Origin of the sequence: Fodinibius sp. Rm-B-1B1-1 (assembly GCF_038594945.1) — a bacterium.
GTDB lineage: Bacteria > Bacteroidota > Rhodothermia > Balneolales > Balneolaceae > Fodinibius > Fodinibius alkaliphilus.
This window is the reverse complement of sequence record NZ_JBCFYD010000001.1, coordinates 1-115,343: the sequence shown is the minus strand read 5'-3', so window position 1 is coordinate 115,343 and position 115,343 is coordinate 1. Positions and strand designations below refer to the sequence as shown.

Genomic DNA, 115,343 nt, shown 5'->3' with positions numbered 1-115,343 from the left:
AGCTGGATTGCATCGGATGCTGAGTTTACGCCCAAGATGATTCAGACCAAGGAAGAGCGTGTCACGCAGGTGTATGCAGTTAAGGTAAAGGTGCCGAACCCGGATGGAATATTGAAAATTGGAATGCCCGGAGAGGTAAACTTTCAAACGCGAAATTAGTTGATGGTTATTTGGGCAATCCCGAATGACTAATAACAAATAACCAAGTTATGAAACCAATCGAAGTTGAACATATGACCAAAACCTACGGCAAAGTAGAAGCCGTGAGAGGGATCTCCTTTGAAGTTAATGACGGAGAATTATTTGGGTTGATTGGCCCCGATGGTGCTGGAAAAACAACTATTTTCAGGATCTTAACGACATTGCTTAAACCTGACGCAGGTAAAGCATCTGTTTTGGGATTGAATGCTGTCGATGATTATAAACAGATTCGTCCCAAAGTAGGGTACATGCCCGGGCGTTTTTCGCTCTATCAGGATCTTTCGGTGGAAGAAAACCTCTCATTTTTTGCTTCTGTTTTTGGAACAAATATCGAAGAAAATTATGAGCTGGTAAAGCCAATATATAGTCAACTTGAACCCTTTAAGGATCGTATGGCCGGGGCCTTGTCTGGGGGGATGAAGCAGAAGCTGGCGCTTAGCTGTGCACTTATCCATAAACCGGAAGTGCTTTTTCTGGATGAGCCAACTACAGGTGTGGATGCGGTTTCGCGTAAGGAATTCTGGCAGATGCTTCATCGATTGAAAGATGAAGGCATTACTATTTTGGTTTCTACTCCTTATATGGATGAGGCCGAGCAGTGCGATCGCATTGCCCTGATGCAGGAAGGAAAAATTTTATCTATAGATACGCCTGTTAGGATCACAGATCAATTTGATGAACCCTTATGGGCGATAAAATCCAAAGATAAATACAAGCTAATTCAGGTGCTCAGGACGTATGAATTTGCGGAATCGGTGCAGCCTTTTGGGGAATACGTGCACTATACCGATCAGCGTTCTGATTTTGTACCAGATAAATTGAAATCCTATTTGGAAGTCAATGGAATTGAATATCCCGAAATAAGAAAAATAGCGCCCGATATTGAAGATACTTTTATCAGGTTGATGGAGCAGGAGGTGTCTCATGAGTGATCCGATGATAAAAGCAGATAACCTTACCCGTATGTTCGGTGATTTTACGGCAGTAGACCATATTTCGTTCGAGGTGGGGCGCGGTGAGATTTTCGGTTTTTTGGGGGCCAATGGTGCAGGAAAAACCACAGCTATGCGCATGCTGACGGGCTTGTTGATCCCCACAGAAGGAGAGGCCGAGGTGGCGGGACTGGATGTGTATACCCAAGCCGAGCAGATTAAGAAGGAGATCGGCTATATGAGTCAGAAGTTTTCGCTGTACGAAGATTTGACGGTGCGCGAGAATATTCGACTATATGGCGGAATTTATGGGTTGCCAGATCAAGAGATTAAGCAAAAGTCTGAACAGCTTGTTGGAATGTTGGATATGCGGGAGTTGCAAAATAAAAGAATTGGTTCACTGCCACTGGGGTGGAAGCAGAAATTAGCTTTTTCAGTTGCATTATTACATGAACCCAAAATTATTTTCCTGGATGAGCCAACCGGAGGCGTTGATCCCATTACCCGTCGGCAGTTCTGGGAGCAGATCTATAAAGTCGCTGATGAAGGAACTACGGTTTTTGTGACAACGCATTACATGGATGAGGCCGAATATTGTGATCGCGTTTCCATAATGGTGGACGGATGTATAGATGCCTTGGATACGCCGGCCGGACTGAAACAACAGTTTGAGGCAGAAGATATTGAAGAAGTTTTTATAACCCTCGCAAGAGGCGCAAAAAGAGCGGAGGGATAATTAATGGATGCATTTATAGGTTTTGTAACTAAAGAATTTAAACAGATTTACCGAGATAAACGAACGCTGCTGGTGCTGTTTGGGATGCCGATCATCCAGATGTTGCTCTTTGGCTTTGCCATCCGCAATGAAGTGGAAGATGCCAAAGTAATGGTATTGGATGCCTCCCGCGATGAAGTGACGCAACAGATTATCAGTAAAGTTGATGCCTCTAAATATTTTACGATAGAAGGGCATATTCAGCGCTATGATGCAATTGAAGACCTTTTTCAGCAGGGCGAAATTGATGAGGTGTTGGTTTTTGAATCTGATTTTGCCCGTAAGTTGCAGCGGGATGAGCAGCCTGCAGTACATATTATTACGGATGCTTCCAATCCCAATTTAGCGCAACTTATCCAGCAGTATTCATCGTCCATAATTGTGGATTACCAGCAACGAATGTCGGATGATGACCGGATACAGCAAGGAGGGATTGGGACAAACGTCAATATGCTGTTTAATCCCCAGTTGGAAAGCGTAAATTTATTTGTACCGGGACTTATTGCCGTAATTTTGATGCTTATTTCTGCTTTGATGACCTCCATTTCGATCACGCGAGAAAAAGAGATGGGCAATATGGAGATTTTACTGGTTTCGCCCCTGCGTCCGGCCCAGATCATCATTGGCAAAGTGCTGCCATATTTGGTATTGGCCTTTGTAAATGTGCTCACGGTTTTAGTCATGGCACGATGGGTTTTTACTGTTCCGTTCCGGGGTTCCTACTCCTTGTTCCTGGCAGAATCTCTGCTGTTTATTTTTACAGCGTTGGCACTGGGGGTTTATATATCTACTCGGGCAGATGATCAGCAAACAGCTATGATGGCTTCGCTGGCGGGCTTGTTACTGCCCACCGTGCTGCTGTCCGGATTTATTTTCCCGATTTCAAGTATGCCGGTAATACTTCAGTGGATTAGCAACCTTATTCCGGCCCGTTGGTTTTTGGTAATTGTCAGAAGCATTATGCTCAAAGATTCCGGCTTGTTACTGCTATGGAAAGAAACGCTTATTCTGGTGATCATGACGGTTGGATTTATCGCTTTAAGCGTCAAAAATTTTAAAATCAGGTTAGAATAAACGGTCAGCTTTCAGGGTTCAATAGTTTGCTGAGAACTGAGTACCCAAGTAAGTAGTATTTAAAAGTTCATAGATTATTAAACAGCCAAATAAATGAGAACGATTCGCTTTCTATTACAAAAAGAATTCTTACAGATTTTCCGCAACAAGGGGATGCTCCCTATTATCTTTTTGATGCCGGTAGTGCAATTGGTAGTTCTCTCCTTTGCGGCTACGTACGAGCTCAGGGAAGTCAACGTTCATTTGGTGGATTTTGACCAGTCGTCAGCTTCACGGCAACTAGTTAACAAATTTCAGGCCTCGGGCTATTTTAATTTGCAGAATCGCTCCGTTGATGTCGATCAAGGTATTGAGGATATGCGTGCCAACAACGTGCGATTGGTCATGGTGATTCCCCATGATTTTGAGCGAAACATAGAATCAGGTCGGCCAGCATCTGTACAACTGAATATTGATGCGGTAGATGGGGCCACAGCCGGACTTATCCAGGGATACGGTCGATCCATTATCCAGGATTTTAGCTCCGAGGTACAACCCCGGGTGAAGAATCTACAACCACCCGATCAGCAGGCAATCGAAATGATACCCGCCAGCTGGTATAACCCAAACCTGGATTATATCAACTACATGGTACCCGGCATTTTGGTGGTATTGGTTTCTATGATCGGGATGTTTTTATCGGGTATGAACATTGTACGTGAACGCGAGATGGGTACCATCGAGCAGCTTAACGTGACGCCCATTAAGCGCTACCAGTTTATTACGGGAAAACTGTTCCCGTTTTGGATTATCGCTCTTTTCGAGTTAGCGCTTGGATTGGCTATTGCTCGGTTTGGTTTCGGTATCCCATTTGTCGGAAATATCTGGCTATTATTTGCGATTGCAGGGATCTACTTGCTCGTGGTGCAAGGCATTGGCCTGTTTATTTCTACCGTCACGGATACCCAACAGCAAGCGATGTTTATTGCCTGGTTTTTGATGGTGGTTTTTATTCTGATGGGAGGATTATTTACGCCTATCGAAAGCATGCCGAGCTGGGCTCAGGATGTAACACTGGTGAATCCGGTAGCACACTTTATTAAAATCATGCGGATGGTGCTACTTAAAGGAGCTGGATGGGCGGAGGTTCAAAGGTTAGTTGGGATACTTGCCTTAATGACCATTATTATTTTACCAGCAGCCATTTTTCGATATCGAAAATCGACAGGATAATAAGCTTTACCTCGTTCCGAAGCTTACCTGCGCGTAGCCAATTAGTTAGTGATAACGTGTTACTACTAAATGCTTCGGGGAAGACGGATTCTATGTCGGGATGTTATGTTTAACCTGTCTGTCATAACACAGAGCATTGTGGCAAGATGAGGATTATATTTTCGTTTTCTCCTTTCATAAAAGGCCGGAATCTGATATCCTTTGAATTCATTTACCCAAACGAAAGAAACTGCCGATGGCCGACAAACTTGAATCCATCCGAAAGCTGCTCGATCAAACTGATAGAACCATTGTTGAAGCCTTGGCCAAACGCCAAGAGCTGGTTCGGGAAGTTTCGGAGCTGAAAATTGACGATGAATCTAATATCCGCGATACCGAACGGGAAGAAGAGCTGCTGGATAAGATAACGAAATTAGCCCGCGAAGTGGGACTTGATCGTTATTTTGCCGAGCAGTTATTTAAAGATATTATTCATCATTCAGTACGGTTTCAGACCCATTCGTTGGTTGACCATCAGAATGAACAGAAGAATGCTGATACTGTTAGAGTGGCTTACCAGGGGACGGATGGAGCATTTAGTCATCAGGCTGCTTTCCGCCATTTTGAAGAGCGGTATGCCCAGGTAGATTGTTTTGGCTATGATACCTTTCGTCAGGCTGCTGAAGCCGTAAAAGAACAAAAGGTGGATTACGCTATTTTGCCCATCGAAAATACCACGGCCGGATCCATCCGGGAAACGTACGATCTCTTAGCTGATGATAAGTTGCACATTGTGGGTGAAGAGGCTATCCGCATTATCCACTGTTTGCTGGCGTTGGAGGATATTCCTGTGGATCGTATTCGACGTATCATGTCGCACCCACAGGCTATAGCACAATGCAGCAACTTTTTGGCCACCCTTCACGATTGCAAGGTTGAATCGTATATCGATACGGCGATGTCGGCAAAGAAAGTGCTTGAGGACGGTGATTTGTCACAGGCTGCCATTGCGGGAAGTTATGCGGCCGATATTTATGGACTTAAGATTTTAAAGCGTGATTTGGCTAACCAATCTGAAAACTTTACCCGCTTTGTGGTTGTGGGACCGCAGTCGGTAGACGTTGATCCACAGATCCCGTGCAAAACATCGCTGCTGATGGTGACTTCGCACGATAAGGGCGCACTTGTTCAATGTTTGAATGTGATCAATGAACATGACATTCGAATGACCAAACTCGAATCACGTCCCAAGCCCAATGAACCGTGGAAATACCAGTTTTACCTGGATATCGAAGGAAATATTGCCAATCCCGAAGTTAACGTAGCCCTTCAGGAGTTAGAGCAAGAAGCCAGCTCGTTGAAGGTGCTCGGTTGCTATCCCGCGCAGGTAGGAAATGGGGATCAATAGCAGAGGGCTAATTGTCGTATTATCTTATTAAAGATAAACCCGATACAGAATATAGGTTATACCTGACAGAATGAATGTTGCTATGTAATGAGAATATTTTGCAATACTTCCCCTTATTCTTGCTATAAATAGTTGTTTATATTGCATATAGGTTTTAGGGAGGGTGAAGATCATAAGGCGGCCTTACCTCATGTAAATATCAAACTAAGTACAAAAGCGGAGGTAGTTATGGCCGAAATTCGTCCAAGAGAACAAGTAGAGCAGGAAATGAAAGAGATGCTCGGACTCGTCCCCACCTTTTTTAAGAAGATTCCAGATGATTCTTTCAATCATGAATGGCAGCTTTTCAAGCGCCTGGAGTTGGGAGAGACCCTGATCCCCAATAAGTATAAAGAGCTTATGGGGATAGCAATTCATTCTGAAACAAAATGCCGGTATTGCACCCTTTTCCATACCGAAGCGGCTCGTCTTTTCGGAGCAACGGATGAGGAGATCCAGGAGGCGGTGCATTATGCAAAGATGTCGGTAGGTTGGAGTGTTTATCTGAATGGCATGCAACAAGATTTCGATCTGTTCTCTGAAGAGCTGGAACGTATCGTTACCCACATTGAAGAACAAGCACCGGCAGAGTCATGAACATTGAACAGGTGAAATCTTCAACATATCGGATTACGCTGCATACCTACGAGCTGGCTGCTCTTGTTTCTGCAGCACGGTGGGCGGTCGATGGAGCGGAAGGGGAGTTGCCCCGGGAAGCACGACAACAGCTGTCACAGATATTGGCCGGTTATGATGCTAAAATGGAACAGATGAGCAAACCCGAGGCAAAATCCTGATACCTGTTGTATAATTTTCAATCAGGGACAGCAGACGTTGTTTGTTGTCCCTTTTTATTGAGAGGTATTTCGCCAATCCTGATAAAAGTAAATCAGGTTTGAAACTGAATAAATGAGTAAAAAGGAAGCAATCAAATAAGCAATCGAGCCCGGATACATTACGATAAGCAACGCAATAATCAGTGTGATGACCCCAAGTATAGCAAACTGAAATCCAAAAAGGAGAATAATCCCAAACAAGCCTAAAAAGGCGGCAAAGGTGACGGGGATAAGTTCGGGAAAGATAAAGATTACAATTCCTGCAACAATGGGAATGGCAGACAAGGTCGGCGAAATACGGAAGGCCATAAACAGTACGCCCAAGGCTATAAGGTACCCGCCTGCAATCAGGTACAAAAAGTTGGGATAAATGAGCGTAAGGCAACCAGTACCCAAGGCCAACAAGGCATTAAGAATTTTTCGCTCACGATTCTTGTAGTTGACTTGAATGCTGTATTGCTCAAACATATCGGTAGAAAGTTAAATATTGAATTAGAGATGCTTTAACCTGCTTTCTAATTATACAAGATTATTTAATAGTCTGCATGGAATCTGTTTTATCTAACCCAAACAAATTTTTAAATATCGTTTTGTAGCCTGCCTGCGCAACGGATATGATGCCCCTTTTGTCTTGACACAAAAGGTCCTGTTAAAACCGTAAAATGGGCAAGAAAGTCCCTCTTTTCTAAGAGGGATTAGGGAGATTGACTGGACGTGCTAATATATTCAATCCTCCTGTCCTCCTTCTCCAAGGAGGAACTCATTTATATTATTTGCGAGCAATCAATTAAAAGTCCCCTTTGCGGTGCTCCGTTTTACGGGGGGAGTGGATTTAGGGGAATTGATTAGCTAAAACTTCAATCCTACTACTCATTCCGTACCTCCGGTGCGGAATGGAATATGTTTCGCACCAGAGGTACGAAGCAAGTTTAACTTCAAACAACTATTTATTAACTACTTCCTCCCCATTCAATAGTGGTTTCCTTGTCAGTGTTAAAGGCATCTACAGAACGAACCCACTCATCATCCTGCGAAATCAAGAATATCCCTGCTCTAAAGGGGATATTTCATAGTGTTCGCATTTATAAGTTTCTTTTCTTTAGTTAACAACAGTATTCAATATCAAACTAAATCAATAGAGATGCGATCACTTATATTTACGCTATTACTCATTGGCTTTATCACCTCAGCATGCGCTGGGCCAGAGACCACTGCCAGAGATGAAGTTATTAACGTAACAGGCTATGATTTTTCTGAATATACTGAAGATGGGTTTTTATTTACTCCAGAAGCATATAATGGTGACTATCAATCAATTGGTTTAATTACAGTTACCCAGTGGCCAGCCGTTAGAAAAATGACACGGCGCGTTCCTTCCCCTGATAGTCCAAACGGTTATAAAACAGTTGAAGAATTCTACCCAGATGATATTGATGTAGAAAAAGCAATTGACGAAATCTATAAAGTAGCGAATAATATGGGGGCTGATGCAATAACTCGTTTTGATGTAACTCCTACCTCAAGAATGAATGGTACATTAACAGTTCAGGGTGTTGAGATATCAGGCTTTGCGATTAAACGGAAATAAATAGCATTTAAGACTACAACAAGAATGTAGTTGTATGAGTCTGAAACGCCTGTTGCTTTTCCAACTGTTTTCCTGCGATTTGCCCCAGACCCCCAATTATTAAAACCGGTACAGTACATACAACAGCTATTAATTAACTACTTCCTTCCCATCTCCCCACTCAATAGTAGCCTCCTTATCACTATCAAACCCATCAACAGAACGAATCCACTCGTCATCTTGCCAGATGCGGGAATAGCCCTGTTCAAGAGCCGCATTGGGATTCTTTAGTTCCAATCGATGATGTAATTCCTTCAGCTTATCATGTTTTTTCATGAAATGAACTTCGCGACGGTGTCGGAGTCGGTCAACCAGGTTATTAACATGTTCATGATTGCTACTCACCTTTTGTTGTACCACCTGCAAGGCATGGGATTGCACAAGCTGTTGAATACGCTCTTTTTGATCGGTTACGCGCTGCTCAACAATATCATGCAGCCGGGTGGTCAGGTCGTCAGCAAACATGCGTACCTCGTTGATATCGGGCGTGGCAATAATAGGAGCCTGTGTTGGCGTGGCAGCGCGGGCATCGGCTACAAAATCGGAGATGCTGAAATCCACCTCGTGTCCCACGGCACTGATGGTCGGTACCTTACAGTTGAACAAGGCGCGGGCGACCGCCTCCTCATTAAAAGGCCACAGATCTTCCAGCGATCCGCCGCCGCGACCAACGATGAGCACATCAACATTTTGGCGCTCCGAAAACCAGTTGATCGCTTTAACCAGCTGGGGGGCAGCATTGACGCCCTGCACGCTTGCATGATGGAGGAGCACCTCGGCTACGGGCCAGCGACGTTCGAGCGTATCGCGGATATCGTGAAAAGCGGCCCCCGTTGCCGAAGTGATCACCCCAATTTTAAACGGAAATTTCGGCAGTGCTTTTTTGTGCTCGTCATCAAAAAGTCCTTCTTCTTTAAGTTCTTTCTTGAGCTTTTCAAAGGCCTCTTGCAGCTTTCCCTTCCCGGCCTGCTCTACCGATCGCACAATCAGCTGGTATTTTCCGTGCGGGGGATATACCTGGATATCGCCGCCAGCTATAATTTGCTGACCGTCTTCCAATTCTACGCCCAGCCGTTGATTTACGCCCCGCCAGATCACCGCCGACAGCTGTGCGTCTTCATCCTTTATCGTAAAGTAGGTGTGTCCCGCCCGGCTGGTGGACGCATTACTGACTTCGCCCTCCACTTTGATATCGAGGAAATTCCCTTCCAATAGGGATTTTATTTCGCCCGTTAATTCCGAAACCGAGAGCACTTGTGGCGTAAAAAGATCTGATTGAGACATGTTGAGCAGTCCGTTTGCAGCGTTCAGGCGACCAGTTATTACGAAGAGTCTTGCTGACTGCTGATAACTGAAAGCTGATAGCTATTTTAATCTGTGTTTATCTGTGGCTTTTGTATATTTAGCATCACCAAAAATAACGGAAAGTTTGTATGAGTTACACGCCTAATTTACTGCTTCAGAACGTAAAACCTGTCGGGGATAATTTTAACGGTTCGGATAAGGTTGATCTCCGTATTGCCGATGGAACGATCGTGGAAATTGGTACTGACTTGGATCCCAAAGAAAATGACGAGCAAACCCATGATGCCGACGGTGCCTATGTTTCGGGCGGATGGATGGATATGCATGTCCACCTGCGTGAGCCCGGTTATGAGCATAAGGAGACCATCGAAACCGGTTGTGCCGCGGCGGCTTTTGGTGGATTTACGGAAGTAGCGTGTATGCCGAATACGAATCCTCCCATTCACACGCGGGATGTGGTAGAGTTTATCAAGAAAAAGGCGGAGAAGCTGCCCGTGGAAGTCCATCCTATTGGCTGCGTGTCGAAGGAGCGCGAAGGCAAGTCGATTGCTGAGATGGGCGACATGAAAGAGGGCGGTGCGGTAGCCTTTAGTGATGATGGAGATCCGGTTTATAATTCGCAGCTGATGCGTGTAGCACTGGAGTATTCTTCGATGCTGGAGATGCCGATTATTAATCACGAAGAGGATTTGAAACTCTCGCGGCCGGGACATATGCACGAGGGCAAAGTGTCGGCGCGACTGGGTATTGACGGCACGCCGGGTATTGCCGAAGAGACGATGATTGCCCGCGATATTTTGCTGGCCGAATTTACCGGCGGACATATTCACGTGGCGCATATCAGCACGGCTAAAGCGGTAGATTTAGTTCGTCAAGCCAAGGCCAAAGGCATTAATGTAACTACCGAGGTTTGTCCCCATCATTTTGATTTGACGGACGAAGAAATTGAGCGTCGCGATTTCGATACGAACGTGAAGATGCATCCCCCGCTGCGTACGCAAGAAGATGTAGACGCGATGATCGAAGGGGTGGCTGACGGCACTATTGATGCGATTTGTACTGATCATGCTCCGCATGCCATAGAAGAAAAGGAAGTGGAATTTATTTACGCCCCCAACGGTATTATTGGATTGGAGACCGCATGGAGCATTAGCGTAAAGCAGTTGCTGGATTCGGACGTGCTTGATCTGGAAGCACTGCTCACGAAATTTGTAGAAAAGCCGCGGGAGATTTTGAATCTGGATATCCCCGAGATAAAAGAAGGCGCACCAGCGAACCTTACGCTTTTTAATGTGGATGAGGAGTGGATCTTTGATGAGGAGAAGGTTCATTCAAAGTCCAAGAATTCTCCCTATCTGGGTGAAACCCTGAAAGGGCGGGCCGAGGCGATCTATAATAAAGGTCGGTTCGTGGAGAATGAGCTGTGATTTTTGGAGAATGAAGCGGCCTGCTATGCGTTATTATGTTCTAACTGTAAATTGATGGCATTTCACTTGATTCGATTCGCTGCTACAATTGGTTTTGTACTTTTGATCAGTATCGGTAACGGTTTTGGTCAAGAAGTACCTGATGCGGAATTTGGGACTATTCCGGATTCACTATTTCAGATGCAGGTTTCCGAGGCGGATAGCGTGCCGTATAAAATTACCAATAAAGAGCTGGATGTGTCGTTCCGAGATGCTGATGAGTCTATCATTGCCGTACTCGAGCATCATATCAGGATAAAGATATTTGATGCTTCTGCGCGAGAGGCATCCATCATTGCTATTCCCTATTATTATGAAAATGATATGGAGCGTATCACATCGTTGCAGGCCTATACCTATTTGCCATCGGGTCAGCGTGTGGGTGTTACTGAGCAGGATATTCGGACGATTAATGTTAACTCGCGCTACAATGTAAAAGAGTTTGCCATGCCGGCAGTCGAAGATGGGGCCGTTATCGAATATCGGTATACTATTGAGCGCCGATATATTGAAGAACTTCCTGACTTCTATTTGTCTCATGAAGTACCGACTGAAAATGCCAGGCTGACGATCACCTATCCCAAGTATTTGCGCTACGATTCATATACCGAAAATTTTGACGGAGCACTGAAGAACGATATCGTTTATACCGATACGAGTTCGGTGCCCAAAGTGTTTACCATTCCGCAGCCGGCACCCATTGTTACTGAACGATGGATGGCCCGTGATATATCAGCAGTCGAAGAAGAGGCTTATATATCTACGCTGGATGATTATCGCGGAAAAATTAAGTTTTTGCTAAGTGAGTTTGGTATCCCGCGACAGGAGTTGGAAAATAATTGGGAAGTTGTTGTGGCGCGTATTCGTGATAAGACCAATCCCTGGGAGCGTATAGCGTTACACCGCCGGGCCCGGGCGGTGGGCGATTCGATTGCTCAAGCCACGGAGGGGACTTCTCAACAGGAAGTTCAGAATAAAGTCTATAGATATGTTAATGAACGGGTGAACTTTTCCGGTGCCAATACTTCGGTTAGTGATATGTCAGATGGGGAGGTGTTAGCTGGTGAACCAGCCGATCAGGCGGCGATCAACCAAGTATTAGTGGCGATGTTGCAGGGTGCAGGGATTGAAGCTAATCCAGTGCTTATTTCTACCCGCCGAGCGGGAAGAATTAATATGGATTTCCCTTCCTTTTATCAGTTCAACGGATTGATGGTGCAGTCACAAATTGGGGAGCAAACGCATCTCATGGATGCCGGGTTTCCGTACAGTCAGCCGGGACTCATCCCAACGGAAAGTTATGGTAATCGCGGGCTGGTATTGAAGCGTAACTCGTATGAGTGGCTCGATATCAATCCCGATAAAAGTTTGTTTGATATTCAGGTGGACATTGATGCCAGCCTTGAAAAAGATGGAACGCTGACGGGTACTGTTGACGCAGTGCAAGGGGGATATCCGGCACAGATAGCCCGGCAGAAAATAGCTGATGGTGTTTCGGATGCCGATTTGCTCCGTCAAACGTTGTTTGATGGCTACCCGCAAATGGAAATAAGGGATGTGACGATTTCTAATGTTGATCAGTACATAGAGCCGGTAACCCTTTCGGCAGAGTTTCGAATTGACGATTACGCGGTAAGTTTTACGGATGGTTTGCGGTATAAGCCGTTGATTGTAGGATACCAGTCAGAGAATCCATTTTCGGGTCCTGATCGCAATCTGCCCATCACGCTGGATGCTCCCGAACAACTTGATTTATCGTTTACGGTCGATTTGCCACCTGGCTTTTCGGTAGATGTGGATCAGGATCGAACTATAAAATTTTCGGGCGCTGAATTTATGGAGCGTTACGATCATGAGCCCGGCAAGCTCAACTATCGGTACCAAATAGATATTGATCAGCGTAACTTTTCTGCGGATTATTTTCCGTCACTGTACAAATTATATAAGCGGTGGGTGGATCTCAGCAACAGTGCATGGCTGATCAAAAACTAACGTATTTCTTAGCATCTAATTTTTAAACCCTATTATGATACTTGCTTTAGAAACAGCAACAAATGTTTGCTCGGTGGCTTTTTGTGATGAGCACGGAGGCGTTCATGAACGGCGAACGGAACAGCGAGGATCGCATTCTGAGCAGCTTTTCCTGTTTGTCGAATCTCTCCAAAAGGAACATGGGTTTTCGATTGGCGATTTGGATGCGGTGCTTGTCAGTGAGGGGCCGGGGTCGTATACGGGCTTGCGGATTAGTGCCAGTGCAGTGAAAGGACTGCTATTTCAGCATAGCGTTCCATTAATTGGGATGAATACACTTGCCTCTTTTGCGATGCAGGCTCGTCAACAATATCCGAAAGCTCAAACAATCCATAGTATCATTGATGCCCGGCGCGTACACGTGTATCATCAGCAGTTTCGTTTTCAGGGTGATGTTTTAACAACGGATGATGAGGTGGAAGTGTTACCGATCAAAGCATTTGAAAAAATGTTACAGTCGGGGGATGTGGTCATTGGGACAGGGCTTAATCGTATTTCGGAGGATGCCCTTAGTAAAGCCCAGACATTTAATAAATCAGCGATTACAGCGGAGTCGCTTATTGCCTTGTATCAAGCTGGTCTTGATAATTTTTATCAGGAAGAAGATCCGGAGTCTTTCGAGCCTAAATATTATACCTCAAACCAAGTGGGGTAGTATGGTGGTATCACTTTTGGCTTGATACAAAAGTGATGAAAAGATCAAGGTTGAAGAATTTTGAGTTCGGCTTCGGCCTGCAAAATACATGTATTTTAATGATCCGTGTACTAATGGAAATTTATTTAGATTACTTGTCGGTATAAAATGCATAACTGTATTTTTGGCCTCTGCACAAAATTCTTAGGCCGTGTTAAAACCGTAAAGTTGTTACGAAATGAATCGGTTGCCTCGCATCAAATAATATGTGGTCATTGTATTCGTCCGACTGGAAATCCAGTATTTGGACGAAATGAACGGTTTTAAAAGCTAATGATCATCCATAGAGTACTAAGCCCAATATCTCGTTCCGTAGCTCTGCTGCGGAACGCATAAGGCAATTGTTTGGACAGGCTCATTCAGCCTTGTCAGGAGTAAATGAAAATGGAGTCTCAAAAAATGTAAATCAACTTGATATAGGTTGGCACATCAGTGACCTTAGATAAGAATTTGATAAACGTTTTATAATCTACAATAGGAAATACAAGCAAAGCGGATCAGAAAAATAGGGGAATACCATAATGAATGTACGTATGAAAAATTTAGGAAAGGCCGTTGCAATTTTAATCGTTGCGGTGAGTGTTGGCCTACCCACCGGGGTATTGGCACAGAATGATTATTATTTCCCGGAAATGGATGAGACGGAGCTGGATAAGGAGATTCCATCACCGAAGCAGTTTTTGGGTTATGATATTGGCACCCATTATACCCGACACGATCGTATCGTAGCGTATTTTAAAGAGTTGGCTGAACATTCAGATAAAGCCAGCTTTCAGGTTATTGGGGAAACCTATGAAAAACGTCCACAGGTAGTTCTGACTATAAGTTCTCCAGAAAACCATTCGAACATTGAAGATATTCGTCAACAGCACTTGACGTTGCTCGATCCCGAGGAGCCGGTATTGGATCCTTCAGAAGGTAAATCCATTGTGGCATTGAATTATAGTGTGCACGGAGATGAAACTTCCAGCGGAGAGGCTGCGATGCTTACAGCCTATTACCTGATTGCCAATGAAAGCGATGAGACCCAAGAATTTTTGGATGAGTCTGTTATTCATATTGATCCCGCTCAAAATCCCGATGGGCGTGATCGTGCTGCACACTGGCATAATAGTTATAAATCGTTTCCGGCGGTTGCAGATCCGGTTGATGCCGAACATAATCAAGCGTGGCCGCGGGGACGAACAAATCACTTTTTGCATGATTTGAATCGAGACTGGTTTGCGGTAACGCAGCAAGAGAGCGAAAATCGGGTCGATTTTTATCACCGGTGGTATCCCAACGTACAGATCGATTTTCACGAAATGGGTACCAACAGCACCTATTATTTGGAACCAACTCAGCCGGTTCGAACCTGGAACCCGATTATTCCTGAATATCATTATGAGGTGATGAATCCGTTGCTTGCAGAGTATCAAACCGAAGCTCTCGATAATCTTGGATCACTCTATTGGACCAAAGAAATTTTCGATAATATTTCGCCTATTTATGGATCAACATATCCTGATATTCAAGGGGGCGTGGGCGTCACTTTTGAAGTGGGCAGTTCCCGCGGGTTGGTGCAGGAGAGCAATGCCGGAGAAGTCACCTTTCGGTCGACGATTCTCAAACATCTACACACTGGTATTGCTACCGTTCGTGCAGCGGTGAATGAAAAGCAGAAACTCTTTGAGTATCAGAAAGACTTTTACCAGTCGGCCCGTGAAATGGGGCAGGACCAGCCGACCGAGGCGTATATTTTTGGGGATGACGACAACCTGTCGCTGACCCATAAGTTTTTAGATTTATTGTTAACACATCGCCTCGATGTGTTTGAGATAGATTCTGATATCGAACAAAATGGGAAAACCTTTGAAGCCGGAAGTAGTTATATGGTTCCAACGGACCAGATCCACTACCGGGTAATTCATGATATTTTTGAAGCCAATACCTCATTTCCCGACAGCGTATTTTATGACATAACAGGGTGGTCGCTGGCACATGGATACGGCATCGAGTATGAAGAATTGGAATCAAACTACAGTAACGCTCAGGGAGCACAGGTTACTGAGCTTCCCGAACGCAGCGGAACGGTAAAAGGAGGCGCCTCGGAGTATGCTTACCTACTGAAATGGTCGGACTATAACGCATCGCCAGCCTTGTATGATTTATTGGATTCAGATTTTACAGTTCGCGTAGCGCATAAGCCTTTTACAGCTAATGTTGCTGCAAATCATGGAGAAGAATTTGGCTATGGCACTATTGTGATTTCAGTTCAGGAGCAGGGCATGAAACCTTCTGAACTCTACCAGAAATTGCGATCGGTAGCCAAGGCGCACAACGTCACATTTTATTCCGTAGATACCGGTATGACCCCTTCAGGAATTGACCTGGGCAGTACCAATGTTCGTCCCATTGACAAACCTGAAGTTGCAATGGTCGTAGGCGAAGGCACCAGCAGTTATGAGGTTGGGGAAGCGTGGTTTTTGCTCAACATGCATGTGGGGATGGATGTCACAAAAATCCGTAGTCGACAATTCCCAAGTACTGATCTTCAACGATATAATACGATTATATTGGTTGATGGAAATTACAGCAAGTGGAAGAAGTCGACAGTCAAAAAGGTAAGACGATGGGTGCGTTCTGGCGGGGTGCTCATTACGAATGAGGATGCTTCTCGGTGGGCAATTGAGAAGGAGCTTGTTAGCGAAGATTTGATCAAAACGTTTGAAGATACGGCTGAATCAAAAAAACGGTATAATTACGAAGAGCAGGCCGATCGCTGGAGAGCAGATACGATTCCGGGTACCATTTTAGAAGCGGACATCGATCCGTCTAACCCTATTGCTTTTGGGACTCCAGATCGACGGCAGTTATTTATTAAAAATAGCAGTTTGTTTTTGGACCAGAGTGAGAACCCCTATGCTACCGTTGCTCAGTACACAAACGAACCGTTTGTGGGCGGACACATTAACGATAAGAATTTAGACAAGGTACGAGGCACCTCGGCTGTTGTGGCTCGAAGTGAAGGGAATGGTAATGTGATTTTATTTGCGGATGATCCCAACTTCCGCAGCTACTGGCACACAACCAGCCGACTGTTTTTGAATGCTATTTTCTTTGGTCAGAACCTGAGTTTGTGATATTGGGAAGCTTATACATCTCGTTCCGTAGCTTTGCTGCGGAACGCATAAGTTGCAGGCAAAAAAGCTACACAAATAAAAGATTTTAGCTTCGATCCAGAATCATTATTTTTGTGAATCATTTAAAATGAAATTAGGACATACATGGCTTGGTTTAAACGTAAGGATAAGAACATACAAACCGATCAGCGTAAAGAGATGCCGGAAGGTGTTTGGGTAAAAGTCCCCAAAACCGGTGAGACGGTCCACCGCCGCGAGCTCGAAGATAACTTCTGGGTGGATCCGCTGAGCGGATATCATTTCCGTGTTGGCAGCGACGAGTATTTCTCATTTCTGTTTGATGACGGAGAGTTTGAGGAAATTGGTCAGGATATTCAACCCACCGACCCGCTTGATTTTGAAGATCGTAAAAAATACAGCGATCGCCTTGATGAATATCAGGAGAAAACCGGTAAAACGGATGCTGTGCGTGTTGGGATTGGAAAGATGAACGATCTCGATGTTGTTATCACCTGCATGGATTTCAGTTTTATCGGCGGAAGTATGGGATCGGTCGTAGGAGAACGTATTGGTATGGCTATCGATCATGCTCGTGAAAATGAAAAGCCACTGATTATTATTTCGCAGTCGGGTGGTGCACGAATGATGGAAAGTGTTTTAAGCCTCATGCAGATGGCTAAAACATCGGCTAAATTGGCACAACTGGAAGAATCTGGCGTGCCTTACATCTCACTTATGACGAATCCGACTACGGGTGGTGTTACGGCAAGTTTTGCGATGCTGGGCGATTTCAATATTGCCGAACCAGAAGCGCTTATCGGCTTTGCCGGACCGCGGGTAATACGTCAGACCATTGGCCGTGATTTACCAGAAGGATTCCAGCGATCAGAGTATCTACTTGAGCATGGATTTTTGGATTTTATAACCCCTCGTCCACAACTCAAAGAAAAGCTTTCCAATCTGATTAAAATTTTACTTCACAAGTACGAAGAGTAAATCAGCGTTAAGCTACATAAAAGCTTTTATTCGAACTTTTAGAATGGCACTCCGATATTTTGGAGCGCCATTCGTTTTATTAAAGACCCTTGCTATGAAGAAATTACTGATTGTTGTTTTTATTTTCGGATGGATACTTCAGCCGGCTATTGCCCAAGAGAAAGAGTCGCTGCAGTTTAGCCATGTGGTGAATGGCACGTTTTCGCCCGAGGGCATTCGCAGTGTCAACTGGATGCAGGATGGACGATTTTACACGGCGTTAGAACAAACTCCAAATGATATTGAGCTTCGCAAGTATAACATCCTGAATGGAGATTATGAGGTGTTAGTAGCAAGTTCTGATCTGAGGGTTGAAGGCCGGCAAAAGCCCATTGCTATTCAGGGGTATCAGTTTTCGGCAGATGAAAGAAAAGTGTTGATTAAAACTGATGTCGAGCAAATTTGGAGACGCAGTACCCGAGAAAACTATTTTGTGTATGACCTGGAATCGGGAGAAATCCAGAAGTTGACGCAATCAAATCAAAAACAGCAATACGCAAAGCTCTCTCCATCAGGTAACAAAGCTGCTTTTGTGCAGGATAACAACTTGTATTTAGTAGATTTAACGACCGGTGAGGAGCAAGCGATTACCGAAGATGGCAAGTTCAATCATATTATCAACGGGGCCACGGACTGGGTATATGAAGAGGAGTTCGGTTTTGCCAAGGCTTGGTATTGGTCTCCCGATGGACAAAAAATTGCTTTTTATCGTTTTGATGAATCTGATGTGAAAGAATTTTTTATGACGGAATGGGGAAACCTCTATCCCGGCTTGACACGTTTTAAATATCCCAAAGCAGGCGAAGAAAATTCAGTTGTAAAGATTGGAGTATATGATCTGAACTCTGGAAAAACTACGTGGATGGATGTAGGATCTGAAAACGATCAGTATATCCCGCGTATTAACTGGACTAAAGATTCTGATGTATTAGCTATCCGGCGGATGAATCGTTTACAGAATCGACAGGATTTGATGTTGGCTGATGTTAATACCGGTGATACAGAAATTATCAAAACAGAAACATCAGAGGCGTGGGTGGATGTAAATGATGATTTGAAATTTTTGGCGAATGGCGAACAGTTTTTCTACGCCAGCGAAGAGTCGGGTTATAATCATATCTACTTATATGATATGTCGGGTGATATGGTTCGTCAAGTTACACAGGGCGACTGGGAAGTGACGAACTTTTTGGGGTATGATGAGCAGTCTCAAACCTTATATTATGTAAGTACTGAAGAATCTCCACTGGAGCGGCATTTGTATTCGATTAATCTTGATGGATCGGGTAAACAAAAGCTCAGCAATGGAGAGGGGTGGAATGAAATCAACATGAGTCGCGACTTTCAGTACTATATTCAAACGTTTTCAATGCCAACTACTCCCCCCAAATATACGCTTCATAAATCGGATGGAGAGACGGTTCGTATGCTCGAGGAAAACGAAGTGCTGGCGAACAAGTTGCAGCAATATCATTTGCCCGAGAAGGAATATATCGAAATTCCGTTAGAACAAACTACGCTTAACGGGTATATCATGAAGCCACATGATTTTGATCCAGAAAAAGAGTACCCCACGCTGTTTTATGTGTATGGTGGTCCGGGCAGCCAGACGGTAACGAAACAATTTGGATCCGGACAGCGGGCGATGTGGCACCAGTACATTGCTGAGCAGGGTTATGTGGTGGTAAGTGTAGATAATCGCGGAACTGGTGCACGGGGACGCGATTTTGAGAAGCAGACTTATAAAAAGCTGGGGCAGTACGAAACCGAGGATCAGATAGATGCGGCAGAGTATTTAACAGAACATTATGATTTTATTGATGAGGAACGTCTGGGTATTTGGGGATGGAGTTATGGTGGTTATATGTCGAGCTTGGTGTTGGCCCAAGGTGGTGATATCTTTAATACCGCTATCGCGGTGGCTCCGGTTACACACTGGCAGTTTTATGATACCATTTATACTGAGCGATTTATGCAGACGCCACAGATGAATCCCGCAGGATATCGGAAAGGGTCACCAATTACCTATGCCGACCAAATTGATGGTAATTACTTATTGATTCATGGCACGGGTGATGATAATGTGCACTTTCAGAATTCGGTGGCATTAGTCAATAAATTGGTGGAAGAAGATGTTCAATTTGAGTCGATGTATTATCCAAATAGAAGTCATGCAATTTATGGAGGCAATACGCGGAAGCACCTCTATAAAATGATGAGCAATTTCATTTTAGAAAATCTATAAGTATGGGACGAGTTCAATTCGCTGATTACGCAAAAATTTATGTTACCGGCGGTGACGGCGGACCGGGTTCGGTACACTTTCGACGTGAAAAGTATGTGCCTCGCGGTGGTCCCGATGGGGGGGACGGCGGCGATGGCGGTGATGTGATCCTCAAGGGGAATGAGCAGTTAAATACGTTGTTGGATCTTCGCTATCGCAAATATGTAAATGCTAAAGATGGAGAACGTGGTGGATCCAGCAAAAAGAAGGGCAAAGACGGGCAAGATGAAATTTTAGAAGCTCCATTAGGCTGTGTGGTGTATGATGCTGATACCAAAGAGCGACTGGGCGAAATTACCGAACACGAGCAAGAAATTGTGGTCGCCCAAGGGGGTAAGGGAGGACTCGGAAACTGGCATTTTCGTAGTTCAACGAATCAAACGCCACGACACGCACAGCCTGGCGAAGAAGGTACCGAACGAGCAATCGAGATAGAACTCAAACTGATTGCTGATGTGGGGCTTGTGGGATTTCCCAATGCTGGAAAAAGTACGCTCTTGTCAGCGATTTCAGGAGCCAAGCCAAAAATTGATTCCTATCCTTTTACAACGCTTTCTCCCAATTTGGGTGTGGTAACCATGCCCGACTATCGCACATTTGTAATGGCTGATATTCCCGGCATCATTGAAGAGGCACATGATGGACGTGGGTTGGGAATTCAGTTTTTGCGGCATATAGAGCGCAATAATGTGCTGTTGTTTCTGGTGAGTTCGCAACAGGATATTGAGTACGAATACAATGCTTTGCTCGAAGAATTAAAGAAATATCGGGCTGATTTATTAGACAAGCCACGTATTTTGGCTATCACCAAAATGGATCTTCAGGAGAATTATGAACTGGATGAAGAGAAAAAAGTAGATTTAAATATTCCGGTAGTTGAAATTTCGTCGGCAACCAACTACCATATAGATGAACTGAAAGAAGTCATCTGGAAGAAAATACAAGAAGTTGAATCCTCAAGAGAAGACGCCTAAACCGCCGATAAGAGAATTTGTTGCCTTACATTTAATGGATAATTTGGGGGCTCAGCGTATCCGATTGCTGTTGCAGTCTGTTGAGCATCCCCAGCTCATTTTTCGTCTGGAGCGGTACGAGTTGGAATCGATCCATGGAATTGGTCCTAAGACGGCCGATGAGGTGCTTGCCTTTAATGAATGGGAGGAGGTTGATCGTATCCTCGAAAAAACTAAGCAGACCGGTGCTGAGATAATGACGTATTGGGATGCTGACTATCCCGACCTATTGCGCGAAATTTACGACCCGCCTCTAATGCTGTGGATTAAAGGTGAGAGAGCAGCGCTTGATACTGATAGTATCTCGATTGTAGGTACACGGAGAGTGGGGGATTACGGCCGCAAAATGGCACGTAAATTTGCCGAGGAATTAGTGGAGCATAATTTAACGATTATTAGTGGATTGGCATATGGCGTTGATGGTGTTGCTCATCAGGCTACGGTAGAGGCCGGCGGAAAAACAGTAGCTGTATTGGGCTCGGGCATTGATTGGATTTACCCCAGTGATCATAAGGGGTTGGCATCTCGTATTGTCGAAACAGGAGGGGCGGTAATTTCAGAATTTCCCCTGGGCACGGCACCGGAAATGGGCAATTTTCCCGTCCGTAATCGTATTGTAAGTGGATTGAGTTTAGGAACGTTAGTGGTGGCATCTGGCTTGGAAGGCGGGAGTATGATTACGGCGAAGTCGGCACTGGATCAAAATCGAGAGGTGTTTGTAGTTCCCCACCCTGTAGGTCATGTCAATGCACCGGGTTGTAATAGTTTAATAAAGCGCGGGATGGGTAAGCTTGTGCAGAATGTGGAGGATATTTTGGCTGAGGTAGCAATTCATATTGACCTCAAGAAAGAAAAGTCGGAAAATGATAGGCCTCAAAGATCACCAAAATGGAAGTCTATGGAGCTTGATGAATTAAGTGTTCAAATTTGTGAAAAATTGGATAAAGAGCCATTACATATTGATTATCTTGCTGAACAGTTAGAGGTAAGTACACACGAACTGATGCCGAAGCTGTTGGAACTTGAGATGGAAGGATGTATCAGGCAGACGGCTGGCAAAAACTTTGAGGTACTATAATTCCCTGTTTGTTGTTATTCTTCTCTTTTTAAATTAGCCGTCAGAAAGGCTATTTTATTTTCAAATGTTTAGAGTAGAAGATACCATATTGTCTGATGATATTGCCACGGCGCAGTTTGCTTGCGATTTGCCTAAATGCAAGGGAGCATGCTGCGTGGTGGGTGATGCGGGGGCACCGGTAACAGAAAAGGAGGTGCCTAAGCTGGAAGAAGCTTATGCACTTTTGAAGGATGATTTGCATCCAGAAGCCCGACAAACAGTTGAAAAGTGGGGAATTGTTCAGAAATCGCGAGACGGTCTGGAGTTAAGTTGTCGTGATAATGCGGAGTGTATATTTGTATCATACAGTAAAGATGGTGTAGCGTACTGTGCTATCCAGAAAGCATACTTAGATGATAAGCTGGAATGGGAAAAACCGATGAGTTGTCATTTATACCCACTTCGGCTTAATAAAGTTGGAAATATTACGTATGCTAATTTTGAATATATTCCCAAGTTGTGTGCAGCAGCTTGCAGTAAAGGAAAAGAAGAAGTGATCTATTTGTCTGACTTTTTAAAAGAACCGCTGATTCGTCGTTTTGGAAAGCAGTGGTATGAAAAATTTCAGGAAACTTGTAAGGAAATGCGAATGAAATCAAATGAGGCCGTCACATTATGATTAAAACCGGCCAGCAAATGAATCAAAAGCAGTCGCAGCAGCAGCGACTGTCCCCCCAGCAGATACAGTATATTAAACTGTTGCAGCTGCCTACGATAGCGTTAGAGCAGCGTATCAAGGAGGAGCTGGAGGAAAACCCGGTGCTTGAAGAGGGGCAGCCCGAGGATACTTTTGATGAGGTGGAATCGGAGTGGGAAGAGCAGAAAAATGATGATGAGCTGGATCCCGTGGATCAAAATGAAGAGATCGACTGGGATGAGTTTATGCAAAATACAGAGTATGATGGCGAAAATTATAGTCGTGGTTCAAGTTATTCCGGGGGCGGAGGAAACGACAGTTGGCGCGACTTGCCCAATCCTTATCACGAGTCGTTGCTTGAAGAGCTTGAACAGCAAGTAAGTTTGCTCGATTTTACGGAGGAGCAAAAGCTTATAGCTGATCAAGTGTTGGGTTCGCTGGATCAGGATGGATATTTTCGTCGCGAAATTGAAGCCGTGGTCGATAATATTGCTTTTAATCATGGAACCCTTACCAATGAAGAGGAAGTCGAAAAAGTCCGAAAAGAAATTCAGCAGTTAGATCCGCTGGGGATAGCTTCGCGCGATTTGCGGGATTGCCTGTTGATTCAGCTGGAATTAATGGATGACGAAGCAGGGCGTGATGATGCTATCAAGATGTTACGTGACCATTGGGACCTATTTGAGAAAAAGCATTTTAAGAAACTTAAGAAAAAGCTGGACGTCAATGACGAAGAGCTCAAAATGGCTTTTGACTGTATCACTGGTCTTGACCCTAAACCCGGTGCGGTAGGGACGGCTGTAGATGATACCTCCAATTATATTGAACCTGATTTTGAGGTTTATTATCAACCTGCAGAAAAGGGAGATGTGGATGGAGAAGAAGAAGGAGATTTTGTTATTACGTTGAATAACGGAAATGTGCCCCCGCTGCGAATTTCACCACGTTATAAAGAGATGTGGGATGATCTGAAAAAGAAGAAAAAGAAAAGTAAGCAGACGAAGGAAACTAAGAACTTTATCAAAAATAAAATAGAGTCGGCCCAGTGGTTTATTGATTCCATTCGTCAGCGGCAAAATACGCTGATGAATACGATGAAAACGATTGTGGCCCTGCAGAAAGATTTCTTTAAGCACGGTGAAGGGCTTAAGCCGATGATCTTAAAAGATATTGCCGAGCGTGTAAATCTCGATATTTCAACTATTTCTCGTGTGGTAAATGGTAAATATGTGCAAACGCATTTTGGGGTTTTTGAGCTGAAATACTTTTTTAGCGAGGGTATTGAAACTGAAGACGGCGAAGAGGTTTCGAGTACAGAAGTAAAAAATGCTGTGCAAGAAATTGTTGATAATGAAAATAAACAGAAACCGCTTAGCGATCAGGCTATTGTAAAAAAGCTAAAAGATCGCGGTTATAAGGTGGCCCGTCGGACGGTGAGTAAATATCGTAAAAAGCTGAATATTCCTGTTGCTCGACTTCGCAAAGAAATTATGTAAGGTTGAGTGCCAGCTTTATAACTTCTTTCCACTGTTCTTGGTTGATTACCCATCCCAAAAAAGCCAGTATGGCAAGACTGTAGGGAATACTCGTTTTTAGGTGATAGAAAAGTTTCGAATGTGAAAAACGACTTAGGTCGATGGCTGTAAAAATATAGCTGGCTATAAAAAGAATCAGAGCAAGAGAGGTGAAAAGAATAGGGGTAAAAGTACTTGTGGTTGTGAAAAAGGTGATTACAATAGTACAAAAGAGGAGGTTTATCTGTAAGGGCCAGCTAAATATTGTTGCTATTTGTGTGAGCGAATTTATGCGTTTATGTGTGACAAAAAGCCAAATGATTTCCAACAAAGAAAACAAAAGTATGATTGCTAAGGTCCACAGAAAAATGGAAAGGGGGCCATCCCCGAAAGTTGAAAGGGTAGAAAAATGATAGAAAAAGGCGTGTTGTCCAACTGGCCCAAATAGGTTAATGAAAAGTGAATAGGCCGATAATGCTATTAGTAGTGCATTTTGGATGAGAATAATGACGGAGGGAAAGGGAGAGCGTATGAGCCGCTTAAAAATATCATTAATAAAAAATTTGTGGGCGGTAAAATATCGGAATAGTGATTTGCGGTATAAGGGACTCATGTTGTAGTGTAAGCCGATGGTTAGCCATATGATAAATAGCATAATGATTGGGAATACATTATTGGATGGCACTGGCACTTCTTCCTGAGGCAGTGGAAAGGCTGGGTCTTGATCGGTAGTAATACTTTTCAGTATCTCTGAAAATTGAGGGTATTTTTCCAACGTTGAAAATAACCACTCGGACTCTACAATAATGGGAGTATTCTTGGCTTGTGGTTTATCGATGCTCTCAAGGAATCTTTTAAAGGGAGTTAACAAGGAGTGTAATTCACTTGCAGGATTATATAAATACGCTTGTGCATTTGTTGTTTTGAATGCGAGGGAATTCCAATTTGACGATGTTACAGGAACGCTAATAACAGAGGGAAGGGCTGATGGAGTATCGTAAGATAAGCTTTTTTGGTATAGCGTAATACGATCCACTTGTTTTAGCTGACTAACAATAGGATCAATTGCTTGCCAGAAAGTGGGATTGTAAATATTACCAAAATTAAATATCCCAATGGCCCGGACGGATGATTGAGAAAGGAAGCTATTACTTTTACGTTCAATGTTTTGAATAAGTGTGGAGTCGGGATTAGCAAAGGTATCGGATATAGGAAAGTCGATTCCCAAATTGCCATACACTTGAAATCCTAAGCTATCGATTAACGTCCAGGTATCTTTTTGAGGGAGCTGGTTAACTTCAATAATGGTGATTCCCAGCTGATCAAATTGTTCGAGCTGCTTTTGGGTCGTTTGGGAATTGGTAGGCATATCCCAATGAACGCCTACCTGCTGTTGTGCATACAGCAGGGAAGGAAATAATCCTAATAAAAGAATAGTTATGATAAAGAAACGCGATTGAAAAAATGCCAATGTATGGGCGAAAGTTATTTGGGATCTACTGTTTTTTCGATAGGTAGTTCTGAGGTTTCTTTGAAGCTGCTTAATACTACGTTTGATCGGCTTTTACTTACCCCATCCCACGACTGAATTTTGGAAAGTAGTTTTTCAAATGAGGCTGTATTCTCGGTTCTTATTTTTAGAATATGGGAGCCATCGCCTGTTATGGAATGACATTCAAGAATTTCGGGCTCCGAGACCGCATTGTCAATAAAAATGGGATAGTTGTCGGAACCGTCGACTTCTACAAAGACAAAGGCGGTAATATCAAAATTGAATTTCTTGGAATCGAGCAGTGCCGTGTACCCGGTAATTAGGTCTTTTTCTTCAAGCTTGCGCATTCTTTCTGATACAGAGGGCACTGATAAGTGAACGATCTCTGCTAATTTGTTTCGTTGAGAGCGTCCATCTTTTTGCAGATGCTTTAGAATCTTAATATCAATTTCATCTAATCCGTGGGCCATAATATATTCATATCCTTAATTTTCTATTTAATTAAGAAAATAACCTTAATATTTTAGGAGATCAAGCTTTTTGGCGCTGAGAATATAAATTTTATTATGGGCATAAAATCAGATTGATTTCAAGGGTATTTTGGTTTCAAACCTTTCATTAAACTCTCTTATCTTTAGCCAAACTATCAACAGAATTTTTAAACATAGTATCCGATGTTAGACGTCACTTTTATTAGGAATAATCCCGATATAGTTAAAAAGGCGATGGTAAATAAGGGAGAGGATAATCCCCAGCTTATTGATGAAGTTATTAATGTTGATGAACAGTGGCGTTCACTGGTTGAGGAAACAGATAACCTCCGGAGCGAAAGCAATACCAAAGCCCAAAAAATCGGTGAGCTTATGGGGCAGGGTAAAAAAGAGGAGGCCCAGGAAATCATTTCATATACAACTAAGCTCAAAGAGCAAATACAGGAAAAGGAAGAGCAGCTGCGTTCTCTCAAGCAAGCTCGGGAAGACCTATTGCTACAAATTCCAAATGTGCCGCATGAATCAGTACCCATAGGAGAGACAGAAGAGGATAACGAAGTTTTTAAAACGTGGGGAGAACCTCATGGTGAGGATTGGCGTAAGCCGCATTGGGAGATTGTCGAAGAACAGGGATGGATTGATTTTGCTCGGGGTGCCAAAGTAACGGGAGCTGGCTTTCCATTTTATGTTGGTCCCATTGCTCGATTGCAGCGGGCGCTTGTAAACTATTTCTTAAATCGCGCGGCAGAAGCAGGCTATACCGAATTACAGGTGCCTTACTTTGTGAATGAAGATTCTGCTCGCGGTACAGGACAGATTCCCGACAAGGAAGATATGATGTATGAGATTCCACGCGACGATTTTTTCGTTATTCCCACTGCCGAAGTTCCTATTACTAATTTTCACCGTGATGAAATTCTGGAGGATGAAAAGCTCCCGTTGTACTATGCCGCTTTTACACCCTGTTGGCGACGCGAAGCAGGTTCATATGGAAAGGATGTAAAAGGATTAAATCGGCTCCATCAATTTGACAAGGTAGAGTTGGTGAAAATTGTTTATCCGGATACGGCGTATGATGAACTGGAAAGCCTGCGGGAACATGCAGAATCATTGCTTGAAGAGCTACAGATTCCATATCGTACTCTACTTATGTGTACGGGAGATATGGGCTTTACACAATCTAAAAAATATGACCTAGAGGTTTGGAGCCCAGGCCAAAAGCGATGGCTTGAAGTAAGTTCCTGTTCTAATTTTGGAAGTTTTCAGGCCCGACGTATGATGCTTCGTCGTAGAAAAGATAATAGTGATACTGAAATTCTTCATACGCTAAACGGATCAGGGTTGGCATTACCACGAGTAGTAGCAGCAATTTTGGAGATCTATCAACAGGAAGATGGAAGTATTAAAATTCCTGAAGTGCTACAGTCATTTATGGGAACTGATACTATTACGCCTACGAATTAGATAAAAATATTATGGATACTGATATCTGGGGAAAGCAATCATTAGAAGAGGGAAAAACAAAACATATATCTGTTGGTGAGTTACATATTTGGCTAAAGTATCGGAATGAAGAAGTCTGGATTACACAGGCTTATAATGATGAGATTAAACGAAAGGCGGACCTGGATCAGCCTCCAAAAGATGCAGAATGGTCACGCTGGGCTCATAAAAATAGTTCGGCTGAGGTAGCTATACAGCCAGTATTTCCTGATAAACCTCTTGTAATTCATTCGGAATACAGCTTAAAGATAAGTCCTGAGACACAGATACAGATTTATACCCGAATACCAGTTTGGATACGTATTTCACTGGCTGATAATGACTATCAGCTTACCGAGTTGCCATCAGTAAAGTTATCACGGACTTGGTTTGGAACTGAGATTGAAGGAGAACTCTGTTATCATGCAAAAACAAAGGCGCGGCGCGATTTATCGCATGTGGATAAAAAGCCTTATTTGGTTAGTTGCCCCATTAAAATTGTAAACAAATCTGTTGAAGAGTTAACCTTTTCACACTTTTGCTTTCGCGTTGAGCGCCTAAGTATGTTTTACCATGAGCATGAGCTATGGGCTGATGAAACACAGATTATCTACCAGGGAGAAGATTTGCACAGCGAAGTTATCATGACCGGAAAGCTACACAAGGGAATCACCAAAAAGCAATTACTAAGTAAGCCGCGTAAGCAGGTTCATAAAAGTTTGGCTACGCGTACGTTTAAACGATTTTTCAAGGTAGGACCGACAAATTAAAGTATCACAATGGATCTATTTAATATCTACAATTATCTGCCAGAAGAAACTGTTCATCAACTTGTCAGAGTAGTTTTAATTATTGTAATAAGTATTCCGATTTTGTTATTGCTTCGCGGATGGGCCCGCCGCTTTTTTACGAAAAAATATGCCCCGCATTATGGTATGTTAGCCGGTAAAGTAGTGTTTTACACCGGTATTATTTTGATGATGATCACGGTGATGGGGCAACTGGGGATAAGCCTGGCACCGCTGCTTGCGGGAGCGGGTATTGTAGGTGTAGCCCTTGGTTTTGCATCTCAGACGAGTGTATCGAATATTATCAGTGGATTATTTTTAATAGCCGAACAGCCGTTTAAAGTTGATGATATAATAAATGTGGGAGGAACCATTGGTATTGTTCTGTCGATTGATGTGCTTTCAGTAAAGCTTCGCACCTTCGACAATATGTTTGTGCGCATCCCCAATGAGACCATTATCAAAACCGAGGTTATTAATTTAACACGTTTTCCTATCCGGCGGTTTAATGCCAAGGTTTCGGTGGCTTACAAAGAGGATATTGAAGAGGTTCGCAAAATTTTGCTTGACGTGGCTGAGAAAAATAAGCACTCCCTGAGTGAGCCGGAACCACAGATTATTTTTGAGGCCTTTGGAACCTCATCTATTGATCTTGATTTTCGTATTTGGGCACCGGTTGATGAGTGGATACATCTGAAGAATACGATACAGGAAGAAATTAAGAAGCAGTTTGACCAAGAGGGTATTGAAATACCATTTCCGCATGTTTCATTTTATACCGGTTCCGAGTCAAAGCCGTTGCCTATTGAGCTTGTTAAAGGAGCCGAGCAATTTAGCAGCGAGGCTGATCAGTAATGATAGAAATTATTACCTGACAGGGTTGATCGGACGGCTTTATATATGAAAAATAATCCCGCTCCAGCTAAAGCAATAATAATCAGTGTCCCCCAAAAGATATATGCCAGGTAAGGGATAATAAGAATCCCCACTAAAGTAGTGATAAAGCGGACAGGATTAGCGTAAAAGCTGTATGCACTAAATCCACTGGAAATGAGTCTGAGAAGTCGATTGATCATGCGGTCTCCTATTTGATTATGCAGTACGTTTCCACCTATACGTTCGGTTTGGAGGAATTGATTCAATACAACCAATATTATGTCTGAATTATTTATTGGAACCAGTGGCTGGTCATATAAGGATTGGGAAAATAGTTTCTATCCCGATGGGTTGCCACAAAATGATTATTTGGCGTATTACTCATCCCAATTTGATACCGTTGAGGTGAATGCGACGTATTATAACGTACCTTCTGTCTCAACGGTTGAGCGATGGAAGGGAAAGACTGAAAGAGATTTTCAATTTTCTGTTAAGGGACATCGTCGTATTACGCACTACAACAAAATGAAGGATGTGGATGAGCATCTGAATACATTTTTGAGCAGAGTGCGGCGGCTGGGAGATTCTCTAAAAACCGTTAACTGGCAGTTCCCGCCAAGCTTTAAGAAAGACACAGAGCGGCTAAAGCAGTTCTTGGATAAGTTGCCGGATGATCAACAGTTTGCCTTTGAATTTCGGCATATATCATGGTTGGATGAGGAGGTTTATGAATTGTTGTCGTATAAAAATGCCGCTATCGTCTGGCAGAGTGCTGGAGAATTTCCAGATGATTGCACTCCGACAGCAGATTTCATCTACATACGGTTTCATGGGTTGACCGGCTATCGTTATTCCTATCAAAAGCCTGATTTAGAACCCTGGGCAGATATTGTGCAAAGACAACTGGATGAAAGTCGGGATGCTCAGGTCTACTTCAATAATCCGGGCGGTAATGCTATAGAAAGTGCCCAAATGATGCGTAAATTGTTAAGTTGATAGGTTGCGGGTTAACCTGTTGTTTGACTTGATTAGTTACGAGGCTACCGCAAACATTTCCTGATCTTTGAACTCCATCAGCAAGTCAATAATAGGTTCCATTTCTGATTCTTGCATGATGTTCCCTCGCAATTGACGGCTGTTGCGAACGCCCTTTAAAAATTGCCCGTAGTGTTTTTTCATGATGATGACACCATATCGTTCACCATGGTGTTCAACCGATCGGCGCAGCTGTTCTGCACAAAGATCAATGCGATCTTCAACCGTTGGTTCGGGCAACAGCTCACCAGTATCAATATAGTGGCGGGTGCGCTCAAAAATCCAGGGATTGCCGATAGCTCCCCGACCAATCATTACGCCGTCAACACCCGTTTCGTCGAACATGCGTTTGGCATCTTCGGGAGAGGTAACATCACCGTTGCCAATGATGGGGATCTCAAGTCCGGGTGTGTCTTTAACGTATTTAAGATAATCCCATCGGGCTTCCCCTTTATATTTTTGAGAACGGGTGCGTGCATGGATGGCAAGGGCCTTGATGCCCACCGATTGCAGACGCAGAGCAACTTCCCGAATTTTAATAGTTTGCTCATCCCAACCCAGTCGCGTTTTGGCCGTAACGGGAATGCCATCCACTGCATCGACTACCGTTTTAGCCATACGCTGCATCATATCCAGATCGCGCAGGCAGCCGGCACCGGCGCCTTTCTTGGCAATTTTGTATACCGGGCAGCCAAAATTGATATCTACAATATCGGGATTTTCACTCTCAGCTGTTTTTGCGGCTCCTTCCATAGCTTCCTCACGTCCACCAAAAATCTGTACGCCAAAGGGGCGTTGTTCTTCGGTAAAGTGCATTTTGTGCAGTGCCTGATCGTTGTCACGAACAATAGCTTCGGAGCTGATAAACTCAGTATAAACAACAGAAGCTCCTTTGCGTCGGCAAATCGTGCGGAATGGGGAATCCGTCACATCCTCCATAGGAGCCAGCAGAATCGGTTTATTGCCAAGGTCAATATCGCCTATTTTCAATGTATTACCTATATTAGGTTAGAAATTTAAGAACGAATAATATAAGGTGATTTTGAGAAAACATCGATAAGTTACGAATTTTGATATATTTTGCGTTTCAATAAAGCCAATTTGAAAAATACTTATGGAAACGACGCACAAGATTTTGTTTGGTGATGCAAAGACTATGGATATTGCTGATAATTCCGTTGATTTAGTTGTGACTTCTCCTCCTTATCCGATGATTGAAATGTGGGATGAACAGTTTGCAGAAATGAATCCTGAAATTAGGAAAGCGTTAAAGAGATCTGATGGGAAAGGGGCTTTTGAATCCATGCATCAACAATTAGATGTTATTTGGCAGGAGCTGTATCGTGTATTGAGGGATGGCGGAATTGCCTGTATTAATATTGGGGATGCCACACGTAAAGTGGGGGATGACTTTCAGCTCTATTCTAATCATGCACGTATTGTTAATGCCTTTATAAATATTGGGTTTAGCAATATGCCTAATATTCTATGGCGCAAACAAACGAATGCTCCTAATAAGTTTATGGGATCGGGAATGATGCCACCAAGTGCATATGTGACTTTGGAACATGAGTATATTCTGATATTTCGGAAAGGAGGGAAGAGAACTTTCTCTAAAAATGAAAAGTCGTTACGCAGAGAGAGCGCATATTTTTGGGAGGAACGAAACCAATGGTTTTCTGACCTCTGGGACTTTAAAGGTATTTTTCAGGATTTAGCTGACAGTAATATAAGAGATCGAAGTGCGGCTTTCCCTTTTGAATTGCCATATCGACTAATTAATATGTTCTCTATAAAGAAAGATACGGTGTTAGATCCTTTTTTAGGGACTGGAACAACATCATTGGCCGCTCTTTGTTCGGGTAGAAATAGTATTGGATATGAAATTGATAAAGGTTTTAGCGATGTGATTTTTTCTTTATTGCATACTGAAAGTTTGAGTATGCTAAATGATCGAATTCGTAAGCGGATTTTAGATCACAAAAAATTTGTAAAAAAACGATTAGCTAAAAAAGATGATGATGCTTTTAAGTATGAAAATAATCATTATGGTTTCCCGGTGATAACAAAGCAAGAGAAACCTTTGTTATTAAATTATCTTAAAACAATTGATCGACAATATGAAGGTACGGTGCGGGGTAAGTATTTTGACGAGGCTATGCTTGATTATCCCCAAAAGGGGACTCTTTTTGCAGAGGTAAATCAAGGATAGAGAAATTGTTAAAAGTCATATTTAAATTTGATGCAGGTTTTTAGTTTTTCGTAATAAACGATTTCTACATCAATTTGTTCATTTAATCCTTTTTTAGCTTTATAAGTTTTGGGCTTAATACTAATAGGTTTGTTACCTATATAGCCGTCAATGCCTTTCGATTCATCTTGAGGAGTCGCAGGAGAGAAAGGTTTATTTTTCGATTTTGCAATTTTCTTTAAAACTGCTTCTTGAAAATTTAGTCCAGAGTAAGTATTGGTAATAATTAATTCTTCAACCCATGCTTGTATCATCTCTTCGTCTATTTGCTGCATAGCTTTAGAGAGTTTTTCAATCATGTCAGCAATTTTTTGGGTTGCGTTATCAATGGCATTAGGATGTTTTTCTTTATACCATTTCCTCCATTCTTCCAAACTATTACCATCAAATTCTTTAATAAGTTCAGTCATTTGTCCGACATTCTTGGGACGTGTGGCTTGAGAGTTTTGGTTTGCTAAGTTTAGCAGTTGGGTAGTATACTTTGGGAACTCAGGGGCATTAGTTACAATCGCTTTTTTTAGGTCACTATTTTTAATTTTGCCTTCTTTCATAACTTTGTTGGTTAAGGTTAAACTTAGTGTTATTTAAAGGCTTGGATGATATTCATAAGGTGAGCAAATGCAAAAGTGAATCTTTTTATATTATAAATTAGCTTTATTTAGCTGGTGATATGAATCATGAAAATTGTTATAATAGCACACAATCTTAATTAGTAATTGATAGTTAAACCGGAGCTACGCTATGGCTTTAGCAAAGAAAAGTATTGAAGAACTACTGGGTGATGAGGCAGAAGATCTGTTGACCCATAAATGCGAAACGATTTCGAAAGATAACTTACACCTACCGAGTCCGTCATATGTTGATGATATGTTGACGGGGTCAGATCGCAGTCCGCGTGTACTGCGTAGCTTGCAGACGTTGTTAGACAATGGGCGACTGGGAGGAACAGGCTATTTGTCGATCTTACCGGTTGATCAAGGTGTTGAGCATTCAGGCGGGGCATCTTTTGCACCAAATCCCGATTATTTTGATCCCGAAAAAATTGTTAAGCTGGCTATCGAGGGTGGTTGCAACGGTGTTGCATCTACTTTTGGTGTGTTGGGATCTGTTGCTCGCAAATATGCTCACAAAATTCCCTTCATTGTTAAGATTAACCATAACGAGCTGATGACCTATCCCAATAAATACGACCAAATTATGTTTGGTTCGGTAGAGCGTGCTTTTGATATGGGAGCTGTTGCCGTTGGTGCAACAATTTATTTTGGGTCTCAAGAATCCAGCCGGCAAATTCAGGAAGTTGCTAAAGCCTTTGAACGTGCTCACGAGCTGGGTATGGCTACCATTCTTTGGTGCTACACACGAAACTCTGCATTTAAGGTTGACGGTGAGGATTACCATGCATCGGCTGATCTTACTGGTCAGGCTAACCATTTGGGAGTAACTATTCAGGCTGACATCATTAAACAGAAACAGCCAACAACAAATGGTGGATACAAAGCATTGAATATGGGTGATTCTTCTTATGGTAAGTTGGATGAAGATATTTATGATGAGCTTTCCAGTGATCATCCCATTGATTTAACGCGTTATCAAGTTGCTAATAATTATATGGGGCGTGCGGGATTGATTAACTCAGGTGGTTCCTCTGGGGAAAATGATTTTGCTCAAGCGGTTCGCACAGCTGTCATTAATAAACGTGCTGGCGGTATGGGACTTATCAGTGGTCGCAAAGCATTTCAGCGTCCAATGGATGAAGGTGTAAAACTGCTTAACTTTATTCAGGATGTCTATCTTGATGATAATATCACAGTAGCATAGTAATTTGAGCAATTTTTAGGCCTTATGGATTTCCCATAGGGCCTTTTTTTATATAATGTAGCTCATATAAATGTGATTTGAGTATACCACTCTTAGCCTTTGTTGGTTTATGTTTTAAATTGAAGCAGAGTCGTTGCCTTTAATTTTATAAGAGACCCAATTTTTGTCCAAGAAAAAAGATCAAATACAGGAAGATCCGCAACGATATTTCTCTAAGAAATATCTCTTTATTTCGATAGCTCTAAGTCTAGCTACTATGGCGTTTGTTATTTGGCTTACCTATACGCCGGGAGTACTAAAACATCTTAAAGCAAAGCGGCTGCCGGGACTTATTATTGCTATCGTAGTTTCTTTTATGCGATTGGGGTTTTCTGCAGCCAAGATTAGGTATCTCTCTGAAAAAGCACTTGGCTGGATGGCGTCATTTAGAGTGATGTTGAGCTGGGATTTCACCTCTTCGATAACGCCATCGGTGGTAGGTGGGGCTCCTATGGGAACCTATGCTATGACACAAGAGGGATTTAACTTTGGTCAATCCACGGCCATCATTCTCTACAGTTTGCTGCTTGATCAGCTTTGGTTTGCAATGGCCGTGCCCATTTTGCTAATATCAGGTATTTTCTTTGAGGTTATACCCAATAATACCGGATTTGTGGGACATGCTTCGATGGCGTTGTTATATATTGGTTTGTTGAGCTACGCAGGGTTATTATCCTATGGAGTATTTAAAAATCCCAATGCTATTCGGAAGGTCGTAAATTGGTTATTGAAACTTCCTTTTTTACGGCGGTGGAATAATACCATTGGAGATGAAGTAGATAACTTGGTTGAGTATGCTCATGAATTGCGGAAAAAGCCCAAAAGCTTTCTTTTTAAAGCGTTCTTTTTATCTACAATGTCGTGGTTATGCCGAATTGCTTTGCCCACTATCGTGGTACTTAGTTTACTGCCGGCTGATGTAATTTTGTCCGTGCTTCGAAGTTTAGCAATGAATTTAGCGTTTCTTATCATGCCTACGCCCGGTGGTAGTGGCGGTGTAGAGGGATTATTTGCCATTTTTCAAGGACCATTGATGGATCGCAAAGCATTTATTGGTTTGGCTGTTTTCGCTTGGCGGGTCATCAGTTATTATATCAGCATTGGTATGGGAATGATGGCCACTACTTGGTACATTAACCGTTCTGTTGTGGATACCTTAAGTGATGAGGCGGCCGAGGAAAAACTTGAGAGCGATTTACCATCCTAATATAAAAGCACACTATGCCTAAAGATCGGATACAGTATGTTTGTGGGGATTGCGGACACACCTCAACGAAATGGTTGGGAAATTGCCCCAATTGTGGTGCCTGGCATACCTTTAAGGAGTTTAAGGTAGAACGGAAGACAAAATCTGAAAAGGAACATAAAGGAAAAGTTGACGGCCTTGAGGATTCCCAGCCGCCCCAGAAACTGGATGAAATATCCAGCGATTCCCAAGATCGCTTTTTAAGTAAAATCCAAGAATTTGATCGCGTATTGGGTGGAGGATTTGTCTCCGGCTCTTTTGTTTTGATAGGTGGTGATCCCGGAATTGGAAAAAGTACGTTGACGCTACAGATTGGGAAGGCTAATCCGGAATTAGAGATTTTATACTGTGCGGGAGAAGAATCGGCCGGACAAATTAAACAGCGGGCCAAGCGGCTGGGTGTTAATTCTGATAACTTCTACATCTATACCGAAACAGACATTAACAAAGTACTCAAAGAAGCACAGAAACTGGACCCCGACTTATTGATTGTGGATTCAATTCAAACGGTGTATCGCACCGAGTTAACCAGTATGGCGGGAAGCATTCAGCAGGTGAAGGAATGTGCAGCGTTGCTACAGCAGTTAGCTAAAAAGCAGGACATCACTACGCTGGTTATTGGTCATGTGACCAAAGAGGGGGCGATTGCAGGGCCGCGCGTGCTTGAGCATATGGTTGATACGGTGTTGCAGTTCGAAGGGGATAGCAACTACAATTACCGGATGCTTCGTAGTATCAAAAATCGATTTGGCCCGGCGCAGGAGGTGGGCGTTTTCGAGATGAAAGAGTCCGGCTTGGAAGATGTATTGAATCCTTCTCAACTATTTCTCTCTGAATATAATAGCAAAGTGAGTGGTAATGCGGTGATCTGTTCGATAGAGGGGTCACGTCCGCTGTTGGTGGAAGTGCAGGCCTTGGTTACGCCCAGTAATTATGGCACGCCTCAGCGTACGGCTACAGGCTTTGATCATCGGCGTTTATCATTGCTGTTAGCTGTTCTTGAAAAGCGTGGAGGGTACCAGTTTTCGGGCCAGGATGTGTATTTAAATATCGCAGGTGGACTTAAAGTCAATGATCCCGCCGCTGATTTAGGAGTGGTGCTGGCACTGGTATCCAGCTTTTTGGATAAGCCCATTTCTAATAAAGTGGCTTTTCTGGGAGAGGTAGGGCTTGGCGGAGAGGTTCGAACGGTTAATAAAATTGATCACCGGTTGACCGAAATCAATAAGCTCGGTTTTAAAAAAGCAATAGCCCCGCGATCTAATACCATTGAGCAAGATATAGATCTGAAAATAGCGGGAGTGGATAATATTTCCCAAGCGATAAAAAAAGCCCTTTAGTACTACCTAAAGAGCTTTTTAAATATCAGTAATCTAAAAAACTTAGTACTGGTTGCGTGAGCGACGACGTTGTTCACGAATACTTTTCTTCAGCGCTTCACGACGTTCTTTTGAAGGCTTTGTGTACTGTTGATTATCTTTGTATTCATTGAGGATTCGTGAACGTGCAACCAATTTTTTGAACCGATTAACGGCTCGGTCAATGCTCTCGTTATCTTTTACTTTAACTCCAACCATAGATTGTAAATTGTTTTGCTTTCAATTCTTGGACGCCAAATATAAGCATCTTTTTGTAAATGTACATATTTATAACAAAGAAAAAGTGCATGTCATTTCTAATAAATCTGGATGTCCATTCCTATTCCAACTTCCCAGCCGGAACCGTACCATCTGAAGTCATTTGATACATTTACGCGACTGGGATTGCCATTAGGATACCTGTCAACTATTTCAGTGACGGTTCCAAAATCACCGTTTGAAAGTCGGTACCCTGTAGTGGCACGGAGTGATACCAGACGAGTAAACCGCCATTCCAGTTCGAGATAAGGTTTAAAGGAATCTGGAAATCGATCCTCAATTTTTCCACCTACAATCTCATACTCCCGTTTGTAATCATTTATCGCAAAACGATTTAATCCAATTCCACCTTTCATTCGGAATTGATTGTTGTGTATGAAAGCCCAGGAAATATTGGCTCCAAATAAAAAGTCTACGGAGGAGTGGAATCCCCTGAAAAGTATAAAGTCTATACCAACTGGATATTGATCATAATCGTAAATCGATAGGCTTATACCTTGTGACTGAGCATATTCTTGGCTGACGCTATTGAGCTGGAAGTTATAATGACTATTTAGATGAAGCCCTACACTAACACTGGGAATCATATCATCTTCAACGACCTGTGCCTGCACGCAGGTAAAACTCATCAGCAAAATAACAGGGAGAACGAGGGACCGCATTAGTACTAAAGGTTGAAGATCACGTTAAATGTTAAGGTCCCCACCGAGTGATCATGCGTAAGATTATATCGCAGACGATATTGCGGTTTAGCGGTGATAGAAAATGAGTCGCCAATGCTAAAATTGGTATCAAGGCCAAACTGAGGTCCTGCAACAAAGCCGTCAAAACCTTGCCGGAGATTGGCTGATGAATAAGGAGGTATGTAATCCCCAAAGCCTAAATGAGCACCAACATTGGGTAGAAAAGTTATGGTATCAGAAATTTTTAAGGATTTGTAAATGGATGAAGATCCAAGGAGGGAAGTGAGTGAAGGATCATTTATTCCTTGGTAATTTCCTAAATCCAGGTTAAAACTGTGGTAGACTGAAACTTCATTTCTGAGTATCAAATCATTATTTCTACGACTTGTTTGTCCCGCCGTAAGTCCCACATTTATAAGAGAAAAGCTACTATTTGAATTGTAATCGGTTGATATATATTCAGTATGAAGAGTAAAATCGTAGGTATCATTAAATCGGTATCCAATAGCTGGACCAATAAGTTGGGTCTCTTCAAAAATACCGCCCCGTAGATATAATGATTCTACTACCGGCGTAAAAAAGCCAGGCTCATCTTCATAGGTTGTTTGAGCGTGAGTGAGGGAAGTAGTAGCAATTGTAAAAACTAATAGTAAAAAGAATGGAGCCGTTTTGTTGGTTTGCATAACGTGATATTAGGGAGTTGGTAGCGTCTGATAATAGATTAAGTAATCAATATTAGGACAAATATTTGGGAGAGTAAAACTTAATCTAATACCACCGGATTCTTGATAAATTTTTCTGGAATTTCATCTTGGTTAACCCCCAATCCGAAGAGCGCATAATCATATTTGGCAGGGTCTTGGGGATCTAAAAGCCGAAGTGCTTCGGTGAGCTCTTGCACGGCCCACCAGTCATTATAGGTTCGGGATAGAAGGCCTAAGGCCCGGGCCTGACGTGCCACATGCACATCAAGGGGAATCATGAGCTCGGACTGTGGCATAAAATCCATTAGTCCTAAATCCACGGAGCTATTATTACGCAGAGCCCATCGTAAAAATAGATACTGACGCTTACAGGAGCTCTTTTTATCAGCATTGGAAACGTGTTTGCGCGTGCGCTGTGGTGCTTCGGGATGTTGCGCAAAAAACTGTTCGTGAAACACCGACATCAGTGGACGATCATTTGCTTTGGCTTGTTGATAACAGTGAGCCCAAAACTTTTCAAATGATTCATATTTGTGAAGAATGGTCTGTAGGATTTTTACCAGCCATTTCATGTCAATAGGTTTAAAGGTCCGGTGTTTGAATCCTTTAAAACGATTGGCCTCATCATCCTCAAAATGAGTAATAAAATCAGTGGGACAATTATCCATCCGGTCTAAGAAATCCCGAACTTTACGGATGACAATATCACGTCGTCCCCACGCCATGGTAGCTGCAAAAAATCCTGCCAGCAGTTGATCTTCTTTCTGATTGAAAGCATGCATAAACAGAATGGGATCATCCTCGATATAATCTGGCTGCTCAACTTTTTCTACCCACTCGTCGAGAAAAGGCTTAAGAGTTTTGATTTCTTCGGGAGATCGCTTTGTGAGATCTGGCGGCATTTATAGGATTATTTTTGTCTGACAAATATTATGTCATGCTGAACTTGTTTCAGGATGACATAAAGTTAAATTTCCAGTTCCTGCTGGCCTTTATCTAAATTCATCAGCTTTTCGGTAAGCTTACGGTTAGCTTTTGGAAAGGGATAATCCTCAAGCTCATCAATAGCAATCCACCGAATTTCCTGGCTGCTTTTGGGCTTGGGATTACCGTTCTCCAACGTACATAAATAAGCATGCATAGTAATCTTAAAGTGCGAATAGGCATGATCGAGCTTCATAAACGGTTTGGTAATAGAAACATCGATATCCAGCTCTTCATTGAGTTCACGCTTAACTGTTTCTTCTATCTCTTCATCGTCTTCCTGCTTACCGCCGGGAAACTCCCACATACCACCCAGCATCGCATCATCAGGACGTAGTGCGATAAGCACCTCTTCATTTTTATTCATCACAATGCCAACACCAATTTGATGATGGGGTCGCTTTTTGGCAGATGATTTATAGGGAATTTCGTTAGTCTTGGCTGTTTTAAAGGCTACACAATCAGCTTGAATGGGACACTCTTCACAATCTGGATTGGAAGGCGTACAAACCGTTGCTCCCAATTCCATAACCGCCTGATTAAAGTCGCCCGGTCGCTCCTCAGAAATAAGCTCATCCGCAGCATCTTGTATAGCATTTTTTGTGGATGAGCTTCGTACGTCATCTTCAATTCCCAAATAGCGGCTGAGCACGCGAATTACATTGCCATCTACTACGGCATGCTTTTTCTGATAGGCTATACTTAGCACGGCTGATGCGGTATAAGGCCCCACGCCTTTAAGCTTATTGATATTATCCCAGTTGTCAGGCACTTGTCCATCAAATTCATCTACAACTAACTTTGAAGCTGCATGGAGATGACGAGCACGGCTGTAATATCCGAGTCCCTCCCAAACTTTCAGCACTTCCTGCTGGTCTGCACTTGCCAAATCATGTACCGTTGGAAAGTGCTCCATGAACCGGTTGAAATAGGGCGTAGCCTGATCCACACGCGTTTGTTGGAGCATGATTTCGGAAACCCAAATTTTATAGGGATCGCCACAATCGCGCCACGGCATTTCACGCTTATGTTGATCATACCAATGTAATAAAGCTTGTTGAAAATCGCTTTTATCCAAGAGTGAAAGGTCCTGTAAAATTGAAATGAGCTGCTTAGTACTTAGTTATTAGCCTGATTGCTACGCGGATTTTCAATCACATTAATAGTGATATCGGTCGATTTTGCGGCCCCGTATTGATCTGTAGCAATAACTCGAAACTCGTTTTCTCCAACCTGACGAGCAGTCGGTGTCCATATAAATTCGCCTGACTTTTCATCGATGGAAGCCCCTTCTGGAAGGTCAACGCCGAGATATCGAACAAGCTCTCGATTATTTCCATCGGGATCGGTTGCCTTAATAGGAAGCGTAAATTCTTCGCCAACGGGAATACTTATAGACCGAATAGGAGCAAAGCGAGGCGGGGCATTAAATGAAGAAACTTCGATATCAACAGTGGTGCTGTCTGTTGAGCCACTGTTGGTTGAGGCAATGATTTTTACACGATGATTGCCAACATCATCCGCAGTTGGCTCCCAGTAAAAACTATGTCCGCGAATTTGAGCATGTTGGATGTCATCAGACCGGTAAGAGATTTGCACCGCTTTGGCAGGGATATCCTGTTCAAATTCTATGGGGAAAAGCAGTGGCTTAGTATGGGGAACTGTTTTTGAAGAAATACTTTGCAGGGAAATGTTGCCAGAATAGTTTTTCGTGATCTCTGAAGACCCTATTTCTTCAGATTCGCTACTTGAAGATGAAGTGATAATCCTACTTATTTTATCATTTTCTGAAAGCCATAAATCATCCCCGGTGACGGTAAAGAAGTTACCTGCTTCGGCATCATCCTTCCATAATTCAGGACTTCGGTTTTGATATGAGGTCCAGACACGATTAGAGTTCCCCTGAATGATGAGCCAGTTTTTCCAAGCTTCAATTTTTGTTATAGGTTCATCAATACTACCCAGTTGAGAGAGGTTGCCACTGCTATTTAATTCGTAGATATTCCCTGCATCATTCGAACCATACATGGTGTTGTCAATCAGGAATATTTTCTGCAAGGTTTCAGGAATCTCAATCTCTTCATCAAGGTTAAGTGTTCCGTTATCATAATTAAAGCGGAAAAGTTTTTGATTCGCCGATAGGGCAAAGAGTTGATCCGAAGAGGCTTCAATATCTATAATGTTTTCTCTGCTCAACAGTGAGCGTTCAATATAGTCCATAGTAGAATCAACAGCTGCAGGGGTTCGCAGTGAAAGTTTTCCAAGACCTTTATTACCAAGTGCTACATATAAATTGTTATCCAAGCGTTTGGCATCACGTGGATTTGCTGGCAGCAGGGTAGAAGAATATACCCCCAAAACTGAGGTGGGTTCTAAAACCGTTAAGCGTCGGCTGTCACCAAAAAGGTAAGCAAACCGAATATCGGCGGTGAGCTTATATCCGCGCTGTTCCATGCCAGTGGATGAGTATAACCACTGCAGAGTATCTTGCTGGGTGCGGAATACCGCCATTCCTTCCGAATCAGATAATACATATACATGAGCCGGAGAACTGCCAACTGTGATAGTTGAGGGGATTTCCAACACATACGAGAAATCTTTTTGCAAAGTCGGTTGGGCATCGGCGTTTATTGCGATTCCCATAAATAAAACTACGAAAAAAGTGAGCAGTCTGTTCTTCATAAGATTATAGCCAATGATGTTTTTTATACCAGTGGATCGTACGCGAAATACCTTCTCCAAGTGAGTATTGGGGGGTATAGCCGAGTTCGCGATGTGCTTTTTCGTTAGAGCACGTCCATTCTAAAATTAATTCTTTTGCCTTTTCCTTGTTAAGAACGGGATACATCCCAAAAAATGATGCAGCTTTTTCAACCGTTCCGACAATGGTTTTAACCAGTTCTGGTTTAACGTATATAGGTAATGTCTTTTTACCTAATACCTTGGAGGTAGTTCCGCGAATTTGCTCCCAGTCATAGATTTCTGGTCCCGATACAAAATAAGTATGTACACCTTTGTCTGTTTGATCAACAGCCTTAAAGATACCGTTAACGACATCACCCACATAAATCATTGATACTTTGGGATGCTTCCCGTCACCAATAATAGGACAGATACGCTTGTTCATCATCTTAAAAAAGCTGTATATCTGATCTTCGCGGGGGCCGTACACCGCAGGCGGACGCAAAATCGTAATTGAGGTTTGTCCATTAGCAACCTCGTGGATAACTTCCTCCATCTCTTTTTTTGATCGCCCGTAATTACTAACCGGATTCATGGGTTTGTCTTCAGTTACAGGGCCATTTTCGCTGGGCCCAACCGCAGCCAGGGAGGAGAGTACCACTATTTTAGGGACGCCCTCTTTTTGGGCGATCCGGAGAAGGTTTTCGGTGGCATCCACATTAGCATGTTTCAATTCCTCATAGGATGGTGCTTTGACACGTCCGGCTATATGGAAAATGACATCGACATCTTGCACCGCTTTTTTAAGCACAGGAAGGTCGTCCAGATCACCACGAATGGGCGTAAAGTTTTTTCCTTTGAGCCACTTTTCATTGCTGCGAATAAGGCAACGAACTTCGGAATAGTCGTCAGAATCAATAAGAGCGTCGGCCAGATGACTTCCAATAAAACCTGTGCCGCCAGTTACGAAGGCTTTCATCAAATTTTGTATATTTGGGGGCTTAATTAAGCTGTGACTGTGAAAACATCTCAAGTTTAAACGGTTGTAAAGATACAAATATCAACGATGTATTGGAAAATTTATGAAAGAACTTAGAGTCGCCATTTTTACCGGAAATTATAATCATATTCAGGATGGAGTTTCGCTTACCCTGAATAGATTAGTGGCCTTTCTGGAAGAAAAGGGAGTTCCTGTTATCGTATTTGGCCCTACTACTGATGAGCCTGCTATCGATCATGAGGGGGAATTTGTCCCGGTGCCTTCTGTTCCCGTTCCCGGACGGTCGGAGTATCGTATTACGGTAGGATTTCCCGAAAAAGCCCAGCGGCGACTCCGTGAATTTGAGCCCACGCTTATCCATTTGGCAACGCCCGATGTGCTGGGATTTCGTGCTATGCGCTGGGCACAGGCCAATCAAATTCAAATAGTCGCCTCATACCACACCCATTTTACCAGTTATTTGAAGTATTATAATTTGGATATGTTGGAATTATTGGGATGGAAATACATCGGCTGGTTTTACAGCCAGTGCAAGCATATATACGTACCATCGCCTTCTATGGCCGATGAACTCAATGAAGAAGGTATTGATGAGGGAATTAGAATTTGGGCACGTGGCGTAAATACCGATCAGTTTAATCCCGATTTTAGGGATATGGAATGGCGCCGATCAATTGGGTTTGCTGACGAAGATAACGTTGTGACGTTTGTATCGCGTTTAGTGTGGGAAAAAAATCTCCAGACTTATGTTGATGCCATAAAAAAGCTGCAACAAAGTCATCCCGATATTAAAGCAATGGTTGTGGGAGACGGGCCCGCCAAGAAAGAGCTCGAGCACATGCTGCCGGAAGCACATTTCACCGGTTTTATTACAGGTGATGAGTTGAGTCGTGCTTATGCCAGCAGTGATGTCTTTTTATTTCCATCTGAAACGGAAACATTCGGTAATGTGACGTTGGAAGCAATGTCGAGTGGGTTACCGTGTGTGGTTGCTGATGCGACCGGGAGTCGATCATTAGTAGAGTCGGGCGTCAATGGATTTTTGGCCCCTCCACGTGATACGCAGGGATTTGCTAAGTGTGTTTCGGATATAACGAATGATAGTGAGCTTTGGGAGCAGATGAGTAAAGCTGCGCGCCAAAAAGCGTTAGTGTATTCGTGGGAGAATGTGAACAACAAGCTGCTTGAAAATTACCGGGAAGCCCTTGACGAGCCGCGTCCAGAGCTAAAATTTTAGTTTTAAATTATAGATCATTTCGTGCGAATTTTATACGTATCTCATACCCATCCGCCCGAAGGCGAAATTTTGGATAATGTGGGCGGCATGCAGCGGGTAAGCCAGCAACTTATCAATGAACTTAAGCGCAAGAGCGAGGTTGAGGTTATCACGGAAACCATCAATGTTTCCGAGAATGGAAAGATAGCGCTGCATACGACAGGCTTTTTGTTTCGGAATTTGTTTGAGCTTCCTCATAAAGTGCGCGAATATGATGTGGATGTCGTCGTATTTTCGTCGATGGTAACGGCCAGCCTTGCGTACTTTCTGCGGGATAAAATATCAGTCCCAATGATCACTATTAACCATGGACGTGATGTTACCTTGCCGGTTGGGATTTATCAGTGGTTTGTACCCAAAGTCTTTAACAGTCTTGACGGGGTAATCTCGGTTTCTCGGGCAACCCGCCAGGAATGTATTAAGCGGGGAATGGATCCGGAGAAAGGGGTATCATTACCGAACGGTTTTGATTTTAAGAAGTTAAATAATTTCCCCGATAAAAAGGAATCCCGGAACCGGTTGCAGAAGAATTTTCGGATTCCGCTGGAAAACAAGTTTATGCTGCTTACGGTTGGACGTAAGGTTAAACGGAAGGGGCACGAATGGTTTATTCGTGAAGTAATGCCCAAACTTGGCGATAATATTGTTTACGTAACCGTAGGGGACGGCCCCGAATTTAATAATATTAATGATGCTGTTGATGATTCGGCATATCAAAACAGCATTTTTCTCTTAGGGCGACAGCCCGATGAAGTTCTTAAACAGGCTTATGCAGCCGCCGATATTTTTGTGATGCCGAATATCCCGGTTGAAGGTGATATGGAAGGATTTGGCATTGTATTACTTGAAGCAAATATGGCACGAACCCCAGCTGTTGCTGCTGATTTGGAAGGCATCAAAGATGTGATTGAGCAGGGCCAAAATGGTTATCGAGTGCCCCCGCGTGATGCGGATACCTTTGCAGAAACGGTTACGCAATTACTTTCGAATAATTTGGAACAATTTTCGCAGCAAACACGTAGTTATGTGCAAGAACAATTCAGTTGGGATCATATTGCTCAACAGTATATTGACTTTTTTCAAACTGTAATCACCAAATATACTTCCTCTATTCAGAAATAACATTATCGTATTCATAATTTGATTGAGGCATAATATGGAAGTATATTTACAACGATAAGCACTTTTTTAAAAAGCCGAAAAATGGAACGAATGGCTGATTCTAAATCAGATGTAAAAACAAACGATATTTTTGCCAAAGCCTATGATTTTACCAAGGCTGAGGAAATAAAATCCAAGGGATTGTACCCCTATTTCAAGCCCCTTCAAGCAACCGACGGAACCACTGTTCAGATTGATGGACGTGAAGTTATAATGGCTGGTTCAAATAACTACTTGGGGCTGACCAATGATCCCCGAGTTATTGAAGCGGCAACCGATGTACTTAAGGTATATGGTACCGGATGTACAGGATCACGATATTTAAATGGTACGCTGGATTTGCATATCGAGCTTGAAGAGAAGCTCGCAGAGTTTATGCGTAAAGACTCCTGTGTGTTGTTTAGTACGGGCTACCAGACTAATGAAGGGGCTATTCAAACAATTGCCGGACGGAAGGATGTGATCTTTTCTGACAAAGATAATCATGCTTGTATTGTTACGGGAACGCTCGTATCAAATGCTAAGACAATGCGTTTTCAGCATAATGATATGGATCAGCTGGAAATGCTTATGGAGCGTGCTGAAGAAGAGGCCGGTAAAATTATTGTTAGTGATGGCGTGTTTTCGATGTCGGGGACTATAGCTAATGTGCCTGAGCTGGTTCGACTGAAAAATGAACATGGTGCACGTCTTTATTTGGATGATGCCCATGCTATTGGCGTTGTTGGCGAAGGCGGACGTGGTTCTGCTTCTACGTTTGATTTGATGGATGAAGTTGATCTGATTAGCGGAACATTTTCTAAGTCCTTTGCTTCACTTGGGGGGTTCTTAGTGGGAGATCACGAGGTTATTGAATACATCCGTCATAATTCACCCGCACATATTTTTAGTGCTTCTATGCCCCCGGCCAATGTGGCGACTGTGTTGAAGGCGCTTGAAATTCTGCAGGATGAAACGTGGCGATTAGATCGATTGGAAGAAATTTCGAACTACATGCGCGAATCGCTCCGTGATATGGGCTTTAATGTATGGAGCAGCCAAACGCCAATTATTCCTGTAGTTATTGGAGAGATGATGGATTGTTTTGAATTCTGGAAAGGATTATTTGAGGCTGGTGTTTATGTGAATGCAGTGGTTCCTCCGGGCGTACCACGCGGCCAATCGCTTGTACGTACCAGCTATATGGCAACGCATACCGATGACCACTTAGACCGTATTTTGGAAGCTTTCCGAAAAGTGGGTATAGAGCAGGGTATGATAGATCAGAATGGACATTCACTGCTTGAAATGGATTAGATTGTGGAAACAGTTCAGCGCATCAACGGTGTTACGCTTGCGACGACGAAAAGTGAGCGTAAACAATTTATAGACTTTCCTTATCAGCATTACTCTGATGATGAGCACTGGATTCCTCCGCTCAAGATGGAGCAGAAAAAGCTTATCGATACAGAGAATAATCCGTTTTATGATAATGGGGATATAGCCCTGTTTTTGGCCGAACAGGATGGTGAGATTTGTGGACGTATTGCTGCTATTCAGGATCGTCGGTATAACGAACATCATAATAATAAAACCGGTTTTTTTGGTTTTTTTGAATGTATTGATGATCAGTCTGTAGCAAATTTATTGTTCAAGGTAGCCGGTGATTGGTTACGTCAGCGTGGACATACTGATGTATTAGGCCCAGCCAACCCGAGTATGATGGATGAGATCGGTGTTTTAATAGATGGCTTTGAATATGACCCCAGTTTCTTGATGCCTTATCACAAGCCATATTATGATAAGCTCATCAAGAATGCCGGATTAGAAAAATCCATGGATATGTATGCCTTTCGGGTAACGCAGGCTACAGTGACGCTTGATAGAATCTATCGGGCCGAAGAGATTGTGCGTCGGCGGTTGCCAAAGTTGAAAATCCGCGAGATTGACACGAAAAATCTTGACCAGGAAATTGAAATTGTACGGAATGTCTTTAACCAGGCATGGTCGCAGAATTGGGGTTTTATTCCCTGGACAAAAGAAGAGCTTGAGGAATTAGCTAAGGATTTAAAGCTAATTTTAGATCCCAAAGTTGCCCATATTGCTGAAGTTGATGGAGAGCCTGTTGCTTTTTCAATAGCACTTCCAGACTTAAATCAGGCACTAAAGCATACCGATGGGACATTATTTCCCACAGGAATTTTCAAACTCCTGTGGCATCGTCGAAATATTGATCAGATTCGTACTGCCTTAATGGGGGTTGTTCCAAAGTACCAGGGAAAGGGAATTGATGCCCTATTACATAAAGAAGCGATCATAAATGGAAAAGAGGCTGGATATAAATCATCCGAATTAAGTTGGGTGCTGGAATCCAACAAAAATATGATTCGCGTTGCCGAAAAAATTGGTGCTGAGATTGAGAAGACCTACCGTATGTACAGTAATGATTTATAGTCATCGGGCCAGTTTGTAGCAGCTGGTTATTGACAAAATAGCGGAGTAAATTTCCTTCCTTTCGAGACTCCGAAATTTCCCAAAAATTTCATACCTTTGATTGCCTGAACAGAGCCTACTTTTTATGGTATGAAAAGAATTTTTATTAAAAATCCTATCAAGTATTATGAGTGAATTTCGTATTGAAACTGATTCCATGGGAGAAGTTAAAGTACCAAAAGATGCATATTATGGTGCGCAAACGCAGCGTGCTGTTGATAATTTCCCGGTTAGCAGTATCCCTTTTAGCCGCGGATTTATTGAGGCCTTAGGTTTGGTAAAGAAAAATGCTGCAAAGGTAAACGGCGCACTCGGTGAGCTTGATGATGGCGTATCCGAAGCTATTCAGAAAGCGGCCTCAGAAGTGGCTGAAGGTCAGTTTGATGATCATTTTCCTATCGATATTTTTCAGACAGGATCGGGAACATCCACCAATATGAATGCTAATGAAATTATTGCCAAGCGGGCTAATGAGCTTAAGGGCGATGATGTGGAGACTCAGATCCATCCCAATGATCACGTAAATTATGGGCAAAGTTCGAATGACGTTATCCCAACCTCTATTCGAATTGCGGCAATTCTGGCAGTCAAAAGTAATTTGATGCCGGCGCTTAAACATCTTAAAGAGGCTTTTGAAGAAAAAGGCGAAGAGTTTGCTGATGTCGTAAAAACAGGCCGCACGCACTTGATGGATGCAATGCCGGTGACTATCAAACAGGAATTTGATGGCTATGCTCGTCAGTTAGAACTTGGTGTTAAACGTCTTGAATCTGCTTTGGAACGAATTACGGAACTTCCACAGGGAGGTACTGCGGTTGGTACGGGCTTGAATACTAATCCGGATTTCGGAGCCGAAATGGCCAAGTCATTATCTGAAGAAATTGGTGTTGATCTTAGCGAAGCTAAAAATCATTTTGAGGCTCAATCCACGGTTGATGCGCCTGTGGAGCTAAGCAGTCAGCTTAAAACGATTGCAACCGGATTGATGAAAATTGGGAATGACTTGCGCTGGATGAATTCCGGACCTAATAGTGGAATTGGTGAAATTAAGCTTGAAGCGCTACAACCAGGTTCTTCAATTATGCCGGGCAAAATTAATCCCGTGATCGAAGAGTCAATTACAATGGTGTGTGCACAAGTGATCGGAAACGATTCGGCCATCACAGTAGCAGGGCAGTCCGGCAATTTTGAATTGAATGTTATGTTGCCAGTTGTCGCTCATAATTTATTAGAGTCGATAAATATTTTAGGCAATGCTGTTCGCAACTTGGCTGATCGCTCGGTATCACGGTTAACGGTTAATGAAGAACGTGTTGCTGATATGGTGGGACGGAATCCGGTATTGGTTACCGCTCTAAACCCCTTAATTGGATATGACCAAGCGGCAAAAATTGCAAAAAAGGCATTTTCTGAAAGTCGTCCCGTTAAAGAGGTAGCCCGTGAGATGACGGATTTAAGTGACGAGGAGCTTGACAAAGCCCTTGATCCTATTAAAATGACAAAAGGTGGATTTATGGAGTAATGATTTCTGTGCACTATCTGCTAATAATTTATACTGCTGCAAAGCTTTAACTGAAAACGGATATTATGTCACCTACAAAAACGAAGAAGAAGTCATCGGATATCTCTTATTCCAAGGAGCAGAAGCAAGAGTTTTTAAATGACTATAAGTTGGCATTTAAAAGCAGGGAAGCTTCTTATTTAGGACGTAAAGAAACATTAACAGGCAAAGCCAAGTTTGGAATTTTTGGTGACGGTAAGGAGATGCCGCAGATTGCGATGGCCAAATTTTTTAAAGATGGTGATTTTCGTGCCGGATATTATCGTGATCAGACGTTTATGATGGCGATTGATCAGGTTACTTTGCAGCAGTTTTTTGCACAGCTTTATGCGCATGCTAATGTCGACGAGGAGCCTCATTCTGGTGGACGTCAGATGAATGCACATTTTAGCACTCGTAGTTTAAATGAGGATGGCAGCTGGAAAGATCTTACGGAGATGAAAAATACGTCGCCGGATGTTTCTCCCACTGCGGGACAGATGTCACGGCTGCTTGGATTAGCTGAAGCATCAAAAGTGTATCGGAATCATGAATCACTTTTGGACGATGAGCATTTTCAAAAATTTTCCGAAGAGGGCAATGAAGTAGCTTGGGGAACAATCGGTGACGCCAGCACTTCGGAAGGGGTTTTCTGGGAGACCATAAATGCAGCGGGCGTGTTACAGGTGCCGATGGTGATGTCGGTCTGGGATGATGGATATGGCATTTCTGTCCCACGAAAGTATCAGACTACCAAAGAAAGTATTTCGGAAGTTTTAAAAGGTTTTCAGCGTACCGAGGAGGAAGAAGGGTTTGAGATCCTAAAAGTAAATGCCTGGGATTATCCGGCTTTATTAGAAACGTATGAAAAAGCGGCTCAGATCGCACGCGAAGACCATGTACCGGTATTAGTGCATGTGACAGAAGTTACGCAGCCACAGGGACATTCGACTTCGGGATCTCACGAGCGATATAAATCAGAAGAGCGCTTGGAATGGGAAGAAGAGTATTGCTGCCTAAATAAGACTCGCGGTTGGCTTATTGAGGAAGAAATAGCCACTGAAGATGAAATTTCTACAATCGAAGAAGAAGCCAAAGAGGAAGTAAAGGAGGCACAAAAAGCGGCTTGGAAATCGTTTACTTCGGAGCTGAAAGGAGAACTTAACACGGTTGTAGAACTGGTCGAGAGCTTGGCTGATCAAAGTACAAAAAGTGATGAGCTGAAGACTGTTATTAAAGATATGAAAGCCCCAATGGTGCCATTGCGAAAATATGTGGTTTCGGGCGTTCGTAAAGCATTACGAATAACGCGTGATGAAAATTTATCAGCCAAAGATGATTTAAAGGCGTGGCTAAAAGAAAGTAATCAAGCCAACAGTTACCGTTATGATAGTTATTTATACAGTGAAGGAGATGAATCACCGCTAAATATAGAAGAGATCCCACCTGTTTATAGCGACGATCCTAAAAGTGTAGATGGTCGTGTCGTTTTGCGAGATAACTTTGATAAGCTTTTCGAGAAGTATCCTGAAACACTTGTCTTTGGGGAAGATACCGGGAAACTTGGTGATGTTAATAAAGGCCTTGAAAATATGCAGGATAAGTACGGTGAGCTGCGTGTCAGTGATACCGGTATCCGGGAGGCTACTATTTTAGGCCAGGGAATTGGGATGGCGCTGCGAGGCCTGCGTCCCATTGCGGAAATTCAATATCTTGATTATCTGCTGTATTGTTTCCAGGGATTGAGTGATGATCTTGCCACAGTTCGTTATCGAAGTATGGGCGGCCAGAAGGCGCCGTTAATTGTTCGTACGCGAGGGCATCGCTTGGAGGGAATCTGGCACACTGGTTCGCCGATGGGAATGATAATCAATGGGGTTAGAGGAGTGCACGTTTGCGTTCCACGAAACCTTACTGATGCAGCAGGAATGTATAATACGTTACTTCAGGGGGATGATCCGGCCTTGGTTATTGAACCCCTGAATGCTTATCGCTTGAAGGAAGATTTGCCTGAAAATTTAGGTGAATTTACAGTACCGCTTGGTATACCAAATGTTATTTCGGGTGGAACAGATATTACGATTGTATCCTATGGGGCTACATGCAATATCTGTGAGTCGATATTACCGGAGTTAGAAGAGGTAGGGATCTCAGCAGAACTGATTGACGTGCGAACTCTGTTGCCGTTTGATCGCAATCACGATATTGTGGAATCCCTCAAGAAAACCAACCGTATTCTTTTTGTAGATGAGGATGTACCCGGCGGTGCTTCAGCCTTTATGATGAACAAGGTGATCCAAGAACAGAAGGGTTATTATTATTTAGACTCTGAGCCGCAGTGCTTGACTGCAAAAGAACATCGTGGGGCGTATGGTTCTGATGGAGATTATTTCTCTAAGCCCAGCGAGGAAGATATTTTTGAGGCCGTTTACGCGTTGATGAGTGAGGCAAATCCGGCGAAGTATCCGCCTATTTATGAATAAGGTTTTAGGAGGTATAGATCAATGTTCAGTCTAATTTTTGTTGTATCAATAGTTGATCTTGCTTGTTATGGATGGCAATATATATATCAAGAAGTCCATCGCCATTAAAGTCTGCTATTTCAACATCGTTGGTAAATGGAGAAAAATCCTCCGGTAACCAATCTTCTGAATGATCCTCAAAAAAGCCACTGCCATTATTGATAAATACGCGAAGGCCTCCGTTATAATTTCCCACAACGATATCTAAGTCTCCGTCATTATCGATGTCAGCCAAGGCTGCATCAGAAGTGTTTGATGTTATTGTTGGCAATCGATCGGCAGTTTGGTCAGAAAAGAATCCATTGCCGTCATTAATTAAAAGACGATCTTGAGGGTTGGAATCTTCGCTGAACCCAGTATTGCCAAAATAAATGTCTTTATCGTTGTCGCCATCGATATCCCTGGCAGTTATGCTATGTGATTCTTCTACGGCATTGATATATGGAATGCGATTGCTTGATTGATTTTCAAAAAATCCCGATCCGGTATTTATTAAAGTGAGGTTTGGACCTTGGTTGGCTACAATAAAATCAGGTAGCCCATTGCCAGTGAGATCAGTTTGAGCAACGTCAAACGTAAGGTCAGAAATTTGGGGCAGGCGTTGTGATGTTTGGTTATTAAAAAAAGCATTTCCGGAGTTTGCCAATAAAATATTTTGTCCCCGGTTACCAATGAATAGATCCATAGATCCGTCTTCATCAACATCGAGAGCTTCTGCAGATGTGAAATTACCTGATACTGGTACCCGATTTGATAGGTCAGTAAAGGTCCCGAAATCATTATTGATAGAAAATTCACTTGCCTGATTTTGTTCACTGGCAAAGAAGAGATCGGGATTTCCGTCGGAATTAAAATCTGCTACAGTAATATCTTGTGAATTGAAACTTTGGGTAGTTAATCGCGAAGAAGTCTGATCATTGAAGACTCCATTCCCATTATTTACAAGCACCCTGTTAGATTCAAAACCCAATGCGATAACGATATCCCAATCCCCATCGTTATCGATATCAACGGCTTTTGCGCCGTTAGACTGTCCCGTTAAATTGGATGGAAGATGCTCAGAAGTTGAGTTTTTAAAGGTAGGTTGATCGTTCGGATCAGTAACACCGTTACCGTCGTCAGGGGCATTTAAATTCCATCCACAGGAAGCCAAATAAATCCCGCTCAATAATAAGATTATGATAACTTGTGGTCGCATAGAAATAAAAGTAATTACTTCTATGGAATTTTACTAAGAGATGTGTTGAGGGAACAGGTAGTAATTCTTAAAGAATCAGGATATCAATAATGACAAATGCCCAGATGATGGGAAGATAACCGAACGAAGCGAACATCAAATTTTTGGCAGATGGCTTGTCGCGATCTATTGCAAAGATAATTCCATAATAGAGGAATACTACGCTGCTTAACAGGCCACCGATTAAATAAATCCAGCTATTCATTCCAATATGATACAGCCCGTATGAAACTGGAAGTAGAGCAATTAAACATCCTACAATAAGTATAGTTGCTTTAATACCTGTGGGATCGTTTTTTGGTAGCATCTGGAAGCCGGCGCTTTGGTAGTCGTCTTTACAGACCCAAGCGATAGCCATAACGTGGGGAATTTGCCATAAAAAGACAATGCCAAACAGGAGCCACATGCCTGTGCTTCCCAAATGGCCCGTGGCTGCCGCCCAACCACCAACCGGGGGCAAGGCTCCGGGAATAGCTCCAATAAACACATTGACAACAGACACGCGTTTCATGGGGGTATAAATACCCAAGTAGATAACAGTTGTAAGGAGAGAGATAAGTCCTGCAACGGCATTAACGGCGATAAGTAGATATAGCAATCCACCTGTAATTAATGCGAGCGAAAATATGACACTATTTTTGGGTGATATTTTACTCGCTGGAACGGGACGTTTTTTAGTACGCTTCATTTTTCCATCGTACCGCCATTCCAAAAACTGATTGTGAGCGGCCGTTCCCGAGGCAATTAACCAAGTGCCCAGCGTGGCATGTATAAGCGTGATATAGTTTATGTGAGTGCCAGAACCCAGTACAAATCCAATAAGCATACTGGCTACCACACTAAAGGTGATACCCGGTTTGGTGAGCTCGTAATAAGCTGCAACTTTTTGGGTATCGAAAAACTTTGAAAGGGAGAATTCTGTGCTTAACTTCATGCCGAAATCGTAATTTTATCAGGTGCAAATGTACGCATTTATTAGCAAAATTGTTACCCTTTTGTGATAAATTATGATGATTACATCATTAGGTCTACAGATGAACAATAGAATATTTTATGAAGTTTAATAGGTATCAAAAGGTAGCGCTTACGACAGTAGGAGCTACTATTTTTCTGATTTTTGTTGGTGGCTTAGTTCGGGCTTCCGGAGCTGGTTTGGGATGTCCTGATTGGCCGAAGTGTTTTGGAATGTGGATCCCACCGTTAACACCTTCTGATCTACCTGCTCGTTTTGATGCTTCTCAGTTTAATGTGATTAAAACATGGACGGAGTATATCAACCGTTTGATAGGAGTAATTATTGGGGGATTGATTTCAATAACGTTTTTCCTGTCTTTTAAATATCGCAAAAGGAATCCTGCGGTGTTTTATAGTTCTGGATCAGCTTTTGTGATGGTATTGATTCAAGGATGGCTTGGAGGACAGGTAGTTAAGACGGGACTTTCTGAGTGGTTGATTACCTTGCACATGATATTGGCCATGCTCATTATGATAACGTTGGTTTATGCCGTTTTTAAGGCCTCAAAAAAGGATTTAACGGTTGAGATACCTCTCAAAATGAATCGGATCTTAGCGGGTACTCTTATCGTTTTGATGGTTAGTACTTTTGTTCAATTAATTCTGGGTACGCAAGTAAGAGAAGTAATTGACGTTTTAAAGAATATGACCAATGCCCCTCCTCGCGAGACGTGGATAGCCCAAGTAGGTCTCATCGATGAAATTCATCGTAGCTTTTCGTGGATTGTATTAGCAGCAGGTGGGGTTTTATACTATTTGACCAGTTGGAAGCTAAACTCTTCATTACTACAAAAGTTAGGCATTATTGTCTTGGCGTTAATAGGCTTGCAGGTGTTGACAGGTATTGGCATGTACTATCTAAATCTGCCGCCTGTTTATCAGGTTATACACCTTACGGGTATTGCTTTTTTAATTGCTGCTGAGACCTTAGCGTTATTGATAGTGGCAAACGCTAATCCTCAATTTCCAGAAGAGCAAAGAGTGGAATAAATAAAGCCGATCATCTTATGATCGGCTTTAAAATCGAAAAATAAGTCAGCGTAACACTTAGAAACCCGGGATTGTTTCCACACGGAATAGGGTATCCATCAGGGTAAGAGCTATGAGGAGCCCTAAAAATGCCAGTCCTGAAATAAATATCATAGAGTTAAAGCGTTCATCCCAGTAAAGGTTCATAAAGAATAACGCTACAAGTCCTGCTTTAACAACGGCAATACCCATGGCTGTAACAATATCCCAGGGTGTAGGGATATGAATATAGTATATGCCAACAGTGAGAATCGTCAGTACCAGCAGTGCGGCAGCAACGCCGAGTAATGTTTTGTCGGTGGATATATGATGTCCGCTCATGAGGAGTAAAATATTTTAAGTTATCATTCAATTAAGTAGAAGAGAGGGAATAGGAAAATCCAGATGATATCAACCAAGTGCCAATAGAGGCCGGTCATTTCAATAGGGGTGTAGTATTCACTATCGAAATGTCCTTTTAAGGATCTCCATAGCAACCAACTCATTAATCCCATACCAATTAATACGTGAAGACCGTGCAAACCAGTCATCAGGTAATAGAGACTATAAAACACATTTGCTTTCTCATGGGCTATTCCTTCAAAAGCATAAAATTCACCGGGATAGATACCGAGGTGAAATTTATGGGTCCATTCAAAGTATTTAATAACCATAAAGACAGCAGCTAAGGCCAGTGTAATACCCAGATTTATGGCAATATTTTTTTTCTGATTTAATTGGGCAGATTTAATAGCCATTGCTACCGTTAAACTACTGCCAATAAGAACTACAGTGTTTACTGCTCCCCAAAAGGTATCGAGTTGAGCCGAGGCTTGAGTAAACAAGTCGGGATACCACAGGCGGAATACAATATATGCTGCAAACAGCCCGCCAAACATCAGGATTTCAGTTGCCAAGAAGATCCACATTCCCATTTTAGCAGCTTCGAACTGCTGATCGGCATCCACAAAATGATGCTGAAAAAACTGCGAATGTGTTGTGGATGATGAATGATCTGCCATAATCAGTTATTAATAATTTTCAGGTTAATACTCAGTTATTCGGCTTTAATTTCTTTACCATCTGCACTTACTTCAACATCACTTTGCTTGCCGTGCCCATTTGCAGAGTGTGCAAGTCCCAACTGAAATTCTTCCATTGGCTTGTGATAGTCATAGGGACCGTTAATAACAACAGGTGTATGATGGAAATTGTGCAGTGGTGGAAGTGTGTTTATTTGCCATTCCATAGCGCGACTACCCCAGGGATTAGCCGTAGCTTTCTGGCCGGTAAATAATGATTTCACCAAATAATAGAATACCAGCAGGAAGCCAAGTCCTAATATATATGAACCGATCGTTGATACTTGGTGGAATGGTTGAAACTGTTCGATGTAGTTAAAATAACGTCGAGGCATTCCCTGCGAACCCATTACAAACTGAGGTAAAAAGGTGACGTTAAATCCAATAAAGATTACTCCACAACTTATTTTGGCTAATGTCTCGTTATACATTTTTCCAGTAATCTTAGGCCACCAGTAATGCAGGCCGGCTAAGAAAGCCATCACCATACCACCTACCATTACAAAGTGAAAGTGGGCAACTACATAGTAGGTATCATGCAGGTGAACATCGAGGGCGATTGATGCAAGTACAATACCGGTTAGTCCGCCAACTAAGAAGAGGAAGAAAAATCCAAATATATATAAGAGCGGTGATTTTAAATCTATTGACCCTTTATATAAGGTTGCAGTCCAGTTGAACATTTTGATGCCTGTTGGAATACCAACCAAGAAAGTGAGGAATGAGAAAATCATTGATGCAATAGAAGCCTGTCCGGATACAAACATGTGATGTCCCCATACGAGGAAACTAATAAAGGCAATTGCTAAGGATGAAAGTGCAATAGCCCAATATCCAAAGATGTGCTTACGTGTAAAAGTGGTAATAACTTCAGAAACCACTCCAAAACCGGGAACAATCATAATATATACTGCCGGGTGACTGTAGAACCAAAAGAAGTGTTGGAAAAGAACCGGATCACCGCCCATTGCAGGATCAAAAATACCGATGCCCAAAATACGTTCCATGCCAATAAGGGCAAGAGTAATAGCAAGAACTGGTGTTGCTAAAATTTGAATAATACTTGTTGCATACAGACTCCAGCTGAAAAGCGATAGCTTATCCCAGGTTAGGCCGGGCGCGCGCAGTTTGTGAATGGTTGTGATAAAGTTGATTCCCGTAAGAATAGAGGAGAACCCGATAATAAATACACCAAAAACCATGGTTGTAACAGCACCACCGGTAGTAGAAGAGTAGGGCGTGTAGAATGTCCATCCTGTATCAATACCACCATTTAATATGGCAAATACAGCAACAAAAGCTCCTCCCAGGTAAAGATAGAAGCTCATTAAGTTAAGCCTGGGAAAGGCTACATCTTTGGCACCCAGCTGTAACGGTAAGATAAAGTTACCAAGTGCTGCAGGTACTGCTGGAACTAAGAATAGAAAAACCATAATAGCCCCATGCAGGGTAAAAACCTGGTTGTAGGTATTGGCCTCAATAAATGTTTTAGCGGGAGTCCACAGCTCGGTACGTACAATCAGAGCCATTATTCCTCCAATAAAGAAGAAAAAGGTAATAGCTCCCAAAAACATAATACCGATCTTTTTATGATCGACGGTCGTTAACCAAGACCACAAACCGGTTTCTTCATTTAGGAAATGTTTGTCAGGATTATCCTCGGGTTTAAATCGTTGTACCTGAATCTTTTTTTCTGTAGAACTTGCTTCTGCTGTATCCATATTACTTCAATGTTTTGATGTATTCAATAATCGCATTAATCTGTTCATCATTGAGCTGACCTTGGTAAGTATTCATTACCGCCGGGTATCCTTCCACAACTTTAGCATTTGGTTCTAATATTGATTCCCGGATGTAATTTTCATCAGCAGTAACGGTAGAGCCATCTTCCAGTGGCACTTCATGGCCAAACAATCCTTGCCAAGTTGGTCCCGTCATATCACTTCCATCGGTAGAGTGGCAAGTTTGACACGCATATTCTTGCGTTAATTGTTCTCCCCATTTTTCTGGAGCTAAATCATCAGGCTTAGAACCGCCACCAGAATTTTCGGCAAGCCAGCTTTCAAATTCTTCTTCTTCATGGACAATAACATTCCCAAGCATATCAGAGTGCCCATCACCACAATACTCGGTACAAAAAATGATTGATTCGCCGGGTTCGGGAGCGTTAAACCACATTTCGGTATATTGGCCGGGCACAACATCCTGTTTTAGACGATAGTCAGGCACAAAAAAGGAGTGAATTACATCATTGGATTGCATAATCAGTTTGATTGGGCGATCTGCGGGCACATGTAATTCACCGGTAGATCGTGCTCCGTTTTCGTATTGGAACTGCCAAATCCATTTTTGAGCTGTTACATTTACTTCGTAGGCATCATCAGGTACCACCGTTTGGTTAACGAATACTTGATATCCCCATCCAAACACAATAAGAACCAAGATTAATGGGATCACAGACCAAGTAACTTCGAGGGCACTATTATGCGTAATAAGTGGTGTAACTTCGTCTTCTGATTTACGACGGTACTTATACACGAAATAAATCAGCACACCAATAAGTCCAATCGTTAAAATAAGGCTGCTGCCATGTACAAACCAAAAGAGTGTATCGGTCTGCTCAGCCAGCGTTGATTTTGCCGGTGGTAATAAAAAATCTTTAAGCGCGTCCATTCGTTTCTTTTATTTGCTTTTCATTATTAGAATATCGGTGCTTCAACCACATAAAACCGAGGAATATACCCAGAATTAACATGGTAGCAAAGCCGCCAACCTGCATAAAACGCCAGGCTACCGGTACATAACTATTGGAATCCGCATCGTACTGATAGCAGTAGAGTAATACTTGTTCTGCTGTACTGCCAACGTTTCCATCGGCGGCGTCATAGAGCGCATTCCGTAAATCAAATTCATCATATTTGAGGCCATATAAATAACGGGTTATTTTCCCATCCGGGCTTAAAAACATAATGGCAGCGCCATGTGCATATTGCCCGTTTTCAAGACGCTGCTTTTTAAAGCCAATAGCCTCAGTAAGTTGTTGGATGTTATCTTTACTGCCTGTTAAAAAGTGCCATCCTTCCTCGGCACTATTGCGATCAAGTTTATTCAAAAACCGTTTTTTATTATCAGCTGCCAATGATGTTTTTTCATTGGGATCAAAACTGAATGTAACAATATTGTATTCTTTGCCAGGTGACCATTTAAGATCTTTCACCCCCTTAAAAATTGCTTCTTTGATCATTGAACATAATTGGGGGCATTCGTAGTATACCGGATTTAACAAGACCGGTTTTCCATCAGTAAATAATTCTTTGAGCTTAATCGAATCTCCTTTTGCATTAGCAAAAGTTAAATTAAGTGGTATTTGATCTCCCAGACGTTCTTCGACTCCAACATCATCCAACTGACGTGGTTTTTGTTGGTTTAACTGTCCAAAGGAAATCTTAGGGAGTAAAAACAGGCTTAATGCTACTATTACAAGCCCAAAGTACTTCATAATTATTACCTATTCTTCATCGGCAGTCATCGTATTGATTGCACTGTCGATAGGAATTCTATAAATGTTATTTTCGAGATCAACGACACCGAAACTTTCTAATTGTTGCCTGGCTTCTTTTTTCATCTGATTAACTTGATAGTACTCACTTTCAGATGATACGCGTTCTTGTGTGGTGTTCATATTATACTCGTACATCTCCATAAGTCCACGCACAAAAATAATAACCAAAATGGTACCAAAAACGCTCCAAAATATAAGGCGTTTATAGTTGAGCTTATCAGCCATAACGCCATGTTCAACAGAGTCAGCGATTTCTTCACTGGTTATTTCAATATCAACATTTTCTGTGGGTTCTTCCGAAGGGGATTGTTGTTCTTCATCCTCCGTTTTAAATACATCTTCTCCACCTTTTTCAAGCTCTGTTGCCCACATCAAAATAACAGAAACAGATACGTCGTACTGTTCCGCCAATTTATCCAGATTTTTCTTGGATTGGTCTAAAGCTTTTTGAGCAACCTCTTTCTTAAATTCAGCGGAATAATTTTGCTTCTCGTTGGCCATGAAAGTATAAGCTTTATTAGCAGTATCAGTTGTTACTGCGTTATAGTGTTAGCTAAATGTTAGTGTTTGTTGAGTGATTCTCCCAGTTTGGGATCATTGATAGCTACCATTTTCTGTTGTTTAAATCGGTAGAAAAACAATCCTAAGAAAATACCTCCAAGTCCTACAAAACTGGTAATTGTCATCCAGTTAAAATGGAAGCCATGATGGTTAAGTACTGGCATTACAAGCCAGTAAAGTTCAACTAAGTGTGAAACTAATATCAGTACTGAAACACTACCTACAATTTTGTAATTCGACTTTGGTGCTTTAGGCAGTAAAAGTATAAATGGAATGACAAATCGTCCAAATAAATAGATATATGCTAAGTATTCATATCCGCCTTGTAAACGCTCTAAGTACCAGACTGTTTCCTCAGGGATATTGGCGTAATAGATCAAAAGAAATTGACTAAAGGCGATGTAGGCGTAGAATACGGTGAAGCCAAACATCTGTACCCCTAAATCATAAATATGTCCCTTTTGAATGGTATTGGTGAGCAGATCATTCTTCCACAAGAAAAATATGATGAGAATGAGCGCAGCAAATAAACCCTGAAAACTCATTGCAAAATAATAGACACCAAAAATAGTAGAGTACCAATGTGGATCAAGGGACATGATCCAATCAAATGATGCAAATGCCAGGGTAATAGCAAAGAAAAACAAGCCCGGACCACTGGTTCGTCGCAATAGAGTTTGGAGCCCCCAATCGCCAGTTTCATCCATTTCAACAGATTTGTTATACAATCGATAACCCAGAAAACTCCAAACAGCAAAGTAGATTACTTGGCGAATAATAAAGAAAGTAGTGTTCAAGTACGGTTCCTTGCCTTGTAGTACCGGATCGGTCGCTATTGCATCGGCATGGGTCCAATGGTACAGTGAATGCATCCCGAAAAGAATAGGGATAATGAACAATCCCCAGATCCAGAAGTTCGAAGAAATTGCTTCAGGTATTCGACGAATTACAGCACTCCACTCCGAACGAGTTAGGTGCTGTATCATTACAAAAAATAAACTTGCAAGGGCAATGCTCGAGAAAAAAGAGAAGCTTACAAGGTATGAGAAGTAGAACTGATCATGATCAAGAAAGTATCCAACACCAGTGGCCAACAGGCCTACAACGCCAACCCCAAAGAGCGACTTGGTCACATTTAAGTCTGAGGGAAAATCCAGTGTATCAGTAATTGTGGGCTTACTCATAGATTAAACCAATCGTTTATATGCGTTAAAATCGTTTAGAATGTTATTCTGCGTTTTCACTCAGTGATTTTATGTAAGCAACCAAAGAGTTTATCTCGCTGTCACTTAAATAATCATAAGGTACCATCGATGGTGGAAATCCTTCGACAACTTTTGCTGATGGATCTACAATAGATTCTCGCAGATAGTCCTCATCAGCTGTAACAGTTGAACCGTCATCCAATGTTCGCTCAGATCCATACAGGTTTTGCCAGGTTGGACCTACCAGTTTTGATCCATCTGTTGAATGGCACGTCATACAACCGTTGTTCTGAGCCACTGTTTGTCCACGTGATGCGGTAACTTCTCCATCGTCATCAGCTTCAGCCTCTTTCTTAGCCTGCTCGGCAGCTAACTTTTCTTGATAATCTTCTTGCAGAGCAGTGAGGTCAACATCGTACTGTTGAATTTCATCTTCAGATACATTTTGACTTTTTTGCAAAGCTCGTACGTATGCCACAATAGCCCATCGATCTTTGACAGAAATTTGTGTTGCGTAAGAGGGCATATTACGGATACCATTGGCGATAGCAGAATAAATATAGCCATCGCTTTGATTTTGTAGACGTTCTATATGGAAGCTTGGTGCTGGGACATAGCCGTAATTGTTGGCCATCACAATTCCATTGCCATCACCAGTATTTCCGTGGCAAGGTGTACAATAGATCTCATATTGATCTTTTCCGCGATAGATGAATGACTTCGTAAGATCAACGGGAATTTCCTCTACAAAGCTGCTGTCTTCATTAATTCCCTGGTAGTAAGCCTTGTCTTCTTTTAAGTCACCTCGGGCGATAGTGCCGTCAACCGGCTTTCGCATGGCACGATTATCAGCGAAAAACTCATTTTTTTCTTGTGGTTCAAAACGCTCTTGCTGGTCCATGTTCATGTTAGGGTGTACGGGTTGCGAATCAAACTTTTCGCCCCTGCAACCGGCCAATGCCAATGGGAGAACAATAACAGCTAATAATAAGTACTTAGAAACTTTCATCGGATTGTTATGCGAACTAAAGATTTTTGTGGTCAATTATTCCGAATCGTATACGGTTTCAATGTGCGTTGCCCCATTATTTTGGAACAGCTTAGTAACCTTTTCTTCTGAAAAAAGATCGTCGGAAGCTTCTATGTGGACAAAAAAGCCATCGTCAGAAGCTTTTTCAAAGCGATCTACGTTAAATAGTGGATTGTGTAACCGCGGAAGTTTGTTTAACGCCAACATGCCAAAGGTGGCAGCAAAAGCGGATAATAAAACCGTCAGCTCAAAAGTAATGGGCACGTAAATGGGAATATTGATAAAAGGTTTACCACTGATGTTCATCGGGTATTCATAGCCCATCACCCAAATCATTAATGCTAATGCGCCGATCATTCCTGTAAGAGCTCCTCCCAGTACAATCCAACCAAGGGGAGACTTCTTTATGCCCATTGCTTTTTCCATCCCGTGAATAGGGAAGGGAGCGTAGGTATCAAAATCCTTATAACCGGATTTCTTTACGGATGATGCTGCATCAACAAGTTCTTTGGGATTTTTGAACTCAGCTAATACACCGTACACTTTTTTGTTTTCTGCGTCCATAAATATCAGTTACTAAACAGTTTGCTCTTGTTGAACTACAACAGGTTTCGTTTTCTCAATATCAAATTCGCTGGTTTCCTCATCGTAGTTATGTGGATCGGCCTGCGGCATAACTCCTTTAACTTCTGCAATGGCAACCATTGGCAGGAAGCGGAGGAATAGCAGGAAGAAAGTGAAAAATAATCCGAATGTTCCAATGTACGTGAGAATATCCCACATGCTGGGAGAGTAATAATCCCAAGCAGAAGGCATAAAATCAGTTGATAGCGATGCGACCGAAATCATAAATCGCTCGAACCACATACCGATGTTTACGATAATCGATATCACAAATGTGATTGCTACATTACGTCGAATGTTCTTAAACCACAGAAGCTGGGGAGTTACCACGTTACAGAACATGAGAATCCAGAAGCCCCAGGCATAAGGTCCAACGACGTATAACCAGAAAATTCCTTGTTCATAAATATATCCACTGTACCAGGCTACAAATCCTTCCATTAAGTAAGCGAATGCCACCAAATTACCCGTAACCATCATTACAAGGTTCATCTTTTCCATGATATCGATGTTCATGATGTCTTCAAGCTTGTAGATCTTTCGTGCAATCAACATCAGTGTTAATACCATGGCAAAACCAGAATAAATCGCACCGGCAACAAAGTAGGGTGGAAATATTGTACTGTGCCAGCCCGGAATAACCGAAACAGCAAAGTCAAATGATACAATAGTGTGTACTGAAAGTACGAGGGGCGTAGCAAGTCCGGCCAGAATCATATAAGCCTTTTCGTAATTCCACCAATTTCGAAAACTGCCTGTCCAGCCCAGCGAGGCAATCCCGTATGACATTTTAGCAACCTTACTTTTGGCTTTGTCTCTCAGTGTGGCAAAATCAGGAATTAAACCTACATACCAGAAAAGTAATGAAACAGTAAAATATGTGCTTACGGCAAATACATCCCAAAGTAGTGGACTTGAAAAGTTGGGCCAAGCTGCCATTTGGTTGGGAATCGGAAATACCCAGTAAATAACCCAGATACGTCCCACGTGAATGGCGGGAAAAATTCCGGCACACATAACCGCAAATATGGTCATCGCCTCCGCAAAACGGTTAATAGCTGTACGCCATCCCTGTCTAAAGAGGAATAAAATAGCAGAAATCAAGGTTCCGGCGTGACCAATACCAACCCACCACACAAAGTTGATAATAGCCCAACCCCATCCAGCGGGATTGTTAAGACCCCAAATTCCGGTACCTTCCCAAATAAGGTATCCAATGGCACCCAAAAGGACCATAAGCAACATGTTGGCAAGGCCAAATGCTAAATACCATAATTTCGGAGTAGGAGATAGGGGAGTTTTCGCAATAAGATCAGTGATACTCCCAAAGGAATGATCTCCTTTTACAAGTTTTGGCTCTGGTACGTATTGATAATCAGTGCTCATCGTAAAGTGTATTGAAAATTAGGCCAATTTGGGATTTGGATTACGAATTTTAGCAAGATACGACGTTCTTGGTCGCGTATTAAGTTCTTCTAAGAGCAAGTAGTTACGGTTATTTTTCTTCGTTTTGACTACTTCACTCTCTGGGTCGGTAAGATCACCGAAATAGATTGCGTCTGCTGGGCACGCTTGCTGACATGCCGTTTCAACAGAACCATCCAGTGGTTTCTTAGACTCACCATCCGTTTCGATATCGCGTTGTATCTTCGCGCGATTAACTCGCTGTACGCAGTAGGTACATTTTTCCATCACACCGCGGAAACGAATCGTTACTTCTGGATTCATTGCCATCTGGACGATTTCAGGATCGTCACCACCCGTTAAAAATTCTTTTGAGTAATTAAAGAAATTAAATCGACGAACTTTATATGGACAGTTATTAGCGCAGTAACGCGTTCCAATACATCGGTTATACGTCATTTGGTTCATGCCGTCATCACTGTGAGTAGTTGCGGCAACCGGACAAACTTGTTCACAAGGAGCCAGTTCACAGTGCATACAAGGAACAGGTTGGTGAACAGCTTTTGGATCATTGACATCGCCATCAAAATAGCGGTCATTTCGAATCCAGTGCATCTCACGCCCGCGACTTACTTCGCGTTTGCCTACAACAGGGATGTTATTTTCTGCGGTACATGCGATCGTACATACTCCACATCCCGTGCAGGTATTTAAGTCGATAGACATACCCCATTGAGGTTCGTCATCGGGATATTCTTGCTCGTCGATAGAATTAAAAATTGATAGTGGGTCGTCTTCGCCATGTTCTTCGGCAAATGCGACACCTGGCATTTCGGCATCATACGCCGATTCATACGCCGAGAAGTTTGGATTCTCTTTATATTCCTGGAGTGTAGCATATCGCAACAGCGAACGTCCTTCCATGCTGTTGTGATCCTGTGTAGATGCTATTTCATAGGTTTCCCCAGTCTTTTCTACGGAAATATTTCCCGCAACATGCATATTAGCGGTTGTTCGAAGCGGATACGTATTGGTTCCCGTCTTGTTTGCCACGCGTCCAACACCTTCGCGGCCATAACCAACAGTAATAGTGATACTGTCATCGGCATGGCCTGGTTGAACCCAAGCAGGAATTTCAACCGTAGTACCATCTACTGTAATAGCAATAACTTCTACTTCTGATTTACCGAGCCCGGCTTCTTTAACACCCAATTCGTCAGCTGTTTTCTTGCTCATTAAGGCCACATTATCCCAAGTGATTTTGGTCATTGGCTTGGGAAGCTCTTGCAGCCAGCCGTTATTGGCATAGCGTCCATCAAAAACCGTAGAGTCGGGACGAATAACCAGCTCCATGCCCTCAGCAGGTTGTGCATCGCTGATAAAGTTAGAGGCTTGGGAGTTAAAGTCGTTTGAAATACTTACTGATGCTGCAGAAAAAGTTTGTTCTTCTGCTAAACCATCATGCAAGGCTTCATTCCACTGACTGGTAAAGTCATTGCCGTAATAATTTTTCCATGTTTCTTGAACCAAGTCATACCCGTTGGATTGTTCTCCCGTTAATATGGTGTTCAAGAACTCAATTTCACTAATGCCAGAATATAAAGGTTCGATTTGTGGCTGAACGATCGATCGTGTTCCGGAATAAGAATATCCGTCGCTCCATGCTTCAAGGAAATGCGCACGATTTATGTGCCAGTTAGCCAGTTTCGACGTTTCATCATAATAGTCAGAAAGATGAACAACTTGCCCGGCATTAGAGAGTGCATCTTCAAAATTCAGATCAGCAGGTGCTGAAAAAGCGGGATTCGTTCCGACTAATACAACAGTATCAACATTTTCATTGTTAAGTTCATCAATTAAGCCAGAGAATGCTTCCCGATTGTTTTGGTCATCAATATGTGGAATTTCAATATAACCAACGGTTTCACCGTCGTTGTTGAGTGCTACATTGATTGTTGCAACAGTAGCGTGAAGTTCCGGCTTGTGATCTCGTCCAACGGTTAATAGTGAACGACCTTGATTATCGAGCAGCTCTTCAGCCAGTACCGATATCCAATCGTGATCAGAAAATTTGTTGCTATAACCGTTAAATGCAGAAAGTCCACTCACTGAACCAGAAAGCTCAGCAGCCAGTGCATATATAAAGAGGTCAACTTCGCCAGACTTAATACGCAGACGGTTATCGGCGTTGGAGCCGGTAATGCTGAATGTACTTTCAACAGCATAAAATCGTGACATGTCATCATCTTCCGACATCACGCGGCGCCGGTCAGTAAAACTCTTAGTGTTTTCAACACTATTTTTATCGGCAGCCGGATTTAAAAAGTCATCATCAAAACTTACGATGACATCGGCTTCACCAAATTGATTATATGTGCGCAATCGCTGACCAAATGCCATATTTGTTCCTTCAAGGGCATTGTCTTCACCAAATGGTTCGTAGGTGATCCATTGCGCATTCGAAAAGCGATCCATTGCCTCATCTTTCAACCTATTATAAGTAGGTGAAGAATTTGCTTCCGAAACAAAGGCAATGTTTTGATTGGTATTAGAAAAATGTTCACTACAAAATTCTGCAAAGGCACTAACCGACGAACGCTCTCCGTTTTTTCGAACGTAACGCGAGCGATCGGGGTCATACATGTTTAATATCTCAGCCTGGCTGAAAATGCTGGTATTTCCCTGGCTGGCGGGATGCATCTCATTTCCTTCAATCTTAGTCGGACGCCCCTCGTTATTTTCAACAACAATGCCGCTAAGAGCACCTTGAAAGGGGGCTGAAGAAGCGTAAAACTTTGGCTCTCCCTCCACATAATCTTCCGGCTGCTTGCTGAAAGGTACGATTTTCTGCACTGGGCGTCGGCATGCAGCAAAGCCAGCTAATGCAATGGAAGCTCCCATTACCCGCAGAAAGCCGCGACGGGATACTTTATCATTAAGTTCTGTAGCATTTTCAGGAAATTCACGTTCGACGAACTTTTCATATTCTTCGTTTCTGGCAAGTTCGCCCAAGCTTTTCCAGTAATTGGGACTTTTTACTTCTTCGCTCATTCCGTTACGATTGCGTTTATTCAGATTCGTTCGGTTAGGTATACCTTATTATTAATAGTGGCAGCTTTGACAGTAGGTTGGTGGAGCAATATTGTGTTTTGCTACCAAGTCACGACCCATTTCAATTTGATCTTTTTCTGGCTTATAGCCCATTGTAGTAACTTCATCAACCGGACGAACGTACTGTTCCGGATTTCTGTGACAGTCAAGACACCAACTCATACTTAGTGGTTCTTTTTGGAAGACGGTCTCCATTCGGTCAACACGCCCATGGCAGGTTTCACATCCAACGCCAACATTTACGTGTGCAGCATGATTGAAGTAAGCATAGTCCGGGAGGTTGTGCACGCGCACCCATTCAATGGATTCGTCATTTTCCCAACTGTCGCGGATTTTTTGTACCTCCTCTGGGTTTTGCGAGCCATCAACTTGATTGTGACAGTTCATGCAAGTTTGTGTGGCCGGAACATTGGCATGTTTTGATTCCTTTACATTGGTATGACAATACTGGCAATCTATGTCAAGTTCACCGGCGTGCAATTTATGGCTGTATTCGATGGGCTGTTCAGGAGCATAGCCTACATCGGTGTATTCCGGAGAAAAATAGTACCAAACTCCTGCTACTGTTGCGGTCGCGAAAATAATAAGCCCGAGCAAAATACGTTGGGGAACTTCATTTGCCCATTTAGGAAAAATCTGAGCCATGGGTTAAGTAAAATTTATCGTTGCTTTTTAGCAGTTGTGCTCTAAAAGTTTCGGCCTGAAAGTATGGAAAATCCAAGTCTTTTAGAACCCATAAAAATGAGAGTTTCGATATTTAAATCGATTCTAAATAGATTGGGCCCGTTTTGCCGTCCTCGAAATTAGTGGCCTAAGATATAATCTATTTAGCAAAAATGCCTAATGAGATTTTAAGATATAGATAGAAAATTACTGTAATCTTGGCAGAATAAATCTTGTCTGATTATTGCTGCTTTAACAAACAATAATGGTTATCTTTGCCCTGCTTTTAATTTATTCAATAAATTTGATGCAATGAGTTCCAAAAAGCCTATTACCATTGATCTCCTTAAAAACATCAGTTTTGCCAAAGCTTTAGGCGTTATATTATTAATAAGTGGCATTGCATTCGGTTTCTTAATTTGGCTGATCTATTATAAAGGAGGGAGTGATCATAGCTCAACTCTTATAAGCAGCTTGCCGGCTTTGAATGCCCTGTTAAATAGTGCGAGCACAGTATTTTTACTATTTGGATATCAGGCTATTCGTCAGCGTGACTTTACCCGGCACATGAAGTTCAACTTAACGGCCTTTGTTACTTCTACTTTTTTTCTGATTAGTTATGTGATTTATCATAATTTTCATGGACATACCCCTTTTCCTGGCGAAGGACTCATTCGGCCTATTTATTTCTTTATACTCATAACACATATCATATTATCAGCTTTGGTAGTTCCAATGATCTTGACGAGTTTTTATTTGGCATTTGCCGGAAAGCTGAAACTACATCGAAAGGTCTCAAAAGTTACCCTGCCAGTTTGGTTGTATGTATCGGTAACAGGAGTGGTGATTTTCTTTATTTTAAACGCCTATGCATAGATTAAGGAGTAGACCACGAAATTTCCATTCCGTCTCCATTTATTGTTGCCGTTGCAATAACCTTAACACTTGCGTCGCTGCCCGTACCGGTAACTGTTAAGGTATTTCCGGAGCCAGATATCTCATAATAACCGTTTTCATTTTTTGGTTCAACGGAGAGAATGTGTTGTTGTGAGATTCCATCAAAAGAATTGCCGCCACCGCCAACCATTTCTGGCTTCCGATAGTAGATTTGAGCATCGTTAAGTATCATCAATATATCTTGCCGTACAGCTGTTTCGTTGGAGTTCGTTCGTGCTTCTTGCATGGTATCAATTGCAACTACGGCCGCTACTCCTATCAGAATAGTAACTAAAATAACTAAAAGTAATTGTTGTTGTCCCATAACCATCCCTTATATAGTATTATGGATGATAGTTACGGAACATACTAATAAGTTGAAAAATAGTTAGTGAATTTTAACTAACATAAAGATACTCTTAAAAACTTATAATGAGGTTTTTTGTGTAGTGTTTGGGGGATATTAGCAAATGTTGAAGGTCGTCAACACTAACGATCAAATATTAATCTTTTAATTTAGTGTTGTTCTGCTGATAATTGCGTACCTTAGGCCAGCTGGTGTTACTTTAATATCCCACCTACTCGTTAAACAGGTTCTTGCAATCCTTTCTTTGGTCTGTCGGCGCCTCTAATATACACGGTTTTTGGATAGCGGCTTAGTAAGCTGGTACTATAAGTATGTTTTTGTGGCGTCAGGTATTTACTAATACTCAATTAATTTTATTTATGACCAATTTAGATTTTAACGACCTTGATTTAACGGATTCCATTTTAGAAGGAATCGAACAAATGGGGTTTGAAAGTCCCACTCCGGTACAACAAAAATGCATACCTTCTCTTTTAGAAGGCAAGGATGTTGTAGGGCAAGCCCAAACGGGAACGGGAAAAACAGCTGCTTTTGGTATCCCGGTTGTGCAACAAACCGACATTAGTAACAAGAATGTGCAGACTATTATAATGTGTCCCACGCGTGAGCTGGCGATTCAGGTGACAGGAGAACTCATCAAAATCGGGAAGCAGCTCAACGGATTGAATGTTATTCCCATTTATGGAGGGCAATCTATTTCACGACAGATAAAAGCACTTAAGCGTGGTGCACATATCGTTGTTGGAACGCCTGGGCGAACGATTGATCACTTGCGCCGTGGAACAATGAAGCTGGATAACCTGCAGCGTGTTGTTTTTGATGAGGCGGACGAAATGCTCAATATGGGTTTTCGGGATGATATGGAGCAGATTCTATCTTATGCTGATCAGCCGGTACAAACCATTATGTTCTCGGCGACAATGTCAAAAGGCATTCGCAAGATTATGAATCGCTATATGAGTAATCCAGAGACGATTACTATAGAACGTAAGAAAGTAACAGCCCCAAATATTGAGCAGTATGTTGTTGAGGTTCGAGATTCTGTCCGTACCGAAGCCATTTGCCGCTTTATGGATATCAATGATTTTAAGCTGGCGTTGGTTTTTTGTAATACCAAGCGTAAAACAGAACAGGTAACTCGTGAATTGCAATCACGTGGATATTCGTCGGATTTTATTAACGGTGATTTGAACCAGAATCAGCGTGATCGTGTGATGGCAAAATTTCGTTCGGGAGCAATCGATGTTTTGGTTGGAACCGATGTTGCCGCTCGTGGATTGGATATTGACGATATTGAGGCCGTATTTAATTATGATATTCCTCAAGATCCGGAGTATTATGTGCACCGCATTGGACGAACTGGACGTGCGGGACGATCAGGAATGGCGATTACTTTCACAACCCGACGTAAGAAAAAGGAATTGCGTACGATCGAAAAGCAGATTAAGAATCAGCTAAATCCGCTCGAGATGCCGTCTACAGCCGATGTTCGGATATCAAAAATGGCCGGACGTATGGACGAAGTTGTTGAGATGTTGGAAAAAGGCGATTTACGACCTTACATCGAGCAGATTGAAGGATTTGTTGATGATCGATTTACAACCATCGAAATTGCAGCTGCGTTGCTTAAAATGAACACGGCAGTTGAAGAAGTGGATGAGGATCAATCACAAGCCAAAGAGTATGATGATTCTGCTATGATTAAGATCCATTTTAGTGTTGGCAAGAAGAACAATGTGTATCCCGGTGATTTAGTGGGAGCTATTGCGGGCGAATCTGGCATCCCCGGAAAAGTAATCGGTAATATCGATATCTTTCCCAAACACGCTTTTGTGGATGTTCCTGGTCAATATGTGAATCAGGTGATCAGCGGAATGAACAAGAACCGCGTCAAAGGAAAGAAGGTGCACGTTAAAGTAGCTTAACGGCAGCACGTATTTTGCAAAATTTTGAAAGTGGATATCCGTTACCGGGTATCCACTTTTTTATGGATACTATTTTACCTCTTGGGGTTTGGCAGCTCCCAACCCAAAAATAAGTTTGGCTCCTACAATAATTAACAGAAACAGAAGTGGTACCAGCCAGGCGCCTGTAGCGTCATGCATGGCTCCAAATAACGTAGGTCCCACGGCTGCAAGCAGATATCCAATGGATTGTGCCATTCCAGATAGTTCCGTAGCGGTTTCGCTATTAGATGATCGAAGCACGATAAATAGTAATGCCAATCCAAAGCTCCCCCCTAATGCTGCTCCGATAAGAGAAGCCCAAAGTGCAACCAGAAACGGGTCGGGGAACATTAACCCCACCAAGCTCACCGCTTCTGCAACCATTAATGCCCAGACTAATTTTCGCTGATCGTCAAGTTTCTCGGCCCAGACTGGTATAAAGATCGTACCCACGACTCCCATTGCTTGAGAAAGGGACAGCATCCATCCAGCGTTATTGGCCGATAGGCCACGATCTTGCAGAATTTCGGGCAGCCAGGCTAATATCACGTAAAAAGCCAGTGATTGCAGTCCCATAAAAAGGGCCACCTGCCAAGCGGTAAGGGAGCCCCCCAGGTTTTTCATAGAAGTTAAAAAGTGGCGCTCTTGCTTAGGTACCGTCAAATCCTTTAACTGGGGCAGCCAAATCAGGAAAGCCAGTAGTGAAAGAGCGGCCCAGGCTCCAAGTGACCATCGCCAGCCCATTCCCCAATCATAGGCCAACGGTACGCTGAGTCCGGCCGCAGCTGTGGCACCGAGTCCCAGAGCACTTGAATAAACACTCGTCATAATACCTGAATGATTAGGAAAATCTCGTTTTACCAAGCTTGGGAGCAATACATTTCCAAAAGCAATAGCAACACCTAATAGTAAGGTACCTGTAAATAGCGCCCAGTTAGCTGGAATAACACGAAGCAAAATTCCGCCTGTAAGCAAAACCATGGCCAATGCCAGAGTTCCCTCAATGCCCATTCGTTTTGTAAACAGTGGCGTTAATGTGGAGAGTACACCAAATGCCAGTAGAGGTAGGGTCGTCAGTAATCCCAACATAGCATTGGATAGCCCGGTAGCTTCCCGAATAGTACTAACCAATGGGCCAACGCCCGCCAGTGCCGGACGCAAGTTGAAGGCAATCAGCACAATGCCGGCAATTAGTAGTATATTTGTTACTCTTGAATTTTGTTCAAATGGGGAGGATGCAGCCATTCTAAAATTCAGAAATCTAAAATTTATATGGTTATAATAAGGCGGGCCAAAGATACAAAACTGAAGTGAGTATTCATGAGTAATATTTTTGGAAATTTGTAAGTCTATGTTGTATAAATCCGGTTAAGAAAAAAGTATTTATGAGACAGATTGTTAACAGATCGAATGGTGGGTATGACGTCTTGGAAGTTGAGGAAGTGCCCGACCTACAGCCAGAGGAAGATGAAGCCATTATTAATGTAAAAGCATCCGGGCTAAACTTCGCGGATATTCTTGCACGTAAAGGGCAGTATCCCGATGGGCCTGATAAACCCTGTGTAATGGGATACGAGGTTGCAGGTATAGTTGATGCAGTCGGACACGAAATTGACGATTCTTGGTTGGGAAAAGAAGTTATTGCTTTTACCCGATTTAAAGGGCAGGCTGAACAGGTCGCGGTTCGTGAATTGCAATTATTTGAGAAGCCGAATCGCTTGTCTTTCGAGGAAGCGGCTGTTTTGCCGGTGAATTATTTAACAGCTCACATTTTAATAGAGGTTATGGGATCGCTGCAGTCCTACGAATCAATTCTGATTCACAATGTGGGTGGTGGAGTAGGCATTGCTGCACTGGATATCGCTCGACATATTGGCGCCACGATTTATGGTACCGCCAGTAAGCGAAAGCATAACTTTTTAGCAGAGCGTGGTTTAGATTATACTATCGATTATCGCAATAAGGATTGGTCCGAAAAGCTAATGGATTTGACCGATGGTAAAGGTGTTGAACTGATTACTGATCCACTGGGTGGTAAGGAATGGAAACGAAGCTACAAAGCCCTGCGCGCAACTGGGAAGTTGGGCATGTTTGGGATTTCATCGGCCAGTGAAGGAACCGGCGGGGGTTTGGGAGCAATGTGGAGTATGCTCAAGACAGTTGTACAAATGCCGTTTTATCATCCCTTACCGTTGCTTAACAAAAATCGTGGCGTCTTTGGTGTAAACTTGGGACATTTGTGGCATGAGCCCGAAAAAGCAAGCATCTGGATGGAGTATATTTTAAAAGGAGTAGAAGAGGGTTGGATCAATCCACATGTTGATACCACTTTTGGTTTTGAAGATGTCGCCAAAGCTCATCGTTATATTGAAGAGCGAAAAAATATTGGCAAGGTTATATTAGTACCTTGATAGAAAAGATATGTTATCCTGAATGCCGAATGGTCGGGACACGTGTTGTTTCAGCATCAAAAAGTAATGATTGAACCAAATAGGAAATACGCATGAAAATTGTTTATGTCGATATGGACAGCGTGCTGGTTGATTTTGAACACGGCATTGATCAGCTTTCAGAAGAAACGTATCAGGAATACAAAGGCGATCTTGATGAAGTGCCGGGCTTTTTCCGAGACCTTCCGCCCATCGACGGGGCCATCGAAGCCTTCCACAAATTAAGTGAGCGGTATGATGTGTATATACTTTCCACCGCACCGTGGTCCAATCCTTCTGCCTGGATCGACAAGTTGCTTTGGGTAAAAAAACATCTGCCCGATGTTGCCCGCAAGCGATTGATTTTAAGCCACAACAAGCATCTTAATAAAGGCGATTATCTCATTGACGACCGTACTGCCAACGGAGCAGGTGATTTTGAGGGTGAACATATCCATTTTGGTGAAGAGCCCTTCCGCGATTGGGATGCAGTGCTTGAGTATTTGCTACCGTAGTTTTCTGGGGATAAGCTTCTACTTTGTCCCAAATGTTACGTATTGGCAGCCCAATTGTCAGATTTGAGAAAGTTAAGCGTCACCCGATTGAAAACCTCGGGTCTTTCTACATTTACGACGTGTCCACACTTGTCTACGATTTCGAGCACTGATTTAGAGTGCTCTTTAACTACTCTTTTGACCGGTGGCAGAAAGAGGTAATCTTCGCTTCCCATAATATAGAGCGTGCGGATTTTAAGCTCTTTCTCACGAAAATATTTTAGCAGGGGGTTCACCTCGTGCGTCATGTTAAACCATTTCAAGAACTCCTTTTTATAGAGTTTTTTGGCTTCGCGGATGAAAAGATTCCGTGACTCGGAGTGCCGTTTTCGGGGCATGATGATCCATGCAAAAAGTTTATAGAGCCACATAAAAGGGACAATCTTTTTGAATTTGTGTCCCAGCCAAACCAAGAAACGAGATCGTACGTTCAGGCGCATAATGGCACCACTCATTACCAGTGATTGCACGCGATTGGGCTGCATCTCTCCAATTGTTCTTATGATTATGGTGCCTAATGAAACGCCCACAAAGTGGGCTTTTTCGATACCAATTTCGTCGAGCACATCAATGATATCCTGGCTGGCCAGCTTAAAAGAGTATTCCTCTTCGTAATATTTTTGAAGCATCCCCTTGGATTTGCCATGACCACGGAGGTCAATCATCAATACGTTGAACTCTTTCTTGTAGGTTCTTAGTTGTTTAAACCAGATTGAAGAACTGCCGCCCGCTCCGTGGACAAACACAACCCAGTCAGTATCTTTATTTTTAAAAAAAGTTTTATAGTAAAGCATAATGTTGTTGTAAACCTATAAGCTACAAATAGCGGTGTTGGTTTCAAATACTTCGAGAGTAACTAACTGTTATTGGTTTCAATCTGTGTAGCAAGTTTATCAATCATGCTGGAAAAAATAAGCGAGTGAAAGGGATATAGCCCATACCAGTAAAGGAGTCCAAATAATCCTTTTGGAGCAAAATAGGCTGTTTGCACCAGTTTTGTAGTGTTATCGTCGTTAGGGAGGGCTTGAAATTCGAGCCAAGCCTTGCCCGGCACTTTCATTTCGGCCCGCAGGCGAAGTAATTCCCCTGGTTTAATGGCTTCCACACGCCAAAAGTCGAGTGCATCGCCTACGCGTAATTCAGTGGGATGACGACGTCCGCGCCGAAAGCCGACTCCACCAACCATGCGATCTAATATCCCCCGCAGTTTCCACGCCCATTGAAAAACCGGCCAGCCGTTTTCACCTCCCAAACTTGAAAATGTTTCAAAAACCTGTTGGGATGAACCATGTACGGTACGAATGCGTCGCTCAATAGTAAGTCCCTCTTTAGTTTTAAGAATAACTGGTTCTTCATCTCCTTTGCTACTGATGAGTGCGTCATTCCATGTTGTTTCAACATCATCTGTATCAATGCGGGCCATTGCCAGTTCAACGGCTCTTTTGTATGAAAAGGGATTAATTTCGGGAAATAGTTTTTCAGCGTCATTACTTTGCACGATGACGTCATTTTTGAGTCCTTCGATTAACGGTCGAGCCAATGAGGAAGGGATAGGAGTCATCCAGTGGACCCAATGAGAAGATAAAGTAGGAGACAGAACCGGAACGGGAAGAAGGATCCGTTTTAATCCATTGACCTGGGCATAAATCCGCATCATATCGGCATAGGTAATAACGCTGCTGCCGCCAATCTCAATAATTTTATCTTTGGTTTTGGGTTTCTCAATAGCGGCTACCAAGTATTGCAGCACATTGCGGATAGCTATAGGTTGTACTTTGCTGTATACCCATGAGGGACATATCATAATGGGTACGCGTTCGGTGAGATAGCGTATCATCTCGAAGGATTTACTTCCTGATCCGACCACAATAGCCGCCCTAAACTCCGTGACGGGAACACCAGACTGTCGTAATACTTCCCCGGTTTGTTGCCTCGACTGTAAATGTTTAGAAAGATTGTCCTCTGGATTCCCGAGCCCGCCCAGATAAATAATACGCTCTACATGTTGTGATTTTGCAGCCTTGCTGAAGTTTTTTGCTGCTTGTATATCTCGTTGATGAAACTCTGAGCTACTTTTGCCACTCATACTATGGATTAGGTAATAGGCGACATCAACGTTTTTAAGAGCTTCGGGTAAACTTTGGGGGTTAAGGACATCTGCTTCGACAACTTCGACCTGATCAATCCAGGGACGACCCTGAAGACGATCGATATCACGAGAAAGTACGCGTACTTTGTATCTTTTTTCTAATAGTTTGGGTACAAGACGTCCCCCAATATACCCGGTGACGCCTGTAACTAAGCATCTCAGTTGTTTGCTCAAAGTGATAGATGGTGAATGTGAATATGGCTATTGAGTTTAGTAACAGTCGTGATCTGTAAGAACGTTCAATTCCTAAAAAATTAGATAAGTATTTTTTATATAGATCGAACTTTTGTAGAATTCATTATTGGCTTTTAAAAGTGTGCTTTAGGTTAATTTATTATTTGGCGATGGGTTATTTCAAAGAAGGTTGTTGGCTACAACCTCATCTGTTATGTAGTGTTACTATTTTCTTTCTACTCTTTTTCAGTTTTAATGCTCAGGCTCAGCAACAAGAACGCATTTGGAATTATGCTGAGGTAAGGGCTGACTCCAATAATGACAATACATTAGATCATTTGGGAGAAAGGGTGACCATTACAGGTATTGCTAATATTCAAACGGGATTGCTACACGAGCATTATTTGCAGGTGTTTGTTCAGAATGATTCTTCCGGAATATCGGTTTTTGCCATGGATATTGATATTCCTTTTGAGTCAGGTGACAGTTTGGTTGTTAAGGGTAAGGTAGATCGTTATAACGGTTTGGCAGAAGTTCATGCCGATTCGTATCAGGTTTTTAAAAAAGGATCATCTCCGCCCGCTCCCAAGCCATTGGATTTGGCGATGGTAAATCCATCGAAATATTTGGGAATGCTGGTGGAAGGAGAAGGAAATATTATTGAAAAGGGCAATTCCTTTAATGGTAAATATGTGCGTATTGCATCAAGTAAAGATGCTACAAAGACGATGATGGTATATGTGTCTAACTTCCACCACCTTTTTGATGATTTTAATTTTGATGTATTAAGTGTGGGGGATAAAATCGTCGTTTGTGGCATTATCTCGGAATACAACCCCGATTTTCCCGAGGAAGAAACGTACAAAATGTTCTTGCGAACGCCCCAGGATCTTGAGTATGCAGGTATCCCTCAATTTTATATGCTGTTATTGTTGTCAGGATTGGGAATTATCACCATTATAATTGTAGGATGGGTGGTCATGTTACGCCGACAAGTTGATAGTAAAACCAGCGTTATTAAAGAATCGCTTAACGAGAAAGAGTTGCTGTTGCGTGAAATTCACCATCGCGTAAAAAACAGTTTGGCTATTGTATCGGGATTAATTGAGTTGCAGTTGGATAGCACCGAAAGTGCTGAAGCACAAGGGATATTGCAGGATAGTCAAACACGTATTCGATCGATGGCTTTGATTCATGAAAAATTATATCAAACAGAGTCGCTTTCGGAAATTGAATTGGATAATTATTTAAAAGAGTTGGTAGAGGCTATTCATGGCACTTTTACGGAATACCAAGAGCATGTTGAGCTGATATTTGAGTTAGAAAAGGTCGAATTAGATGTGGATCGTGTAATTCCTTGCGGACTTTTAGTAAACGAGTTGGTTGTGAATGCTTTTAAGCACGCTTTTGAAAAAAATAAGCGAGGATTATTAAAGGTAGGACTCTATAAACAGAATGGGGATATCACGTTGAAGGTTGCCGATAATGGGCCGGGTGTTCCCGATGATTTTAGCTTTCACGAGGAAGGTAATCTTGGTTCTATGCTTGTCGATACGTTTGCGGCCCAATTGAATGCAAAGACAGAAATTGCAACGAATGGGAAGGGGAGTACTTTTTTATTTACTTTTCCCAGAAATTAATTAAAAGGTGGGAAAGCTAAGGAGTGTTGCTTTGGGAATGCATGGGATATACATTACTGGGATTGGGTCCAAGCACTTCACAGTATTTGATCGTTTCATCCTTTTCAGAAAGCGTAGCTTCCTTAAAGTCAGAGGTTTGGAAAGAATCTTTTACAAGTTCGTGAGTTCGCTCACTAATAATAATTGAGTTAGGTTTCGACTTGCTTATTTTTTCTAATCGGGATGCCGTATTTACGGTATTACCAATGACCGTATATTCCATAAATTCATTGGTGCCAACATTCCCTACAATAACTTCTCCGCTGTTAATGCCGATACCAATGCTAATTTCTTCGCCCAGCTTTTGACTGTATTTGGCATTTACTCTTTCAAGAGAATCAACCATTTGCAGTGCCGCAGATACTGCATTTTCATGGTTATTGATGTAAGATATTGGAGCGCCAAAGACCGCAAGTAACCCATCGCCAATATATTTGTTGATAGAGCCTTTGTTTTCTTTAATAGCTACGGAAAGAATATCCCAGTAATCATTTAAAAACTGCACCACTTCTGAAGGTGGTAATTCACTGGTCATCTTCGTAAAGTCGCGCATATCAGCGAAAAGGACTGAGACAATCCGTGATTCGCCGGGTTTCATCATATCTTCCTTTTCGGTCTCCAGTGCTTGTGAAACTACTTCGCCTGGCACATACTTTTTAAATAAATCAAGTATATCTTGCTGCTTGTTTTCATATTTGGAAATTTTTTGTGAAAGCTGCTGATTTTTAAACTGAGCCTCCTGAATTTGCAAGGCATTATCAATAGCCATTTGAAGGTTAAGGTCGGTAAATGGCTCACTAATAAATCGGAAAATCAAACCCGTCTTATAAGCTCTTTTTAAAGAATCAGTATCATTGGAAGAGTTTATAATAATATTCGTTAAATCCGGGAACTCATGAGATATACTTTCACAGAATTGAAGGCCACTCATCTGCGGCATCATTTGTTTTGCTACGGTAACATGGATATCGTAATCTGTTAACGTACGGTGAGCTTCCTTGATAGACGATGCGGTAAATACATTATACGATTCCACATAGGCCTGCCGAAAGCGGCTCAGGGCCTGCTGGTCATCAGATATAAATAATATGCTACCACTATTTTGATACATATATCAACCAAATAAAAAGTATACACCTATCAGCTAATATATGTAAAGGGGGTTATTTTCCCAATTTTGTCCTGAATGGGCTTTGTGGGGAGTAGAGGGCGTTTGGGAGCAATATTGATTTATTCATTCATCAAATCCAGCAAGTAATTGGTCTGTTTTTGTTCAACCTCTTGTATTGCTGATTTTGTGGTTTGAGCTTTGATCTCTTTTAAAGCAACATTTTCAAACTCCTCATCCTCACTTTTCATTTCTGCCCATAGTCGATGGAATCGAGCAGCCTGTATGGCGCCATCAAGTGCATTGGGGTTGATACATTCCCGAGCTGCAAGATAAGCCGGAGCATTCTCATTTCCCTGCATCATGCCCGTTGTGTCGGTAGCAATAGCAGTACCTTCTGTTTCTTGATATAACTCCTTTAGTGATTCAGTATCTGCCTCTTTAGCAATGGCTTTTTCAGCAAGGTCAAGAATTTTTTTCTGTATTGGCTTCAGATTATTATTTATTTGCCGGGCACACCAAACTGCAAACTTTCGTAAAAGGATAGGGTTATCCTCTTCCTCCAAATATTTTAAAATTGACGTTACTTGATCATCCTCTTCTTTAATTTGGTTGCCGGTTTCACCATCAATAACAATTATTTTGTGATGTTCAGTGTCGTAAATATAAATTAAATCCTTTTTGTCGTGCTCCATAAATAAATGCTTGATTCTGCTTGAATATGCGTGCTAATAACAAATTGCATTTCCGAACTATTCCATTATTATGTGAAAGAATTTGAATATAAACAGACAAATGCCGCAACAAAAAAAAGACCAACCTAAATCTCTTTTTTCGTGGGCCCTTTTTGATTGGGCAAACAGTGCATTTTTCACTGTTATACAAACCTTTGTATTTGCAACTTATTTTATGCAATCCGTTGTTCAAGATGAGACCTTAGGTAGTACGTTATGGGGCAATACTATTGGTGCAGCGGGATTAGTGATCGCATTGTCGGCTCCTTTTGTGGGAGCTATTGCTGACCAAATGGGGCGACGAAAACCGTGGATAGCATGGTTTTCGTTGCTGTGTATTATTGCTACAGCTGGATTATGGTATGTAGAACCTTCTCAAAATTTTATTTGGCTGGCATTAGTTCTGGTATTTTTAGGTACAGTAGGATCTGAATTTGCGATCATTTTTTATAATGCTATGCTGCCCGACTTGGCTTCGAAAGAGCGAATGGGTCGGTGGTCGGGGTGGGCCTGGGGCCTTGGTTACGCTGGCGGCCTTGCCTGTTTGGTGGTAGCTCTTTTTGTGTTTGTTGATGTGGAAAATCCGCCCTTTGGATTGGAAAAGGACATGGCCGAGCATGTACGAGCTACTTTCGTAATGGTTGCGGTATGGTATGGGCTCTTTGCACTTCCGTTGTTTACTTTTTCAAGTGATCGTAAAAGAACAAGTGTTGGATTAACCCAAGCAGCTAAATCAGGGTGGAAGCAACTGAAAACATCCATAGCAAACGTCCGGCAGTACAAATACATCGTCCGGTTTTTAGTTGCACGAATGATTTTTATCGATGCGCTTGCAACGGTGTTTGCCTTTGGTGGTATTTATGCAGCTGGCACATTCGAATTTAGTGAGCGTGAGGTCTTGATGTTTGGTATCGGGTTAAACGTAACAGCGGGATTAGGTGCTGTTCTTTTTGCATGGTTGGATGACAAGTTAGGAAGCCGAACCACCATGTTGGTTTCTTTGATTGGTTTGATTGTTAGTACTACAGGAGTATTACTGGTTACCAATCTTGCCTGGTTTTGGGGGTTAGGGTTAACCCTGGGCATATTTGTAGGCCCGGTACAAGCCGCCAGCAGAACATATATGGCTCGTGTTTCTCCGCCAGATCTTGAAAACCAAATGTTTGGGTTGATGGCGTTGTCGGGTAAAGTGACATCTTTTGCCGGACCATTATTGGTAGGATGGCTTACTTATATTGCCGACAGTCAGCGCATTGGGATGAGCGTAATCGTAGTATTATTTATCATCGGTTTTACGATTCTATACTTTGTGCCGGATGCTGAAGAGGCCCGTCCTGCTAAATAAGGGCCTAAGGAAAAAATAAAGCTGATTTTAATCGATAAAGTGGTAACTTAAGCTCATGTTTTTCGGATAGGGATATCCGGCAGGAGAAACTCTCCTTCAATTAAACAACAACGTAATACAAAATAATATGAGCCGATTAGACGAAATAAAAGGCATCATCACGGGTATCGAGGATGATATGGTAAAATTTTATGAAAAAGGGAATAAAGCCGCAGGTACTCGTGCCCGCAAAGGGTTGCAGGGACTGAAGAAACTGGCTCAAGAAGTTCGCCTTGAAATTCAGGATATTAAAAATAAGGGCTAATACAGCTTAAAATTTCCTATTGAAAAGCCACATTATTGTGGCTTTTTTTATATCCGGTTTTTAGGATCTAACTTTTGGATACATTTATCTATGCGTACAACACCATCGAATAAATTATCGAAAAAAGCTATCAGGGCATGGCGGGTATCGATGTCAATATTCATCTTTATCCTGGTGTTAGCCCTGTTTTTTCTCTGGGGATATTCACTCATGTCGCCAGAGTCAGAATTTGTCTCTACCTGGACACTTATTGCCATTTCCGTATTTTTGGTGATTATCACTGGTCTTATCGTCTTTTTTGTACCTGAAATTCGATGGCGGCGCTGGTCGTACGAAGTGGATAAGCACGAGATTGATCTACAAAGTGGAATATTTATTGTTACCCGAACGTTGATCCCAATAAAACGCGTACAGCATGTTGATACCCGCCAAGGCCCCATATTACGTTCGTATGACTTGGCAGATGTAACCATTTCCACTGCTGCAACAACGCATCGGATTCCCGCACTTGGTGAAGAAGTTGCCGATCAGGTGCGCGACCAAATTTCAACATTTGCCCGACTTGCCGAAGAAGATGTTTGAATTACAGCGACAACATCCGGCCGCAGCATTGGCTAATGCATTTGATATTATTCGAGCCAATTTTATAACTATCATTATTCTAATTTTTGTAGGTAGTGGTGGTAGCGAGGCCAACTTTACCCTCTCTTGGATTATTGGGACGTTTCTCTTTTTGTTGATCTGGGGGGTGATCTCTTGGTACCGATTCGAATTCAGTGTTGAGGAAGGAGAGTTGAGAATAGAACGCGGGGTGTTAGTGCGCAAGAAAATATACCTTACTTCCGATCGTATTCAGGTTATTGACATAACTGCAGGTGTAATTCAGCGGTTATTCGGGTTAGTGGCAGTAGAAGTTAAGACCGCCGGGAGTAGCTCCAAACAGGCAAAAATTAGCGCGTTAACCCGAGAAAAAGCAGAGAAATTAAAGCAATTATTGCGTAAAGAAGTTAATGGCGCGACAAAGCAAGGTGAGCAGGATGAGTCTGTTCAGCAAAGCAGAATCTATGCACTTGGCACTAAAGACTTACTTGTTGCAGCATCAACATCGGGTCGGTTTGGAGTAGCATTGTCAGTAGTAGGAGTGCTTTTTTCTCAGGTTGAACAGCTTATTTCTGAAGAACAGATGATACGTTTTGCCGAAGCGGTGATGCCCCGTACCACTGATGCCTCAATTATTGCAATGTGGATTGTAGCAATTATTGTTGTGTCCTGGATATTCTCATTTGTCAGTACGATTGTAAAATATTATGACTTCGTGGTTGAAGTTCGGGAAGATGAACTATTAATTAATCGAGGATTATTTGAACGTACACAGTTAACGATCCCTTTTAATCGTATTCAGGCTGTTCAGATTAAAGAAGAGTTATTACGCCAGCCTTTGGGTTACGCTTCATTGGTGATCGAAAGTGCAGGATATGGAGAATCAGAAGGTAATTCTACAACGCTTTTCCCTTTGCTTAGAAAGCAACAGATATATCGTTTTATTGAAGAGGTCATCCCTGATTATAATACGCAAATAACAGAAAATAGTAAGGTGCCTGCGATAGCACTACGGCGCTACCTGCTACGTATGGTGTGGGTTTCCCTGCCCGTTATTTTATTGGTTTGGGGAACCGTACCATATGGGGTATATAGCTGGTTTCTGTTAATCCCGGCACTACTATTAGGATACCAGCAGTATAAAGATGCTGAAATCGCACGTGGTGAAGATACGTTAAAACTAAGCTATCGATTGCTCAGTAAAACGACCGCTATTGTAAAGAAATACCGAATGCAAGCGTGCCAAATTCAACAAAATCCATTCCAGAAACGATTAAATGTGGGACATTTTTCTATCCATGTAGCCAGTGGTAATCAGGGACGCAACTTTACCGTCAGGGATATCGAAATTGACAAAGCCATGGATTATCGAATGTGGCTATCAAATGGACATCCCGTGGATCAAGGAAGTTCAGTTGATGAGAATGAAGTAAGTAGCCTTTAAAGATATTTGGTTAATGTTACCCGGTCATCCACCAATGATATATCAAAAGGGTGCAGGCCCCATAAATGATATGAAGCGTTAGTATCCAATAGGGCATGAGTTCACTCCACTGCTGACCTAAAATACCCGGACTTTTGATGGGTTTATCTTCTCCAATATAGGGATGTGTATCCGCAATAATACCCATCATAGATCCTACAAAAATACCGTGGGCAAATCCCCAGAGAATTCCCGCAGGCCAGTTTGGGGTTACCACCATTGCCGTAAGCAATATAACATAAAGAATGCCCCATCCAGCCCCAGCCAAAAGGTGCAGTGTGATCCCTACAACATAAATTTGGGTCTTGTTTTCAATGCCTACAAATCGGGTTCCGATGAGATAAGGAATATCTAAGTCTTGCCCGAAAAGTTTAAGAAGATAGATAAGCACGGTTAGAATTATTGCTCCGAGTAAACCCGCTACTGCAGCAACCAATAGATTCGCTTCCATAAGTCCTCTCTTTATTTTGAAGTGAAAGCAACAAATTCAAGAGTATCCCATGTTGGGATGGATCATAAGAAAGGTTATTACTCTACCGGTAAATAGCAATAAGAATTAGTAAATACCCCCTGAAATAACGGAATAGAGCTTATGAAAGCTGTTCAGAAAAAGCTTTATTGATCGATTTCTTTAGATGGCTCATTTGAATAGGTTTTACGAGATAATCGACAAAATTGGTCTTTTCAGCACGCTCAAGATTATATTGATCAGAGTTACCCGTAATGTAGATGACGTTAACATCAGATTCTTCCCTGATTTTCTGCATTGCGGTAATACCATCAACATCATCTTTAAGCTGTATATCCATTAAGATGAGGTCTGGTTCAAGCTCAAAAAAGGAGTCAATGGCATCTTGACCTGCAATAACCTTTTTAACAACTTGGTGGCCAAGTTTTTTGATCATCCGTTCTAATACCATCGAGATAATCATGTCATCTTCGACGATAAGAACTTTCTTTTCTGGTATCGATTCACCCATATCTTTAATATGCTAATTCCCTGTCCCCGAAATTTAAACTGCAAGTAATAAAATAAATTTTCAGGACTTAACCTAAGGCCACATCTAATATCATCATAACACTGAATCCTAACATAGTTCCCAGAGTGGCAATATCGGTGTTCCCGTGTAATTGGGATTCTGGAATTAGCTCTTCTACAACAACGTAAATCATAGCACCAGCCGCAAAAGCGAGGGCATAGGGTAGGAGGGGCTGGACCATCAAAACAGCAGCAGCGCCAATAACAGCCGAAATGGGTTCTACTATACCAGAGAGCTGGCCATACCAAAAACTTTTACCTACTGAGAGTCCTTCCCGACGCAGAGGCATAGAAACAGCAGTTCCTTCGGGGAAGTTTTGTATACCGATCCCTATTGCTAATGTAATTGCACCAATAACTGTTGCTCCGCCGGCCGCTTCTATTCCTGATGCCGCAGCTCCAAAAAGTACGCCGATAGCAAGTCCCTCTGGGATGTTATGCAAGGTAATAGCTAATACAAGTAGGGTGGCTCTGCGCCAAGAAGTGGGAACTCCTTCAGCTTCTTCGATAGGAGAGCCAATATGAAGGTGGGGGAGATAGGCATCACAGATACGAAGGAAAATACCCCCACTAAGGAAACCAATTACGGCAGGCAACCATTCTATCATTCCTTGGGCCGCTGCCATATCGATAGCGGGGACCAACAGTGACCAAAAGCTGGCTGCGATCATGACTCCCGCAGCAAACCCCATCATAGCATCCAATAGTTTATGGCCTACATTCTTTGTGAAAAAAACAAGAGCAGCCCCTAAAGCAGTTAAGGTGTAGGTGAACAAACCACCAAATAAGCTTTGCGTTATAGGGTTAAGAGCGTAGAACGTTTCTTTTAAAGCAACCAGATCAGTCATATGATGAGAATTATTTGTTGTAATATTATCTCCAAAAATAAACAAATGATAAGCCTAATTGAAAATAAAATTTAGCTAAGGCTAAAACATGAAAATGTTGTTATCTATGTTTCTTTTATTAGGCAGGTATTAGAAACAGAATAATGGGAATTATAAGCTGTCAATTTTTGTCAAATTTGTTTAGTTTCTGCACTTCTTAATAATTGTGTCTGAGCATGATCAAAACATATAGAAAAGCATTTATTAATAGAACGGCAGAAGCTATTCCATCTCAATAAAATCAATTAAAAACTGCGCTTGATGAGTATTAATTTTGATAAAGAACGTTTCATGCATCGCCATATTGGTCCTGATGAAACGCAGACCAATGAAATGCTTAAAGCTATTGACGCTTCTTCGCTTGATGATTTGATAGCCGAGACGATCCCTGAAGGTATTCGACTATCGAAGGAGGTTGATCTTGATGAGCCAATGAGTGAATATCGATTTTTGGAAGAGTTCAGGGAGCTGGCGGATAAAAATGAAATTTTTGATTCATTTATTGGGATGGGCTACCACGATACGCTAACCCCCAATGTGATTCTGCGAAACGTGCTCGAAAACCCTGGATGGTACACGGCATATACCCCCTACCAAGCTGAAATTGCACAGGGGCGTTTGGAAGCATTGATTAATTTCCAGACTATGGTTTCGGATTTAACAGGAAGGGAGCTGGCGAATGCCTCCCTGCTTGATGAGGGGACATCAGCCGCAGAAGCGATGTCGATGCTTTATGCAATGCGGCGCGGTGCCAAGCGGAAGAAGGCGCACACCTTTTTTGTTTCAGAGTTGTGTCATCCGCAGACCATCGATGTTGTGAAGGGGCGTGCTGAGCCGCTGGATATTGAGGTAGTGGTTGGCGATCATAATGAGCTGGATGTGACGAATGAAGAATTATTTGGAATTTTGTTGCAGTATCCGGCTACTGATGGATCTGTAGAAGATTATACGGATCTCATAGCCGCTGCAAAGGACCACAATGTACAGTCGGTGGTTGCAGCAGATCTGTTGAGTTTAACGTTGCTGACGCCACCCGGTGAAATGGGGGCAGATGTGGTGGTTGGGTCCACCCAGCGATTTGGGGTGCCCATGGGATACGGTGGACCGCATGCCGCATATTTTGCTACGCGGGAAAAATACAAGCGAAAGATTCCGGGACGTATTATTGGTGTTACGCAGGATACCGAAGAAAATCCAGTGTACCGGATGGCGTTGCAGACGCGTGAGCAACACATTCGTCGTGAAAAAGCGACATCAAATATTTGTACTGCCCAGGTGTTGTTGGCTGTTATTGCGGGTTTCTATGCTGTTTATCATGGCCCCAAGGGGTTGCGTCGCATTGCCGAACGTATCCATGGCTTGGCAAAACTAATGGACAAAGGGCTTTCAAAGCTTGGCTTTGAAGTAGCGAATGATTGCTATTTTGATACGTTGAAGGTTACTCTTGCAAATAAAGAGCAACAGGATCAGCTTCGGAAGCGAGCACGAGATCAAAAGATTAATCTACGTTATTTTGGGGATAGTGCTGTTGGTATTGCTTTTGATGAGGTAAAGGATTTAGATCATGTGAAGACTCTGCTCGATATTTTTGCTTCGCTCACAGGTGGTGATGAAATTCATGTTCAGGAATTGTCAGAATCTGTGGAAATAGATTTTCCAGAGTCGTTGAACCGCACCTCTGATTATTTAGAGCATCCGGTGTTCAACCTATATCACTCTGAGCACGAGATGCTTCGATACCTCAAGAAGCTTGAGAATAAAGATCTGTCGCTGGTTCACTCTATGATATCGCTTGGCTCATGTACCATGAAGCTGAATGCAACTTCGGAGATGATTCCGTTGACTTGGCCCAAATTTGGAAAGATACATCCGTTTGCGCCAGAGGATCAGGCGAAAGGATATCACGAACTTTTTGACGGCTTAGAGCGTCAGCTTTCGGCCATCACTGGATTTCCAGCTGTTTCGCTGCAGCCAAACTCTGGAGCACAGGGGGAATTCGCAGGATTGATGACGATTCGTGCTTATCACGGGCATCATGGAGAAGACCATCGTAATGTGACGATTGTCCCTGATTCTGCGCATGGCACCAATCCTGCCAGTGCTGTAATGGCTGGGATGGATGTCGTTGTTACCAAGTGCGATGAGCATGGAAATATCGATTTGGATGATTTGCGTAAAAAGGTGGAAGCTAATAAAGATAAGTTGGCTGCCTTGATGATTACTTATCCCTCTACGCACGGCGTATTTGAGGAAGATATTAAAGAAATCTGTCAGGTTATTCATAATAACGGTGGACTGGTTTATATGGATGGTGCCAATATGAATGCCCAGGTGGGGCTAACGAGTCCCGCTGAAATTGGGGCTGATGTTTGTCACTTAAATCTGCATAAAACATTCTGTATCCCACACGGCGGGGGTGGACCGGGAATGGGACCTATTGCAGCAACGAAAGAGTTGGCTCCGTTTCTGCCCGGAAATCCTGTTAAGAAAACAGGAGGAGAACATGGGATAAAAAGTATATCTGCAGCGCCGTGGGGCAGTGCCAGTATTTTGACGATTTCGTATGCTTACATCAAGATGATGGGGGCCGAGGGGTTAACCAAAGTGTCGGAAACTGCGATCCTAAACGCCAACTATTTGAAAGAGCAACTCAAAGATCATTATCCGATTTTATATACCGGAAAAAATGGACGTACTGCGCACGAATTTATTGTAGACCTTCGCCCCTTCAAAGAATCGGCTAATATTGGGTCGATTGACGTTGCTAAGCGCTTGATGGATTATGGATTTCATGCGCCTACGATGTCTTTTCCTGTTCCTGGTACGCTGATGATAGAGCCTACTGAAAGTGAAACCAAGGAGGAGCTTGATCGGTTTTGTGAGGCGTTGATTACAATCCGGGAAGAAATTCATGAAATCGAAGATGGCAACGCGGATCCCGAAAACAATGTTCTCAAGCATGCTCCTCATACCATGCGTGTGGCCATGGATGAAGATTGGGATCGTCCCTACAGTAGGGAAAAGGCAATATTTCCACTTGATTACTTGCGGTTCAATAAATTCTGGCCAGCTGTCAGCCGCGTAGATGATGCCTATGGCGATCGCAACCTGATGTGTAGTTGTGTTCCGGTTGATGCGTATAGTGAAGGACAGGAGCCGGCGGCAGTGGATTAAGTCATTTTTCATAGCCCACGGATTCATCCGTGGACTATGGGTAAAAAGCTCACTTAAGTGAGCTTAGAGTTTATGGATCTTAGCCTGATGATTTATCATCAGGCGATAAGTTGAAGGATGTGCCTTTATTTGTGAGTAATTGAGCTTTCTAATCTGATATCACTCGACAATGTGCGATGTACGGGACATTTTTGCGAGATGTCCAATATTTTATCGAGCTGTTCATCCGAAATATCGCCTTCTACAATCACTTCCTTTTCGATAACGTCTATGCGGCTTTTGGGATCTTCACAGTTCTGACAATCCTCATCGTGCTGTTTATTATGGCGGAGTTCCATATAGATATCATCAATATTATCCCACCCTTTGCGCCTAATATACATTTTGATAGTCATTACCGTACATGAGCCAAGCGACATCAAGAGATAGTCGTAGGGATCAGGTCCTTGATCTTTGCCGCCGTCAACATTTTCGGGTTCATCCCCTAAAAGTTCATGATTGCCCGCTGTTAGGGTCGTCGTAAAGGTTTCTTCTTTTGGGAGATGGGCGTGGACGATTTTCTTTTTATCAGAATCTTTGGCCATGATGCTAAATAGATTTAGTTAAAAGTCAGTTGGTGAATCATACAAAAGAAATAAAACAGCTTCCATGTGATGATATACAGTTAATCTAAAAGTGACAGATTCGTAATGCTCAGGTTATAGTCTGCTAATATAGGTTCATTTCATTATACCAAAAACAATGCAGGTTATGACTAACAAACGATCAGTTGACATAGTTGTTCTTTCAGACTTGCACCTTGGAACGGTGGGTTGCCATGCGGTAGAATTGGCAAAATATCTCAATTCAATAGCGCCCGAGAAGCTTATCCTTAATGGGGATATTTTTGATATCTGGAATTTTAAAAAGTATTACTGGCCCGACTCGCACATGCAGGTGGTGAAGTGTTTTCTCAGTCTGATGGCTAATGGTACTGATATCTATTATTTGACCGGTAATCATGATGAGGTAATACGCAAGGTTACAAGCTTACAGTTGGGTCCACTTTTTGTGAGAGATAAACTGGTGCTTGACCTCAATGGAGAAAAGTGTTGGTTTTTCCACGGAGATATTTTTGATATCACCATGAAACAGACCAAATGGGTGGCTAAGATAGGAGGGAAGGGATATGATTTACTGATATTGTTAAATCGTGCCGTTAACTGGCTCTTGAAAAAGATGGGGCGCGATAAGATTTCATTATCAAAACGCATTAAAGACAGTGTTAAACAGGCGGTTCGTTTTATTGATGATTTTGAGGTATCAGTAATGGATTTGGCGATACAAAATGGCTACGACTATGTGATTTGTGGTCATATCCATCAGCCCAAAATTCGTGGTTATGAAAATGATGAGGGGTTAGTAATCTATATGAATTCCGGTGATTGGGTCGAAAACCTGACTGCTCTTGAGTATGAAAATGGAGAATGGTCAATGTATAAGTATGTAGAAGATGATTTCATTGATAAAGGAAGCTCGGTGATGGTGCCTATCCGGAAACGATTTCGAAACACAGCTGTCATCCGATGAAAATACTCTACGGTATTCAGGGAACGGGGCACGGGCATATAAGTCGAGCCAAGGAATTATTGCCGGAGTTGGCGAAGTATGCTTCGGTTGATGTTATCTTAAGTGGTGGGGATAGTGCTCCAGGTATTGAGAAATTTATAGCCTATAAAAAAGATGGCCTTAGTCTCGCATACGATAATAACGGGGGGGTTTCGATGGTGAAGACACTATTCGATTTACGTCCAATTTCATTTGTCAAAGATGTTAATACAATATCGTTAAAGCAGTATGATTTTGTTGTAAGTGATTATGAACCTATTTCGGCATGGGCAGCTAAGCTTAAAAATATTCCCTGCGTGGGGCTTAGCCACCAAGCTTCATTTTTGTCTCATAAAACACCTCGACCCGTACACAGATCTGGAATTGCTGAAAGTATTTTGCAGCATTTTGCACCGGCGCAATCAGCAATTGGTTTTCATTTTAAGCGATATGATTCCTTTGTTGAACCTCCTATTATTCGTTCGCCGATCAAAAATCTTCGAGTACAGGATGGGAATCACATAACTGTTTATTTATCGGCTTTTCATCATGAAGTTTTAAAAGACATATTTGCTCCTATAGATGAAGTCGATTGGCATATTTTTTCTCCCTATTGCAAACGGGTCAATGAGCTTAGAAATATGAAGGTATATCCGATCAGTAATCAACTATTTTTGGACAGCGTAGCTTCCTGTAAGGGAGTTATTTGCAACGCTGGTTTTGAGACTTGTGCAGAGGCGATGTTTTTGGGCAAGAAGTTGATGGCTATTCCCATCCAGAATCAGTATGAACAGCAATGTAACGCTGCAGCTCTAAAAAAGATGGGGGTTATGACATTAGCTGGATTACAGGGAAATATTGATAACATACGGGCGTGGTTAGAAATGGAGCAAATTGTTTCCATCAGCGAAATAGCTGATCCAAAAGAAGTTGTAGAAAAAGTATTAAAGAAGGGGACAAAGTCTGCCTTTAAATATCGGGCACCTGAGTTGGTGGCTTCAGCTGGTTGATATTGGGATTTCGTACTTTTCTTCCAACACATTGAGGTGGTGTTTTTCGTGTCCCGCAATAATAAAAGCCAGAGCGCGTACCGAAACAGTGACATCATTGGCAGTGCCGGTCCGTTGTATTTGGTTGGGGGTAAAACTACTAAACATGCTGATATTTGCATTCCGCAGGGCATCATATTCCGTAGATAAACTTCGCAGCGAACGTTGCCCAAAGTTTGCTTCTTGCACATAGGCATCATGATCGTAGCCCGGTAATGTTGTTTGTTCTCCACGACTAATGCACAATGCGCGATAGGCCATAATACGTTCGGTATCTACCAGGTGACCAATAATCTCTTTGACGCTCCATTTTCCTTCCGCGTAACGATGGTTGGCTTGTTTATTAGTTAGCTGGCGGGTTAATGCATATACCTGTTGTCCCTGTTGGATAAGCGTTTGAATAACATTGGGCGGTTCTACCAACTTGATGTATCCATTATAAAAACTTCCGTATTCATCTTCTTGGGGGTAAACATCGTCCCAATCTGAAAGTGCCATGATTTGTTGTGTTTTTGGATTTAGGTCTAAAGAAAAAAAGTAATGAAGGTTTTGCTAAGCCCTCATAATATAAAATAAAAAAGGCCGGATTGCTCCGGCCTTTCGACGAGGAAAATGTAGAAAAAGATTATTGATTTATTTCGTGACTTTCATATACCGCCTCACCGGATTTATTACCATTTGCTATGGTTTCTTGGAGGTAAGGATAAGCCACGCCATCGACAACATGCCAATCAGAGTTTCTGTTTTCAACCGTCACCTGTTCGCCCACTTGCGGATTGAACTGTTGGTATCGAATGATATCGGGGTAATGAGTTTCAGGGTCCAATAGAAGTTCAACGTTTGAGCCGTCTACCGTTACGTTAACTTTTTCATAGCTTGTTCCATCGACTTCCTCGGTGCCCACGTATTGTGGATCGACTTCTTGGGCATTAAGGGCTATGGATAAAAAGCTGCGGTTTAGTGTACTTTTTAAATTCTTAGCCATTTGTGGAGGCAAGGGACGTTCTTGTCCGCCAGCAATCATTTTTCCTGATCCTCCTTCATACATCACTTTTATTTCTCCCATGGGACCCGAAATAGTCTGCTCAATTTCGTCGGGATAGGTGATGGTTGATGACATCGGCATTTTTTGTCCCTGCATATTCATTTCCCCGGAAAGTGAAATGCTGTTGAGTTCTGTACCGGGTTGGATGACGGCATCGGTCATTTTTGACAACCACGCATTACCTTTTTCAGCATCGCCTTCAACGACCTGCTTATTACTACTGCCGGGTTCGGGAATGCTGATATCAATTTCATTGACGTTCCCATATTTTTGCAGCTGATCTCCAATTTCTTCTTTATTTCCAACAACAAGAATTTGGAGGTTATCGGGATCCAAGTACTCTTGGGCTACAGCCTGAACGTCTTCAATCGTGGTAGCTTTTACGCCTTCAATATACTGTTCAAAGGCATTAGCGGGCAGTCCACGATACTCGTTAGACATACGTTCGCTGAGTACTTCTTCGTAACTGTCGTACTCGAAGACAGCTGAATTCAAGATCTGATCCTTCACGTCCTGAAGCTCCTGTTTTGTAATGGGCTCATTTTGCAGACGTTCGATCTGTTCAATGATGGCATCAATCGCTTCAGCAGTTGTTGAACTTTTTGTCTGTACACCAGTGTAAAATATGCCGGGGTAAAAGCTGTTCATTCCATATTGACCCGAAACAGAATAAGCCAGCCCCATTTCAGTACGAATTATTTTAAAAAGTCGGCCAGTAAATGTTGCACTGAGTACTTCGTTCATTACCTGTATCTTAGCGTAATCGGGATTGTCCCGCATACCCCCGATGTGTCCCATCAGCACAAAGCTTTGATTCACATCAGATTTTTCAGCAAAATTGATAGAATTTTTAGGCTCATAATCGACCTCTGGAAACTCTAATTGGGTTTTGTCACCAGCTGAGAGTTCGCCAAAACTATTTCGAAGCTTTTGTTTCATTTCTTCGGCATCGAAATCTCCGACAACGCCAACCTTCATATTTGATGCCGAGAAGTGTTTATCATGAAAGCTGATTAAATCTTCACGACTGATGTTGTTGATGGTCTCATATTCTGTAGTTCGGCCATAGGGCGAATCTTCGCCATAGATAATTTTTTGGAATTCACGGACTCCAATCTGTTGCGAATTATCATTACGGCGCGAAATAGAAGACTTTTGCTGTGTCTTAGCCAGCTCAATCTTGTCTTCGGGAAATGCTGGATTCGTTAAAATATCGATGTATACGGGAAGGAGATCTTCGAAATCTTCTTTTAATACATCCATGCTGGCGTTTCCGCTGGTAAACCCTATACTGGTTTCAATGCTGGCTGCCCGATTTTCGAGCATAGCATTGAGCGAATCAGCTGGATAGGTTTCGGTTCCCCCGGATCGCATAACGGTACCGGTAATCGAAGCCAGACCTGTTTTTTTATTGGGATTAAGAACGCCACCGGTACGAACACGGGTACTCACATTTATTAATGGCAGTTCCGTATCCTCAACCAGGTAAAAGGTAATCCCATTTTTGGTAGTAAAGGTCTCTACTTCGGGTTTTTGGAAATCATTGAGCTCCGGAAAGTCCATATTTTCATACGGATTGGTATCGTTTTCCGGTGACTGTTGTGAATCAGCCATCTGTTCGGTTTGCGAACAGGAAAAAGCAAAAACAGCCAAGAATAAAAATATGCTTAACCTCTTCATAATAGTAGTATTATAAGTATTCAAAATTTTTCGAAATAATTGATTAGTTATTTGCATCGGCAACCTCCCCACTGGATGAATTGTCATCTTCAGTGACGATAGCTCCTACTGTCCGGTTATCTTTTGTGAGATATTCCTTGGCTACGCGCTGGATATCATCAATAGTTACTTTATTAAGCTCTTCGATATCCGTAAACACTTTTCGCCAGTCCCCACGCAGATTTTCAGCAGAAGCCAGAGAAGAAGCTAATCCAGAATTGGAGTTAAGGCTGCGAATTAAGTTAGCACGGGCATTAGTACGGGCACGGTCAAGGGCTTCTTGCGAAATCTCCCCATCTTTAATTTTTTCAATTTCTTCCAGTATTGAAGTTTCCAACGTATCTACGCCAACATCTTGGTTAGGAATAGCCAATGTGGCAAATAGGGTTTCGTACTTTTGTCCGGGATAACCATTAAAAGCACTAACTTGCATAGCCGTCTGTTCTTCTTCAACCATTCTTTTGTAGAGGACCGAAGTACGTCCGCCAGATAATATACTGCCGAGTAGTTGCAAGGCCTTAGAATCAGGATGATCTTGTGCAACCGTATGATATCCCATGATAAAAAATGGTTGAGATTGTCCTTGAATCGTAAAGCGACGTTCGCCACGCTGATCCGGCTCTTTGGTATAAACAGGTGGAGGTTTGGGGCCTGATTTCATATCTCCAAAATATTGTTTAGCCAACTGTTTTGCTTCTTGGGGATCCACGTCACCGGCGATAGCAAAGGTAATATTATTTGGCACATAATAAGTGTTGTAAAATTTACGGGCGTCTTCCATGGTTGTAGCGGTAATATCAGAATGCCAGCCTACTGTCGGACGTCCATAGGGATGGGCCGTATAAGCAACAGCAGCAAATTCCTCGATCAGGCGACCAATAGGTTGTGATTCAGAACGCATGCGTCGTTCCTCGCGTACAACTTCTTTTTCTTTATAAAACTCACGAAAAACAGGATTTTTAAATCGGTCTGATTCCAGGCTGAACCAGAGCTCCAGTCGATTTTCTGGCAGGCTATAAAAATAGTTTGTTCGATCTTGATTGGTTGTAGCGTTCATTCCAGTACCACCGTTGCGATCAATAATTTGGGAAAATTCATTATTGACAACGTATTCACCAGCTTCTTCCTGGAGGTTTTCAAACTTAGACCAGAGCTTTTCCATCTTGGCAGAATCGGGCTGCGTACTGTATTTCTCTGCCAGCCATTCTTGATAGGTATTATCAAGCTCTTCCAGTACTTTTTGCTCTTCTTCCCAATTGGTGGTCCCTACGGTATGCGTACCTTTAAAGGCCATATGTTCAAAAATATGGGCCATGCCGGTATGTCCTACGGGTTCGTTGGCTCCTCCAACATTCACATAGGTAGCAAAACTAACAACAGGGGCAACGGGACGTTCAATAATGAGAAATGTTAACCCATTATCGAGCGTAAACTCAGTTACCTTATCTTCGAAGTCTTCTAATGATTGGGCCTGGGTAACCGGGCTAAATGACATAAAGAATATAAGTATCCCCAGAATCCAGGTACTTTTTTTAACTTTCATATGTACTCTAATTTGTGATTGATAGTTTATGATTAATGTGTAGTGGAAGAGTTTATCCCCAAAATGATTCGTAAATGAATAGTTTTTTATTTGTAAACAAAATCATAGTCCTAATTAAATATAAATCACAGAAGAATTGATGAAGGTATTCTCTGTATATATTTAATTTTTGAGTAGCATAACTTAAGTATTAAAGAAAGGCAAAAAGGGGAGTTGTTACGAGATTAATTTATAATAGCTTAGTTTAATTCGACAAAAAGTTATGGGTAAGAAAATAGTAAAATCCATAGAACCAGTATTAGAATGGTGAATAAAATAGTATTGCTAAAAAATATCTATAAAACTAATCATAGCTTTATAAATAAATGATAATAACTATTTCTTGACTTGAAATAATAGTTCCTAAGTTAATCCGATTGATCAAAAACCTCAGAGAATGCCCTCTGTAGATTTTACTTTATGTACTTGAACATAGTAACTATAGCAAGATCTATGGGACCAATATTATTTTGATGGTCATATAAGCTTGCCTGAAAGTTGACCATTTTAAAGTAGATAAAAGCCAGGTTTCTTGCAGTGTTTAGCTCGCGTAATTATATGCTGGAATGGCTAGAAAATAAAAAACCTCAAAAATAATTAGCAAAGTTATTACCCAATATAAAGTCTCATATATTTTTGAGGAATACTTATCTCTTTTAATTTTTACAAAAACATAAAGACCAATTGTAGTAATTATTGTAACAAGATACGTATTTATGTATTTTAGATCTGGATTTAAAAAAATATCCATATGATAATTTCTTAAGTAGTTACATGATAAAAGTAAGTATAAGTGAACAAGTGGAGTTATTCACTTATACTTTTACTTTAATTTTATTCTTTACAGGGGGGGGGAGGGCAATCTTCTTTGCCTTGAGAGTATCCATAATAGTAAGCACCTGAAAGAATTGCACCATAGATAACAGCAGCAGCTGCTGCAGGAGGGTAGCCACCGCTTATTTTTTTTAATTCTAACTTATCAAGTTCTTTTAGCTTCGATTTTTGATAATTCATAATCAAGTAGATTTATTAGGTTTTAATTGCATTAGCAGTTTTCTTGTGCATTGTCGTATCCACTTTGATAAGCACCCTCAATTGACTTAACAATAACAGTTACTAATCCCTTACCAGGGTAGTGGGTTGGGTACATTAGTAACCCTCCGTCTATTTTTGTTTTTTCTGTTGGTTTCAGTTCAATTAATCCCCTTTCGTTCAAGTTATCCATAATATTTCACCTAATTTTTTTAATTAGTATTAAATGAAAACCACTTATAAAATGGCTTTCATTTATAAAAAACAGCCTCTTACTGAACAAATAAATACAGCGACCTATTTTTCATTAAAAAACCTCCTCCAACCTTTCTTTGTTGATCCGCTGAAATGTTTTTAAAACCCACCATGATTTTCCCTTTCTCTTCATACACATAGCTTTGCCGGCATGAATCGTAACTTATAGGGCAATCAAACTCTTCTTTCAGTTCACGCAGGAATTTATAAAGCCAGCGCTCAGAAATATCTAACTTATTGGCAAGTTCTTCCGGTGGACCGGTACTTTTACGGCGTATCATTGCATCAAGACGTCGAATACGGGTCAAGTAGGTACGAAGTGACATATAGAAAGATATTTAGTTGACGGTTTGATCTAACTCAGCTAAAGATTTTCCATTCAAGATCGGAAACTGTTTTTGCCAGAGCTTAAAATAGGTTTCTTCCTGCTCCATAAGTTCTTGGTGGGTACCTTCTTCTACAATTTGACCTTCATCCAGGACGCATATTTTATCGGCCTGAAAGACGGTGCTCAGGCGATGGGCAATCAAAATAATGGTTTTGCCTTGTTCCGTGAGCATATCAATAGTTCGCTGTACATGTTGCTCGGAGGAAGAGTCCAGGGAAGAGGTAGCCTCGTCCATAATTAGCACTTCGGGTTCTTGGTATAGTGCTCGGGCAATGGCAATACGTTGTTTCTGTCCTCCAGATAGGTTAGCCCCATTCTCCCCTAAGTAGGTTTCAAAGCCATTGGGAAGGTTTTCAATAAAATCCATGATCTTTAGTTGTTTACAAATCTCAATGATTTTCTCCATGTCTGGGTTAAATTCCCCCACTGCGATATTGTCAATAACATTGCCGGCAAAAAGGTCGATATCTTGAGGGACCACAGAAATATTATCTCGAAGACTACGATTGGTTATATAGTCCAAGTTTATGTCTCCAATCATCACTTTTCCACCATCAAGCGGATAAAGTTTTTGCAGGATGTTGATTATTGTTGTTTTTCCAGATCCGCTTTCTCCCACAAAAGCGGTAACTTTACCTTTGGGAATTGTCAGGGTTAAATCTTCGAAGACTGTAACCCGTGATCCATACCGGAAGTGAACATCCTGAAATACAACATTGCCTACAGATTCAGGTTTCAATTCTATCTGTTGACCTTGTTCTTCTTTTTCAAGATCCATTATCTCGAACAGACGATCTGCAGCAATTAGGGCATCTTGAATGGTTTTATTCATCCCAATAAGTTTTTCAGCGGGCCCGGTAAAATAGCCGATAACAGCGTAGAAAGACATCAGCTCACCGGTAGTAATGGTATTTTCCATTACGTAATAAGCTCCCAGCCAAAGCAGAATGATCGTAAACGTTCTGGAGGTAAAAGTTGAAGCATTTCCGGAGAAGACGGAATTCAATCCCGATCGGTAAATAGATTTAAGTAGTTTAACAAAGCGATCTTCCGTTTTCATGTTGGCATAATCTTCTAACCCAAACTGTTTGATGGTAGATACCGAATTAAGTGATTCCACCAGTTGAGATTCTAAATCAGCTGCGTCTTCCATCACCCGGCGTTGGGTTTTCTTATTAATCTTATTTGTAATAAGGTATACGAGGGCATAAGTGGGAATTACTGCAAGCATTACAAGCCCCAGTTTCCAGAAGTACGTAAACATGAGTCCGAACGAAAAGAGGACCACAAAGATATTGACCGTTAAATTTATCGCTACATCATTGATAAAGGTTCGAATCTTAACGGCGTCATTAATACGGGAGATAATTTCACCTACGCGCATTGTATCAAAGAAACGTTGTGGAAGCTTGAGCAGATGCTTGTAATAGCCCAGAATAAGCCTGGCGTCAATAAGTTGGCCCGTTTTTAAGGTAAAGACCGTTTTGGTGGCGCCAATAAAAATTTGAAGAATAAGTAATATGACCATCCCAATTCCGAGAAGGTTCAGCAAGTTTTTATTACCATCTGGAATGACATGGTCAAGAAGTAGTTGAACAAATATAGCCGTTGATAGGCCAATGATTGTAAAGAGGGCGGCTCCAACAAGGGCTTGCGTCAATACTTTTTTGTGGGGTTTCAGTAAAAACCACAGGCGGCTCACGATTGAAACTTTCTCATCACCTGCCTGAAAGTCTTCATCAGGCATGAGCAAAACTAAAACGCCTGTCCACTGTTCTTTAAATTCTTCGTGAGGTATTTTGTGAAGCTTTCCATCTTGAGGGTCCATAACCACAATGTGTTTATCGTTGGCCTCATAAATGACCACATAATGGTGGAGGACCTCTTTTACGACTACGTGAGCAATGGTCGGGGTAGGAATTTTAAATAGGCTGTCAAATTCTCCTTTAACCCCTTTCGCAGAAAACCCCAATTTTTCTGCAGCTTCAATCATGCCTAATACATTTGTCCCTTTTTTATCGGTAGAAGCATACTGACGGATTCTGGCGATAGGTAATTTTAAATCATAATGTGCTGCAACCGAAGCTAAGCAGGCTGCACCACAATCAGTAACATCATGCTGTTCTATACCAATTTTACGCTCTTTGAACCACATTGAACAACTAATATTTTATTTTTATTAATTTTAGCAGGTTGCAAACGTAGATCACCCAATATCACATTGATGCTTGTGCTGTTTTTGGGTTTTGATTGTTCCAGTTGGGGTTTAACCAGTCATCTACGTTATCATATAACAGTTGGAAAAGACTTCTCTCGCTAATAGTAAATCGTGTTTGCATCGTCATACCTTTTTTTAGTTGACCCCGATAGCCATTTTGCAGTTCCAGGTATGATTGATCAAGAACACTACGTACTATAAAAACGGGTTGTTCATTTATAACTGAAACATCATTAGAGATTTCTTTTACTTTACCGGTAAGAATGCCCCATTGGTTATAATCAAAAGCTGATATTTGCATTCGGGCTTTCATTCCTTCTCTGATTAAGCCGATATCTTTTGGGGGAACATAGCTTTCGGCAATAAGTCCAGTGTCCGGTGATATTGTTGCCAGGGTTTGGTTGGGTGAGACAAAGCTACCTTCGTAGATGCCTTGTAAATTTTGAACGGTACCTGCAATGGGTGCTCTAATTATATATTGTTCTTGCTCTCTTTTAAGTTGTTCTTCCTCCGATTTCAATTGGTCAAGTTCTTCCTGGTATGCTATTGCTTCAGATTGCCATTCATTGAGCTGTTGATCAAGGAGTAAGTCGAATTCATTTTGGGCCGCTTCTAATGTAAAGGAGGTTTGTTCATATTCTGCCTCACTCAACATATTATTATTGTAGAGTTGTTTATCACGCTGGAATTTCCTTTTAGCTTTCGTGATCTTTTGACTATTTCGTTGAATTTGCTGTTTAAATGCAAGAAAAGAACGCTGATATTTAGCTGTGCCTAAATCAATTGGCTGATAAACGGAGGCAGAATCAATACTTTGTAAAGTTGATAAATCTTTGAGGTATTTGTCGATCTTCTGTTGACGCTGAGTATTGAAAAATAATTTTTCTTGGATGAGGGGAGAGGCTATTTCCGCAACTTTTTCCCCTTTTTTGATGGGTTCATTTTCCCGGATATATAATTTGTTAATCTTGCCTGACACAAGTGAGGTCAATTGGTTACGTTCTGTAAGGGAGGTAATAACGCCTTGGCTTCTAACACTTACATCAACAGAAATGAATGGCAAGGAAGCTAAAGCACCTATGATAAACAGTACAATTGTAGTATAAATTAGTTTGGTCTTTACGGTGTGCTTGTGAAAATTAGCTTCAGCAGAATTGTCAATGATTTCTTTTGGGAAAAGGTGATTAGGCATTATATATGATCAGTTTAAATAACACGAGGCTTCTCAAAATTGAAAAACCTCGTGTTCAATAAAGAGTTTAATTTGATACTATATCTTCTAATGTGGGTAATGAGGGACGGGTACATCCACTATTATCACCATCCATTGGGTCAGGGTCATAAACCCCGGTATCTGTACCTCCGTCTATTTTTTTGGTTTGGGCAATATTTAATTCGGAAAGATTGAGCTCATGCAAATTTTCAGATTTTAGCATAATAAGTCTCTATTAAGTTAGTCTAAGATTTGTTGAACGGTATTGCACCGCTTTTGCAAGCAACTCTTAAAAGAGGGGAAAGTAAATGACCATTGATGGTTATTTTAGGTTAACTTCAAATTTATCAAGGGAAGATTCATTCTGCTCAATACTAAGCAGTGTTTTTAATGCATGTTTCTTCTGTAAGCAAAAATTACCGAGAGTTTTACTATCTGAAAGAGATAGTTTTTTGATGATGTTTTTCCGATGGTTATTTATAGTATGATGGCTCCGGCACCATTCTTCAGCAATTTCTTTTGTAGTCTTGCCAAGGCTTATTTGACACATTGTTTTTAGCTCTGTACTCGTAAGAGGGGAAGATAGGTTCCGCTTGAGAAGTATATTATGCTGTTCTTGGCGTGTTTTGTTTAGAAAGAGTTTCGTTTTTTTGGATAGAAACGATTTTTTTTGAGCTAAGCTACTTATGCTTGTATCTAACGTTTTAATTTTTTCCTTATTAGAGATAAAACTTACATAGTGACATGAGAATTGAAATAACCAATATAGGTGACTTATTTTCCCAACTAATGCGATATAATTAGATGGGCTACAAAGTTTGTCGAGTTTTTTTTGGTTGGATTGGAATAAAAACTCAGTATCAATGACATATATTGTTTTTTTATTATTTTTAATGTGTTTTGCAAAACCTCTTCTCGTTACATCATAGCCCTTTTGTTTTAATAAGTTGGACAAGGCCTTGCCTTCTATTTCTCTGGAATGCAAAAGATTTATAGTCATTCTATGACCCCGAAAAGTTAATATTAAGCCTTTATTAATAAAGAGTTGTAGAGGGAGCGATTGTTACGAGATTAATTTATTTTAATGCGTGGTTTGAAACGCTTGATAGGATAGTCTTTTGTAATCTGTAACCAAAAATGCTTTTTATATTTAATTAGTTATTTTCAGCGATTGTAAATTCAACTTTTCATTTTAAACGGTAGTAGTTGTAATAGATGTATTTCGAACAGATTTTTGAAGAGAAGTTAGCGCAGTATTCCTATCTAATTGGATGTCAAGAAACGGGAGAAGCCATTATTATTGATCCCATGCGGGATATAGATAGATATAAAAAGAGAGCAGAAAAGGAAGGACTCAAGATAGTAGCGGCTGCCGAGACCCATATTCACGCGGATTATTTAACAGGACTGCGTGAGCTTGCCGAGGAGGGGATTAAGGTTTATGCTTCTGGTGAAGGGGGGAAAGACTGGCAGTATAAATGGTTCAAAAATAGCGATTATAATTACAAGCTTGTTAAGGATGGAGATCACTTTAGTATTGGAAATATCCATTTTGAAGTAACACACACGCCGGGCCATACGCCCGAGCATGTGAGCTATATGGTTACGGATGGAGCCGCAGCATCGGATCCAATGGGGATTCTAACTGGTGATTTTGTTTTCGTAGGGGATGTTGGCCGACCTGATCTATTGGAGACAGCGGCAGGCCAGAAAGGAGCCATGCAGTCCTCGGCACGTACGCTGTTTGATTCGGTAGAACGATTTAAGGAGATGCCTGAATATTTGCAGGTCTGGCCGGGCCACGGATCAGGCAGTGCCTGTGGTAAAGCGCTTGGTTTTGTGCCGGAATCAACGGTAGGGTACGAGTTGCGGTATAATCCATCCATTCAAGCCTCGGAAAGTGAACAGGAGTTTGTTGATTTTATTCTCGATGGGCAACCCGAGCCTCCACTGTATTTTGCTCGTATGAAACGAGATAATCGAGGTGGTCCTAAAGTACTTGGGACACTCCCTGATCCAGAGAAAATGTCGCCTGAACAGTTGGCGGAATTGGCTGCAAAGAAAGGGAGTGTTGCTATTGATACTCGAGAGCGGACAGCGTTTATGGACCGTCACCTGAAAGGATCGTTGTTGGCAACGTTTGGCAAATCATTCAATACGGTGGTGGGCTCTTATGTACGTGAAAATGAGGATATATTTTTAATCATCCGTGAATCGGATTTGGATGAGGCTGTTCGGGATTTGATCAGGATAGGCTTGGATAACATTAAAGGATATGTGACCCCGGAAGAATTCGACCAATATTTGGGAGATACCGAGGAGGGGGAGAGCGTTGAGGTCATCAATTTCGATGATACCGCAGATCTTATTAAAGATCCCCAATATCAAGCTCTTGACGTTCGAAAAGCTACTGAGTTTAGCGAGGGGCATGTAACAGGAGCAATCAATATTGCACATACCCGGTTATTGGATCGCGAAAAGGAGTTGGATAAAGATAAAACGTGGTTGATTTATTGCCGTACTGGCAGGCGTGCATCTGTAGCCACCTCTTTATTGCATAGAGATGGCTTTAAGGTAAAGTATGTAGATGATGATGTTGAACCATGGTTAGCCAAGCAAAAGAAGTAGAATGGGTATTACTCAGTGTCCTGACTTTGCAGGTATTCGTTGGTTATTTTGCGGGTCTGTTCCGCTCCCATATACTTCTCGAGATCGTAGAGCGTGATCTTTTTTTCTCCTTCGTGAAAGGAATAGGTTAAATGACCACTTTCGATTTCCTTTTCAACCTCACTGGTCTTCATCTCTAACATTTCTCCAACTTCTTCCAGTGAAAACATTGAACGCATAATGCTTAAATATCTTTTGAATTAGATGGTTCGATCATTTAGCCTCAAAGATAGAAAAAATCAGCTTTTATCATAGTGGTAATAAGGCTTTTTATCGACGAAATAGTGGAATATTCCTATTTCCTGTGCACAAATCTGTTACTGATATTGCTGCTTTATTTGTTGATAACGAAAGCACGAAGTTACATGATCGTTAACTAAACCCGTTGCTTGCATGTGTGCATATATGGTTGTGCTGCCAATGAATTTAAATCCCCTCTTTTTAAGATCTTTGCTCAGTCGATCAGAAAGGTCTGTTGTAGCCGGAACTTTGTCCATAGACTCCCATGCATTATGAATAGGACTACCGCCAACAAAGTCCCAGATATAATTGCAGAAGCTTCCGAACTCTTTCTGTATCTGTAAAAAATGTTGGGCATTATTTATAGTAGATCGAATCTTTTGCTCGTTACGAATGATTTCGGGATTCGATAGTAATATTTGGACGTCGGATTCATCGAATTGAGCTACTTTTTGTGGATCAAACCCAGCAAATGCGTTGTGGTATCCTTTGCGTTTTTTTAGAATTGTACTCCAGCTTAAGCCAGCTTGTGAGCTTTCGAGTACTAAAAATTCGAATTGGGTTTGGTCGTCATAAACCGGCACGCCCCATTCTTCATCATGGTAGCGAACGTATTGTTCAAAAGTATTTTCACACCAGTCGCATCGTGTTGGCATAATTGTATTTTTAGGTATTAAAATCCCATCTTAGTTTAAACTCTGATAATTTTATAAAATAGCAATTCTATGAAATGGGAAAAACTGGTAGAGCAGCGTAAAAATAAAAGTGGTATTAGTTCTAAACTTTCGGCGCGATTAGAGCAATTAGCTGATTTTTTAGAGCAGATTGTCCGCGACAAGGAAGGTAGGTCACTATTAGAAATGCTGGTCGATTTTCCTGAGCAAGCGCATCTTGCTTTTGATGAGGGCAATAAAGAAGTGTTAGATCGGCTAAAATCACAAATAGAAGCTCTTTCTATTGAGCAGATAGCACAATTTGTTCGCTATTACACCGTCTTTTTTCACTTAATGAATTCACAGGAGCAACGAGAAATTACCCGGATTAATCGGGAACGTGCTATGGAGACTGGGGCCGATTCACCTCGAAGTGAAAGCATTGCTGAAGCTATCCATTTTTTGAAAAAGGAGGGATTTACGGCGGAAGAAGCGGTCAACGTTATTGCACAGCTTGATATACAGCCTACTATTACTGCTCATCCTACCGAAGCCCGACGGCACAGTGTGCTCACCAAACAGCAGCACATTACGGAAATGATTGAGCAGCTCAAAACAGACCAGCTTACGCCTGGAGAACACAAAGAACTGAAGTTGGATATTTTTAATGAAATTCACCTGTTGCTTTCTACCGATGAGGTACGAACGGAGCGGGTGACGGTCGAAGATGAAGTAGAAAATGGAATATTCTATTTCAGGAATGCTATCTGGCAAACAATTCCGGTGCTTTACGATGATCTGCGGAATGCTTTTGAGATGTATTATGATGAGGTTCCGGATTTCGACACCATTTTACGCTACCGATCTTGGATTGGAAGTGATCGAGATGGAAATCCCAATGTCACCCCAGAGGTGACTTGGCAGACGATTTTGGAGCAGCGCCAAAATGTGATGGAGTTATATTTGGAGGAATTAGACCAGCTGCGCAGTTATTTAAGTATTTCGCAAAACAAGTATGATATTTCGGATGAGTTAAAAGCTTCGTTAATACGAGACCAGCGGCAAGATCCGCTTTCTGATCGGTATAAGCGTCTATACAATCAGGAGCCTTATCGCCGAAAGGTGACTCATATTATGCACAAGCTGCAGCATCAGCTACGAATGATTAAAAGTGGTCGGCCCAATGACATTTTAGAAGAGGGACAAGCATATAACGTCTCCAATTTTATCCGTGATTTAGAACTTATTTCAGACAGTTTAAATAAGTTTGGCCTTCAGGGCATAGCCTCTCACGGAAAATTAAAGCATTTGTTGATTCGGGCAAAAACATTCGGATTTCATATGGCCGGATTGGATATCCGTCAACATTCCGAAAAGCATGAAATGGCTATCGCAGAATTGCTTTCGGTAGCTGAGGTGACGGATGAGTATTCATCCCTTTCGGAAAAAGAAAAAGTTCAACTTTTGACAAAGGAGCTTAAAAATCCCCGACCACTTTCTCCCGTACAGTCTCACTTGAGTGAGGATACCACTCAAATGCTGGAGGTTTTTGGGATGATAAAACGGATGTTAAACTTAGATACCAATAGTTTTGGGAACTACATTATTAGCATGACGCACGGCGTCAGTGATATGCTGGAGGTGCTTATTCTGGCAAAAGAAACCGGCCTTTGGAGCTACGAGGATGGTCACGTGGAAAGTCAGATTGATGTGGTCCCCCTGTTTGAAACTATCGAGGATTTGGCAGAATGTGGTCGATTGATGACTGAAATTTATGAAAGTCCGCTATATCAGAATCAGTTAGAGGCCAGAGATTCTTTTCAGGAAATTATGCTGGGATATTCTGACAGTAATAAGGATGGTGGATATTGGATGGCAAACTGGGCGCTTGAGAAAGCACAGCGCGATCTGGGAAACGTGTGCCGCGAATATGATATCGATTTCCGATTGTTTCATGGTCGGGGTGGTACGGTTGGCCGCGGTGGTGGACGCTCGAATCAGGCGATTTTGGCGTTGCCGCCTATCAGTAACAATGGCCGTATTCGGTTTACAGAACAGGGAGAGGTGATTTCATTTCGGTATTCGTTAGCGTCGATAACGCGTCGTCACCTTGAGCAAATTGTGAATGCGATGATCCGGATTACGGTATCAAAAGAATCAGAAATGCAGCAACAGGAACAGTTTGATGAGGTTATGGATCAGTTGGCTTCTACATCGATGGAAGTATACCGTAACCTAATTGATGACGATAAATTTTGGGGCTGGTATATGGCAAAGACGCCTATCGAACATATTAGCCGATTGCCCATTGCTTCCCGGCCGGTGTCGCGCGGAAGTGCCAAAGCCGCTGATTTTGAGAATCTGCGAGCAATTCCCTGGGTATTTGCATGGACACAAGTGCGTTATAATGTGCCGGGTTGGTTTGGGATTGGGGAATCTTTACATCAGATGATTCAACAAGAGGGAAAATTAGAGCTGCTCAAAAAATGGTACCAAGATACCATTTTCTTTAAGACCGTACTCGATAACGCCCAGCGCGAAATGGCGCGGACACATATACCTACGGCAAATAATTATCGCGACAATGACGATGGAGGATTCCACAAACGTATAACAGAAGACTTTGCCAAAGCCGAAGAAGCAATTGCAAAAATTACGGGACAAAAAGAATTGCTTGATATTAACCCGGTGATAAAAAAGTCAATACGGTTCCGAAATCCGTTTACCTATCCGTTGAATATGATGCAGTCAGAACTGCTTGACCGATGGAAAGAAAAAGATGATCGTGACGAAGAATTACTGCGGGATGCGTTATTCTTGAGCATCAACGGAGTGGCCGCTGCCATGCAAAGCACGGGATAAATTGCAGGTTAAACAGATAATCACTGATTTGTTTAATGATAAAAAATTATATTCGCGAAAATCTGTCTGATCCGTGTTATCTGCGTTCTATTAATTCCTTCATCTGGCGGCGGAATTTTGGAGCTCCTCCATTGGCTGGGTGGCGTACAGGCGTGTAATCAGATATCCCAAAAGCATCCAAACTTTGCTCGCATTTTCGTCCCACTGCTATAATTTCTCCGTCTGGGAATAGTTCCAGAAAAGCTTTTAATGAGGGATATCCTTTTTCAAGTTCACTGTCGGTAGGAGTACGATTACTGAGAAGCCCATCATCAGAATCATACGGATGCCAAGGCAAGGCATTCCAGAGCACAGTTTCATACGGGTCAATGCCCAGCTGATAGATTGCTTTCCACATGATCGTAGCCGTTGGCTCCGACATTCCTTTTTTCTTTACCGCTGGTTTGCTGGTGCGTTGTGCTTTAATAGTTTGAAAAGCACCATCAGCAGGAATACCGTGTACCGGCTTATGGTGACCGAGCAGAATACGTTCGGAGGTCATCGCAATACCCGTAAAATGGCCCCCTTGATAGCCCAGTGCCTCGGCAATAAAAAGATATTTTGCCGTATCAAGACGCTCTTTTAGATAGTGCTTGAGTTGTGTTCTGCGAACCTTCGGCCCGTTATTGTCTTGATCATGTTCGGGGTCCGACTGATACCAAGGGTTAAAAAAGGGACCTTGAGGGGTATCCTTAAGAAGGTTCAATAAGGAATCAATGCTATTCATTAAAGAAATTGGGTTGTAATTAATCTTGTCGTGGTATAAGCCAAAGTTCTGTTTGGCGGCCGTCAATATATCGAACTGAATCGCCATCAAAAAAGGCATCTTCCTCCAGCATTATGCGGATTTCTTTATTCCACTCCGGAATGTTTACAGTAGCATTTAATTCAATTGAGTGGGCTGTATTTGCATAAAGCGGGTAGTCGCCCTTGCCGGGTACGCCATCTTGTTGGTCCCAAAGTCCAATCGTTGGCCCAGCCCCGTGACCGTGATAGCCAATCGGGTGTGTGTAGATGCTGGGGGTGATGCCTTCGTTTATAGCTCTTTTTCGACTTTTAGCAAGTATTTCATTTCCATTGCGACCTTCTTTAAAATTTTCCGTCAGGATATCCTGCAGACGGTTCCCAGTCTTTAATGCTTTCTGAAGCCCTTTAGGAGCTTGGTTTTCTCCGGGCTTAAGAACGTAGGCATGTTGTTGGGTGTCGGTGTTGAGCCCCAGGTAAGTGATACCAAAATCGACATGGAGCAGGTCTCCGGGAAGAATAACATTTTCATCGGGACGTTGGGAGAAGTTATTCAGGAACGATGTATCAGGATCGGCTGAACGTTGCACTGATACGCTGGGGTGAAACCAAGCCGTTAGGTTGAGGTCACGGATACGTTCACGGTACCACCACTCTACATCGGTTGTAGTAGTGATGCCCGGCTGGATTACTTTTTCCGAAAATCCCTCCGCAATGATATCATGTGCAATATGGACAATCATGGGATAGACTTGCATTTCGGGTTCAGTGCGTGTTTCCAGCCAACCAATAGCTAAGTTTTCTCCTGATATAATACGATCTTGGTATTTTCTTGATAGGGTAGAAGAAAAATCCTTGTATTGTGATTTACTTATGCCATCGGCCAGTGCAAAAGTGGAGGAGTAATTAAGCGCAATAGTTTGCGGATCTTTTTCTTTAATGATGTCAGCAAGACGCTGCCACTGATTCGGTTCTTTTTCTTTATCCCAAGCCGTTTTAAAGAATTTGCCAATATCATATCGTGCTACAGCCATCCGTTCTACCTTTTGACCGTCGTTTGAAAAAACAAGTATCGTTCGACGGCGCGCAGATTGCCAGGTAGCAGGCAGCATCGTTTTGATGACGGGATCTTCATTATATTCGCGAGCAATGATAATCCACATATCAATATTTTCGCGACGCATGAGTTTGGGTATTACATTATTGAGCCGATGTTCGAGCCATTGATTTTCGACCTCAGCCCGTTCTTGCATCGATAATATGTTGGGAGGTGTGGTATGTTGGGCCGATATAATCGGGTTAGTAGCGAATAGAAAAATTAAAATCAGGGATGCGTATTTAGTAAATATATTCATCAAAGGTAGAGATTATTAAATAGTAATCAGACAACTCTAAATAGCGGAAAGCAACTCAGTTTGTCAATATTTTTAAAATTGAGTTTAAATAATTAAATCGAGAGTCTGGAAACAATGGCAAAGCGAAAAATCGTAATACTCCTGATGACTTTTATTTTGTGAAGAGATTCATCTACAAAAATTGTATTTTTAGCACAGTTTGAATCAATGAAATTATTATGACTACTGATACTATCTTTAATATTACTAAAACGTCGTCGAGTCGAATTGACAATGTAGACCTTGATACACCGGGTTTTGGGCGTGAGTTTGCCGACCATATGCTGGAGATGGAATATAAAGATGGGCAGTGGCAACAGCCTGAAATTAAGCCGTACGGGCCCATTGAAATTACCCCATCACTTAATGCTCTTCATTATGCACAATCAGTTTTTGAGGGCACCAAAGCATATTATGTGGATGGGGAAACTATAAACCTTTTTCGGCCCGAAAAAAATTACGAGCGTATGATGCGGTCCTGTGAGCGGATGTGTATCCCCAAGATGGACCGGGATATTTTTATAGAGGGAATTAAAGAGCTTATTCAGCTTGATCATCAGTGGGTGCCCCAGAAAGATGGCAATTCATTATACATACGCCCTTTTGCCTGTGCTTTTGATCCGATAATTTCAGCGCGGGTTGCCGAAACTTATCGCTTTTATATTATTACTTCACCAGTAGGATCGTATTATGATCGTCCGGTAAAGCTGACTACTTCTCAGCAATATGTGCGAGCTGTAAGAGGTGGGGTTGGGGATGCCAAGACAGCAGGTAATTATGCAGCCAGTTTATATCCTGCGCAGAAAGCTAAAAAGCAGGGATTCGATCAGGTTCTTTGGTTGGATGCTGAGGAGCATACCTATGTTGAGGAGGTTGGTACAATGAATATCTTTTTTGTAATTGACGGCGTGTTAGTAACACCTGATTTACGCGGTACAATCTTGCCGGGGGTTACACGAGATTCTGTCGTTCAGCTGGCCAAACATTGGGGAATGCCGGTTGAAGAGCGTCGAATCAGTATTGATGAAGTGATGGAAGCCGGTGAAAATGATATGTTAGATGAAGTATTTGGCGCCGGAACAGCTGCAGTTATTGCGCCAGTTGAAGAGGTTCACCATGATGGCCAGTCTGTTACTTTTGATATCGATGGACGAGGTCCCGTGGGGCAAAAGTTATATAATAGAATTACTGCTATTCAGCGTGGTCAGGCAGAAGATCCGTTTGGTTGGATTACGTCAGTTAAAGTTGACTAAAAAAGCAATAAGTAAGTTTTTTGCCTGTTACTCATCATATAAGGGGTGGTTAGTAGCCGAGTTCCTGATTTATTTTGTGGTTTAATTCCATCCCCGAAAGGGCACGCTTGTAATTGTCGACTATTTGACCGGCCACCTCATGTGGTTTGGTAAAGCTGGCAATATGGGGGGTAATAATGATATTTTCCCGATTCCAGAATGCATGTTTATCAGGCAATGGTTCTTCGGAAAAAACATCGAGCCAGGCACCCTGTATTATATTGCTGTCGAGGGCATAAATTAAGTCTTCATCTACCAAATGCTCCCCACGTGCTGCGTTGATAACCCAGGCGTTTTCTTTGAGTTGCTTAAAGGTGTTGAGGTCTAAAATTCCTTCAGTTTTAGTGGTGAGAGGAAGCAGGCAAACGAGTATTTGTGTAGCATTTAAAAAAGCCTTCTGATCTTTATCCCCGGAAAATGTTTTGACCCCTTCTATTTCTTTGGAGGTTCGTGCCCATCCCGAAACCTGATAACCCATCTCAGCTAATTGCTTAGCAACGGGTTGGCCGAGTTTACCCAATCCCATAACACCAATAGACAGTTCTGAAGCCAGTGAATGGGAGTGCGGCTGCCATTTCTTTTGATCATTCTGCCGTATATAATCAACAAGGTTACGCTGGATATTCAACACTGCAGCAGTGACGTATTCTTTCATCTGTTGGATTAGTGAGGGAGATACAACTCGGCAGATATCAATTGATTTCGGAAGGTGTTTGTCGGCCAATAGGTGATCAGCCCCTGCTCCCAACGATGATACGGCCTTAAGATTTGGAAAACTATCCATTACATGTTTGGGTTGGTTCCAGCATACGGCAAATTGCACGCGATCTTTATCCTTAATAGCTGGCCAGAACTCCACATCTATATTGGAATCTATATTATGAATTGCTTTTTCCCAGGATTCCAGGTCGCGATCGGGAGCGATAAATAATAGCGACATTTATTGCTAATATGATTTTAATAATTTCTGTGAGTCAATGTTATGTCGGGCTAAAATTAGGCCTTTGCTTCTAAAAGATCATCCCATTGAGTCGTATATTTTGGAGATAAGTATTCTTGTTTCATCTGCCAGGTTCGTTCAATACCGGTTGAGGCGAAATGGGCTGTTTCCGAGCCATACTTGGTGTTGATGTCATCCACTTTTTGCATCAGGTTACGTTCGTCAGTAGTGTAATGATCTTTGCTAAATAAATCAGTTTGTACTTCAGATCCGGGGAGAATACCGGTGAGCATCACGGCTACCTTTTTATAGCGAAGATTGGGCTGAAATAACTTTTTTAGGCAGGTGCGACCACACCTAATAAGATAGGCTGTATTTGCCGTAGGCATCTGCAAAGGAAGTTCAATGCCGTACTTATATTTTGATTTATAATTGGAATACTTATTGGTGCGAAGTGTAACATGTAACAGTGACGCTACAGAATTTTGGGCGCGAAGTTTCTCGGCTGCAATGCTGATGAATTGCGCAATAGCCTCACTGAGATCTTCCCGATCCGTAACAGCTTTTCCAAACGAACGAGAAGTCATAATACCTTTTCTTGGATCGCTAATATTTTCAACTTCAAGGCACGGCTGACCATTAAGCTCCATTACAGTTCGCAGTCCGTTGACACTTATTTTACTGCGGACCCATTCTTTTTTATCAATTTGTTGCTTTAACTGAAGAGCATTCCGGATGTTTTCTTGAAATAATCGTTGCGATAAGCCCCCACCAATACCCCAGATATCAGTTAATTTCGTTTCTTTCAAGATGGCATCTAAATCAGGATTTTCAACCAAGTTTAATACCCCATCATATTTGGGGTTGGATTTAGCCCTTTCATTGGCAATTTTAGCCAACGTTTTTGATGGGGCAATACCTACTGAAACGGGGAGTCCAGTCCACCGTTTTACGGTGGATTTAATTTCTTTTCCAAAGCGGTCTAAATTGTTGGTGATCAACTTCGGAAATTCTATAAAGGCTTCATCAATACTATAAGGTTCGACCTTTGGAGTAAGGTGCCGAAGTGTTTCCATTACTCGGCGCGACATATCTCCATACAGTGCATAGTTCGAAGATTTTAAAACAACATTTTTTTGCTTGATGAGATCCCGAATTTTAAACTCGGGTACACCCATTTTAACACCCGCAATTTTCGCTTCATCAGAACGGGCAATTACGCATCCATCATTATTAGATAAAATGGCAATGGGCTTGCCTCTTATAGAAGGATCAAAAACGCGTTCGCAAGAAGCATAAAAATTATTACAGTCGATAAGTGCATATACTGATCTGCCCATAGGTGAAACGATAAGAGTGGAAATTGCTTTTATTTAATTTATTATTGGAAACAGTTATTCGAAAACAGTAATTGTAAATAAATTTGATATCGATGGACGGTGAACAGAATCCACCGGTTGCTACCTATAAACGAGATGCCCTATTCTTATCCTTGGCTGGCATTTTTCTAACCTCATTAGTACTTGGTAACATTATAGGAACTACCAAGTTTGTTACAATATTTTCTGTAGAACTTTCTGGTTGGATGTTGACGATTGTTCCCGAACTCATCCGCGATAACAGTATCTACACTATGAGCGTGCCAGTGGGGGTTATTGCTTATCCGTTTACTTTTTTAGCTACTGATCTTATTTCAGAGTTATACGGTCGAAAAAAGGCTCAGCTGGTTGTATGGGTCGGTTTTTGGATGAATGTTTTTATGCTTTTTCTGATGACAGTAAACCACTGGTTGCCCAATACCGGTGGGGTAAGTGGAGGGTTACAACTATTCGAAGGTGTTTATGAATTTATGATTGGTAATACCATTGCCAGTATGATTGCTTACCTGGTGGCACAAACTGTTGATGTTCGCCTATTTCACTTTTGGAAAGATTTGACAGATGGAAAACATTTGTGGCTGCGCAATAATGCATCAACAACAGTGAGCCAGTTGGTGGATTCTACAGCTATTTTATCAATCTTATTTTTCGCCGGAAACCTGGGACAAGAAGTTGATACGATTGGCAAATTAATCATCCTAATTCTCAATTCTTACTTCTTTAAATTCTTTTTCGCACTGTTCGATACTCCACTTTGTTATTTGGGGGTTAAAATCTTCCAGGATTTTGAAGAAGATCCCAGTGAAAATAGTCTATATGAGTAATTTTTGAACCCTAAAATACGGTTTAAATCATATGGACTTAGGTTGGGTAAAAAAGTAAAATTAATCCCAAAAAAACATTGACATATACCCCGGTTTGGTCTTACATTAGGATTCCAATTTGAAACGGGGTTGAGCCCAGCAGCAAATGAGTTCAACTCCGTTTTTTTGGCTCTAATAAATCGGCCAAAAATTGGAAAGAACAAAGCGTTCTTTGACAGACTGAGAACATACAGACGATCGCACGTCGAGCCCTTGTCAGCTCCGGTTTTGCCGGAGTCGATGAGAGTCAATTGAAGAAGTACAGTGATTGATCCGAGTCCAGAGACTCAAAC

Annotated in this window: 103 protein-coding genes (1 of these 103 running past the window's edge); 50 read left to right on the top strand and 53 right to left on the bottom strand. The window is 42.1% G+C overall.

Annotated elements, in window-relative coordinates; translation table 11 throughout:
- The 8 genes from AAFH98_RS00515 to AAFH98_RS00480 all read left to right on the top strand — a co-directional run.
- Window positions 1-159 carry the final stretch of an HlyD family secretion protein gene (locus AAFH98_RS00515; protein WP_342520706.1) on the top strand. It extends 744 nt beyond the left edge of the window, so 159 of the gene's 903 nt are visible here — the last part of the coding sequence; its start codon lies beyond the left edge, outside the window; its stop codon occupies window positions 157-159.
- 50 nt (window positions 160-209) lie between these two features.
- A complete protein-coding gene (locus tag AAFH98_RS00510; protein WP_342520705.1) occupies window positions 210-1,133 on the top strand; it encodes an ABC transporter ATP-binding protein in 924 nt (307 codons plus the stop codon).
- Complete coding sequence (locus AAFH98_RS00505) at window positions 1,126-1,869, top strand: ABC transporter ATP-binding protein (protein ID WP_342520704.1); 744 nt, start codon at window positions 1,126-1,128, stop codon at window positions 1,867-1,869. The genes AAFH98_RS00510 and AAFH98_RS00505 overlap by 8 nt, the downstream gene beginning before the upstream one ends.
- Window positions 1,870-1,872: 3 nt before the next feature.
- Window positions 1,873-2,982, top strand: a complete 1,110-nt coding sequence (locus AAFH98_RS00500; protein WP_342520703.1) for an ABC transporter permease — start codon at window positions 1,873-1,875, stop codon at window positions 2,980-2,982.
- A gap of 93 nt (window positions 2,983-3,075) precedes the next feature.
- Window positions 3,076-4,194 carry an ABC transporter permease gene (locus AAFH98_RS00495; RefSeq protein WP_342520702.1) on the top strand — a complete coding sequence of 373 codons (1,119 nt, stop codon included), beginning with the start codon at window positions 3,076-3,078 and terminating at the stop codon, window positions 4,192-4,194.
- A 235-nt stretch (window positions 4,195-4,429) separates the two neighbouring features.
- Window positions 4,430-5,581, top strand: coding sequence for a prephenate dehydratase (pheA, locus tag AAFH98_RS00490; RefSeq protein WP_342520701.1), 1,152 nt, complete (start codon window positions 4,430-4,432; stop codon window positions 5,579-5,581).
- Between the two features lie 228 nt (window positions 5,582-5,809).
- Window positions 5,810-6,217 carry a carboxymuconolactone decarboxylase family protein gene (locus AAFH98_RS00485; RefSeq protein WP_342520700.1) on the top strand — a complete coding sequence of 136 codons (408 nt, stop codon included), beginning with the start codon at window positions 5,810-5,812 and terminating at the stop codon, window positions 6,215-6,217.
- The gene (locus tag AAFH98_RS00480; RefSeq protein ID WP_342520699.1) at window positions 6,214-6,417 is read left to right on the top strand and encodes a hypothetical protein; all 204 of its coding nucleotides are present in this window, start codon (window positions 6,214-6,216) and stop codon (window positions 6,415-6,417) included. The genes AAFH98_RS00485 and AAFH98_RS00480 overlap by 4 nt, the downstream gene beginning before the upstream one ends.
- A gap of 54 nt (window positions 6,418-6,471) precedes the next feature.
- Here the strand turns inward: AAFH98_RS00480 and AAFH98_RS00475 are convergent, their stop codons facing one another.
- A complete protein-coding gene (locus AAFH98_RS00475) occupies window positions 6,472-6,924 on the bottom strand; it encodes a hypothetical protein (RefSeq protein WP_342520698.1) in 453 nt (150 codons plus the stop codon).
- 673 nt (window positions 6,925-7,597) lie between these two features.
- Here AAFH98_RS00475 and AAFH98_RS00470 point away from each other — a divergent pair.
- Window positions 7,598-8,044, top strand: coding sequence for a hypothetical protein (locus tag AAFH98_RS00470; protein WP_342520697.1), 447 nt, complete (start codon window positions 7,598-7,600; stop codon window positions 8,042-8,044).
- Window positions 8,045-8,173: 129 nt separating this feature from the next.
- On the opposite strand, the gene xseA is transcribed toward AAFH98_RS00470, so the two are convergent.
- Window positions 8,174-9,367 carry an exodeoxyribonuclease VII large subunit gene (xseA, locus tag AAFH98_RS00465; protein ID WP_342520696.1) on the bottom strand — a complete coding sequence of 398 codons (1,194 nt, stop codon included), beginning with the start codon at window positions 9,365-9,367 and terminating at the stop codon, window positions 8,174-8,176.
- A gap of 149 nt (window positions 9,368-9,516) precedes the next feature.
- Here xseA and AAFH98_RS00460 point away from each other — a divergent pair, with 149 nt between their 5' ends.
- The 10 genes from AAFH98_RS00460 to rpoN all read left to right on the top strand — a co-directional run bounded on the left by AAFH98_RS00460 (window position 9,517) and on the right by rpoN (window position 24,283).
- Complete coding sequence (locus tag AAFH98_RS00460) at window positions 9,517-10,815, top strand: dihydroorotase (RefSeq protein ID WP_342520695.1); 1,299 nt, start codon at window positions 9,517-9,519, stop codon at window positions 10,813-10,815.
- 54 nt (window positions 10,816-10,869) lie between these two features.
- Window positions 10,870-12,846, top strand: a complete 1,977-nt coding sequence (locus AAFH98_RS00455) for a DUF3857 domain-containing protein (protein WP_342520694.1) — start codon at window positions 10,870-10,872, stop codon at window positions 12,844-12,846.
- Between the two features lie 34 nt (window positions 12,847-12,880).
- Window positions 12,881-13,540, top strand: a complete 660-nt coding sequence (gene tsaB / locus AAFH98_RS00450) for a tRNA (adenosine(37)-N6)-threonylcarbamoyltransferase complex dimerization subunit type 1 TsaB (protein ID WP_342520693.1) — start codon at window positions 12,881-12,883, stop codon at window positions 13,538-13,540.
- Window positions 13,541-14,112: 572 nt separating this feature from the next.
- Entirely contained in the window at window positions 14,113-16,701 is a 2,589-nt protein-coding gene (locus AAFH98_RS00445) for a M14 family zinc carboxypeptidase (protein WP_342520692.1), read from the top strand.
- Window positions 16,702-16,845: 144 nt separating this feature from the next.
- Window positions 16,846-17,697 carry an acetyl-CoA carboxylase, carboxyltransferase subunit beta gene (gene accD, locus AAFH98_RS00440; protein ID WP_342520691.1) on the top strand — a complete coding sequence of 284 codons (852 nt, stop codon included), beginning with the start codon at window positions 16,846-16,848 and terminating at the stop codon, window positions 17,695-17,697.
- A 94-nt stretch (window positions 17,698-17,791) separates the two neighbouring features.
- Window positions 17,792-19,981: a S9 family peptidase gene (locus AAFH98_RS00435; protein ID WP_342520690.1), complete on the top strand. Its 2,190-nt coding sequence runs from the start codon at window positions 17,792-17,794 to the stop codon at window positions 19,979-19,981.
- Window positions 19,982-19,983: 2 nt separating this feature from the next.
- The gene (obgE, locus tag AAFH98_RS00430; protein ID WP_342520689.1) at window positions 19,984-20,994 is read left to right on the top strand and encodes a GTPase ObgE; all 1,011 of its coding nucleotides are present in this window, start codon (window positions 19,984-19,986) and stop codon (window positions 20,992-20,994) included.
- Between the two features lie 34 nt (window positions 20,995-21,028).
- Window positions 21,029-22,111, top strand: coding sequence for a DNA-processing protein DprA (gene dprA / locus AAFH98_RS00425; RefSeq protein WP_342520688.1), 1,083 nt, complete (start codon window positions 21,029-21,031; stop codon window positions 22,109-22,111).
- Window positions 22,112-22,175: 64 nt separating this feature from the next.
- Window positions 22,176-22,769 (top strand): DUF3109 family protein, encoded by a 594-nt coding sequence (locus AAFH98_RS00420; RefSeq protein WP_342520687.1) that lies wholly within the window; start codon window positions 22,176-22,178, stop codon window positions 22,767-22,769.
- The gene (rpoN, locus tag AAFH98_RS00415; RefSeq protein ID WP_342520686.1) at window positions 22,766-24,283 is read left to right on the top strand and encodes an RNA polymerase factor sigma-54; all 1,518 of its coding nucleotides are present in this window, start codon (window positions 22,766-22,768) and stop codon (window positions 24,281-24,283) included. Before AAFH98_RS00420 ends, rpoN begins: the two co-directional genes overlap by 4 nt.
- On the opposite strand, the gene AAFH98_RS00410 is transcribed toward rpoN, so the two are convergent.
- Entirely contained in the window at window positions 24,276-25,772 is a 1,497-nt protein-coding gene (locus tag AAFH98_RS00410) for a hypothetical protein (protein WP_342520685.1), read from the bottom strand. The genes rpoN and AAFH98_RS00410 overlap by 8 nt on opposite strands.
- Window positions 25,773-25,786: 14 nt before the next feature.
- Complete coding sequence (locus AAFH98_RS00405; RefSeq protein WP_342520684.1) at window positions 25,787-26,263, bottom strand: Lrp/AsnC family transcriptional regulator; 477 nt, start codon at window positions 26,261-26,263, stop codon at window positions 25,787-25,789.
- 204 nt (window positions 26,264-26,467) lie between these two features.
- Here AAFH98_RS00405 and serS point away from each other — a divergent pair, with 204 nt between their 5' ends.
- The 4 genes from serS to AAFH98_RS00385 all read left to right on the top strand — a co-directional run bounded on the left by serS (window position 26,468) and on the right by AAFH98_RS00385 (window position 30,426).
- Window positions 26,468-27,748: a serine--tRNA ligase gene (gene serS, locus AAFH98_RS00400; protein ID WP_342520683.1), complete on the top strand. Its 1,281-nt coding sequence runs from the start codon at window positions 26,468-26,470 to the stop codon at window positions 27,746-27,748.
- A gap of 11 nt (window positions 27,749-27,759) precedes the next feature.
- Window positions 27,760-28,536, top strand: coding sequence for a DUF432 domain-containing protein (locus AAFH98_RS00395; protein WP_342520682.1), 777 nt, complete (start codon window positions 27,760-27,762; stop codon window positions 28,534-28,536).
- Between the two features lie 9 nt (window positions 28,537-28,545).
- Window positions 28,546-29,409: a mechanosensitive ion channel family protein gene (locus AAFH98_RS00390; RefSeq protein ID WP_342520681.1), complete on the top strand. Its 864-nt coding sequence runs from the start codon at window positions 28,546-28,548 to the stop codon at window positions 29,407-29,409.
- 300 nt (window positions 29,410-29,709) lie between these two features.
- A complete protein-coding gene (locus tag AAFH98_RS00385; protein WP_342520680.1) occupies window positions 29,710-30,426 on the top strand; it encodes a DUF72 domain-containing protein in 717 nt (238 codons plus the stop codon).
- A 36-nt stretch (window positions 30,427-30,462) separates the two neighbouring features.
- On the opposite strand, the gene dusB is transcribed toward AAFH98_RS00385, so the two are convergent.
- Window positions 30,463-31,455, bottom strand: coding sequence for a tRNA dihydrouridine synthase DusB (dusB, locus tag AAFH98_RS00380; RefSeq protein WP_342520679.1), 993 nt, complete (start codon window positions 31,453-31,455; stop codon window positions 30,463-30,465).
- A gap of 124 nt (window positions 31,456-31,579) precedes the next feature.
- On the opposite strand from dusB, the gene AAFH98_RS00375 reads away from it, so the two are divergent.
- Window positions 31,580-32,677, top strand: coding sequence for a DNA-methyltransferase (locus AAFH98_RS00375; protein ID WP_342520678.1), 1,098 nt, complete (start codon window positions 31,580-31,582; stop codon window positions 32,675-32,677).
- Window positions 32,678-32,685: 8 nt separating this feature from the next.
- On the opposite strand, the gene AAFH98_RS00370 is transcribed toward AAFH98_RS00375, so the two are convergent.
- Window positions 32,686-33,267 (bottom strand): MjaI family restriction endonuclease, encoded by a 582-nt coding sequence (locus AAFH98_RS00370; protein WP_342520677.1) that lies wholly within the window; start codon window positions 33,265-33,267, stop codon window positions 32,686-32,688.
- Between the two features lie 190 nt (window positions 33,268-33,457).
- On the opposite strand from AAFH98_RS00370, the gene AAFH98_RS00365 reads away from it, so the two are divergent.
- The 3 genes from AAFH98_RS00365 (at window position 33,458) to radA (ending at window position 37,159) form a co-directional block, all read left to right on the top strand.
- Entirely contained in the window at window positions 33,458-34,534 is a 1,077-nt protein-coding gene (locus AAFH98_RS00365; RefSeq protein ID WP_342520676.1) for a class I fructose-bisphosphate aldolase, read from the top strand.
- A gap of 163 nt (window positions 34,535-34,697) precedes the next feature.
- Window positions 34,698-35,780: a lysylphosphatidylglycerol synthase transmembrane domain-containing protein gene (locus tag AAFH98_RS00360; protein WP_342520675.1), complete on the top strand. Its 1,083-nt coding sequence runs from the start codon at window positions 34,698-34,700 to the stop codon at window positions 35,778-35,780.
- A gap of 14 nt (window positions 35,781-35,794) precedes the next feature.
- Complete coding sequence (gene radA / locus AAFH98_RS00355) at window positions 35,795-37,159, top strand: DNA repair protein RadA (RefSeq protein WP_342520674.1); 1,365 nt, start codon at window positions 35,795-35,797, stop codon at window positions 37,157-37,159.
- A 42-nt stretch (window positions 37,160-37,201) separates the two neighbouring features.
- Here radA and rpsU read toward each other — a convergent pair whose 3' ends face one another.
- The 7 genes from rpsU to AAFH98_RS00320 form a co-directional block, all read right to left on the bottom strand.
- On the bottom strand, window positions 37,202-37,396 hold the full coding sequence (rpsU, locus tag AAFH98_RS00350) for a 30S ribosomal protein S21 (protein WP_342520673.1): 195 nt from the start codon (window positions 37,394-37,396) through the stop codon (window positions 37,202-37,204).
- A 98-nt stretch (window positions 37,397-37,494) separates the two neighbouring features.
- A complete protein-coding gene (locus tag AAFH98_RS00345; protein WP_342520672.1) occupies window positions 37,495-38,118 on the bottom strand; it encodes a hypothetical protein in 624 nt (207 codons plus the stop codon).
- A gap of 5 nt (window positions 38,119-38,123) precedes the next feature.
- Window positions 38,124-38,822, bottom strand: a complete 699-nt coding sequence (locus tag AAFH98_RS00340) for a hypothetical protein (RefSeq protein WP_342520671.1) — start codon at window positions 38,820-38,822, stop codon at window positions 38,124-38,126.
- Between the two features lie 80 nt (window positions 38,823-38,902).
- Window positions 38,903-39,745, bottom strand: a complete 843-nt coding sequence (locus AAFH98_RS00335; RefSeq protein WP_342520670.1) for a TIGR02757 family protein — start codon at window positions 39,743-39,745, stop codon at window positions 38,903-38,905.
- 65 nt (window positions 39,746-39,810) lie between these two features.
- On the bottom strand, window positions 39,811-40,905 hold the full coding sequence (gene mutY / locus AAFH98_RS00330; protein ID WP_342520669.1) for an A/G-specific adenine glycosylase: 1,095 nt from the start codon (window positions 40,903-40,905) through the stop codon (window positions 39,811-39,813).
- 41 nt (window positions 40,906-40,946) lie between these two features.
- Window positions 40,947-42,509 carry an Ig domain-containing protein gene (locus tag AAFH98_RS00325; RefSeq protein ID WP_342520668.1) on the bottom strand — a complete coding sequence of 521 codons (1,563 nt, stop codon included), beginning with the start codon at window positions 42,507-42,509 and terminating at the stop codon, window positions 40,947-40,949.
- A gap of 4 nt (window positions 42,510-42,513) precedes the next feature.
- Window positions 42,514-43,488, bottom strand: a complete 975-nt coding sequence (locus AAFH98_RS00320; RefSeq protein ID WP_342520667.1) for an NAD-dependent epimerase/dehydratase family protein — start codon at window positions 43,486-43,488, stop codon at window positions 42,514-42,516.
- Window positions 43,489-43,591: 103 nt separating this feature from the next.
- Between AAFH98_RS00320 and AAFH98_RS00315 the strand changes: the two genes are divergently transcribed.
- The 6 genes from AAFH98_RS00315 to AAFH98_RS00290 all read left to right on the top strand — a co-directional run bounded on the left by AAFH98_RS00315 (window position 43,592) and on the right by AAFH98_RS00290 (window position 52,441).
- Window positions 43,592-44,746 (top strand): glycosyltransferase family 4 protein, encoded by a 1,155-nt coding sequence (locus tag AAFH98_RS00315; protein ID WP_342520666.1) that lies wholly within the window; start codon window positions 43,592-43,594, stop codon window positions 44,744-44,746.
- Between the two features lie 21 nt (window positions 44,747-44,767).
- Window positions 44,768-45,907: a glycosyltransferase family 4 protein gene (locus tag AAFH98_RS00310; protein WP_342520665.1), complete on the top strand. Its 1,140-nt coding sequence runs from the start codon at window positions 44,768-44,770 to the stop codon at window positions 45,905-45,907.
- Window positions 45,908-45,997: 90 nt separating this feature from the next.
- Window positions 45,998-47,242 (top strand): aminotransferase class I/II-fold pyridoxal phosphate-dependent enzyme, encoded by a 1,245-nt coding sequence (locus AAFH98_RS00305; protein WP_342520664.1) that lies wholly within the window; start codon window positions 45,998-46,000, stop codon window positions 47,240-47,242.
- A 3-nt stretch (window positions 47,243-47,245) separates the two neighbouring features.
- Complete coding sequence (locus tag AAFH98_RS00300) at window positions 47,246-48,379, top strand: GNAT family N-acetyltransferase (protein WP_342520663.1); 1,134 nt, start codon at window positions 47,246-47,248, stop codon at window positions 48,377-48,379.
- 166 nt (window positions 48,380-48,545) lie between these two features.
- A complete protein-coding gene (locus tag AAFH98_RS00295; protein ID WP_342520662.1) occupies window positions 48,546-49,940 on the top strand; it encodes a class II fumarate hydratase in 1,395 nt (464 codons plus the stop codon).
- Between the two features lie 65 nt (window positions 49,941-50,005).
- Complete coding sequence (locus tag AAFH98_RS00290; RefSeq protein WP_342520661.1) at window positions 50,006-52,441, top strand: alpha-ketoacid dehydrogenase subunit alpha/beta; 2,436 nt, start codon at window positions 50,006-50,008, stop codon at window positions 52,439-52,441.
- Window positions 52,442-52,466: 25 nt separating this feature from the next.
- Here the strand turns inward: AAFH98_RS00290 and AAFH98_RS00285 are convergent, their stop codons facing one another.
- Together AAFH98_RS00285 and cyoE are read right to left on the bottom strand one after the other, a co-directional pair.
- Complete coding sequence (locus AAFH98_RS00285) at window positions 52,467-53,678, bottom strand: FG-GAP repeat domain-containing protein (RefSeq protein ID WP_342520660.1); 1,212 nt, start codon at window positions 53,676-53,678, stop codon at window positions 52,467-52,469.
- A 67-nt stretch (window positions 53,679-53,745) separates the two neighbouring features.
- Window positions 53,746-54,651, bottom strand: a complete 906-nt coding sequence (gene cyoE / locus AAFH98_RS00280) for a heme o synthase (RefSeq protein WP_342520659.1) — start codon at window positions 54,649-54,651, stop codon at window positions 53,746-53,748.
- A 119-nt stretch (window positions 54,652-54,770) separates the two neighbouring features.
- Here cyoE and AAFH98_RS00275 point away from each other — a divergent pair, with 119 nt between their 5' ends.
- On the top strand, window positions 54,771-55,721 hold the full coding sequence (locus AAFH98_RS00275) for a COX15/CtaA family protein (RefSeq protein ID WP_342520658.1): 951 nt from the start codon (window positions 54,771-54,773) through the stop codon (window positions 55,719-55,721).
- A 57-nt stretch (window positions 55,722-55,778) separates the two neighbouring features.
- On the opposite strand, the gene AAFH98_RS00270 is transcribed toward AAFH98_RS00275, so the two are convergent.
- Genes AAFH98_RS00270 through AAFH98_RS00215 form a run of 12 tightly spaced genes read right to left on the bottom strand, consistent with a single transcriptional unit; the run spans window position 55,779 to window position 68,963 of the window.
- Window positions 55,779-56,081 carry a cytochrome C oxidase subunit IV family protein gene (locus tag AAFH98_RS00270; protein ID WP_342520657.1) on the bottom strand — a complete coding sequence of 101 codons (303 nt, stop codon included), beginning with the start codon at window positions 56,079-56,081 and terminating at the stop codon, window positions 55,779-55,781.
- Between the two features lie 23 nt (window positions 56,082-56,104).
- A complete protein-coding gene (locus AAFH98_RS00265) occupies window positions 56,105-56,761 on the bottom strand; it encodes a cytochrome c oxidase subunit 3 family protein (RefSeq protein ID WP_342520656.1) in 657 nt (218 codons plus the stop codon).
- Window positions 56,762-56,796: 35 nt separating this feature from the next.
- Window positions 56,797-58,542 carry a cytochrome c oxidase subunit I gene (gene ctaD / locus AAFH98_RS00260; protein ID WP_342520655.1) on the bottom strand — a complete coding sequence of 582 codons (1,746 nt, stop codon included), beginning with the start codon at window positions 58,540-58,542 and terminating at the stop codon, window positions 56,797-56,799.
- A 1-nt stretch (window position 58,543) separates the two neighbouring features.
- A complete protein-coding gene (gene coxB, locus AAFH98_RS00255; RefSeq protein WP_342520654.1) occupies window positions 58,544-59,494 on the bottom strand; it encodes a cytochrome c oxidase subunit II in 951 nt (316 codons plus the stop codon).
- Window positions 59,481-60,320 (bottom strand): SCO family protein, encoded by an 840-nt coding sequence (locus tag AAFH98_RS00250; protein ID WP_342520653.1) that lies wholly within the window; start codon window positions 60,318-60,320, stop codon window positions 59,481-59,483. The genes coxB and AAFH98_RS00250 overlap by 14 nt, the downstream gene beginning before the upstream one ends.
- Before the next feature lie 9 nt (window positions 60,321-60,329).
- A complete protein-coding gene (locus tag AAFH98_RS00245; RefSeq protein WP_342520652.1) occupies window positions 60,330-60,884 on the bottom strand; it encodes a hypothetical protein in 555 nt (184 codons plus the stop codon).
- Window positions 60,885-60,943: 59 nt separating this feature from the next.
- On the bottom strand, window positions 60,944-62,128 hold the full coding sequence (locus AAFH98_RS00240) for a hypothetical protein (RefSeq protein ID WP_342520651.1): 1,185 nt from the start codon (window positions 62,126-62,128) through the stop codon (window positions 60,944-60,946).
- 43 nt (window positions 62,129-62,171) lie between these two features.
- Window positions 62,172-63,158, bottom strand: a complete 987-nt coding sequence (locus AAFH98_RS00235; RefSeq protein WP_342520650.1) for a c-type cytochrome — start codon at window positions 63,156-63,158, stop codon at window positions 62,172-62,174.
- Between the two features lie 36 nt (window positions 63,159-63,194).
- Window positions 63,195-63,743 (bottom strand): DUF3341 domain-containing protein, encoded by a 549-nt coding sequence (locus AAFH98_RS00230; RefSeq protein ID WP_342520649.1) that lies wholly within the window; start codon window positions 63,741-63,743, stop codon window positions 63,195-63,197.
- A 12-nt stretch (window positions 63,744-63,755) separates the two neighbouring features.
- Window positions 63,756-65,189 carry an NrfD/PsrC family molybdoenzyme membrane anchor subunit gene (gene nrfD / locus AAFH98_RS00225; RefSeq protein ID WP_342520648.1) on the bottom strand — a complete coding sequence of 478 codons (1,434 nt, stop codon included), beginning with the start codon at window positions 65,187-65,189 and terminating at the stop codon, window positions 63,756-63,758.
- An 18-nt stretch (window positions 65,190-65,207) separates the two neighbouring features.
- Window positions 65,208-68,258, bottom strand: coding sequence for a TAT-variant-translocated molybdopterin oxidoreductase (locus tag AAFH98_RS00220; protein ID WP_342520647.1), 3,051 nt, complete (start codon window positions 68,256-68,258; stop codon window positions 65,208-65,210).
- 51 nt (window positions 68,259-68,309) lie between these two features.
- A complete protein-coding gene (locus AAFH98_RS00215; protein ID WP_342520646.1) occupies window positions 68,310-68,963 on the bottom strand; it encodes a cytochrome c3 family protein in 654 nt (217 codons plus the stop codon).
- 330 nt (window positions 68,964-69,293) lie between these two features.
- Here AAFH98_RS00215 and AAFH98_RS00210 point away from each other — a divergent pair, with 330 nt between their 5' ends.
- Window positions 69,294-69,857, top strand: coding sequence for a DUF420 domain-containing protein (locus tag AAFH98_RS00210; RefSeq protein WP_342520645.1), 564 nt, complete (start codon window positions 69,294-69,296; stop codon window positions 69,855-69,857).
- 1 nt (window position 69,858) lies between these two features.
- On the opposite strand, the gene AAFH98_RS00205 is transcribed toward AAFH98_RS00210, so the two are convergent.
- The gene (locus AAFH98_RS00205; RefSeq protein ID WP_342520644.1) at window positions 69,859-70,242 is read right to left on the bottom strand and encodes a hypothetical protein; all 384 of its coding nucleotides are present in this window, start codon (window positions 70,240-70,242) and stop codon (window positions 69,859-69,861) included.
- A gap of 401 nt (window positions 70,243-70,643) precedes the next feature.
- Here AAFH98_RS00205 and AAFH98_RS00200 point away from each other — a divergent pair, with 401 nt between their 5' ends.
- Window positions 70,644-72,209 carry a DEAD/DEAH box helicase gene (locus AAFH98_RS00200; RefSeq protein ID WP_342520643.1) on the top strand — a complete coding sequence of 522 codons (1,566 nt, stop codon included), beginning with the start codon at window positions 70,644-70,646 and terminating at the stop codon, window positions 72,207-72,209.
- Window positions 72,210-72,278: 69 nt separating this feature from the next.
- On the opposite strand, the gene AAFH98_RS00195 is transcribed toward AAFH98_RS00200, so the two are convergent.
- Window positions 72,279-73,475, bottom strand: coding sequence for a CynX/NimT family MFS transporter (locus tag AAFH98_RS00195; RefSeq protein WP_342520642.1), 1,197 nt, complete (start codon window positions 73,473-73,475; stop codon window positions 72,279-72,281).
- Window positions 73,476-73,615: 140 nt separating this feature from the next.
- Here AAFH98_RS00195 and AAFH98_RS00190 point away from each other — a divergent pair, with 140 nt between their 5' ends.
- Window positions 73,616-74,641 carry a zinc-binding dehydrogenase gene (locus AAFH98_RS00190; protein WP_342520641.1) on the top strand — a complete coding sequence of 342 codons (1,026 nt, stop codon included), beginning with the start codon at window positions 73,616-73,618 and terminating at the stop codon, window positions 74,639-74,641.
- Between the two features lie 92 nt (window positions 74,642-74,733).
- Window positions 74,734-75,174 carry a 5' nucleotidase, NT5C type gene (locus tag AAFH98_RS00185; RefSeq protein WP_342520640.1) on the top strand — a complete coding sequence of 147 codons (441 nt, stop codon included), beginning with the start codon at window positions 74,734-74,736 and terminating at the stop codon, window positions 75,172-75,174.
- A 35-nt stretch (window positions 75,175-75,209) separates the two neighbouring features.
- On the opposite strand, the gene AAFH98_RS00180 is transcribed toward AAFH98_RS00185, so the two are convergent.
- Complete coding sequence (locus AAFH98_RS00180; protein ID WP_342520639.1) at window positions 75,210-76,007, bottom strand: alpha/beta fold hydrolase; 798 nt, start codon at window positions 76,005-76,007, stop codon at window positions 75,210-75,212.
- A gap of 62 nt (window positions 76,008-76,069) precedes the next feature.
- Entirely contained in the window at window positions 76,070-77,536 is a 1,467-nt protein-coding gene (locus AAFH98_RS00175; protein ID WP_342520638.1) for an SDR family oxidoreductase, read from the bottom strand.
- 170 nt (window positions 77,537-77,706) lie between these two features.
- Here AAFH98_RS00175 and AAFH98_RS00170 point away from each other — a divergent pair, with 170 nt between their 5' ends.
- Complete coding sequence (locus AAFH98_RS00170) at window positions 77,707-79,176, top strand: sensor histidine kinase (RefSeq protein ID WP_342520637.1); 1,470 nt, start codon at window positions 77,707-77,709, stop codon at window positions 79,174-79,176.
- A gap of 16 nt (window positions 79,177-79,192) precedes the next feature.
- Here the strand turns inward: AAFH98_RS00170 and AAFH98_RS00165 are convergent, their stop codons facing one another.
- Together AAFH98_RS00165 and AAFH98_RS00160 are read right to left on the bottom strand one after the other, a co-directional pair.
- Window positions 79,193-80,326 carry an adenylate/guanylate cyclase domain-containing protein gene (locus tag AAFH98_RS00165; protein ID WP_342520636.1) on the bottom strand — a complete coding sequence of 378 codons (1,134 nt, stop codon included), beginning with the start codon at window positions 80,324-80,326 and terminating at the stop codon, window positions 79,193-79,195.
- A 119-nt stretch (window positions 80,327-80,445) separates the two neighbouring features.
- A complete protein-coding gene (locus tag AAFH98_RS00160; protein ID WP_342520635.1) occupies window positions 80,446-81,018 on the bottom strand; it encodes a hypothetical protein in 573 nt (190 codons plus the stop codon).
- A 100-nt stretch (window positions 81,019-81,118) separates the two neighbouring features.
- Here AAFH98_RS00160 and AAFH98_RS00155 point away from each other — a divergent pair, with 100 nt between their 5' ends.
- From AAFH98_RS00155 to AAFH98_RS00140, 4 genes are all read left to right on the top strand, one after another.
- Complete coding sequence (locus AAFH98_RS00155; RefSeq protein ID WP_342520634.1) at window positions 81,119-82,402, top strand: MFS transporter; 1,284 nt, start codon at window positions 81,119-81,121, stop codon at window positions 82,400-82,402.
- Window positions 82,403-82,529: 127 nt separating this feature from the next.
- Window positions 82,530-82,706: a histone H1 gene (locus AAFH98_RS00150; protein WP_342520633.1), complete on the top strand. Its 177-nt coding sequence runs from the start codon at window positions 82,530-82,532 to the stop codon at window positions 82,704-82,706.
- Between the two features lie 90 nt (window positions 82,707-82,796).
- Entirely contained in the window at window positions 82,797-83,288 is a 492-nt protein-coding gene (locus tag AAFH98_RS00145) for a PH domain-containing protein (protein ID WP_342520632.1), read from the top strand.
- A complete protein-coding gene (locus tag AAFH98_RS00140) occupies window positions 83,281-84,750 on the top strand; it encodes a PH domain-containing protein (RefSeq protein WP_342520631.1) in 1,470 nt (489 codons plus the stop codon). The genes AAFH98_RS00145 and AAFH98_RS00140 overlap by 8 nt, the downstream gene beginning before the upstream one ends.
- Window positions 84,751-84,766: 16 nt before the next feature.
- Here the strand turns inward: AAFH98_RS00140 and AAFH98_RS00135 are convergent, their stop codons facing one another.
- The 3 genes from AAFH98_RS00135 to AAFH98_RS00125 all read right to left on the bottom strand — a co-directional run bounded on the left by AAFH98_RS00135 (window position 84,767) and on the right by AAFH98_RS00125 (window position 86,676).
- The gene (locus AAFH98_RS00135) at window positions 84,767-85,240 is read right to left on the bottom strand and encodes a hypothetical protein (protein WP_342520630.1); all 474 of its coding nucleotides are present in this window, start codon (window positions 85,238-85,240) and stop codon (window positions 84,767-84,769) included.
- A gap of 139 nt (window positions 85,241-85,379) precedes the next feature.
- Window positions 85,380-85,769: a response regulator gene (locus AAFH98_RS00130; protein ID WP_342520629.1), complete on the bottom strand. Its 390-nt coding sequence runs from the start codon at window positions 85,767-85,769 to the stop codon at window positions 85,380-85,382.
- Window positions 85,770-85,836: 67 nt separating this feature from the next.
- Complete coding sequence (locus tag AAFH98_RS00125) at window positions 85,837-86,676, bottom strand: ZIP family metal transporter (RefSeq protein WP_342520628.1); 840 nt, start codon at window positions 86,674-86,676, stop codon at window positions 85,837-85,839.
- A 300-nt stretch (window positions 86,677-86,976) separates the two neighbouring features.
- Here AAFH98_RS00125 and gcvP point away from each other — a divergent pair, with 300 nt between their 5' ends.
- Window positions 86,977-89,889 carry an aminomethyl-transferring glycine dehydrogenase gene (gcvP, locus tag AAFH98_RS00120; protein ID WP_342520627.1) on the top strand — a complete coding sequence of 971 codons (2,913 nt, stop codon included), beginning with the start codon at window positions 86,977-86,979 and terminating at the stop codon, window positions 89,887-89,889.
- A gap of 125 nt (window positions 89,890-90,014) precedes the next feature.
- On the opposite strand, the gene AAFH98_RS00115 is transcribed toward gcvP, so the two are convergent.
- On the bottom strand, window positions 90,015-90,473 hold the full coding sequence (locus AAFH98_RS00115; protein WP_342520626.1) for an OsmC family protein: 459 nt from the start codon (window positions 90,471-90,473) through the stop codon (window positions 90,015-90,017).
- Window positions 90,474-90,639: 166 nt separating this feature from the next.
- On the opposite strand from AAFH98_RS00115, the gene AAFH98_RS00110 reads away from it, so the two are divergent.
- Window positions 90,640-91,458: a UDP-2,3-diacylglucosamine diphosphatase gene (locus AAFH98_RS00110; RefSeq protein ID WP_342520625.1), complete on the top strand. Its 819-nt coding sequence runs from the start codon at window positions 90,640-90,642 to the stop codon at window positions 91,456-91,458.
- Window positions 91,455-92,486 carry a glycosyltransferase family protein gene (locus tag AAFH98_RS00105; RefSeq protein ID WP_342520624.1) on the top strand — a complete coding sequence of 344 codons (1,032 nt, stop codon included), beginning with the start codon at window positions 91,455-91,457 and terminating at the stop codon, window positions 92,484-92,486. Before AAFH98_RS00110 ends, AAFH98_RS00105 begins: the two co-directional genes overlap by 4 nt.
- On the opposite strand, the gene AAFH98_RS00100 is transcribed toward AAFH98_RS00105, so the two are convergent.
- The 10 genes from AAFH98_RS00100 to AAFH98_RS00055 all read right to left on the bottom strand — a co-directional run bounded on the left by AAFH98_RS00100 (window position 92,475) and on the right by AAFH98_RS00055 (window position 102,977).
- Entirely contained in the window at window positions 92,475-93,023 is a 549-nt protein-coding gene (locus tag AAFH98_RS00100; protein ID WP_342520623.1) for a DinB family protein, read from the bottom strand. The genes AAFH98_RS00105 and AAFH98_RS00100 overlap by 12 nt on opposite strands.
- 127 nt (window positions 93,024-93,150) lie before the next feature.
- A complete protein-coding gene (locus tag AAFH98_RS00095; RefSeq protein ID WP_342520622.1) occupies window positions 93,151-95,184 on the bottom strand; it encodes a M16 family metallopeptidase in 2,034 nt (677 codons plus the stop codon).
- 109 nt (window positions 95,185-95,293) lie between these two features.
- On the bottom strand, window positions 95,294-96,832 hold the full coding sequence (locus tag AAFH98_RS00090) for a M16 family metallopeptidase (protein WP_342520621.1): 1,539 nt from the start codon (window positions 96,830-96,832) through the stop codon (window positions 95,294-95,296).
- Window positions 96,833-97,705: 873 nt separating this feature from the next.
- The gene (locus tag AAFH98_RS00085) at window positions 97,706-97,885 is read right to left on the bottom strand and encodes a class IIb bacteriocin, lactobin A/cerein 7B family (RefSeq protein ID WP_342520620.1); all 180 of its coding nucleotides are present in this window, start codon (window positions 97,883-97,885) and stop codon (window positions 97,706-97,708) included.
- Window positions 97,886-97,916: 31 nt separating this feature from the next.
- Window positions 97,917-98,096 carry a hypothetical protein gene (locus AAFH98_RS00080; protein WP_342520619.1) on the bottom strand — a complete coding sequence of 60 codons (180 nt, stop codon included), beginning with the start codon at window positions 98,094-98,096 and terminating at the stop codon, window positions 97,917-97,919.
- Between the two features lie 79 nt (window positions 98,097-98,175).
- Complete coding sequence (locus AAFH98_RS00075; protein ID WP_342520618.1) at window positions 98,176-98,484, bottom strand: hypothetical protein; 309 nt, start codon at window positions 98,482-98,484, stop codon at window positions 98,176-98,178.
- A 12-nt stretch (window positions 98,485-98,496) separates the two neighbouring features.
- Window positions 98,497-100,701 carry a peptidase domain-containing ABC transporter gene (locus AAFH98_RS00070; protein WP_342520617.1) on the bottom strand — a complete coding sequence of 735 codons (2,205 nt, stop codon included), beginning with the start codon at window positions 100,699-100,701 and terminating at the stop codon, window positions 98,497-98,499.
- A 61-nt stretch (window positions 100,702-100,762) separates the two neighbouring features.
- Window positions 100,763-101,956 carry an HlyD family secretion protein gene (locus AAFH98_RS00065; protein ID WP_342520616.1) on the bottom strand — a complete coding sequence of 398 codons (1,194 nt, stop codon included), beginning with the start codon at window positions 101,954-101,956 and terminating at the stop codon, window positions 100,763-100,765.
- 67 nt (window positions 101,957-102,023) lie between these two features.
- Window positions 102,024-102,200 (bottom strand): hypothetical protein, encoded by a 177-nt coding sequence (locus AAFH98_RS00060; RefSeq protein WP_342520615.1) that lies wholly within the window; start codon window positions 102,198-102,200, stop codon window positions 102,024-102,026.
- Window positions 102,201-102,299: 99 nt separating this feature from the next.
- A complete protein-coding gene (locus tag AAFH98_RS00055) occupies window positions 102,300-102,977 on the bottom strand; it encodes a helix-turn-helix transcriptional regulator (RefSeq protein WP_342520614.1) in 678 nt (225 codons plus the stop codon).
- A 215-nt stretch (window positions 102,978-103,192) separates the two neighbouring features.
- Here AAFH98_RS00055 and AAFH98_RS00050 point away from each other — a divergent pair, with 215 nt between their 5' ends.
- Window positions 103,193-104,605, top strand: coding sequence for an MBL fold metallo-hydrolase (locus tag AAFH98_RS00050; protein WP_342520613.1), 1,413 nt, complete (start codon window positions 103,193-103,195; stop codon window positions 104,603-104,605).
- A gap of 8 nt (window positions 104,606-104,613) precedes the next feature.
- On the opposite strand, the gene AAFH98_RS00045 is transcribed toward AAFH98_RS00050, so the two are convergent.
- Both AAFH98_RS00045 and AAFH98_RS00040 read right to left on the bottom strand, forming a co-directional pair.
- Window positions 104,614-104,823, bottom strand: a complete 210-nt coding sequence (locus AAFH98_RS00045) for a hypothetical protein (RefSeq protein WP_342520612.1) — start codon at window positions 104,821-104,823, stop codon at window positions 104,614-104,616.
- 138 nt (window positions 104,824-104,961) lie between these two features.
- Window positions 104,962-105,540, bottom strand: a complete 579-nt coding sequence (locus tag AAFH98_RS00040; RefSeq protein WP_342520611.1) for a DNA-3-methyladenine glycosylase I — start codon at window positions 105,538-105,540, stop codon at window positions 104,962-104,964.
- A gap of 69 nt (window positions 105,541-105,609) precedes the next feature.
- On the opposite strand from AAFH98_RS00040, the gene ppc reads away from it, so the two are divergent.
- Entirely contained in the window at window positions 105,610-108,399 is a 2,790-nt protein-coding gene (gene ppc, locus AAFH98_RS00035; RefSeq protein ID WP_342520610.1) for a phosphoenolpyruvate carboxylase, read from the top strand.
- Window positions 108,400-108,475: 76 nt separating this feature from the next.
- Here the strand turns inward: ppc and AAFH98_RS00030 are convergent, their stop codons facing one another.
- Both AAFH98_RS00030 and AAFH98_RS00025 read right to left on the bottom strand, forming a co-directional pair.
- Window positions 108,476-109,165, bottom strand: a complete 690-nt coding sequence (locus AAFH98_RS00030; RefSeq protein WP_342520609.1) for a uracil-DNA glycosylase — start codon at window positions 109,163-109,165, stop codon at window positions 108,476-108,478.
- Between the two features lie 19 nt (window positions 109,166-109,184).
- Window positions 109,185-110,537 carry a M24 family metallopeptidase gene (locus AAFH98_RS00025; protein WP_342520608.1) on the bottom strand — a complete coding sequence of 451 codons (1,353 nt, stop codon included), beginning with the start codon at window positions 110,535-110,537 and terminating at the stop codon, window positions 109,185-109,187.
- A gap of 218 nt (window positions 110,538-110,755) precedes the next feature.
- Here AAFH98_RS00025 and AAFH98_RS00020 point away from each other — a divergent pair, with 218 nt between their 5' ends.
- Complete coding sequence (locus AAFH98_RS00020) at window positions 110,756-111,829, top strand: branched-chain amino acid aminotransferase (RefSeq protein WP_342520607.1); 1,074 nt, start codon at window positions 110,756-110,758, stop codon at window positions 111,827-111,829.
- A gap of 49 nt (window positions 111,830-111,878) precedes the next feature.
- On the opposite strand, the gene AAFH98_RS00015 is transcribed toward AAFH98_RS00020, so the two are convergent.
- Both AAFH98_RS00015 and AAFH98_RS00010 read right to left on the bottom strand, forming a co-directional pair.
- Window positions 111,879-112,808 carry a 2-hydroxyacid dehydrogenase gene (locus tag AAFH98_RS00015; protein ID WP_342520606.1) on the bottom strand — a complete coding sequence of 310 codons (930 nt, stop codon included), beginning with the start codon at window positions 112,806-112,808 and terminating at the stop codon, window positions 111,879-111,881.
- Between the two features lie 56 nt (window positions 112,809-112,864).
- A complete protein-coding gene (locus AAFH98_RS00010; protein WP_342520605.1) occupies window positions 112,865-114,148 on the bottom strand; it encodes a Y-family DNA polymerase in 1,284 nt (427 codons plus the stop codon).
- A gap of 92 nt (window positions 114,149-114,240) precedes the next feature.
- Here AAFH98_RS00010 and AAFH98_RS00005 point away from each other — a divergent pair, with 92 nt between their 5' ends.
- The gene (locus tag AAFH98_RS00005) at window positions 114,241-115,011 is read left to right on the top strand and encodes a queuosine precursor transporter (protein ID WP_342520604.1); all 771 of its coding nucleotides are present in this window, start codon (window positions 114,241-114,243) and stop codon (window positions 115,009-115,011) included.
- Window positions 115,012-115,343: the final 332 nt, after the last annotated feature.

Coding starts and splice junctions, on each gene's coding strand:
- AAFH98_RS00510 (WP_342520705.1), top strand. CDS start 210: ATGAAACCAATCGAAGTTGAACATATGACCAAAACCTACGGCAAAGTA.
- AAFH98_RS00505 (WP_342520704.1), top strand. CDS start 1,126: ATGAGTGATCCGATGATAAAAGCAGATAACCTTACCCGTATGTTCGGT.
- AAFH98_RS00500 (WP_342520703.1), top strand. CDS start 1,873: ATGGATGCATTTATAGGTTTTGTAACTAAAGAATTTAAACAGATTTAC.
- AAFH98_RS00495 (WP_342520702.1), top strand. CDS start 3,076: ATGAGAACGATTCGCTTTCTATTACAAAAAGAATTCTTACAGATTTTC.
- pheA (WP_342520701.1), top strand. CDS start 4,430: ATGGCCGACAAACTTGAATCCATCCGAAAGCTGCTCGATCAAACTGAT.
- AAFH98_RS00485 (WP_342520700.1), top strand. CDS start 5,810: ATGGCCGAAATTCGTCCAAGAGAACAAGTAGAGCAGGAAATGAAAGAG.
- AAFH98_RS00480 (WP_342520699.1), top strand. CDS start 6,214: ATGAACATTGAACAGGTGAAATCTTCAACATATCGGATTACGCTGCAT.
- AAFH98_RS00475 (WP_342520698.1), bottom strand. CDS start 6,924: ATGTTTGAGCAATACAGCATTCAAGTCAACTACAAGAATCGTGAGCGA.
- AAFH98_RS00470 (WP_342520697.1), top strand. CDS start 7,598: ATGCGATCACTTATATTTACGCTATTACTCATTGGCTTTATCACCTCA.
- xseA (WP_342520696.1), bottom strand. CDS start 9,367: ATGTCTCAATCAGATCTTTTTACGCCACAAGTGCTCTCGGTTTCGGAA.
- AAFH98_RS00460 (WP_342520695.1), top strand. CDS start 9,517: ATGAGTTACACGCCTAATTTACTGCTTCAGAACGTAAAACCTGTCGGG.
- AAFH98_RS00455 (WP_342520694.1), top strand. CDS start 10,870: ATGGCATTTCACTTGATTCGATTCGCTGCTACAATTGGTTTTGTACTT.
- tsaB (WP_342520693.1), top strand. CDS start 12,881: ATGATACTTGCTTTAGAAACAGCAACAAATGTTTGCTCGGTGGCTTTT.
- AAFH98_RS00445 (WP_342520692.1), top strand. CDS start 14,113: ATGAAAAATTTAGGAAAGGCCGTTGCAATTTTAATCGTTGCGGTGAGT.
- accD (WP_342520691.1), top strand. CDS start 16,846: ATGGCTTGGTTTAAACGTAAGGATAAGAACATACAAACCGATCAGCGT.
- AAFH98_RS00435 (WP_342520690.1), top strand. CDS start 17,792: ATGAAGAAATTACTGATTGTTGTTTTTATTTTCGGATGGATACTTCAG.
- obgE (WP_342520689.1), top strand. CDS start 19,984: ATGGGACGAGTTCAATTCGCTGATTACGCAAAAATTTATGTTACCGGC.
- dprA (WP_342520688.1), top strand. CDS start 21,029: ATGGATAATTTGGGGGCTCAGCGTATCCGATTGCTGTTGCAGTCTGTT.
- AAFH98_RS00420 (WP_342520687.1), top strand. CDS start 22,176: ATGTTTAGAGTAGAAGATACCATATTGTCTGATGATATTGCCACGGCG.
- rpoN (WP_342520686.1), top strand. CDS start 22,766: ATGATTAAAACCGGCCAGCAAATGAATCAAAAGCAGTCGCAGCAGCAG.
- AAFH98_RS00405 (WP_342520684.1), bottom strand. CDS start 26,263: ATGGCCCACGGATTAGATGAAATTGATATTAAGATTCTAAAGCATCTG.
- serS (WP_342520683.1), top strand. CDS start 26,468: ATGTTAGACGTCACTTTTATTAGGAATAATCCCGATATAGTTAAAAAG.
- AAFH98_RS00395 (WP_342520682.1), top strand. CDS start 27,760: ATGGATACTGATATCTGGGGAAAGCAATCATTAGAAGAGGGAAAAACA.
- AAFH98_RS00390 (WP_342520681.1), top strand. CDS start 28,546: ATGGATCTATTTAATATCTACAATTATCTGCCAGAAGAAACTGTTCAT.
- AAFH98_RS00385 (WP_342520680.1), top strand. CDS start 29,710: ATGTCTGAATTATTTATTGGAACCAGTGGCTGGTCATATAAGGATTGG.
- AAFH98_RS00375 (WP_342520678.1), top strand. CDS start 31,580: ATGGAAACGACGCACAAGATTTTGTTTGGTGATGCAAAGACTATGGAT.
- AAFH98_RS00370 (WP_342520677.1), bottom strand. CDS start 33,267: ATGAAAGAAGGCAAAATTAAAAATAGTGACCTAAAAAAAGCGATTGTA.
- AAFH98_RS00365 (WP_342520676.1), top strand. CDS start 33,458: ATGGCTTTAGCAAAGAAAAGTATTGAAGAACTACTGGGTGATGAGGCA.
- radA (WP_342520674.1), top strand. CDS start 35,795: ATGCCTAAAGATCGGATACAGTATGTTTGTGGGGATTGCGGACACACC.
- rpsU (WP_342520673.1), bottom strand. CDS start 37,396: ATGGTTGGAGTTAAAGTAAAAGATAACGAGAGCATTGACCGAGCCGTT.
- AAFH98_RS00345 (WP_342520672.1), bottom strand. CDS start 38,118: ATGCGGTCCCTCGTTCTCCCTGTTATTTTGCTGATGAGTTTTACCTGC.
- AAFH98_RS00340 (WP_342520671.1), bottom strand. CDS start 38,822: ATGCAAACCAACAAAACGGCTCCATTCTTTTTACTATTAGTTTTTACA.
- AAFH98_RS00335 (WP_342520670.1), bottom strand. CDS start 39,745: ATGCCGCCAGATCTCACAAAGCGATCTCCCGAAGAAATCAAAACTCTT.
- AAFH98_RS00325 (WP_342520668.1), bottom strand. CDS start 42,509: ATGAAGAACAGACTGCTCACTTTTTTCGTAGTTTTATTTATGGGAATC.
- AAFH98_RS00320 (WP_342520667.1), bottom strand. CDS start 43,488: ATGAAAGCCTTCGTAACTGGCGGCACAGGTTTTATTGGAAGTCATCTG.
- AAFH98_RS00315 (WP_342520666.1), top strand. CDS start 43,592: ATGAAAGAACTTAGAGTCGCCATTTTTACCGGAAATTATAATCATATT.
- AAFH98_RS00305 (WP_342520664.1), top strand. CDS start 45,998: ATGGCTGATTCTAAATCAGATGTAAAAACAAACGATATTTTTGCCAAA.
- AAFH98_RS00295 (WP_342520662.1), top strand. CDS start 48,546: ATGAGTGAATTTCGTATTGAAACTGATTCCATGGGAGAAGTTAAAGTA.
- AAFH98_RS00290 (WP_342520661.1), top strand. CDS start 50,006: ATGTCACCTACAAAAACGAAGAAGAAGTCATCGGATATCTCTTATTCC.
- AAFH98_RS00285 (WP_342520660.1), bottom strand. CDS start 53,678: ATGCGACCACAAGTTATCATAATCTTATTATTGAGCGGGATTTATTTG.
- cyoE (WP_342520659.1), bottom strand. CDS start 54,651: ATGAAGTTAAGCACAGAATTCTCCCTTTCAAAGTTTTTCGATACCCAA.
- AAFH98_RS00275 (WP_342520658.1), top strand. CDS start 54,771: ATGAAGTTTAATAGGTATCAAAAGGTAGCGCTTACGACAGTAGGAGCT.
- AAFH98_RS00270 (WP_342520657.1), bottom strand. CDS start 56,081: ATGAGCGGACATCATATATCCACCGACAAAACATTACTCGGCGTTGCT.
- AAFH98_RS00265 (WP_342520656.1), bottom strand. CDS start 56,761: ATGGCAGATCATTCATCATCCACAACACATTCGCAGTTTTTTCAGCAT.
- ctaD (WP_342520655.1), bottom strand. CDS start 58,542: ATGGATACAGCAGAAGCAAGTTCTACAGAAAAAAAGATTCAGGTACAA.
- coxB (WP_342520654.1), bottom strand. CDS start 59,494: ATGGACGCGCTTAAAGATTTTTTATTACCACCGGCAAAATCAACGCTG.
- AAFH98_RS00250 (WP_342520653.1), bottom strand. CDS start 60,320: ATGAAGTACTTTGGGCTTGTAATAGTAGCATTAAGCCTGTTTTTACTC.
- AAFH98_RS00245 (WP_342520652.1), bottom strand. CDS start 60,884: ATGGCCAACGAGAAGCAAAATTATTCCGCTGAATTTAAGAAAGAGGTT.
- AAFH98_RS00240 (WP_342520651.1), bottom strand. CDS start 62,128: ATGAGTAAGCCCACAATTACTGATACACTGGATTTTCCCTCAGACTTA.
- AAFH98_RS00235 (WP_342520650.1), bottom strand. CDS start 63,158: ATGAAAGTTTCTAAGTACTTATTATTAGCTGTTATTGTTCTCCCATTG.
- AAFH98_RS00230 (WP_342520649.1), bottom strand. CDS start 63,743: ATGGACGCAGAAAACAAAAAAGTGTACGGTGTATTAGCTGAGTTCAAA.
- nrfD (WP_342520648.1), bottom strand. CDS start 65,189: ATGAGCACTGATTATCAATACGTACCAGAGCCAAAACTTGTAAAAGGA.
- AAFH98_RS00220 (WP_342520647.1), bottom strand. CDS start 68,258: ATGAGCGAAGAAGTAAAAAGTCCCAATTACTGGAAAAGCTTGGGCGAA.
- AAFH98_RS00215 (WP_342520646.1), bottom strand. CDS start 68,963: ATGGCTCAGATTTTTCCTAAATGGGCAAATGAAGTTCCCCAACGTATT.
- AAFH98_RS00210 (WP_342520645.1), top strand. CDS start 69,294: ATGAGTTCCAAAAAGCCTATTACCATTGATCTCCTTAAAAACATCAGT.
- AAFH98_RS00205 (WP_342520644.1), bottom strand. CDS start 70,242: ATGGGACAACAACAATTACTTTTAGTTATTTTAGTTACTATTCTGATA.
- AAFH98_RS00200 (WP_342520643.1), top strand. CDS start 70,644: ATGACCAATTTAGATTTTAACGACCTTGATTTAACGGATTCCATTTTA.
- AAFH98_RS00195 (WP_342520642.1), bottom strand. CDS start 73,475: ATGGCTGCATCCTCCCCATTTGAACAAAATTCAAGAGTAACAAATATA.
- AAFH98_RS00190 (WP_342520641.1), top strand. CDS start 73,616: ATGAGACAGATTGTTAACAGATCGAATGGTGGGTATGACGTCTTGGAA.
- AAFH98_RS00185 (WP_342520640.1), top strand. CDS start 74,734: ATGAAAATTGTTTATGTCGATATGGACAGCGTGCTGGTTGATTTTGAA.
- AAFH98_RS00180 (WP_342520639.1), bottom strand. CDS start 76,007: ATGCTTTACTATAAAACTTTTTTTAAAAATAAAGATACTGACTGGGTT.
- AAFH98_RS00170 (WP_342520637.1), top strand. CDS start 77,707: ATGGGTTATTTCAAAGAAGGTTGTTGGCTACAACCTCATCTGTTATGT.
- AAFH98_RS00165 (WP_342520636.1), bottom strand. CDS start 80,326: ATGTATCAAAATAGTGGTAGCATATTATTTATATCTGATGACCAGCAG.
- AAFH98_RS00160 (WP_342520635.1), bottom strand. CDS start 81,018: ATGGAGCACGACAAAAAGGATTTAATTTATATTTACGACACTGAACAT.
- AAFH98_RS00155 (WP_342520634.1), top strand. CDS start 81,119: ATGCCGCAACAAAAAAAAGACCAACCTAAATCTCTTTTTTCGTGGGCC.
- AAFH98_RS00150 (WP_342520633.1), top strand. CDS start 82,530: ATGAGCCGATTAGACGAAATAAAAGGCATCATCACGGGTATCGAGGAT.
- AAFH98_RS00145 (WP_342520632.1), top strand. CDS start 82,797: ATGCGTACAACACCATCGAATAAATTATCGAAAAAAGCTATCAGGGCA.
- AAFH98_RS00140 (WP_342520631.1), top strand. CDS start 83,281: ATGTTTGAATTACAGCGACAACATCCGGCCGCAGCATTGGCTAATGCA.
- AAFH98_RS00135 (WP_342520630.1), bottom strand. CDS start 85,240: ATGGAAGCGAATCTATTGGTTGCTGCAGTAGCGGGTTTACTCGGAGCA.
- AAFH98_RS00130 (WP_342520629.1), bottom strand. CDS start 85,769: ATGGGTGAATCGATACCAGAAAAGAAAGTTCTTATCGTCGAAGATGAC.
- AAFH98_RS00125 (WP_342520628.1), bottom strand. CDS start 86,676: ATGACTGATCTGGTTGCTTTAAAAGAAACGTTCTACGCTCTTAACCCT.
- gcvP (WP_342520627.1), top strand. CDS start 86,977: ATGAGTATTAATTTTGATAAAGAACGTTTCATGCATCGCCATATTGGT.
- AAFH98_RS00115 (WP_342520626.1), bottom strand. CDS start 90,473: ATGGCCAAAGATTCTGATAAAAAGAAAATCGTCCACGCCCATCTCCCA.
- AAFH98_RS00110 (WP_342520625.1), top strand. CDS start 90,640: ATGACTAACAAACGATCAGTTGACATAGTTGTTCTTTCAGACTTGCAC.
- AAFH98_RS00105 (WP_342520624.1), top strand. CDS start 91,455: ATGAAAATACTCTACGGTATTCAGGGAACGGGGCACGGGCATATAAGT.
- AAFH98_RS00100 (WP_342520623.1), bottom strand. CDS start 93,023: ATGGCACTTTCAGATTGGGACGATGTTTACCCCCAAGAAGATGAATAC.
- AAFH98_RS00095 (WP_342520622.1), bottom strand. CDS start 95,184: ATGGCTGATTCACAACAGTCACCGGAAAACGATACCAATCCGTATGAA.
- AAFH98_RS00090 (WP_342520621.1), bottom strand. CDS start 96,832: ATGAAAGTTAAAAAAAGTACCTGGATTCTGGGGATACTTATATTCTTT.
- AAFH98_RS00085 (WP_342520620.1), bottom strand. CDS start 97,885: ATGAATTATCAAAAATCGAAGCTAAAAGAACTTGATAAGTTAGAATTA.
- AAFH98_RS00080 (WP_342520619.1), bottom strand. CDS start 98,096: ATGGATAACTTGAACGAAAGGGGATTAATTGAACTGAAACCAACAGAA.
- AAFH98_RS00075 (WP_342520618.1), bottom strand. CDS start 98,484: ATGTCACTTCGTACCTACTTGACCCGTATTCGACGTCTTGATGCAATG.
- AAFH98_RS00070 (WP_342520617.1), bottom strand. CDS start 100,701: ATGTGGTTCAAAGAGCGTAAAATTGGTATAGAACAGCATGATGTTACT.
- AAFH98_RS00065 (WP_342520616.1), bottom strand. CDS start 101,956: ATGCCTAATCACCTTTTCCCAAAAGAAATCATTGACAATTCTGCTGAA.
- AAFH98_RS00060 (WP_342520615.1), bottom strand. CDS start 102,200: ATGCTAAAATCTGAAAATTTGCATGAGCTCAATCTTTCCGAATTAAAT.
- AAFH98_RS00055 (WP_342520614.1), bottom strand. CDS start 102,977: ATGACTATAAATCTTTTGCATTCCAGAGAAATAGAAGGCAAGGCCTTG.
- AAFH98_RS00050 (WP_342520613.1), top strand. CDS start 103,193: ATGTATTTCGAACAGATTTTTGAAGAGAAGTTAGCGCAGTATTCCTAT.
- AAFH98_RS00045 (WP_342520612.1), bottom strand. CDS start 104,823: ATGCGTTCAATGTTTTCACTGGAAGAAGTTGGAGAAATGTTAGAGATG.
- AAFH98_RS00040 (WP_342520611.1), bottom strand. CDS start 105,540: ATGCCAACACGATGCGACTGGTGTGAAAATACTTTTGAACAATACGTT.
- ppc (WP_342520610.1), top strand. CDS start 105,610: ATGAAATGGGAAAAACTGGTAGAGCAGCGTAAAAATAAAAGTGGTATT.
- AAFH98_RS00030 (WP_342520609.1), bottom strand. CDS start 109,165: ATGAATAGCATTGATTCCTTATTGAACCTTCTTAAGGATACCCCTCAA.
- AAFH98_RS00025 (WP_342520608.1), bottom strand. CDS start 110,537: ATGAATATATTTACTAAATACGCATCCCTGATTTTAATTTTTCTATTC.
- AAFH98_RS00020 (WP_342520607.1), top strand. CDS start 110,756: ATGACTACTGATACTATCTTTAATATTACTAAAACGTCGTCGAGTCGA.
- AAFH98_RS00015 (WP_342520606.1), bottom strand. CDS start 112,808: ATGTCGCTATTATTTATCGCTCCCGATCGCGACCTGGAATCCTGGGAA.
- AAFH98_RS00010 (WP_342520605.1), bottom strand. CDS start 114,148: ATGGGCAGATCAGTATATGCACTTATCGACTGTAATAATTTTTATGCT.
- AAFH98_RS00005 (WP_342520604.1), top strand. CDS start 114,241: ATGGACGGTGAACAGAATCCACCGGTTGCTACCTATAAACGAGATGCC.